At 42.9% G+C, this 115,343-nt stretch carries 109 protein-coding genes, 1 tRNA gene, 4 pseudogenes, 1 riboswitch and 5 other annotated features (2 of these 120 only partly in view); of the genes and pseudogenes, 9 read left to right on the top strand and 105 right to left on the bottom strand.

Translation table 11 applies throughout. From position 1 onward, the window contains the following. Together BQ5796_RS10880 and BQ5796_RS10885 are read left to right on the top strand one after the other, a co-directional pair. Nucleotides 1-890, top strand: the 3' portion of a protein-coding gene (locus BQ5796_RS10880; protein ID WP_071460257.1) for an IscS subfamily cysteine desulfurase. Its footprint begins 235 nt before the window's first position; 890 of the gene's 1,125 nt are visible here — the last part of the coding sequence; its start codon lies beyond the left edge, outside the window; it ends in the stop codon at nucleotides 888-890. A gap of 76 nt (nucleotides 891-966) precedes the next feature. Further along, on the top strand, nucleotides 967-1,500 hold the full coding sequence (locus BQ5796_RS10885; RefSeq protein WP_071460258.1) for a transcription repressor NadR: 534 nt from the start codon (nucleotides 967-969) through the stop codon (nucleotides 1,498-1,500). 347 nt (nucleotides 1,501-1,847) lie between these two features. Here BQ5796_RS10885 and BQ5796_RS10890 read toward each other — a convergent pair whose 3' ends face one another. From BQ5796_RS10890 to BQ5796_RS10990, 21 genes are all read right to left on the bottom strand, one after another. Next, the gene (locus BQ5796_RS10890; protein ID WP_071460259.1) at nucleotides 1,848-2,303 is read right to left on the bottom strand and encodes an ACT domain-containing protein; all 456 of its coding nucleotides are present in this window, start codon (nucleotides 2,301-2,303) and stop codon (nucleotides 1,848-1,850) included. 16 nt (nucleotides 2,304-2,319) lie between these two features. Next, complete coding sequence (gene obgE, locus BQ5796_RS10895) at nucleotides 2,320-3,612, bottom strand: GTPase ObgE (RefSeq protein WP_071460260.1); 1,293 nt, start codon at nucleotides 3,610-3,612, stop codon at nucleotides 2,320-2,322. Between the two features lie 84 nt (nucleotides 3,613-3,696). After that, a complete protein-coding gene (locus BQ5796_RS10900) occupies nucleotides 3,697-4,251 on the bottom strand; it encodes a Spo0B C-terminal domain-containing protein (protein WP_071460261.1) in 555 nt (184 codons plus the stop codon). Nucleotides 4,252-4,409: 158 nt separating this feature from the next. Further along, entirely contained in the window at nucleotides 4,410-4,703 is a 294-nt protein-coding gene (gene rpmA, locus BQ5796_RS10905; protein ID WP_046526219.1) for a 50S ribosomal protein L27, read from the bottom strand. 1 nt (nucleotide 4,704) lies between these two features. Continuing rightward, nucleotides 4,705-5,049, bottom strand: a complete 345-nt coding sequence (locus BQ5796_RS10910; protein WP_071460262.1) for a ribosomal-processing cysteine protease Prp — start codon at nucleotides 5,047-5,049, stop codon at nucleotides 4,705-4,707. 10 nt (nucleotides 5,050-5,059) lie between these two features. Beyond that, the gene (gene rplU, locus BQ5796_RS10915; RefSeq protein ID WP_071460263.1) at nucleotides 5,060-5,368 is read right to left on the bottom strand and encodes a 50S ribosomal protein L21; all 309 of its coding nucleotides are present in this window, start codon (nucleotides 5,366-5,368) and stop codon (nucleotides 5,060-5,062) included. 14 nt (nucleotides 5,369-5,382) lie between these two features. Beyond that, nucleotides 5,383-5,460, bottom strand: a sequence feature (ribosomal protein L21 leader region). A 72-nt stretch (nucleotides 5,461-5,532) separates the two neighbouring features. After that, nucleotides 5,533-6,996: an Rne/Rng family ribonuclease gene (locus tag BQ5796_RS10920; protein ID WP_071461269.1), complete on the bottom strand. Its 1,464-nt coding sequence runs from the start codon at nucleotides 6,994-6,996 to the stop codon at nucleotides 5,533-5,535. Nucleotides 6,997-7,072: 76 nt separating this feature from the next. Then, nucleotides 7,073-7,939 carry a M50 family metallopeptidase gene (locus BQ5796_RS10925; protein ID WP_071460264.1) on the bottom strand — a complete coding sequence of 289 codons (867 nt, stop codon included), beginning with the start codon at nucleotides 7,937-7,939 and terminating at the stop codon, nucleotides 7,073-7,075. Next, nucleotides 7,932-8,705: a M23 family metallopeptidase gene (locus BQ5796_RS10930; RefSeq protein ID WP_071460265.1), complete on the bottom strand. Its 774-nt coding sequence runs from the start codon at nucleotides 8,703-8,705 to the stop codon at nucleotides 7,932-7,934. The genes BQ5796_RS10925 and BQ5796_RS10930 overlap by 8 nt, the downstream gene beginning before the upstream one ends. A 133-nt stretch (nucleotides 8,706-8,838) precedes the next feature. Further along, a complete protein-coding gene (minD, locus tag BQ5796_RS10935; protein WP_071460266.1) occupies nucleotides 8,839-9,645 on the bottom strand; it encodes a septum site-determining protein MinD in 807 nt (268 codons plus the stop codon). Nucleotide 9,646: 1 nt separating this feature from the next. After that, nucleotides 9,647-10,327, bottom strand: a complete 681-nt coding sequence (gene minC, locus BQ5796_RS10940; protein WP_071460267.1) for a septum site-determining protein MinC — start codon at nucleotides 10,325-10,327, stop codon at nucleotides 9,647-9,649. An 85-nt stretch (nucleotides 10,328-10,412) separates the two neighbouring features. Then, entirely contained in the window at nucleotides 10,413-10,931 is a 519-nt protein-coding gene (mreD, locus tag BQ5796_RS10945) for a rod shape-determining protein MreD (RefSeq protein WP_071460268.1), read from the bottom strand. Next, entirely contained in the window at nucleotides 10,928-11,803 is an 876-nt protein-coding gene (gene mreC / locus BQ5796_RS10950; RefSeq protein WP_071460269.1) for a rod shape-determining protein MreC, read from the bottom strand. The genes mreD and mreC overlap by 4 nt, the downstream gene beginning before the upstream one ends. A 34-nt stretch (nucleotides 11,804-11,837) precedes the next feature. Further along, nucleotides 11,838-12,860: a rod shape-determining protein gene (locus BQ5796_RS10955; RefSeq protein WP_071460270.1), complete on the bottom strand. Its 1,023-nt coding sequence runs from the start codon at nucleotides 12,858-12,860 to the stop codon at nucleotides 11,838-11,840. A gap of 157 nt (nucleotides 12,861-13,017) precedes the next feature. Further along, nucleotides 13,018-13,707 carry a RadC family protein gene (gene radC, locus BQ5796_RS10960; protein ID WP_071460271.1) on the bottom strand — a complete coding sequence of 230 codons (690 nt, stop codon included), beginning with the start codon at nucleotides 13,705-13,707 and terminating at the stop codon, nucleotides 13,018-13,020. Between the two features lie 55 nt (nucleotides 13,708-13,762). Next, nucleotides 13,763-14,335 carry a Maf family protein gene (locus BQ5796_RS10965; protein ID WP_071460272.1) on the bottom strand — a complete coding sequence of 191 codons (573 nt, stop codon included), beginning with the start codon at nucleotides 14,333-14,335 and terminating at the stop codon, nucleotides 13,763-13,765. A gap of 185 nt (nucleotides 14,336-14,520) precedes the next feature. After that, the gene (locus BQ5796_RS10970; RefSeq protein ID WP_071460273.1) at nucleotides 14,521-15,468 is read right to left on the bottom strand and encodes an SPOR domain-containing protein; all 948 of its coding nucleotides are present in this window, start codon (nucleotides 15,466-15,468) and stop codon (nucleotides 14,521-14,523) included. A gap of 119 nt (nucleotides 15,469-15,587) precedes the next feature. Beyond that, nucleotides 15,588-16,484 (bottom strand): type IV pilus biogenesis protein PilM, encoded by an 897-nt coding sequence (locus BQ5796_RS10975; protein WP_071460274.1) that lies wholly within the window; start codon nucleotides 16,482-16,484, stop codon nucleotides 15,588-15,590. Continuing rightward, nucleotides 16,481-17,257 carry a prepilin peptidase gene (locus BQ5796_RS10980; protein WP_071460275.1) on the bottom strand — a complete coding sequence of 259 codons (777 nt, stop codon included), beginning with the start codon at nucleotides 17,255-17,257 and terminating at the stop codon, nucleotides 16,481-16,483. Before BQ5796_RS10980 ends, BQ5796_RS10975 begins: the two co-directional genes overlap by 4 nt. A 360-nt stretch (nucleotides 17,258-17,617) precedes the next feature. Next, nucleotides 17,618-18,925, bottom strand: coding sequence for a bifunctional folylpolyglutamate synthase/dihydrofolate synthase (locus BQ5796_RS10985; RefSeq protein ID WP_071460276.1), 1,308 nt, complete (start codon nucleotides 18,923-18,925; stop codon nucleotides 17,618-17,620). A gap of 75 nt (nucleotides 18,926-19,000) precedes the next feature. Further along, nucleotides 19,001-21,640 (bottom strand): valine--tRNA ligase, encoded by a 2,640-nt coding sequence (locus BQ5796_RS10990; RefSeq protein WP_071460277.1) that lies wholly within the window; start codon nucleotides 21,638-21,640, stop codon nucleotides 19,001-19,003. Nucleotides 21,641-21,700: 60 nt separating this feature from the next. After that, nucleotides 21,701-21,935, bottom strand: a binding site (T-box leader). Nucleotides 21,936-22,097: 162 nt separating this feature from the next. Here BQ5796_RS10990 and BQ5796_RS18430 point away from each other — a divergent pair. Further along, nucleotides 22,098-22,292: a hypothetical protein gene (locus BQ5796_RS18430; RefSeq protein WP_071460278.1), complete on the top strand. Its 195-nt coding sequence runs from the start codon at nucleotides 22,098-22,100 to the stop codon at nucleotides 22,290-22,292. A 4-nt stretch (nucleotides 22,293-22,296) separates the two neighbouring features. Here BQ5796_RS18430 and ysxE read toward each other — a convergent pair whose 3' ends face one another. The 8 genes from ysxE to hemA all read right to left on the bottom strand — a co-directional run bounded on the left by ysxE (nucleotide 22,297) and on the right by hemA (nucleotide 31,128). Next, nucleotides 22,297-23,340, bottom strand: a complete 1,044-nt coding sequence (gene ysxE / locus BQ5796_RS11000) for a spore coat protein YsxE (RefSeq protein ID WP_071460279.1) — start codon at nucleotides 23,338-23,340, stop codon at nucleotides 22,297-22,299. 26 nt (nucleotides 23,341-23,366) lie between these two features. After that, nucleotides 23,367-24,656, bottom strand: coding sequence for a LysM peptidoglycan-binding domain-containing protein (locus BQ5796_RS11005; RefSeq protein ID WP_234969383.1), 1,290 nt, complete (start codon nucleotides 24,654-24,656; stop codon nucleotides 23,367-23,369). 243 nt (nucleotides 24,657-24,899) lie between these two features. Next, complete coding sequence (gene hemL / locus BQ5796_RS11010) at nucleotides 24,900-26,186, bottom strand: glutamate-1-semialdehyde 2,1-aminomutase (protein WP_071460281.1); 1,287 nt, start codon at nucleotides 26,184-26,186, stop codon at nucleotides 24,900-24,902. Between the two features lie 38 nt (nucleotides 26,187-26,224). Continuing rightward, entirely contained in the window at nucleotides 26,225-27,202 is a 978-nt protein-coding gene (gene hemB, locus BQ5796_RS11015; protein WP_071460282.1) for a porphobilinogen synthase, read from the bottom strand. Next, nucleotides 27,199-27,987 carry a uroporphyrinogen-III synthase gene (locus tag BQ5796_RS11020; protein ID WP_071460283.1) on the bottom strand — a complete coding sequence of 263 codons (789 nt, stop codon included), beginning with the start codon at nucleotides 27,985-27,987 and terminating at the stop codon, nucleotides 27,199-27,201. The genes hemB and BQ5796_RS11020 overlap by 4 nt, the downstream gene beginning before the upstream one ends. Next, on the bottom strand, nucleotides 27,984-28,922 hold the full coding sequence (gene hemC, locus BQ5796_RS11025; RefSeq protein WP_071460284.1) for a hydroxymethylbilane synthase: 939 nt from the start codon (nucleotides 28,920-28,922) through the stop codon (nucleotides 27,984-27,986). Before hemC ends, BQ5796_RS11020 begins: the two co-directional genes overlap by 4 nt. Before the next feature lie 14 nt (nucleotides 28,923-28,936). Further along, nucleotides 28,937-29,770: a cytochrome C assembly family protein gene (locus BQ5796_RS11030; protein ID WP_071460285.1), complete on the bottom strand. Its 834-nt coding sequence runs from the start codon at nucleotides 29,768-29,770 to the stop codon at nucleotides 28,937-28,939. Between the two features lie 11 nt (nucleotides 29,771-29,781). Next, the gene (hemA, locus tag BQ5796_RS11035) at nucleotides 29,782-31,128 is read right to left on the bottom strand and encodes a glutamyl-tRNA reductase (RefSeq protein WP_071460286.1); all 1,347 of its coding nucleotides are present in this window, start codon (nucleotides 31,126-31,128) and stop codon (nucleotides 29,782-29,784) included. Between the two features lie 233 nt (nucleotides 31,129-31,361). On the opposite strand from hemA, the gene BQ5796_RS11040 reads away from it, so the two are divergent. Next, on the top strand, nucleotides 31,362-31,847 hold the full coding sequence (locus tag BQ5796_RS11040) for a LiaI-LiaF-like domain-containing protein (RefSeq protein WP_071460287.1): 486 nt from the start codon (nucleotides 31,362-31,364) through the stop codon (nucleotides 31,845-31,847). Between the two features lie 176 nt (nucleotides 31,848-32,023). Here BQ5796_RS11040 and yihA read toward each other — a convergent pair whose 3' ends face one another. The 6 genes from yihA to BQ5796_RS11070 all read right to left on the bottom strand — a co-directional run bounded on the left by yihA (nucleotide 32,024) and on the right by BQ5796_RS11070 (nucleotide 40,993). After that, nucleotides 32,024-32,611 (bottom strand): ribosome biogenesis GTP-binding protein YihA/YsxC, encoded by a 588-nt coding sequence (gene yihA / locus BQ5796_RS11045; RefSeq protein WP_071460288.1) that lies wholly within the window; start codon nucleotides 32,609-32,611, stop codon nucleotides 32,024-32,026. Nucleotides 32,612-32,614: 3 nt separating this feature from the next. Next, entirely contained in the window at nucleotides 32,615-34,939 is a 2,325-nt protein-coding gene (gene lon / locus BQ5796_RS11050) for an endopeptidase La (RefSeq protein WP_071460289.1), read from the bottom strand. A 138-nt stretch (nucleotides 34,940-35,077) separates the two neighbouring features. Beyond that, nucleotides 35,078-36,748 carry an ATP-dependent protease LonB gene (gene lonB, locus BQ5796_RS11055; protein ID WP_071460290.1) on the bottom strand — a complete coding sequence of 557 codons (1,671 nt, stop codon included), beginning with the start codon at nucleotides 36,746-36,748 and terminating at the stop codon, nucleotides 35,078-35,080. Nucleotides 36,749-36,903: 155 nt separating this feature from the next. After that, nucleotides 36,904-38,169: an ATP-dependent protease ATP-binding subunit ClpX gene (clpX, locus tag BQ5796_RS11060; protein ID WP_071460291.1), complete on the bottom strand. Its 1,266-nt coding sequence runs from the start codon at nucleotides 38,167-38,169 to the stop codon at nucleotides 36,904-36,906. Nucleotides 38,170-38,536: 367 nt separating this feature from the next. Further along, complete coding sequence (tig, locus tag BQ5796_RS11065; protein ID WP_071460292.1) at nucleotides 38,537-39,823, bottom strand: trigger factor; 1,287 nt, start codon at nucleotides 39,821-39,823, stop codon at nucleotides 38,537-38,539. Between the two features lie 156 nt (nucleotides 39,824-39,979). Continuing rightward, nucleotides 39,980-40,993 carry a tetratricopeptide repeat protein gene (locus BQ5796_RS11070; protein WP_071460293.1) on the bottom strand — a complete coding sequence of 338 codons (1,014 nt, stop codon included), beginning with the start codon at nucleotides 40,991-40,993 and terminating at the stop codon, nucleotides 39,980-39,982. A 171-nt stretch (nucleotides 40,994-41,164) separates the two neighbouring features. Between BQ5796_RS11070 and BQ5796_RS11075 the strand changes: the two genes are divergently transcribed. Beyond that, nucleotides 41,165-42,784 (top strand): alkaline phosphatase D family protein, encoded by a 1,620-nt coding sequence (locus tag BQ5796_RS11075; protein WP_071460294.1) that lies wholly within the window; start codon nucleotides 41,165-41,167, stop codon nucleotides 42,782-42,784. Between the two features lie 392 nt (nucleotides 42,785-43,176). Here BQ5796_RS11075 and BQ5796_RS18680 read toward each other — a convergent pair whose 3' ends face one another. The 16 genes and pseudogenes from BQ5796_RS18680 to BQ5796_RS11150 form a co-directional block, all read right to left on the bottom strand. Then, the gene (locus BQ5796_RS18680) at nucleotides 43,177-43,311 is read right to left on the bottom strand and encodes a hypothetical protein (RefSeq protein ID WP_282956860.1); all 135 of its coding nucleotides are present in this window, start codon (nucleotides 43,309-43,311) and stop codon (nucleotides 43,177-43,179) included. A gap of 106 nt (nucleotides 43,312-43,417) precedes the next feature. After that, complete coding sequence (leuD, locus tag BQ5796_RS11080; RefSeq protein ID WP_074033955.1) at nucleotides 43,418-43,999, bottom strand: 3-isopropylmalate dehydratase small subunit; 582 nt, start codon at nucleotides 43,997-43,999, stop codon at nucleotides 43,418-43,420. Nucleotides 44,000-44,016: 17 nt separating this feature from the next. Further along, a pseudogene (locus BQ5796_RS11085) lies at nucleotides 44,017-44,526 on the bottom strand (aconitase family protein); the annotation flags it as partial. Nucleotides 44,527-44,530: 4 nt separating this feature from the next. Next, a pseudogene (locus tag BQ5796_RS11090) lies at nucleotides 44,531-45,227 on the bottom strand (IS4 family transposase); the annotation flags it as partial. A gap of 366 nt (nucleotides 45,228-45,593) precedes the next feature. Continuing rightward, nucleotides 45,594-45,938, bottom strand: a complete 345-nt coding sequence (locus BQ5796_RS11095) for a hypothetical protein (RefSeq protein WP_071460295.1) — start codon at nucleotides 45,936-45,938, stop codon at nucleotides 45,594-45,596. A gap of 124 nt (nucleotides 45,939-46,062) precedes the next feature. Continuing rightward, nucleotides 46,063-46,136: transfer RNA gene (locus tag BQ5796_RS11100), tRNA-Arg, on the bottom strand. Nucleotides 46,137-46,244: 108 nt separating this feature from the next. Continuing rightward, nucleotides 46,245-46,763 (bottom strand): metallophosphoesterase, encoded by a 519-nt coding sequence (locus BQ5796_RS11105; RefSeq protein WP_071460296.1) that lies wholly within the window; start codon nucleotides 46,761-46,763, stop codon nucleotides 46,245-46,247. Nucleotides 46,764-46,772: 9 nt separating this feature from the next. Then, nucleotides 46,773-47,372: an XTP/dITP diphosphatase gene (locus BQ5796_RS11110; RefSeq protein ID WP_071460297.1), complete on the bottom strand. Its 600-nt coding sequence runs from the start codon at nucleotides 47,370-47,372 to the stop codon at nucleotides 46,773-46,775. 15 nt (nucleotides 47,373-47,387) lie between these two features. Further along, nucleotides 47,388-48,134 (bottom strand): ribonuclease PH, encoded by a 747-nt coding sequence (rph, locus tag BQ5796_RS11115; protein WP_071460298.1) that lies wholly within the window; start codon nucleotides 48,132-48,134, stop codon nucleotides 47,388-47,390. Nucleotides 48,135-48,256: 122 nt separating this feature from the next. Beyond that, on the bottom strand, nucleotides 48,257-49,342 hold the full coding sequence (locus tag BQ5796_RS11120; protein WP_071460299.1) for a GerMN domain-containing protein: 1,086 nt from the start codon (nucleotides 49,340-49,342) through the stop codon (nucleotides 48,257-48,259). Between the two features lie 442 nt (nucleotides 49,343-49,784). Further along, nucleotides 49,785-50,579 carry a glutamate racemase gene (gene racE / locus BQ5796_RS11125; protein ID WP_071460300.1) on the bottom strand — a complete coding sequence of 265 codons (795 nt, stop codon included), beginning with the start codon at nucleotides 50,577-50,579 and terminating at the stop codon, nucleotides 49,785-49,787. A 10-nt stretch (nucleotides 50,580-50,589) separates the two neighbouring features. Further along, entirely contained in the window at nucleotides 50,590-51,048 is a 459-nt protein-coding gene (locus BQ5796_RS11130) for a MarR family winged helix-turn-helix transcriptional regulator (protein ID WP_071460301.1), read from the bottom strand. A 139-nt stretch (nucleotides 51,049-51,187) separates the two neighbouring features. Next, nucleotides 51,188-51,412, bottom strand: coding sequence for a helix-turn-helix domain-containing protein (locus BQ5796_RS11135; RefSeq protein WP_071460302.1), 225 nt, complete (start codon nucleotides 51,410-51,412; stop codon nucleotides 51,188-51,190). 258 nt (nucleotides 51,413-51,670) lie between these two features. Beyond that, complete coding sequence (sdhB, locus tag BQ5796_RS11140) at nucleotides 51,671-52,432, bottom strand: succinate dehydrogenase iron-sulfur subunit (protein WP_071460303.1); 762 nt, start codon at nucleotides 52,430-52,432, stop codon at nucleotides 51,671-51,673. A gap of 6 nt (nucleotides 52,433-52,438) precedes the next feature. Then, a complete protein-coding gene (sdhA, locus tag BQ5796_RS11145) occupies nucleotides 52,439-54,196 on the bottom strand; it encodes a succinate dehydrogenase flavoprotein subunit (protein WP_071460304.1) in 1,758 nt (585 codons plus the stop codon). Nucleotides 54,197-54,255: 59 nt separating this feature from the next. Then, nucleotides 54,256-54,864 carry a succinate dehydrogenase cytochrome b558 subunit gene (locus BQ5796_RS11150; RefSeq protein ID WP_071460305.1) on the bottom strand — a complete coding sequence of 203 codons (609 nt, stop codon included), beginning with the start codon at nucleotides 54,862-54,864 and terminating at the stop codon, nucleotides 54,256-54,258. Nucleotides 54,865-55,314: 450 nt separating this feature from the next. Between BQ5796_RS11150 and BQ5796_RS11160 the strand changes: the two genes are divergently transcribed. Then, a complete protein-coding gene (locus tag BQ5796_RS11160; protein ID WP_097678027.1) occupies nucleotides 55,315-55,752 on the top strand; it encodes a YslB family protein in 438 nt (145 codons plus the stop codon). Between the two features lie 43 nt (nucleotides 55,753-55,795). Here BQ5796_RS11160 and BQ5796_RS11165 read toward each other — a convergent pair whose 3' ends face one another. The 21 genes and pseudogenes from BQ5796_RS11165 to zapA form a co-directional block, all read right to left on the bottom strand. Beyond that, nucleotides 55,796-57,028 (bottom strand): aspartate kinase, encoded by a 1,233-nt coding sequence (locus BQ5796_RS11165; protein WP_071460308.1) that lies wholly within the window; start codon nucleotides 57,026-57,028, stop codon nucleotides 55,796-55,798. A gap of 125 nt (nucleotides 57,029-57,153) precedes the next feature. Next, nucleotides 57,154-57,333, bottom strand: a riboswitch (Lysine riboswitch). A gap of 69 nt (nucleotides 57,334-57,402) precedes the next feature. Then, a complete protein-coding gene (uvrC, locus tag BQ5796_RS11170; RefSeq protein ID WP_071460309.1) occupies nucleotides 57,403-59,175 on the bottom strand; it encodes an excinuclease ABC subunit UvrC in 1,773 nt (590 codons plus the stop codon). Continuing rightward, nucleotides 59,172-60,668 (bottom strand): glycosyltransferase family 39 protein, encoded by a 1,497-nt coding sequence (locus tag BQ5796_RS11175; protein ID WP_071460310.1) that lies wholly within the window; start codon nucleotides 60,666-60,668, stop codon nucleotides 59,172-59,174. The genes uvrC and BQ5796_RS11175 overlap by 4 nt, the downstream gene beginning before the upstream one ends. 80 nt (nucleotides 60,669-60,748) lie before the next feature. Continuing rightward, nucleotides 60,749-61,669: an FTR1 family iron permease gene (locus BQ5796_RS11180; RefSeq protein WP_071460311.1), complete on the bottom strand. Its 921-nt coding sequence runs from the start codon at nucleotides 61,667-61,669 to the stop codon at nucleotides 60,749-60,751. A 27-nt stretch (nucleotides 61,670-61,696) separates the two neighbouring features. Next, entirely contained in the window at nucleotides 61,697-62,449 is a 753-nt protein-coding gene (locus BQ5796_RS11185) for a hypothetical protein (protein ID WP_071460312.1), read from the bottom strand. An 81-nt stretch (nucleotides 62,450-62,530) separates the two neighbouring features. Then, nucleotides 62,531-63,292: a glycosyltransferase family 2 protein gene (locus BQ5796_RS11190; protein ID WP_071460313.1), complete on the bottom strand. Its 762-nt coding sequence runs from the start codon at nucleotides 63,290-63,292 to the stop codon at nucleotides 62,531-62,533. Next, nucleotides 63,252-64,754 (bottom strand): alkaline phosphatase family protein, encoded by a 1,503-nt coding sequence (locus BQ5796_RS11195; protein ID WP_071460314.1) that lies wholly within the window; start codon nucleotides 64,752-64,754, stop codon nucleotides 63,252-63,254. Before BQ5796_RS11195 ends, BQ5796_RS11190 begins: the two co-directional genes overlap by 41 nt. After that, nucleotides 64,732-65,679, bottom strand: a complete 948-nt coding sequence (locus BQ5796_RS11200; protein WP_071460315.1) for a lysylphosphatidylglycerol synthase transmembrane domain-containing protein — start codon at nucleotides 65,677-65,679, stop codon at nucleotides 64,732-64,734. Before BQ5796_RS11200 ends, BQ5796_RS11195 begins: the two co-directional genes overlap by 23 nt. A 55-nt stretch (nucleotides 65,680-65,734) precedes the next feature. Continuing rightward, nucleotides 65,735-65,839, bottom strand: a pseudogene (locus BQ5796_RS18755) (NAD-dependent epimerase/dehydratase family protein); the annotation flags it as partial. 89 nt (nucleotides 65,840-65,928) lie between these two features. Next, nucleotides 65,929-67,128 (bottom strand): hypothetical protein, encoded by a 1,200-nt coding sequence (locus BQ5796_RS11205; RefSeq protein WP_071460316.1) that lies wholly within the window; start codon nucleotides 67,126-67,128, stop codon nucleotides 65,929-65,931. 158 nt (nucleotides 67,129-67,286) lie between these two features. After that, nucleotides 67,287-67,601, bottom strand: coding sequence for a thioredoxin (trxA, locus tag BQ5796_RS11210; RefSeq protein WP_071460317.1), 315 nt, complete (start codon nucleotides 67,599-67,601; stop codon nucleotides 67,287-67,289). 157 nt (nucleotides 67,602-67,758) lie between these two features. Then, on the bottom strand, nucleotides 67,759-68,736 hold the full coding sequence (locus tag BQ5796_RS11215) for an electron transfer flavoprotein subunit alpha/FixB family protein (RefSeq protein WP_071460318.1): 978 nt from the start codon (nucleotides 68,734-68,736) through the stop codon (nucleotides 67,759-67,761). 36 nt (nucleotides 68,737-68,772) lie between these two features. Further along, nucleotides 68,773-69,546 (bottom strand): electron transfer flavoprotein subunit beta/FixA family protein, encoded by a 774-nt coding sequence (locus BQ5796_RS11220; protein WP_071460319.1) that lies wholly within the window; start codon nucleotides 69,544-69,546, stop codon nucleotides 68,773-68,775. Between the two features lie 104 nt (nucleotides 69,547-69,650). Further along, entirely contained in the window at nucleotides 69,651-70,424 is a 774-nt protein-coding gene (locus BQ5796_RS11225) for an enoyl-CoA hydratase (RefSeq protein WP_071460320.1), read from the bottom strand. A 21-nt stretch (nucleotides 70,425-70,445) separates the two neighbouring features. Then, the gene (fadR, locus tag BQ5796_RS11230) at nucleotides 70,446-71,042 is read right to left on the bottom strand and encodes a fatty acid metabolism transcriptional regulator FadR (RefSeq protein WP_071461271.1); all 597 of its coding nucleotides are present in this window, start codon (nucleotides 71,040-71,042) and stop codon (nucleotides 70,446-70,448) included. A gap of 148 nt (nucleotides 71,043-71,190) precedes the next feature. Then, a pseudogene (locus BQ5796_RS17825) lies at nucleotides 71,191-71,367 on the bottom strand (AMP-binding enzyme); the annotation flags it as partial. A 284-nt stretch (nucleotides 71,368-71,651) separates the two neighbouring features. After that, on the bottom strand, nucleotides 71,652-72,056 hold the full coding sequence (locus tag BQ5796_RS11235; RefSeq protein ID WP_071460321.1) for a DUF350 domain-containing protein: 405 nt from the start codon (nucleotides 72,054-72,056) through the stop codon (nucleotides 71,652-71,654). Between the two features lie 19 nt (nucleotides 72,057-72,075). Then, nucleotides 72,076-74,430, bottom strand: coding sequence for an endonuclease MutS2 (locus BQ5796_RS11240; protein WP_071460322.1), 2,355 nt, complete (start codon nucleotides 74,428-74,430; stop codon nucleotides 72,076-72,078). Nucleotides 74,431-74,456: 26 nt separating this feature from the next. Next, entirely contained in the window at nucleotides 74,457-76,181 is a 1,725-nt protein-coding gene (gene polX, locus BQ5796_RS11245) for a DNA polymerase/3'-5' exonuclease PolX (RefSeq protein ID WP_071460323.1), read from the bottom strand. 70 nt (nucleotides 76,182-76,251) lie between these two features. Next, complete coding sequence (locus BQ5796_RS11250) at nucleotides 76,252-76,791, bottom strand: CvpA family protein (protein WP_071460324.1); 540 nt, start codon at nucleotides 76,789-76,791, stop codon at nucleotides 76,252-76,254. 6 nt (nucleotides 76,792-76,797) lie between these two features. After that, nucleotides 76,798-77,061 carry a cell division protein ZapA gene (zapA, locus tag BQ5796_RS11255; protein ID WP_071461272.1) on the bottom strand — a complete coding sequence of 88 codons (264 nt, stop codon included), beginning with the start codon at nucleotides 77,059-77,061 and terminating at the stop codon, nucleotides 76,798-76,800. 139 nt (nucleotides 77,062-77,200) lie between these two features. Here zapA and rnhC point away from each other — a divergent pair, with 139 nt between their 5' ends. Further along, nucleotides 77,201-78,130 (top strand): ribonuclease HIII, encoded by a 930-nt coding sequence (gene rnhC / locus BQ5796_RS11260; protein ID WP_071460325.1) that lies wholly within the window; start codon nucleotides 77,201-77,203, stop codon nucleotides 78,128-78,130. A gap of 278 nt (nucleotides 78,131-78,408) precedes the next feature. Here the strand turns inward: rnhC and BQ5796_RS11265 are convergent, their stop codons facing one another. The 4 genes from BQ5796_RS11265 to BQ5796_RS11280 all read right to left on the bottom strand — a co-directional run bounded on the left by BQ5796_RS11265 (nucleotide 78,409) and on the right by BQ5796_RS11280 (nucleotide 83,380). Next, nucleotides 78,409-78,678: a hypothetical protein gene (locus BQ5796_RS11265; protein ID WP_071460326.1), complete on the bottom strand. Its 270-nt coding sequence runs from the start codon at nucleotides 78,676-78,678 to the stop codon at nucleotides 78,409-78,411. Nucleotides 78,679-78,774: 96 nt separating this feature from the next. Then, nucleotides 78,775-81,189 (bottom strand): phenylalanine--tRNA ligase subunit beta, encoded by a 2,415-nt coding sequence (gene pheT, locus BQ5796_RS11270; protein ID WP_071460327.1) that lies wholly within the window; start codon nucleotides 81,187-81,189, stop codon nucleotides 78,775-78,777. A 14-nt stretch (nucleotides 81,190-81,203) separates the two neighbouring features. Then, on the bottom strand, nucleotides 81,204-82,247 hold the full coding sequence (pheS, locus tag BQ5796_RS11275) for a phenylalanine--tRNA ligase subunit alpha (RefSeq protein WP_071460328.1): 1,044 nt from the start codon (nucleotides 82,245-82,247) through the stop codon (nucleotides 81,204-81,206). Nucleotides 82,248-82,321: 74 nt separating this feature from the next. Next, nucleotides 82,322-82,556: a binding site (T-box leader), on the bottom strand. Between the two features lie 68 nt (nucleotides 82,557-82,624). Beyond that, entirely contained in the window at nucleotides 82,625-83,380 is a 756-nt protein-coding gene (locus BQ5796_RS11280) for a TrmH family RNA methyltransferase (RefSeq protein ID WP_071460329.1), read from the bottom strand. A 126-nt stretch (nucleotides 83,381-83,506) separates the two neighbouring features. On the opposite strand from BQ5796_RS11280, the gene sspI reads away from it, so the two are divergent. Next, entirely contained in the window at nucleotides 83,507-83,716 is a 210-nt protein-coding gene (gene sspI, locus BQ5796_RS11285) for a small acid-soluble spore protein SspI (protein WP_071460330.1), read from the top strand. 129 nt (nucleotides 83,717-83,845) lie between these two features. Here the strand turns inward: sspI and BQ5796_RS11290 are convergent, their stop codons facing one another. The 25 genes from BQ5796_RS11290 to BQ5796_RS11415 all read right to left on the bottom strand — a co-directional run bounded on the left by BQ5796_RS11290 (nucleotide 83,846) and on the right by BQ5796_RS11415 (nucleotide 109,860). Then, on the bottom strand, nucleotides 83,846-84,931 hold the full coding sequence (locus BQ5796_RS11290; RefSeq protein ID WP_071460331.1) for a M42 family metallopeptidase: 1,086 nt from the start codon (nucleotides 84,929-84,931) through the stop codon (nucleotides 83,846-83,848). 77 nt (nucleotides 84,932-85,008) lie between these two features. Beyond that, on the bottom strand, nucleotides 85,009-85,506 hold the full coding sequence (locus tag BQ5796_RS11295) for a dUTP diphosphatase (RefSeq protein WP_071460332.1): 498 nt from the start codon (nucleotides 85,504-85,506) through the stop codon (nucleotides 85,009-85,011). Between the two features lie 186 nt (nucleotides 85,507-85,692). Beyond that, the gene (locus BQ5796_RS11300) at nucleotides 85,693-86,808 is read right to left on the bottom strand and encodes an IS4 family transposase (protein ID WP_071460333.1); all 1,116 of its coding nucleotides are present in this window, start codon (nucleotides 86,806-86,808) and stop codon (nucleotides 85,693-85,695) included. A 465-nt stretch (nucleotides 86,809-87,273) separates the two neighbouring features. Continuing rightward, a complete protein-coding gene (locus BQ5796_RS11305) occupies nucleotides 87,274-87,543 on the bottom strand; it encodes a DUF1294 domain-containing protein (protein WP_234969335.1) in 270 nt (89 codons plus the stop codon). Nucleotides 87,544-87,601: 58 nt separating this feature from the next. Beyond that, on the bottom strand, nucleotides 87,602-87,961 hold the full coding sequence (rplT, locus tag BQ5796_RS11310; RefSeq protein WP_071460335.1) for a 50S ribosomal protein L20: 360 nt from the start codon (nucleotides 87,959-87,961) through the stop codon (nucleotides 87,602-87,604). Nucleotides 87,962-88,000: 39 nt separating this feature from the next. Beyond that, nucleotides 88,001-88,201 (bottom strand): 50S ribosomal protein L35, encoded by a 201-nt coding sequence (gene rpmI, locus BQ5796_RS11315; RefSeq protein WP_071460336.1) that lies wholly within the window; start codon nucleotides 88,199-88,201, stop codon nucleotides 88,001-88,003. A 17-nt stretch (nucleotides 88,202-88,218) separates the two neighbouring features. After that, on the bottom strand, nucleotides 88,219-88,722 hold the full coding sequence (infC, locus tag BQ5796_RS11320) for a translation initiation factor IF-3 (protein ID WP_071460337.1): 504 nt from the start codon (nucleotides 88,720-88,722) through the stop codon (nucleotides 88,219-88,221). Nucleotides 88,723-88,859: 137 nt separating this feature from the next. Then, nucleotides 88,860-88,989: a sequence feature (ribosomal protein L20 leader region), on the bottom strand. A 145-nt stretch (nucleotides 88,990-89,134) separates the two neighbouring features. Further along, nucleotides 89,135-91,066, bottom strand: coding sequence for a threonine--tRNA ligase (gene thrS, locus BQ5796_RS11325; protein ID WP_071460338.1), 1,932 nt, complete (start codon nucleotides 91,064-91,066; stop codon nucleotides 89,135-89,137). 78 nt (nucleotides 91,067-91,144) lie between these two features. Then, nucleotides 91,145-91,383, bottom strand: a binding site (T-box leader). Between the two features lie 81 nt (nucleotides 91,384-91,464). After that, entirely contained in the window at nucleotides 91,465-92,319 is an 855-nt protein-coding gene (locus tag BQ5796_RS11330) for a putative sporulation protein YtxC (protein WP_071460339.1), read from the bottom strand. A 260-nt stretch (nucleotides 92,320-92,579) separates the two neighbouring features. Next, entirely contained in the window at nucleotides 92,580-93,509 is a 930-nt protein-coding gene (dnaI, locus tag BQ5796_RS11335; RefSeq protein WP_071460340.1) for a primosomal protein DnaI, read from the bottom strand. A 5-nt stretch (nucleotides 93,510-93,514) separates the two neighbouring features. Continuing rightward, nucleotides 93,515-94,909 carry a replication initiation and membrane attachment family protein gene (locus BQ5796_RS11340; protein WP_071460341.1) on the bottom strand — a complete coding sequence of 465 codons (1,395 nt, stop codon included), beginning with the start codon at nucleotides 94,907-94,909 and terminating at the stop codon, nucleotides 93,515-93,517. Nucleotides 94,910-94,990: 81 nt separating this feature from the next. Further along, entirely contained in the window at nucleotides 94,991-95,452 is a 462-nt protein-coding gene (nrdR, locus tag BQ5796_RS11345; RefSeq protein ID WP_071460342.1) for a transcriptional regulator NrdR, read from the bottom strand. A gap of 102 nt (nucleotides 95,453-95,554) precedes the next feature. After that, nucleotides 95,555-95,914: a hypothetical protein gene (locus BQ5796_RS11350; protein WP_071460343.1), complete on the bottom strand. Its 360-nt coding sequence runs from the start codon at nucleotides 95,912-95,914 to the stop codon at nucleotides 95,555-95,557. Nucleotides 95,915-96,013: 99 nt separating this feature from the next. Next, entirely contained in the window at nucleotides 96,014-96,388 is a 375-nt protein-coding gene (gene speD, locus BQ5796_RS11355) for an adenosylmethionine decarboxylase (RefSeq protein WP_071460344.1), read from the bottom strand. Nucleotides 96,389-96,709: 321 nt separating this feature from the next. Next, nucleotides 96,710-97,741, bottom strand: a complete 1,032-nt coding sequence (locus BQ5796_RS11360) for a glyceraldehyde-3-phosphate dehydrogenase (RefSeq protein WP_071460345.1) — start codon at nucleotides 97,739-97,741, stop codon at nucleotides 96,710-96,712. A 165-nt stretch (nucleotides 97,742-97,906) separates the two neighbouring features. Then, nucleotides 97,907-98,503, bottom strand: a complete 597-nt coding sequence (gene coaE / locus BQ5796_RS11365; protein ID WP_071460346.1) for a dephospho-CoA kinase — start codon at nucleotides 98,501-98,503, stop codon at nucleotides 97,907-97,909. A gap of 23 nt (nucleotides 98,504-98,526) precedes the next feature. Further along, a complete protein-coding gene (gene mutM, locus BQ5796_RS11370; protein WP_071460347.1) occupies nucleotides 98,527-99,357 on the bottom strand; it encodes a DNA-formamidopyrimidine glycosylase in 831 nt (276 codons plus the stop codon). 12 nt (nucleotides 99,358-99,369) lie between these two features. Continuing rightward, nucleotides 99,370-102,009 (bottom strand): DNA polymerase I, encoded by a 2,640-nt coding sequence (gene polA, locus BQ5796_RS11375; protein ID WP_071460348.1) that lies wholly within the window; start codon nucleotides 102,007-102,009, stop codon nucleotides 99,370-99,372. Nucleotides 102,010-102,307: 298 nt separating this feature from the next. Beyond that, a complete protein-coding gene (pnpS, locus tag BQ5796_RS11380) occupies nucleotides 102,308-104,068 on the bottom strand; it encodes a two-component system histidine kinase PnpS (RefSeq protein WP_071460349.1) in 1,761 nt (586 codons plus the stop codon). Next, nucleotides 104,065-104,784 carry a response regulator transcription factor gene (locus BQ5796_RS11385; RefSeq protein ID WP_071460350.1) on the bottom strand — a complete coding sequence of 240 codons (720 nt, stop codon included), beginning with the start codon at nucleotides 104,782-104,784 and terminating at the stop codon, nucleotides 104,065-104,067. Before BQ5796_RS11385 ends, pnpS begins: the two co-directional genes overlap by 4 nt. Nucleotides 104,785-104,892: 108 nt before the next feature. Continuing rightward, on the bottom strand, nucleotides 104,893-105,372 hold the full coding sequence (locus BQ5796_RS11390) for a MaoC/PaaZ C-terminal domain-containing protein (protein WP_071460351.1): 480 nt from the start codon (nucleotides 105,370-105,372) through the stop codon (nucleotides 104,893-104,895). Between the two features lie 93 nt (nucleotides 105,373-105,465). Then, complete coding sequence (gene mdh, locus BQ5796_RS11395) at nucleotides 105,466-106,398, bottom strand: malate dehydrogenase (RefSeq protein WP_428839318.1); 933 nt, start codon at nucleotides 106,396-106,398, stop codon at nucleotides 105,466-105,468. A gap of 99 nt (nucleotides 106,399-106,497) precedes the next feature. Continuing rightward, on the bottom strand, nucleotides 106,498-107,766 hold the full coding sequence (gene icd, locus BQ5796_RS11400; RefSeq protein ID WP_071460353.1) for an NADP-dependent isocitrate dehydrogenase: 1,269 nt from the start codon (nucleotides 107,764-107,766) through the stop codon (nucleotides 106,498-106,500). 174 nt (nucleotides 107,767-107,940) lie between these two features. Further along, nucleotides 107,941-109,059 (bottom strand): citrate synthase, encoded by a 1,119-nt coding sequence (citZ, locus tag BQ5796_RS11405; protein WP_071461273.1) that lies wholly within the window; start codon nucleotides 109,057-109,059, stop codon nucleotides 107,941-107,943. A gap of 330 nt (nucleotides 109,060-109,389) precedes the next feature. Further along, nucleotides 109,390-109,860, bottom strand: a complete 471-nt coding sequence (locus tag BQ5796_RS11415; protein WP_071460355.1) for a DUF441 domain-containing protein — start codon at nucleotides 109,858-109,860, stop codon at nucleotides 109,390-109,392. Between the two features lie 162 nt (nucleotides 109,861-110,022). Between BQ5796_RS11415 and ytvI the strand changes: the two genes are divergently transcribed. Continuing rightward, nucleotides 110,023-111,129 (top strand): sporulation integral membrane protein YtvI, encoded by a 1,107-nt coding sequence (gene ytvI / locus BQ5796_RS11420; protein WP_071460356.1) that lies wholly within the window; start codon nucleotides 110,023-110,025, stop codon nucleotides 111,127-111,129. 77 nt (nucleotides 111,130-111,206) lie between these two features. Here ytvI and BQ5796_RS11425 read toward each other — a convergent pair whose 3' ends face one another. The 4 genes from BQ5796_RS11425 to accA form a co-directional block, all read right to left on the bottom strand. Beyond that, nucleotides 111,207-111,590 carry an FxsA family protein gene (locus tag BQ5796_RS11425; protein ID WP_071460357.1) on the bottom strand — a complete coding sequence of 128 codons (384 nt, stop codon included), beginning with the start codon at nucleotides 111,588-111,590 and terminating at the stop codon, nucleotides 111,207-111,209. A 65-nt stretch (nucleotides 111,591-111,655) separates the two neighbouring features. Continuing rightward, nucleotides 111,656-113,416: a pyruvate kinase gene (gene pyk, locus BQ5796_RS11430; RefSeq protein ID WP_071460358.1), complete on the bottom strand. Its 1,761-nt coding sequence runs from the start codon at nucleotides 113,414-113,416 to the stop codon at nucleotides 111,656-111,658. Nucleotides 113,417-113,453: 37 nt separating this feature from the next. Then, nucleotides 113,454-114,413: a 6-phosphofructokinase gene (gene pfkA / locus BQ5796_RS11435; RefSeq protein WP_071460359.1), complete on the bottom strand. Its 960-nt coding sequence runs from the start codon at nucleotides 114,411-114,413 to the stop codon at nucleotides 113,454-113,456. A gap of 246 nt (nucleotides 114,414-114,659) precedes the next feature. Then, nucleotides 114,660-115,343: the 3' portion of an acetyl-CoA carboxylase carboxyl transferase subunit alpha gene (accA, locus tag BQ5796_RS11440; RefSeq protein ID WP_071460360.1), read on the bottom strand. The gene runs 294 nt beyond the window's last position; 684 of the gene's 978 nt are visible here — the last part of the coding sequence; the start codon falls outside the window, past its right edge — the gene reads right to left on this strand; it ends in the stop codon at nucleotides 114,660-114,662.

Below are 115,343 nucleotides of genomic sequence, written 5' to 3' on the forward strand. Positions count from 1 at the left end.
CACTTTTGTCATCTATTCCATTCACTAAAAGACATATTATTGTAAATCAAGCAGAACATGCATCCGTATTAGGGACAATTGAAATGCTCCAAAATAACGGTTACCATGTCACCATGATTCCAATGACAGCTTCCGGCCATGTCGACCTGGAAAGACTGGAAGAATCAGCCGACGAACATACAGCATTAATATCAGTACAGCATGCTAACTCTGAAATTGGAACGCTGCAACCAATCGAGGAAATAGCACGAATTTGCGATAGAAACAAAATCCTGCTCCATAGCGATTTCGTACAATCCTTCGGTAAAACAGAAGTGAAGCATATTACCCCATTTGTAGATGCATTAACCATTTCAGGCCATAAATTTTATGGACCAAAAGGAACAGGTGCTGCATATATCCGACCAAGTATCGCATGGAAACGGATGAACAGCATAATCAGCCATGAAAAAGGGTTCCGCCCCGGCACTGTAAATGTTCCTGGAATTATTGCAATGACATCTGCAGCAGAGAATGCTGTTTCTACCATTGAGAGTACGAGAAAACTGCACAAGGGACTTAGAAATAAATTCCTGAATTATCTTATGCCTATAGCTGACAAAATGACCTTACATGGGTCAGATGAAAAGAATCAACTCCCTGGTATTGTCGGGTTAAGCATTCACGGGATGGAAGGACAGTGGGTAATGCTTGAAGCCAACAGAAAAGGATTTGCCATTTCTGCTGGCACCGCCTGCAGTCTTGATATGCAAAACATCTCTCCAACAATGATGGCAATGGGGGTAGAAGGAAAAAAAGCGAAAGAGTTTTTTCGCATTTCGTTCGGTAGGAATACAACAGAAAGTGACGTAAATCAACTAGGCCAATTCTTGCACGATTTGACTACTTAAAAAACCTCTTCCCTAAAGACCATTATTTTAAATTATGGTAGTATTCTATAAAGAAACTAATCGAGGAGAAGATATTATGAGCCTATCGAAGAAAGTGACAGGGAATGAGAGAAGAGAAATGCTGTTGGATGCCCTCAAAACCAGTGGACATCCCATTACAGGAAGTGAACTTGCAGCAATGGCTTGCGTCAGTCGACAAGTGATTGTCAGCGACATCACCCTTCTCAAAGCAAGGAATGAACCAATCATTGCGACGAGCCAAGGCTATCTTTATATGGCTGCAGCCTCTCCTGTTTTCTCTGAAAGAATTGTTGCCTGCATCCATCCTCCGGAAAGGACGGAAGAAGAACTGATATTAATCGTAGATGAAGGAGCGACAGTGAAGGATGTTAAAATCGAGCATCCTGTGTACGGTGATCTCACCGCCTCCATCATGGTATCGAATCGCAAGGAAGTAAAGCAGTTCATGGAAAAAATTCGTGATACGCAAGCGGGTTATCTTTCGGAACTCACCGATGGGGTACATCTGCACACCATTACTGCTCAAAGCGAAAGCATCTTGGATGATGCAGTAAAGGCGCTTAAAGGAGCAGGATTTTTGATGGAATAGAGTAAAAAAGAAAAAGCAGTATATCTCATTTCTAATGCGGCCGTTAAAACACGGGGAAAACCATAAAGCTATACTAATCCATATTTTAGGATTAGTATAGCTATTCTCTTTTTCGCTCTCTTTTCACGCTTTTTCCGTCATTTCAAAAAGCTTACATTTCATGAAAAAGTAAAAAAGAACGTCCAAATCCCTTAAAAGTTAGGAATTCAGACGTTCTATAGTGAAGTCTTAATTATTCATTTAATCGCATTATGTTGATCGGACGGAAGGCGCTAAAACTCCTCCGGGATCAGCGGACAGCAGCTGCAGTCGTTGTTGTACACTGGCATGGAACATCTTTCAGCTCGCTATGCTCCTGATCCCAATACATCTACTTTATCAACGAATTCTAGTTTTCTTAGCTGCGCCAGGAGTTCATCCATTGACATATTCATTTCCGTCACATTCAAGCTAAGCGTTACATTCGCTCTCCCCTGTAATGGAATCGTCTGATGGATAGTCAGAACATTGCATCCTGAAGATGCAACCATAGCCAGAAGCTTGGATAGTGTACCGGACCTGTCCTCAAGATGAAAGAAAAGAGAAATGATTCTTTCCTTTACAATAGTATGAAAAGGAAAAACAGTATCTCGATATTTATAAAAGGCACTTCTGCTAAGGTCAACGCGCTGGACAGCATCCCAGACGGATTCGGCCTTTTTACGTTCAATCATTTCTTTAGCTTCAAGGGTTTTCTTCATCGCCTCAGGCAGGACATCTTCCCTGACAAGATAAAACTTTTGGTCCTCATTGTTCAGCTTCATATTGCCACCCCTGGTTTTATTCCACAAATTCAAATTCATACTTCAAGATACGGACAGTGTCCCCATCCTTGGCACCACGTTCTCTCAAGGCATCATCAATTCCCATGCCGCGCATTTGACGGGCAAACTTTCTAGTTGATTCTTCACTAGCGAAGTTGGTCATTTTGAATAGCTTTTCAATCGTCTCACCGGAAAGCACAAAAGTACCATCAGAATCCCTCGTAATTTCGAACATATCCTTGTCCTCTTCGTGGCGGTATACAACCCGGTGCATCCCATCCTCTTCTTCTATATCTTCTGTAAGAGGGAATTCTGGTGTGCTCTCAACAAGGTCGGTGATTGCAAAAACTAAGTCTCGAAGGCCTTCTCTCGTAATGGCAGAGATAGGGAAAACAGGGTGATCTTCCTGAAGCTTCTCTTTAAAAATCACAAGATTATCCTCTGCTTCCGGCATGTCCATTTTGTTCGCAACAATAATTTGCGGCCTTTCCGTAAGCCTGAGATTGTACTCCTTCAGTTCCTTGTTAATAGTAAGGTAATCCTCATAAGGGTCGCGCCCCTCCATCGATGCCATGTCGATGACATGAACAATCACCCGTGTTCTTTCAATGTGTCTTAGAAACTGATGACCGAGGCCGACACCGGCATGTGCTCCTTCTATCAAACCGGGCAAATCCGCCATTACAAAGCTTCTGCCATCACCCGTTTCAACCATGCCCAGATTTGGTACGATTGTAGTGAAATGATATTCAGCGATTTTCGGTCTAGCCGCAGAAACAACTGATAGAAGTGTTGATTTTCCTACGCTCGGGAAACCGACAAGTCCAACATCAGCCAACAGCTTCAGTTCCAGTATAACATCCTTCTCTTGTCCTGGTTCCCCGTTTTCTGACAATTCCGGTGCAGGATTAGCAGGAGTGGAAAATCTTGTATTACCGCGACCTCCTCTTCCGCCTCTGGCAATAACGGCCTGCTGACCATGTTCTGTCAAATCTGCAATGACTTCCTTTGTTTCAGCGTCCGTTACGACGGTTCCCGGCGGAACCTTAACGATCATATCCTTGGCATTTTTACCGTGCTGGTTTTTCGACATGCCGTGCTCTCCTCTTGGAGCTTTGAAATGGCGCTGGTACCTGAAGTCCATTAACGTCCTTAATCCTTCATTTACCTCGAACACAACATTCGCTCCGCGTCCGCCATCTCCGCCGGCCGGACCTCCGTTCGGAACATATTTCTCCCGACGGAAAGCAACCATTCCGTTGCCGCCGTCGCCGCCTTTTACATATATTTTAACCTGATCGACAAACATCCTGTTATATACCACCTGTCCAATGTTTTTTCAAGTCATGATGCATTTGTATTACTCTAAAAATAATTCTCTTAAAAGAAAAGACTATTTGACCCTGCCCCTGCAATAAAAACTAAAGATTTCAATGGAAACAGCAGTATCATGGATGTTCCACGCATCCAATACAAGGGATGGTTCCGCATGATTTTCAAGAAAGCCTTTTAGAATTGACTTATCCTTTATTATTCCGCAAAAATCAAAAAAGAATCTGATTCCGTCATTCAACGGCTCTATAAGCACCGATAGATGATTGTCTTGAAATTGCTCTATCGAACCATCGAGTGCCGAGAATAAATCCTCAGCCCATTCTGCTAAAAGGCTGTCATGGATCTTTCCGCGATGAGGCAAATCAGCGATTTCATAATCTAACTGAAAAAAATGATTATCCCAATTGCAGGTTAACAGCGAAGAGGCGAATTGAGGGAGGTTCAAATTGGTAAGCTTTGCTTCATGCCTGGCTTCCACAATAATTTCATCAATGATTTCCTTCGCCCGGTCCACATGGTTAAGGGAAAGGTTTCCTTTAATGAGCTGCAGCCTGTTAAGCCAGTCATGGCGTACATGCTGCAATACCTTGATGGTATCCCACTCTTTTTTCATACTTATTGGCTCCTACTCTTTTTACTGCTTGAAAATAGTATAACAAAAAAGACGGGAAGCGTAAGCAAAAAGGAGAAATAAACGGGTCATTCCGGAATATTTTACCTGTTCCAAGTACAAAAAAACCCTAACCGCCAAAAGGTCAGGGTTTCTTTTGCTTAAGCTTCTTGAGCAGCTGGATAGACACTTACCTGTTTTTTGTCACGGCCAAGGCGTTCGAATTTCACAACGCCGTCAACCTTTGCAAAAAGGGTATCATCGCCGCCTTTGCCAACGTTAACACCTGGGTAAATCTTCGTGCCACGCTGACGGTAAAGAATAGATCCGCCTGTAACGAACTGGCCATCTGCACGCTTTGCGCCAAGGCGCTTCGCGATGGAGTCACGACCGTTCTTTGTAGAACCTACCCCTTTTTTGGATGCGAATAATTGAAGGTCCAATTTCAATAACATTTTATTCCACCTCCTGTTTTTTGAAGGTAATCTTTATGTGCTTTCCGTATTCTTCTTCAATAGTCTGCAATGAGACGATCATTCCCTCGAGCAGAAGTTGTACTTTCTCGCACACATCTTCATGAAGAGCTTCCGGGACTGTACAGCTGAGATAGCCGCTTTCATTTTGTTCAATGAGCGGAGTTACACCGGTGATGGCGTTCACAGCATTGATTGCACCGATAGAAACGGCGGAAACGCCTGCGCAAACGATATCCTTTCCTCTGTCTGAAAAAAAGGCATGGCCGCTAATTGCAAAGGAAGAAATCATACCGGATTTAGTGCGATAAATCGTAACTGAAATCATCAGCTTTGCCTTAAGCGTTGATCGCTTCGATTACTACTTTTGTGTAAGGCTGACGATGACCTTGCTTCTTGCGATTATTCTTCTTTGCTTTGTATTTGAAAACGATGATTTTCTTTTGACGGCCTTGCTTTTCAACTTTAGCTGTCACGGTAGCACCTTCAACAACAGGGCTTCCTACCTTCACGTTTTCGCCACCGACGAAAAGAACTTTGTCAAAAGTAACTGTTTCGCCTGCTTCTGCGTTAAGCTTTTCAATGTAGATTGCCTGTCCAGCTTCTACTTTCACTTGCTTACCGCCAGTTTCGATAATTGCGTACATTCCACTTGCACCTCCTCTAAACTAAGACTCGCCATCACAGGCGCCTGCTCGCACAAGTCTTCCCTGCCTGTTCCGTGCGGTTGTAGCGTGGTGCGCTACAAACATAACATAAAAATATTATCATACAGAATACATAGTGTCAATAATGATTTTAATACAGACTATTATTCTCCAGCAATCTCTTCTACACTGCCAAGCTTCCGAATAGAATAAAACGGTGTTTCTGATGGAACAACTGTGAAAACTACAGTGAGACCGGTACTATTTTCCAAATATGCTTTATGCTCCCCATCATTTTCGAGAAACAGTTTCACCACTTTCTCATCCGCTTCCACACGCACTGCTTCATACTCTGTTCCCCTGTAGCCAAACAATTCTCTTTCCAAGCGGAAAGCCACTGTTTCAGGAGATATTACTTTTCCTGTTCCGTTACAAACCCTGCATTTTTCCATAAGCGTTTCGCCAAGGGATCGCTTTGTCTTTTTTCTCGTTAACTGGAGAATTCCAAGAGAGGTGAAACCTAAAATTCTTGTTCTCCTTCCGTCCTCCCCAAGAGACGCGGATAGTATCCTTACAATTTCTTCTCTGCTGGCATCATCCTTCATATCAATAAAATCGACCAAGATGATTCCGCCGATATCCCTCAACCTGATTTGCCTGGCAATTTCTCTTGCAGCAAGTTTATTGACAGCAAATACTGTCTCATCAAGACTGCTTTTCCCTGTGAATTTCCCTGTATTGACATCAATGATTGTCAAAGCTTCCGCGTCATCCATAATCAAATATGCACCGTTCTCAAGCCAAACTAACCTGTGGAGCGCCTTTTCTATTTCTTGTTCCACACCGTAAAAAGAAAAAATATTTTCCTTCCCGTTATATGGCACAATAGACATTCCTTCATATCGCGTTATAGTGCGCGCAAGCCGTTTTCTCATTTCCGGCTGATCTGAAACTATTTCCGCGGGCTTCAGCCTGTCCAACTCATTGATTAGTGCTTCATAGAAAGTATCCTTTTTATGTATAACACATGGTTTTTTATATTTTTCCGCCTTTCTTTCTATCTCTGAAAAAAGATTTCTAAGTTCCTGAAGCTCTGCTGCGACCGCTTCTTGGCTATGTTGGGATGCAGATGTTCTGAAGATGATCCCTTCTCCTGGATTCCTGATTGCCTCCCCCAATTTCATCATTTTTTTCCGAATTTCCGGACCGCTGTGTTTTTTAGAGGCGGCAATATAGTTGCCCGATGGCATATAAACGAGGATATCCCCCTTAAGCTCCACGATAGCAGTCAACCTCGCCCCTTTAGAGCCTGTTTCATCTTTGTCGACTTGGACGAGAATCCGTTCTCCTTGATGAATATACCGGCCGATACCACGAGAAAGTTTTTCCGTCTTGCTCCCCTCTCCTAAAACAAACGCAGGCAATTTTTCAAGATGAAGATAACCACTTTTACCTGTCCCGATATTAATAAACGCAGCATTCATTCCTGGCACTACTTTTTCCACAAGCCCGAGATATATGTTTCCAACATTCGACTGCTGTCCGGGCTGTTCGATGTAGAGTGCTTCTATTTTTCCCTTTTTCATATAGGCATACCGCTTTTCAGCAGTATTTGAATTAATAATCATTCTATCCAATTTGCTTCCCCGCTTTTTTATAGTATACGTATAGGCAGGGGTACCCCTGCCTATCTATTATCTATTTTCAATACGTGTATAGCAAATCCCCTATTTTGGCGGTAAGCATCTTTTCTGCAAAATACGCATGCAGCAGTTCATTTTCATCAAGCGAAGTTTTATTGCCATCTTTTCTGGTCACAATCACTGGATGCTTGCATCCTCGTTGAAATTGTTCCAGAACGGAATGTAGTTTCTCTTCTTCCGTAACATTCAGCGGCTTAAGGTGGCGAAAGTCGCCGCTTTTACCGTAGTACCTCTCCATGAGGAACCGAAGGAAAACATACCTCCTTTGCTTCCATTCAAAGTACATGGAGAAACATAGGAAGGAAAGAATAATCCATACATTCAATGTGAAAGGACCCATAAAAGCAGCTAATCCAGCGAACAATGCCAGAAAAGCGGTAGAGAAAAGAAGCATTTTTCGGTGTGCACGCCCAAAAGGCTCCCAAAGAGAAAAGAAGAGCAGCAAAAGTTTCCCTCCATCAAGCGGCCATATAGGAATAAGATTGAATAATAGCACCATTTTATTAAAATCCATGAATCGCGTATGCCAATATTCCGGCAATATCCCAACCTCATACAGCAGCATACTAAGCCCTGCAAGCCAAAGATGCTGAAAAGGCCCCGCCGCTACAACTATGGTCTCCTCCATCAACGATCGGTTCCCATGTTCGTCCATTTCGGCGACACCGCCAAAAGGCAGCAGTGTGATTCTCCGAATTCTCCAAGAAAAATGGCTTGCTGCTGCTGCGTGGCCGAGTTCATGAACAAAAATAATAAGTAAAAGGAGCAAAAGCTCGATGAAGTGGGCTGTAACAACTGCAAGAAACATAACAAAAAAGAGAAGCGGATGCAGGCGGGTAATTTTAAACAAGCCAATGGCTTTACTCAAATCGAATCACCTGAATAGGGTCTACAAAATCATTCCCTTTCTTAATAGCGAAGTAAAAGGAACCTTTTTCGCGTTCATTTGATTCTGCCGACTTTCCGATATGCTTCCCTTTTTCGACAAATTCGTAAAGACCGACATCCACTCGTTCAAGATTTCCGTACCATGATTCGCTTCGGTCTGCGTGCTGAATAATGACTGTTTTCCCGAAGCCTTCCTTCTCGCCAATAAAGTTAATCCTTCCTCCCATCATTGCTTCCACAGCAGCGTCTTTGCCTGTTTCAATCGTAATCTTCTGCCCGTCATCCCTAAACTCTTCTAATATTTTTCCAGAAGCCGGTAATGCAGCATCCTGATTGGCTGGTGTGAGCTTACTGTCATTCTTGTCATCCTGCCTTGGCAACAGGGTAAGCGGCTTACCGAATTTTTCCTCGTACCATCCAGACACTGATGCAAATTCAAACTCCTTTTGCATTGTCTTCTGCACAAATGCTTTTACAGGTGCGGTGGATTCTCCTCCATTCCTAAAAAGAATGGCCACCCCAAGGAAAAGACATGCCGCGAAAAGGACTTTGAACAGAAGCAGTTCTTTACTGAAGACAGGAGTTCGCCCTTCATCAGGGCTCGTTTCATAAGAAGGAAACGGGTCAAAGCCATGAAGTTCCTCCGTCTCTGCGATCTTCCCTGCCACCGACCCGCGTGATGAACGCTCTTTTAGTCTATTCCGCTTCTCAATGCGCTTTCTGATTTCATCCACTCTTGACCCCATTTCTCTCACCCATTCCTTTTAGACAGTTTGTACAAGTCTATGAAACAAGTTATCTATGTATTCCTTTAGGAAAACGCAAAAAAGGCCGTCGCAAACGGAACGTTTGCAACGGCCTTTTGATAATACACAAAACTTAAGATCGCACTCCAAAAAAGCGTTTCAGTTTGGAGAACATTCCTTCATTTCCAGTATCAAGCTGTTGAAGGGGTACAGATTCGCCAAGAATTCTCCTGGCAATGTTGCGATACGCTATCGATGCCTTGCTATTAGGATTAAGCGCAATCGGCTCCCCATGGTTTGATGCCTTAATCACTTCATCATCATCTGCTACAATTCCGAGCAGTTCAATCGAAAGATGTGCTGTTACTTCATCGACATCGAGCATATCGCCATTTTTCATTAAGTGGTTTCGTATTCTGTTAATAACCAGCTTCGGTGCTTCTACATTTTCTTCCTTCTCGAGTAGACCGATGATTCGATCAGCATCCCTTACAGCGGAAATTTCAGGAGTGGTGACCACAATGGCCTTATCTGCACCAGCTACTGCGTTTTTGTATCCCTGTTCTATTCCTGCAGGGCAATCTATAATGATATAATCATAGTCTTGTTTCAATTCCTCGACAAGCTTCTTCATTTCCTCCGGTTGTACAGCTGTTTTATCGGTTGTCTGGGCTGCAGGAAGGAGGTAAAGCTTGTCTTCGAACCTCTTATCTTTTACAAGGGCCTGATGGATTTTGCATCTTCCTTGGATGACATCAACAAGATCATAGATAATCCGGTTCTCAAGGCCCATCACCACATCAAGGTTCCTAAGGCCAATATCGGTATCGACAAGGCATACTTTTTTCCCTTGAAGGGCCAAAGCTGTACCAATATTTGCGGATGTTGTTGTTTTGCCAACTCCGCCTTTCCCGGATGTAATCACGATTGCTTCTCCCAATTTAGCGGCCTCCTTCAAATCTTGTTAAGCTTGGTCTGATTTTAATCAGAGCTTGCAATCTATCGACGGCAATTTGACCGTCATCGGTTATGTAAGCGCATTCCATCACTTTTTCTTCCTGTTCAGGGATTCCGTCTGGTGCTCGGTTGACATACCCGGCAATGCGCAGCTGAGATGCCCTCATTGCAGATGCAGCGATGACCGCTTTCTCGTTTCCAGTGAAACCAGCATGGGCCACTCCCTTTAAAGACCCCAGTATAAAAATATTTCCGCTGGCCTTGACTGTTCCGCCTGGATTTACATCTCCAACCAACAGCATGTCCCCGGTAACCTCCAGCACCTGTCCGGACCTTACGATTCTGGCAATTGTCACAATCTCGTTTTCCCGCATCATTTCTTCTGCTTGTTCCATTGTGATGACATTAGTATCAATGCTGTCTACAATAAGGTTTCGCTTCTGCCGGATTACTTCTTTTAACTCTTCCTTTTGCTCCTGAGATAAGTAGCGGTTTCCAGCCTTTACTTTCACAGTAAGCATCTTGTCTGTTTCATGGTGATTACTCGTATTCACCAGTTTTCGATCAAGCTCTTTTTTTAATTCCTCATAGGAGCATGTATCATCAAGATGGAGCGTTAGCCCGTCTTTTGTCCCTTTAATCGTAACATTTTGGTTATTTTTCATACAGGTGGTTCACCTCGATGATAAAAGAGATTCGACAGCCTGATTCCAATCTCCTTTTTTTGAATAGATTGAACAGAATTATTTCTTATTCGTTTCGTAAAAAATCGGCATATTTTTCAAACTGACTCTTAAATGGGAGAGCTGCCAGAACTAGAAATGCCATATTCAGGACTAGTGTCGGAAACAAGCGGACGCTTGCAAAGCTTGAAAAATCCATATCGGTAATATGGATTAACAGATTCATTTCATAGACGCCAACTTCAAGAAGAGCAATGCCAAGCAGTGACACTGCGGATACCACTACAACATTTGTCTGAAGAATTTTCATTACGTTTGAAAAGATATAGGCAAGTAGCGGAAAGAGCACAAGGTAAACTCCAAGAATTTCTGTATACACCATATCAAAAAGAAGACCAAAGATAAAACCATAAATAATGCCCTTCTTTTCGTTTCCATACACAGTAAGAAAGAGAATAGCGGCTAACAAAAAGCGCGGAACCATAACTCTTGCGCTATGAAATAGTTCTGCAGGGAGAAATTCCACAAACAAGCTCTCCAATATAAACAAAAAAACAAACAGAAGAGGCAAACCTAGGCGCTTCATAGTCCGCCCTCCCCTATAGAGGCTGAAGGAGGAGTTGGCATCAGCCTTGTAAGAACCATGACATGATGGATGTCATAAAAATCAGCATCCGGCTTCACTAGAGCTGTCTGGTTGAGACCTAGTTCTCCCGGTTTCACCTTTATAACTTTCCCGATTGGTACGTTTGGAGGAAAAACTCCCCCGAGTCCTGATGTCACTACGTTTTGACCTTTTTTTATTTTAGCGTCAAACGGCAGTCCCTTCAGTTTCAGCAATTTGCTTTCTTCCTCAAAACCATCAATGGTACCATAAAGCTGCTTCTCTCCTTGAAGCGCAGCGGAAATACGGTTTGCCGTATCTGTTCCGCTCATGAGCTGGACAGTCGCAGTAAACGGAGTGGTGCTTTTGATTTTTCCGATTAACCCTCTAGAAGTCATGACAGCCATATTCTTTTTAACACCGTCAGATTTACCTTTATTGATGATTATCTTTTCATGCCATAGTCGATCTGGACTTCTGGCAATCACCCTCGCCTGCATTGGCTTGTAATCTTCAAGGGAGCTCTTTTTATCGAGCACATCCTTCAATTCCTTGTTTTCTTTTTCAAGCGAATACACTTTTGCCTCAAGGCGAGCCATATCATCAAGGTGTTTTTTCAGTTTTTTGTTTTCATCATATGTATTCTGCAAGTCTACAAGATTTTCAAAAAACCCGGCAATATAATGGGCCGGCCGCGAAACCAGGGATTGGACCCAGCCTGTCGTATCTTTGACGAACTGCTCCGGCCAGGTCAACTCCTCCCGATCCCTTAAGGAAAACCCAATCAATGCCACGAGGAGAATAATGCTGACCAACAGCATAATCAGTCTTTTGTTCAGGAAAAATTGTGGCATGACTTTACACCTCTATTATTGTTAAACAATTATCTTAACGGGATTCTTTTGCTTTGTTCTTAAACAGATCGATATGGTCAAGCGCTTTTCCAGTACCGATGGCAACGCAGTCCAACGGGTCCTCAGCGATAAGCACAGGCATTTTTGTTTCTTTTCCAATAACTTTGTCAAGGTTACGGAGGAGCGCGCCTCCCCCTGTTAAAACAATGCCTCGGTCCATGATGTCTGCCGCAAGTTCAGGTGGAGTGTTTTCAAGGGTGAGCTTGACCGCATCGACGATCGCATAAACGGTATCATGCAATGCTACTGCAACTTCAGCTGCCGTTATTTCTATTGTCTTCGGAAGACCTGTAAGAAGATCGCGTCCGCGAATTTCCATGTTATCAATGCCTTCTAGTTCTTCTGCTGATCCTATTTCCATCTTGATAGCTTCAGATGTCCTTTCACCAATCATCAAATTATACGTCTTTCTGATATAACTGATGATGGCATCATCCATTTCATCACCTGCAACCCTGATTGATTGAGAAGTAACAATTCCGCCAAGGGAGATGATCGCAACTTCTGTTGTTCCTCCGCCAATGTCCACTACCATGCTTCCGGTCGGTTCCCATACAGGAAGGTTGGCACCTATAGCTGCAGCGAACGGCTCTTCAATAGTAAAGGCATCTCTTGCGCCAGCCTGGCGTGTAGCATCGATAACCGCACGCTCTTCTACAGCTGTGATACCCGAAGGGACACAAATCATAACATATGGTTTGCCGGCAAACAGCCCTTTGTTTTTCGTCGCCTGTTTGATATAATATTTCATCATTGTTGCGGTTGTCTCATAGTCTGCAATTACGCCATCTTTCATCGGGCGCATCGCAACTACATTTCCAGGTGTCCTTCCGATCATATTCTTCGCATCATTCCCTACAGCAACGATCGATTTCGTATCCGTCTGCATAGCGACAACAGAAGGTTCGCGAAGCACGATTCCTTTTCCTTTTACGTAGACAAGTGTATTTGCAGTCCCCAGGTCAATGCCAAGGTCTCTTGTACCAATTCCAAACATGTTGTATCTCCCTTTCTTGAAAAACTCCAATTTTTTTCCATGCAGATGTCCATAGCGGCGGCTTGTATCTCGAACGCTCACCGGCTCTTTGCGGCATCATTACAGCCGCAAAAATCATAAATTATATTATATCGTAAGGTCAAATAAAATCATAGTATCAAACATAACCTTTTTCCTTTAGACTGACATATTTATTCTCTCCAATAATCAAGTGGTCAAGGACATCGATTCCGACAATTTTGCCGCACTCAGCAAGCCTCTTTGTCACTTCGATATCCTCCCTGCTTGGCGTTGGGTCTCCGGAAGGATGGTTGTGAGCGCAAATAACAGATGCAGCAGATCTCCTAACAGCTTCTTTGAATACTTCTCTTGGATGGACAATGGAGGCATTCAGACTGCCGATAAAAATTGTCTGTTTGTGAATGACCTGGTTTTTCGTGTTCAAATAAAGACAGACAAAATGTTCCTGCGATAAAAAACGCATATCATTCATTAGAAACTTGGCACCATCTTCCGGCGAACGGATTATATAGCGTTCGTCGATTGTACTGTTTGCGATGCGCCGTCCAATTTCAACTGCCGCCAATAAATGAATAGCTTTCGCTTTTCCGATACCTTTGATGGATGTTAGTTCCTCCATTGTTGCGTCCTTTAGCAGGCGGATCCCTTCGAACTTTGTCAAGAGCCTTCCTGCAAGCTGAAGAACTGACTCCTCTCTTGTACCAGTACAGAGCAGAAGCGCAATTAGCTCATGATTGGAAAGGTTTTGCGGCCCATTTATCAGAAACCGCTCCCTTGGTCTTTCGTTCTGTGGGTAATCCCGAATCAATAACTGTTCCTTCTTCAACGCACTTTCCTCCCTGTTTGTTCGGGAGGTCTGGAGATGAATGGTGAAAAAATCGCTAAAACGGGAGATGGAAGCCGGCTTTTCTAAGCTCCCTTATCGTCCTTGCCACCGGGAGTCCAACCACGGTGTAATAGTCACCAGCAATTTCTTTAACAAGGTAACTTCCAAAACCCTGTATCCCGTATCCTCCGGCTTTGTCAAACGGTTCCCCGCTATTGATGTATGCTTCAATCTCTTCATCTGTCAGCTCCCAAAAAGTAACGTCTGTTTTTTCGTAAAAACGATGTTCCGCTTCAGGAGATATGATAGAAACCCCAGTATAGACGGTGTGGGAGTTTCCTGATAGCCTTCTAAGCATGCTCCGCGCCTCGGATGCATCCGAAGGTTTTCCAAGTATTTCACCTCCGTGAACGACAACAGTATCCGATCCGATGATGAAAGAACTAGGGTGCTTGGAAGAAACATATCTCGATTTACGTGAAGCAAGTTCCATTACTGCCTCAGCCGGAGGCATGCCGCTTTCAATGGTCTCATCTGCATTGCTTGCGGAAATGTCGAATTGAAGATGGAGATTCATCAGGAGTTCTTTTCTCCGAGGAGAAGCAGAGGCTAAAATGAGGTGTTGCATGGAATCACCTTTCCTGTGGATATGCATTAGGGAGATACAAATTAATGGTAACAAAATTCTTGTCTCCAGACAACGAAAAGCGGCATAAACAAACAAAAACTTTCAAGGCCTGCCTTTTATTTGGCAAGCCCTCTTAATATGGCTATTTCCCAGAAAATAATTTCTGTAAATATCAGGATACATTTCTACTTACATAACTTACTGTATTCTCCCATCAATTTGAGAAGAGCATCCTCTCCATCAGATTTTAATATAAGTGCGTGCATATTTTTAATATTTTTGTCGGAAAGCTGATCGGAGGCTACCTTTTTCATACTTCCAGCTGCTTCCCCTGCATTTTGCCCTTTGCTTCCAAGCAAGTTCTTCATTGCAGCTGGAATAAGGTTTAACACCAATTTTTCCTCTTCACTTGAATAGGTACATTCTCCTCCGCCAAATGAAAATGATTTTGCAAAGGCATCAATCCCATTTTCCTTCAAATCCGAAGCTCTTTCCTTTGCTTCTTCAAGTGTTGGAGAGGCTGCTAGGACTATCGTGAGTTTTCCTCCAGAGTCAATGATTTCTCCCTGTACCCCTTTAGCATTAATCTCCTTTAAACTGTTGTCAGCTGCCTCAATCGAACTGTACACTCCGCCCTGCACAATAAATAGATCAAGAGGAGCCAGAGTCACCCTCCCGCTTTTTGTAGCATCCTTTGTTTCCTCCGTGGTTGTCGTTTCTTTTGCAATAGGTCCGTTCTTGTCCGCTGTTACGACACTAAGAATGGCAAAACCTAATATTACTCCCACAATGATTGCAAGAGCGACGGCTCCAAGTACTTTGCGGACAATGGCTGATTGACCGTTACTTTTCTTTAACGGAGGCATCCGGAATACATCTGTCTTCAGCAATGCCTCTTGCTCGATCTTCCCATCTCTTACTTTTTTCTCGTTATGTAAGGGGGCAGGAAGAATCCAATCAAAGCTTTCCTCATCGTTCTCACGAGCTGCAGCTGTTTCACGCCAATGTTCAACCTTGTACCGCTGCTTATTATTCGCATTTTTATTCTCTATTTTTTCCGGCTGTTGGGTACGTTTTAACGGACGTTCTTCGCCGCTGATCCTGATTGTGATTGTCTTCCCACGCTTGTCCAATTAAATTCCCCCATTCATTGTAAGTCCGTTCATTCTAGCATATAAAAAAAGAAAAAGAACAAGACTTTTGTCGTCTTGTCCTCTAAGGAATTCGCCAAATTTTTCATCAAGCTGTCTCTTCAAAAAGAAAAAATTTTCTTTGGCCTTAAAAGCAAAGGAAAATGCTGAATATCCCCCATCGCTGTACCGCATGCAAGGTAGAGACTGCGCGGGAAAGAATAGCAGCCTTTCGCTTTTGCGATATATTCAAGAGAATCGACCGGGATAGAAAAGAAGCCGATCATTTCATCATGGATTTTCTCTAAATCAGGATGGTCTCCTATCAGGAGCATTTCAGTAATCTCATCCTCTTCCTTCAGGCTGTTGTGTTCCACTATTAACCCATTGATTTCCTTGTATATATTTTGATACTGAATATCAGAGGATATCTCTTTTTGTATTGGTGTAAGCTCCTGTTCTCCCGTTCTGCCAAGCCTTACTCTCCAGGTAAAATCAAAATTAAAATGCTTTCTTTGAAGCTTCATAGAATGTAGCCCACCTTGGATATAAACAGTGACACAAGAAAGGTCAAAGTTGATAATCAGCCTTGTGACCTTCTCCTGTTCAAAGATATAGCGGCAAAGCCTGCCAATGGAGTTTGGCGGTGTTTCTATCGAGAATGGTTTAAAGCCAGCTTTTTGCAGCAGTGATAAAACTTCAACTGCATACTTGTTTTTTTGAAGAGGCATTCGATCCTGAAGCATCTCGCTCTCGCTCCTACTATCACTCGTTTCAGGTAAAAGGATCCGGACAGGGCACTTCTTTAATCCCCAGTCAACGAAACACTCGTCAAGCAGCATAGAGAACATTTGATAATTTTTTATTTGGCCATGAAAAATAACCCCTTCCTGGATAAATTTCTCTCCACATCGGCGAATGACAGGAAATAGAGGGGATTCAATTTCAATGAACCTGATGGAATGGTCATTAAAAGCGAGACCAATGGATTTTTTACGATATAGGCTGGCTGCTCTCATAAAAACATACCTTCTATTTGATTGATGTTGAATAAAGTTCCTTCGTATAAAGTGATGATAGATTCTCCCCAAAAATAGGAAACCAATGTGCCTAAAGCGATAAAAGGTGCGAATGGCACCGCAGTTTTCTTGTTCAAAGAACCTGACAATAGTCCTAATACGGCAAACACCGATCCAAATAATGCAGATAAGTAAAAGGATAACAAGGTTGTTTTTAATCCAGTTGCAAGCCCAATTACTGCAAACAGCTTCACATCACCCATTCCTATTTTCCCATTGCTGGCAAGATTGATGATATACAGCAGTGCAAAGCAAAAGACCGAGCCTGTTAAGGAATTCCACCAAGGCGTTAGGGGGACAAAGATCCGAAAAAAGAAAATAAGAAGAAAAAAAGGTATGAGGATTTTATTTGGAATAATCATATATTCCAAATCTGAAAAAGAAATGATGATGAGCATTGATGCTAGCGTTAGCGCAAGGAACAGTTCGGGCTTCCACCCGACGATCAATGGGGAAATGACAAATAGGATGCCAGTAGAAAGTTCAGCCGCGGGGGAAGTGAGTGGAATAGAGCTAAAGCAGTGACGGCATTTCCCTTGCTGCATTGCAAAGGAGAAAAGAGGGATAAGCTCGTGGCTTTTTAGCCTGTGCCCGCATTCTGGACAATGGGAACCGGGAAACAGGATGGATTCCCCTTTCGGTACACGTAGGGCTATCAAATGGTAGAACGAGCCGAAAACGAGTCCGACAATAAAGAGCAATAGTAATAACATATTTCATTCTCCTATATTTATTTTTCGTAAAGCCTTTTTTCTCCCTCCCTCCTAATAAAAGTGCTTTCCACCATTATACTTCGCACCCCTTTTCAGCAGCATCACTTTTGGAAAACCGACAAAAAAAATCCATAAATTAATAAGGAAAAGCGCTCAGGCGGAGGGCGTGCGCATCAACAAAACGACGCTGCTGCTGCGTTTGGTTGATTTTTTCATGAAGATGGTTGATTATGCCCGAAACTTGGTTGATTCCGCCTTCTAGAGAGTAGGCCGCAGCCCCTCATAATGCGTATCAGTCTCTTGTGCTGAAACAAAAAAAGCCTGTCCCAATATTGATACCTTAGGACAGACGTCTCCTTATTATCGAGCAAGATTAGCCACAATATATGGTTTTATCTCTGAAAGAAAATATAGCGAGCCTGTAACAATCAGCATATTCTCTCCTTCAAGATGAGACAGACCTGCATTAATTGCGCTTCTCCAATCCGCCATAGCACAGCCCTTCTCATGTTTGCTTGCGCTATGCAACTCTTCGGCAGAAGCTGCTCGCGGAAAATCAAATGTGGTAAAAATCAATTCATCGCAAACGGAATCGAGCATACTGATCATAGTCTCAAACTTCTTATCCCTTAAAGCAGCAAATACAATCGTTTTTTTTCTTTCGGAGTATTGGCTGGTCAACGTATGGACAAGCGCCTTGATTCCTTCTTCGTTATGGGCGCCATCTATCACCACAAACGGAGTGCGAGCGATAATTTCAAATCTTCCTGGCCAACTTGCTCGCATGATTCCTGAACGGATGCTTTTCTCTGAAATAAGAAAATGGCCTTCTCTTGCCAGCAGTTCTGATGCCATAACCGCAAGGGAAGCGTTCTCTGCCTGATGTTTTCCCATCATGCTGACATACAAGTTAGGAAGCTGGGAAAACAGGCTCCGGTAGTCAAACTTGCTGCCATCGACATTTGCTGCATAAGAAGTGACGCTGAATTGGGCACCAGCTTCATAGTATGGCACTTCTCTCTCCGCTGCTGCTCTCCTTATGACTGCAGCAGCCTCCTCTTGGTGAACACCTGAAATCGCCAGGATGCCATCTTTGATTATCCCAGCTTTTTCGAAAGCTATTTCCTCTAATGTTTCCCCTAAAATCCCCGTATGGTCAAGCCCTATACTTGTAATGATGGAAAGAAGGGGGTGAATGATATTGGTGGAATCAAACCTTCCGCCGAGCCCAACTTCATACAACACCACATCAACCGGAGCCATTTTTGCAAAATAGTAAAAAGACATTGCTGTGATTACTTCAAACTCTGTTGGACCACCAAGTTCGGTTTCTTCCAGTTCTTCTGCAAGCGGCTTGATTAAATTGACTAACTCGATAATATCCTTATCTTCACATGGTTTTCCATTTATACTGATTCGCTCGTTAAAGTGCTCAAAATACGGTGAGGTGAAAGTTCCCACCGCATAGCCTGCATCCTCGAGAATACATCGTAAAAAGGTAACAGTCGAACCCTTTCCATTTGTTCCGCCGATATGGATCGTCTTCAGAGTTCGTTCGGGGTTCCCTAGCCTCTCCATCATCACTTCCATTCTTCGAAGTCCCGGCTTTATTCCTAAGCGCAGCCTTGAATGAATCCACCGTACCGCTTCCTCATATGTCGAAAACATTCTATCCCCCCTGACCGTGATACCGCAATGACTGCAAAAGACGAACCAGGCAAGCTGGTTCGCCTTCAGTATGGATTATCCCCGGAGTTCTTTTATGCGTGCTTCCACAGCAGCGCGCTTTTCTAAATAGTCTTTTTCTTTTGCACGTTCCTCTTCAATAACTTTTTCTGGAGCTTTTTTTACAAAGCCTTCATTTGAAAGCTTCTTTTGAACCCGCTCCACTTCTTTATTCAGCTTGATTCGCTCTTTATCCAGTCGCGCAATTTCCTCGTCGATATTAATAAGTCCTTCAAGCGGGAGGATGATTTCAAGGCCTGTTACAACAGCTGTCATCGCCTTTTCCGGAGCAGCCATTTCGATGCCTGCTTCCAGCTTTTCCGGATTGCAAAAACGTTCTAAGTAAGGACGATTCTTCTCGATTACTTCGAGCACTTTTTCATCCTTCACTTTCAGGAATATGCTGATTTTTTTGCTAAGCGGCGTGTTCACTTCAGCCCTTATATTCCGCACTGCCCGGATGACTTCAACAAGAAGCTTCATCTCTGATGCAGCGTTTTCGTCGTTGTGTTCTTGCGCTGCTTTCGGCCATGGAGCTACTGTAATGGATTCTCCTTCATGCGGAAGGTTTTGCCATATCTCTTCCGTAATAAATGGCATGAATGGGTGTAAAAGCCGCATCGTATTATCGAGAACATACGCAAGGATAGACCTTGTCATTTTTTTAGCAGCTTCATCCTCCCCATAAAGCGGAAGTTTAGCCATTTCGATATACCAGTCGCAGAAATCATCCCATATAAAATTATATAGGACACGGCCAACTTCACCGAATTCATAGCGGTCTGATAACCTTGTGACTGTTTCGATAGTTTCATTCAGTCTAGTCAGAATCCACTTGTCCGCAACTGATTTTTCCCCGGTTAAATCGATTTCTTCGTAAGTCAAGCCCTCCATGTTCATCAAAGCAAAACGGGAAGCATTCCAAATCTTGTTCGCAAAGTTCCATACAGACTCGACTTTTTCAATGGAGAAACGCAAGTCCTGACCAGGAGAGCTCCCAGTGGAGAGGAAGTAACGAAGCGAATCCGCTCCGTATTTGTCGATAACATCCATTGGATCGACACCGTTTCCGAGAGACTTGCTCATTTTACGGCCTTCAGAATCACGAACAAGGCCATGGATCAACACATCTTTGAAAGGCTTTTCCCCTGTGAATTCGAGCGCTTGAAAAATCATCCTGGAGACCCAGAAGAAGATAATATCATAGCCTGTGACGAGCGCAGCAGTCGGATAATACCGCTTAAAATCAGGCGCTTCACCATCAGGCCACCCCATTGTTGAAAAAGGCCAAAGCGCTGATGAAAACCATGTATCGAGGACATCGCTGTCCTGTTCCCAATTTTCCAGATCGGCAGGAGGTTCGTGGTCAACATAAACCTCGCCTGTCTCCTTGTGATACCAAGCAGGAATTCTGTGACCCCACCAAAGCTGGCGGGAAATGCACCAGTCTCTTATATTTTCCATCCAGTGTAGATACGTTTTTTCAAATCGCTCCGGTACGAATTCCACTTTGCTTTCTTTTTTCTGCAGTTGGATAGCTTCGTCGGCAAGTGGCTGCATTTTTACGAACCATTGAGTGGAAAGGTAAGGCTCGACGACTGCGCCGCTCCTTTCTGAGTGTCCAACAGAATGAAGATGCTCCTCTATTTTGAAAAGCACTCCAGATTGCTGCAAATCTTTCACAAGCTGTTTCCTGCACTCGAAACGGTCCATACCCTTGTATTTTCCAGCTTTTTCATTCATGGTCCCATCTTCGTTCATAACGAGAATACGTTCGAGGCTATGACGGTTTCCGATTTCAAAATCATTTGGATCATGTGCTGGTGTAATTTTAACTGCACCTGACCCAAATTCCATATCAACATAGTCATCACCGACAATGGGAATCTCCCTGCCTGTAATCGGAAGAATCACTGTTTTTCCGATAAGGTGGCGATAACGCTCATCTTCCGGATGGACAGCAACAGCTGTATCACCAAGCATCGTCTCCGGTCTTGTCGTTGCGATTTCAATGCTGCCTGAACCGTCTGCAAGCGGATAGCGCATATGGTAAAAAGCCCCTTGTACATCTTTATAAATAACTTCGATATCGGACAAGGCTGTTTTCGTGGAAGGATCCCAGTTAATGATATATTCGCCTCGATAAATTAATCCTTTTTTATACAGCGAAACAAACACCTCTCGGACTGCTTTCGAAAGGCCTTCGTCCAGTGTGAATCTTTCCCGGCTATAATCAAGGCCCAAGCCTAGCTTAGACCATTGCTCTCGGATGTGAGAAGCATACTCCTCTTTCCACTTCCACGTTTCCTCTACAAATTTTTCCCTGCCAAGATCGTAGCGACTTTTTCCTTCGCTACGGAGTTTTTCCTCTACTTTTGCTTGGGTCGCAATGCCCGCATGGTCCATGCCTGGAAGCCATAGGACATCATATCCCTGCATTCTCTTCATCCTTGTGAGGATATCCTGCAATGTCGTATCCCAAGCGTGTCCCAGATGGAGCCTGCCTGTTACATTCGGAGGAGGGATGACAATAGTATACGGTTCCTTCCCTTCTCCACCTTTAGCCTCAAAATACTTACCTTCCAGCCACCAGGTATAACGCCCTTTCTCGATAGTGCCGGGATCATACTTTGTCGGCATTGATACATTTTGTTCCATATGTTGTCCTCCTGTACATGTAAATTACTTTCCAAAAAAACAAAAAAACTCCATTCGCCGTAAAAGGACGAATGGAGTGCGATTCGCGGTACCACCTTTTTTCCGGAGAATACGTATCTCCGGCTCTCAAACTCGATAACGGCGATTACCGTCTCCTGTTACTGACATTTAAAACGGGTTGGCAGGAGAAGCTCGAGGGTGACTTCCAGCACGCCTTGCCTGAAAAACCTCGCAGCAAATGGTTTTTCTCTCTTTAGGCAGCTTTTGCTGTACTAATCCCTTTCATTGCTTTTATGATATATAAAATATACTACCGAAAAGAGGGGAAGTCCGTCAATCATCTTATCCCTTTTTTCAGCATTTTATACATGGAGGCCAATCCTGCCAATCAACCTGCACGCTTTGGGCGGACACCTCATACAATAACAGAAATGACTCTGCCCAGGAGGGAACGGCAATGAAAGGAAAAAGGTACAATCCCTACACGCTACCGCGTTGGCTCCGGACCTGTCGCAACGTATGTGCACAGTTCGTCATACCGCTCTGCATCTTCCAGGGAATCCGGACGCTTTTTTTCCCGACCACTTTCGATGTCCTGCTGCTAGGGATATTAATCTTGTTGGCTTTTGCCATTCATTTTGAAATCATTTGATTCACTAACTGCTTGCAGATTGAGAGGCCTCAGCCTCTCCTCTTTGTTTTTCTATTTCCTCCACCCTCATGACGACATATTCTGTATTCTTAAGCTGCCAATAAAGCTTTTGGAATTTTTGTACGGCCCTTAGTTCGAATACGTTTCTTTCCTTGGCATGATACGACTGAGCTGACCTAATAATCGCGGAGGGGTACGCCATATAGCTCTTGAATAATAGTTTTTCATCTTCCCGAAGCGGAAAGTGCTTTTGATAAGTAGACAGCCATTCTACATGCTCCTCTACCTTACGCGGTCGAACCCTCAGTCTTTCTGCGAAAAAAGGCAAAAGGTCCCTAATTGGCGAACCATTGGTGGATCCTTCGAAATTAATAAAATAACCGTAGCCCCGTTCATCAAAGACGAAATGATCAAGTGATGACTTTCCATGAAGCATGACCATTCTCGCTTTCGTCAATTCTGCTGTATTCTCTTTCCAGTCATCAAGCTTTCGTCTCGAGTATCCCATTGCTTGGCGGATATCCTGATAATATTGGCAAAAAAGCATTTGGAACGGAGAAGGGTACCATTCATTCTCACATGATTCTATGAAGCCATCAAGGAATTCTTCATCTTTTTCCCATTGCTTTACAACTGCTTCATAATGTCGCTCCCGATCTTCCTTTCCGATATCCACTTCGGCTGCTGAAAGAGTATGAAGCCGTGCAAGTTCCCTGAAAAACTGCTGCGACTCATCGGACCTATTCGCTTTGTACCCATTTGGAAGCCACGGCATCAAATAATAGAGAGACCCTTTTTCAAGAATAGCGTACCTACCATCCGTTGCAGGATAAACAGGGACCATCCTGTTAAAGCCACGCTGAAAAAGGTATTGAACATTCCTTATAAATCCAGTACCTGTATTGGAATCAATTTTTTTCAATGCATATTGACCTGTCTTACTATAGACTTTATAGACCCGGCCATAGCTTTCCACAAAATCTGGTTGGATCCCGTACTGCCTAAGGACAGGGGCTGTTTCAGCCAGCATTTGCCGACCTTCCTGCATCTTTTTCACTTCCCCTTCCCATTCTGCTACTGCTGCTTTGGCGCCATTTCTGCCGGTATATACAGCACTTGGCCTTCCACAATATCTTGGTCAATAACAATATGGTTTGCCCGCAAAAGATGCTGTATAGACACCTCATACCGGTCTGCAAGTCCTTGAACAGTATCACCATGCTGAACAATGCATACTCTAATCTTTGCAATCTCTGCTTCTTCCTTCCTAGCAAGAAACTCAGCAATTGAAAGGCTTTTTTTCTTGGATTGTTTCTTTGCCGCCTCTTGCTGCACATCTTCTTCTGACGATGAAGAGCTTTCTTCCTCTTGCTTCCCCTTTTTTAAGTTAAGCATTTTTTCTTCTTGTTCTGGTTTTTTTTCTTTTTCCTCTTCTTCAGAACCAGTCTCTGGAGAATTCGCTAATGGAAGGGGGGGCTTTGTTTCCTTTTCACCAACGTCAGCTTTTTCGTTTTTCTTTTCTTCTTCCGCTGCCTGCTGCTCATCTGCAGGCTCCTGAATTTCCACTTTTTTTTCTTTTCTCTGCTCCAGGAGATTCAACTCTTCTTCTGCCATTTTCTCAGCATTGATGCACTCCTCTTCTTGCCTTGGCTCTTTCCTCGCCTCAGCAGAAAACGGGAGAGAAATTTGATTATCTTCTTGTAACTCTTCCGCTTCTTTCTGACCACCGTATATCCTTTCCTCAAGGGAAAAGAGGGAATGATGGCTATCGTGATATTCCTCAAGGGGGACAGGCTCCGGTATATCATCCAGCTCCTTGTTTTCATACTCAAAAACCGGTAAGTCTTCCTCTTCCCGGCTCCCGTCAATTTCAGAAGCCCCCTCGTATTCACCTGAGGGGATTACCTCCTCCCTTCCCCCATGCTGCTGGTCACCATACAAACCCGTAATAGATAAGTCAGCAGTGAGCGTAAGAAGATGTTTTTCAGGAATATCATAATCAAACGCTTCTACAACAATATTCAAGTCATAAATGTTTTCAATCCGATTTTTCGGAATCGTAATATCAACAGGAAAACGATGGGAGAATTCCATGTTATCTTCCACATTTCTCGCTACAGAATGAACGGTTTTGGGAGGAATATATAAATCATCCTCTTGTTGTTCTTGTTCTTCTTCTCCATCTGCGCATTTATATTCTCCGGTCAATTCTAGTGAACCGCGAATCGTCACATACTGGTCATTTTCCTGGATGGCAATGTCCGGATCTAGCGATATCGAGACAAGCTCCGCTACTTCCTGTCCTCTTTGGAACCATACGGATTCTTCAAGAGAAAACCTAAGGCATGATTGATGATTCCCCATAGACAAAGCGACTCCTCCTTTCATTCTTTCAGCATAAATCACTATGTCAATTACACTTTATGAAGAAGTGCAAATACTTATGATTTTTCTTTCATCCTTACCTAAAGAGAAAATGTCAGCCAGCTGGACGAAAACGAAAAAAAGGCACCTAACTGCCCGTTAATACGAGTTTTTAGGTACCTATGTCTAATTTGGGATTTTACTATTAAAAAATGAAGCAAATCCAAGATTCCCTTATTGAAATCACGTAAGCTGACGAAAAGCCCTTCTTGCTGCTTCTAGCGTTTTTTCGAGGTCATCTTGGGAGTGAGCAGCGGAAAGGAACATTCCTTCAAATTGGGAAGGAGGAAGAAAAACGCCCTGGTTAGCCATTTCCCTATAGTAGGAAGCGAAAAATTCAAGATTTGATGTCTTTGCTGTTTCGTAGTTGATAACCTTTTTTTCTGTAAAGAAAAATCCGATCATAGAGCCAGCACGGTTCACGCAAAGTGGAACTCCGTATTCTTTAGCAGCAGAAGTAAAGCCTTCCTCCAAAATATCTCCCATCTGCTTGAAGATTTTGTATGATTCTTCGGTAAGCTGGCTCAAGGTTTCGTATCCTGCCGTCATAGCTAACGGATTGCCCGATAAAGTCCCTGCTTGATAGATTGGACCACTTGGGGCAATATGCTCCATAATTTCTCTTTTTCCGCCATATGCTCCTACAGGAAGACCTCCGCCGATAACTTTTCCAAGGCATGTGATATCCGGCAGAATTTGATAGTAACCTTGTGCACAATTCAAATCGACACGGAAACCTGTCATCACTTCATCAAAAATCAAGAGAGAACCGTATTGTTTTGTAATATCACGCAAGCCTTCGAGAAAACCTGGAAGCGGCGGAACTACGCCCATATTCCCCGCTACCGGCTCCACAATAATGCAGGCGATATCTTCTCCGAACTGTTCAAAAGCATATTTTACACTTTCTAAATCGTTGTATGGTACTGTGACTGTATTTCTGGCAATACCTTCAGGAACTCCCGGGCTGTCTGGAAGACCCAATGTTGCCACTCCGGACCCTGCTTTAATCAGCAAGGAATCGCCGTGTCCATGGTAACAGCCTTCGAATTTCAGTATTTTATTCCGTCCAGTATACCCCCGGGCAAGCCGTAAGGCACTCATCGTCGCTTCCGTACCAGAGGAGACCATCCGAACCATTTCGATTGAAGGGACTCTGTCAATCACAAGCTGAGCCAGTTTATTTTCCATCAGAGTAGGCGCCCCAAAGCTAGTCCCCATCTCTGCTACCTTTTTAAGCGATTGAACTACTTTGTCATTGGAGTGTCCCAAAATCAGTGGACCCCATGAAAGGACATAATCAATATATTCGTTCCCGTCAATATCATAGATTTTTGAACCTTTCCCGCGTTCCATGAAAATCGGATCCATTCTTACCGACTTAAAGGCCCGGACAGGACTGTTTACGCCGCCTGGCAACAAGTCAACCGCTTCTTTGAAAGCTTCTCTGGATCGTTCGTATGATCGCATGCCTATCCCTCTTCTCTTATTTTTGGTTTCCTTTTATATCAGGATTGAAGCCAGCGAGCCGCATCTTTCGCATGGTAAGTGATAATCAGATCCGCACCAGCACGCTTCATCCCTGTCAGCATTTCCATTACGGTATTCTGCTCATCAACCCACCCATTTGCTGCTGCAGCTTTTACCATCGAATATTCACCGCTAACATTGTAGATGACGACAGGAAGCTGGAAGGAGTTCTTTACATCCCTGACAATATCAAGATATGGCATACCTGGCTTCACAATTAGGAAATCTGCACCTTCTTCGACATCTGATTGCGCCTCCCTAAGCGCTTCCAATCGATTTGCTGGGTCCATTTGATATGTTTTTCGGTCACCGAACTGCGGTGTGCTTTCCGCAGCTTCCCGAAAAGGTCCGTAAAAAGCCGAAGCATATTTCACGGCATAAGACATGATCGGAATATGGATAAATCCCGCTTCATCGAGACCTGATCTTATCGCCGCAACAAAGCCGTCCATCATATTGGATGGTGCAATGATATCAGCCCCTGCTTCAGCTTGTGCAACAGCGGCTTTCGCAAGCAACTCAAGCGAAGGGTCGTTTAAAATGTTCCCCTCTTCCACGACACCGCAATGTCCATGGCTTGTATATTCACACAAGCATGTATCGGCAATGACGATGATTTGAGGATAATTTTCCTTTATGTAACGAATTCCCTGCTGAACAATTCCATCATGGTGGAAAGCCTGTGAACCGCACTCATCTTTTTCATGTGGTATACCAAAGAGCAGAACGGACTTAATTCCTAGTTCTATCACTTCATCCATTTCCTTTTTCAATTCATCAATTGACAGTTGGAAAATGCCTGGCATGGAAGAGATTTCTTTCCTTACTTTTTCGCCTTCTGCGATGAAAATTGGATAGATCAAATCCTCTGTATGTAGATGATTTTCCCTCACAAGTTCCCTTATAGTCGCATGGTTCCGCAGGCGGCGATGGCGCGAAAATTTCAATTCCCTCATTGAATTCCCTCCTGTTGACAATTTTTCAAGTATGATTCGATACTGCTTAACATTCCATTAACAGTGTACGTTTCAGGGCAGACATGAACTTGCAGCCCATATTGTTCTGCCTTTTTCTTCGACACAGGACCAATCACAGCAACAATACAGTCTTTTATACTGTATTGAAGCTTGTTTTCCTCCACCACCTTCATGAAGTGGGTGATCGTAGAAGGGCTTGTGAAAGCAAGTATGTCAAGCTCATGCCTCTTCAGCACTTCGGCAAGTTTTCCTTTGCTATCATCCGGCATATATGTTTCATAAATAATTACTTCCTGTGCCAAAATCCCTTTTTTCCTTAATGAGTATGCAATATGTTCCCTTGCCAAATTCCCCTTTGGTATTAAGACTTTCATCCCAGGGGAGAGAAGAGAGAGAAACTCATGTACAAAGTCTTCCGCAACATATTTTCTTGGTACAAACGCTGTTTTTATCCCTTTTTGGGCAAGGGCAGCTTTCGTTTTCTCCCCTATCGCGGCTACTTTTGGGAGTGGTTTCGAATGGTCATAAAGCGCCCAAAAACATTCGACAGTTACATTGCTTGTAAAAACGATCCAGTCATAGCAATCTGCCTGATTAACAGCTGCAGCCGTCTCTTCCGCTGCTGGTACAGGCCTGAAGGCGATAAGGGGAATCTTAGCAGGAATCCCTCCAAGATTTCGGACAGCATCCGCAAACTGCCCACCATGACCCTTTCCTCTTGGAATCAATACCCTTTTACCCTGCAACGGAAGAGGTTGTGTCATTCTTTATCCAGCTCCTGCTTTACATGATCAATCAATGTTTTTGCGCCTGCAGCAGTCAGCTTTTCAGCAGCCAGGACTCCTAACGCTTCCGGATCCTTGCCAATAACAGTTTCCTGATAAATGACCTTTCCATCAGGTGAACCGACAAGAACAGAGAGTTCAAGCTCTTCTGACTTTTCTGCTTGCATTGCATATCCGGCTATCGGCACTTGGCAACCGCCTTCCATTCTATGAAGAAAGCTTCGTTCCGCCCTGACAGCCATAGCTGTCTTCTGGCAATTGAATTTTTCAAGCAAATCAAGGAGTTCTTGGTCTTCGCCTCGGCACTCAATCGACAGGGCACCTTGTCCTACCGCTGGAACACAAACCTCTGGTTCGATGAATTCTGTTACAGTTTCGTCTGCCCAGCCCATACGCTTTAAACCTGCTGCCGCGAGAATAATTGCATCGTATTCTCCTGATTCCAGTTTCCCGAGACGTGTATCAATGTTCCCTCTGATCCACTGAATTTTAAGATCCGGTCTTTTTGCCAGGATCTGGGCACTTCTGCGCAAACTGCTGGTACCCACAATAGCTCCTTCTTTTAGTTCCTCAAGACGAGAGCCGTCCTTGGAAATCAGAACATCGCGATGGTCTTCACGTTGAGGGATACAACCGATTACAAGTCCTTCCGGAAGGACTGCCGGCATATCCTTCATGCTATGGACAGCCATATCTATCTTCTTATCTAGCATCGCCTGCTCAATTTCCTTAACGAACAGTCCTTTGCCCCCAACTTTGGATAGAGTGACATCCAAAATCTTATCTCCTTTTGTCACAATCTCCTGCACTTCAAATTCAAATGGTGCTCCCAGCGCTTTTAGCTGGTTGATAACCCAATTTGTTTGCGTGAGCGCAAGTTTGCTTCGCCTAGAACCAACAATTATTTTTCGCATAGCTGCCTCCTAGTTCACGTATACCAGAAGTGGAATGATGATAATTTGCCAAAAAGAAAAAAATTGATCAGCACAATCAAAAAAGAAGCCGCATTCCACAATGCAAGGTTTTTGCCATATAACCCTCTGGCAACGTATAGATATAAGTAAATGCTATAAAAAGTAAGAACGACGAAGGATCCGATAATCTTCAGATCATACCATTCCATTCCGGGGACTTTAATCCATGCCCAGCGAAGGCCAAGAATAAGACCGAGCAAGAGCAACGGTACTCCAATGGCATTTAAATAATAAGATATCTTTTCCAATTTTGAAAGGTCGGAAATTCTCCAAAGCCTTTTTCCCCATTTCTTTCTTTTCAACGAATTGTACTGTACAAGATAAAGGAACGATGAGACAAAAGATAAGGAAAAGGCCCCGTACGAGAGAATTGCCATCGTTATATGAATAAGTAATAGCTCCGACACTAGTCTCTCGCTCATTACATCGGACGAGAAGTACCCTGGGGCAAACGTATGGATTGCCATGGTGATAAATCCAATGATGTTCGTAAAGAAAACGATGAAATCCACTTTTAAGAGCCCGTTAATGACAAGGGAAAGAGTAATGAGCACCCATGTGTAAAAATAGAGACCTTCAAAAAGCGACAAAACTGGGAACCTTCCAGTTTCCACTACATAGTAAACGAGAAAAAATGTTTGCAGTACCCATACAAATGCAAGTAACCAGAAAGCGGTCTTATTTGCTTTCCGGTCACTGTTAAGAAAATCAATAAAATAAAGAAGTACGCTGGCTGCGTATATAACAATGGTCAGCTCATGGAGCCGGGTTATTAATAGCTCTGACATACCACAACCCCTTACCGCTGAAAGGAAACTTGAGGTGATGCAGGAACAGCTCGTTTAGTTTCAGCAATCTTCGACTCCTTCTGTTCTGCAACCATTTCATCAATGTTGAAAATCTGGATGAAAAGATCCAGCGCCTCTCCACCATCAGGACGAGCAGCCAGTTCTTTCGCCTGAAGTATGGGGTCTTTTAACATTTGGTTAATAATGCTCTTCGTGTGCTTATTTAAAATCTTTATTTCCCGCTCGGTTAGGTTGGGAAGTTTGCGTTCAAGGCTCTCCATCGTCTCTTCCTGAATCGTAAGCGCTTTTGTCCGCAATGCCGAGATAACTGGAACGACACCAAGCGTATGAAGCCACTGCTTGAAAGCCACCATTTCCTCTTCAGCCATCAGCATGATTTTCTCGGCTGCTATCTTCCGCTCATTCAAGTTCTCCTCTACAATACCTTCAAGATCATCGATATCGTAAAGGAAAGCATTTTTACAATGAGAAATTTCAGGATCCAAGTCCCTTGGCACTGCAATATCAACAATGAACAGCGGCTTACCTTTACGCATTTTTTCTACAGAATCGATCATTTCCCTTGTGATGATATAACCTTCTGCTCCTGTGGAACTAATGAGGATATCACAATCCACAAGGGCACATTGAAGTTCTTTTATCGATTTGGCTTGGCCATGAAAACGGCTTGCCAAATCTTCGGCTTTTTTGAAAGTACGATTGATTACCGTCACTTTTTTCGCACCATTTGCATGAAGGTTCTGGATAGCAAGTTCCCCCATTTTGCCTGCACCTAGAACAAGAATATGCTTGCTATCAAGGGAACCGAATATCTTTCGGGCTAACTCTACAGCAGCATAGCTGACAGAAACAGCATTTGCTCCAATTTCAGTTTCTGAATGGGCACGCTTTGCAAGCGTGACAGCCTGCTTGAATAAATGATTAAATACAGTTCCGGTTGTACCTGATTCTTGGGCAAGCAGAAAGCTTGAGCGAACTTGTCCGAGAATTTGAGTTTCGCCAAGTATCATGCTGTTAAGCCCGCACGATACTTTAAAAAGATGCTCTACAGCTCCATCATGTTCGTAAATGAACAGAAAGGGAGAAAATTGATCTTGTTCCAATCCGAACCACTGCGCTAAAAATTCTTTAATATAATAACGGCCTGTATGCAGCTGATCGACTACTGCATAAATTTCGGTACGATTGCAAGTTGATAGGATGACATTTTCGAGTATGCTTTTCTTTTTTTGCAGTGAAACCATCGCTTCTGCTAAATTTGCAGTATTAAACGTCAGTTTCTCCCGAATTTCTACAGGGGCTGTTTGATAATTAAGTCCTACCACGATTACATGCATTTCTAATTGACCCCCAAAAAAAAATTCTCTGGCAAATTACGACCATGATATCACGCACCTTGAATGATATGTGAACATACTCACACTCTATTCTAGCTGCAAACAAGATTTGCAGGTGGTGCTTTTTTATAGTTAAATAAGTAGTGAAATGAATAATTTGGACAAATACTCCCATATGTACAGTATCAAAATATGTAAGCTAATTCAAGTATGCCTTACTGGAAGTGATTTAAATGAAAAAACAACAAATTTTCCCTGCCGCTATTTTCGTTGGGTTTGGACTTTATTTATTACTACAGCAAAAAGACGTACCATTCTTCAGCAGTTTTCAATCTTGGCCCTCGCTGTTAGCGATTGTCGGAATTGGATTTTTACTCCAAGGGTACAAAGGGAAAGATAGTGACGCAATCCTGCCTGGTACCATATTCCTCGGACTCGGAATCCATTTCGGACTTTCAGTGCGCATGGATGTGTGGCCAGATCACGCAGGCGCATTTCTACTCATTATTGCTTTAGGTTTTTTACTGCGCTATCAAAAAACAGGGACTGGCATGCCTAATGGTCTTTTATTTCTATTAATCAGCGCTCTTTTGTTATTCAAGGATAAAATACCTGCCATCATACCTGGGAGCAATGCCGCCTCTGTTATCGGGGAATTATGGCCAATCATTTTTATCGCAATTGGCGCATTGTTATTTATAACAGGGGGAAAAAAGTAACCGGCCCTTCCACTCCAATCAAATCGAAAAAAAATTCAGGTGATATTCATGCTTTGTAAAAACAATTCTTCTATGATATCAACTACAGAAAGTGAGTTTCGGCCAACTCTTTTCACAGGAATGTAAAAAGGATTCAGATTAGACATCCGAATCCTTTTTTGTTTATGAGCTGCTGGTTACCTTTTCATATAGTTAATAAGCGTGGACCATGCTTTATCTTTTCCCTCTCCCGTTTCCGAAGAAAAGAGAATGACCGGATCTTCCGGATCGATATTTAAGGTCTCTTTCGTGATTTTCAAATGCTTTTGCCACTTTGACTTTGGTATCTTATCTGCCTTTGTTGCGATAACGATGACAGGGATGTTGTAATGCTTAAGAAAATCATACATCATCACATCATCAGCACTCGGTGGATGCCTAAGGTCGACGATCTGCAGCACTGCTTTCAATGGCTCCCTGCTTGTGATGTAGGCCTCAATCATTTTGCCCCAAGCTTCCCGTTCCTTCTTTGAAACCTTCGCATACCCATAACCTGGGACATCAACAAAGTATAATTCTTCATTAATTAAGTAAAAATTTAATGTTTGCGTTTTACCAGGCTTGGACGATGTCCTTGCGAGGTTTTTTCGGTTCAGCATTTTGTTGATGAACGAGGATTTTCCTACATTCGATCTTCCAGCAAGAGCGAATTCCGGCAGGCCTCCCTCAGGATATTGATTGGGTCTGACTGCACTGATCACAATCTCCGCGTTGTTAACTTTCATCTATTATCTTTCTCCCTCATTTAGAGCATGCTCCAGGACTTCATCCACATGAGACACAGTTACAAACTGCAAATCTCTGCGGACGCTTTCTGGAATGTCGTCAATATCTTTCTCATTATCCTTAGGAAGGATAATTTTTTTCAGGCCAGCCCTGTGGGCGCTCAACGTCTTCTCCTTCAAGCCTCCGATTGGAAGTACGCGTCCTCTCAGAGTGATTTCACCGGTCATCCCAACCTCCCTGTGAATCGGCCTGTTCGTTAGAGCTGACACAAGCGCAGTGGCAATGGTGATTCCTGCAGATGGGCCATCCTTTGGTGTGGCTCCCTCCGGAACATGGATGTGTACATCGAGTTTCTCATGGAAATCTTCATCAATTCCAAGTTCCTTCGTTTTTGATCTGACATAGCTGAAAGCGGCTTGCGCAGACTCCTTCATTACGTCTCCAAGCTTTCCTGTCAGAACAAGCTTTCCTTTGCCGGGTGACAATGATACCTCTATTTGGAGAGTGTCACCGCCTACAGTCGTATATGCTAGGCCTGTCGCCACTCCTACCTGGTCTTCTAATTCTGCTTGTCCGTATCTGTATTTCTTTTTCCCTAGAAATTCTTCGATATTATTGTCGCTTACGATTACACGTTTTTTTGTTCCTGAAACGATAATCTTGGCTGTTTTCCTGCAGACGGATGCTAATTGACGTTCCAATGAACGGACCCCAGCCTCTCTTGTATAATAGCGGATGATCGTTTGGAATGCTTCATCCCTAATTTGCAGCTGAGATTTCGAGAGGCCATGCTCTTTAATTTGGCGCGGCAAAAGATGATTCTTGCCGATATTCAGTTTTTCGAGCTCGGTATATCCTGCAATTGTAATGATTTCCATCCTGTCCAGAAGCGGACCGGGTATTGTTCCCAAATTGTTCGCAGTTGCAATAAACATTACCTTGGATAAATCATAAGGTTCTTCAATATAATGGTCGCTAAAATTATGGTTTTGCTCAGGATCGAGCACTTCCAGCATCGCTGCAGAAGGATCGCCGCGGAAATCACTGGACATTTTATCTATTTCATCAAGAAGGAAAACCGGATTGACTGTTCCCGCCTTTTTCATCCCTTGGACAATCCTTCCCGGCATTGCTCCAACATATGTCCGTCTATGACCGCGTATTTCAGATTCATCCCTTACTCCGCCAAGCGATATTCGGACAAAGTTTCTGTTAAGCGACTTCGCAATAGATCTGGCTAGGCTAGTTTTCCCTACCCCAGGAGGTCCAGCAAGGCACAAAATAGGCCCTTTCAATGAGTTCGTCAACTGTTGGACTGCAAGATACTCCAACACTCGTTCTTTTACTTTTTCGAGACCATAATGATCAGCATTCAATATTTTTTCTGCTTTCCCGATATCAAGATCATCATCTGTAGCCTTTGTCCATGGAAGGGCAACAAGCCACTCGATATAATTACGGATCACGGCGCTTTCAGCAGAAGTGGAAGGCACTTTCTCATAGCGGTCCAGTTCTTTCATCGCTGTTTCCCTTACATGTTCAGGCATTCCGGAAAGCACTATTTTTTCTGTAAGTTCCTGGATTTCGCCAGTTTTCCCTTCTTTTTCTCCAAGTTCTTTTTGAATCGCTTTTAGCTGCTCTCTTAAATAGTACTCCTTCTGGGTCCTTTCCATAGAGCGCTTTACCCTTTGACCGATTTTCTTCTCAAGATGAAGGACTTCTTTTTCATTATGGATGATTTCAATTATTTTGTTCAAACGCTCTTTTAAGTCAAGCGTTTCAAGGATTTCCTGCTTTTCCTTGAGTTTCAGCGGCAAGTGGGAAGCGACAATGTCAGCCATCCTTCCCGGCTCTTCAATATCAGTAACAGTCGCATACGTTTCTGTCGTCACTTTTTTTGATAATTTTATGTATTGCTCAAAGTACTCAAGCATGGTTCTCATCAATGCTTCGTCTTCTACATCCTTTGTTTCTCGGTCCTCATGGGTTCGAAGGGATGCGGAGTAATTCTCCTCATCTTCGTAAAACTCGATGATCTCTGCACGTTTCAGCCCTTCCACAAGCACACGGATGGTACCGTTTGGCAGTTTCAACATTTGTTTCACTTTCGTAAGAGTTCCCATCGTGTATAGGTCTTCTTCTGCAGGTTCATCTATGGAAATGTCTTTTTGGGTCGTCAGGAAGATTAGGTGATTCTCCACCATTGCTTTCTCTAATGCCTGTACGGATTTTTCACGGCCTACATCCAAATGAAGCACCATAGTCGGATAGACCAAAAGTCCTCGCAGAGGAAGCAGTGGAACCGTTAGCTCATTTTCAATTGACATGCACTTGCACCTCCACATGCATATATTGCTTACTTTGTTCAATTCTATCGCATTTATCCTTTAGTGTCTAATTCAAACGGCCACCGTGTCCCACCGCTTGAAATAAGCGAAAACGTCCCGGTATCGGGACGTTCTTATCTATACACTTTCTTTTTTGGGCTGGCCAGAAGCCGCTGAAATGATTTTATCTTTTTCCTGCTTCTCCCTAACAAGTGCAAGATCCAAAACTTCATCGAGATGTGTAACCGGTACGATTTCTATCCCTTTAATTTCCTGCAGGATTGTCTGCTCGTTTTCCTTAGGAATAATCACTCTTTTTGCCCCAGCTTTCAATGCAGCTTTGACTTTTGGATAGACGCCGCCGATTGGCTTTACATTGCCATGGATACTAATTTCTCCAGTCATGGCTACAGTATTATCTGTTGGGATTTTATAGATCGCGGAGTAAATGCCTATTGCCATCGCAACTCCCGCGGAAGGTCCGTCAATTGGAATGCCGCCGGGAAAATTCACATGAATATCGAATTCATCTGCAGGGACTCCCATTGATCGCAGAACAGTAATCACATTCTCAATAGAGCCCCTCGCCATACTCTTTCTTCTGATCGATTTCCCCTGACCGCCAATGCTTTCTTCTTCTACAATACCGGTTATATTAATACTTCCTTTTTCTTTCGCTGGAATGACCGTGACTTCAATTTCCAAAAGAGCACCGGAATTTGGCCCATGTACTGCAAGGCCATTAACAAGCCCAATAGCCGAAGCCTCATTGATTTTTCCTTCTATCCGCGGTGTAAGCTGGCTGGAGTGGACCACCCATTCTATTTCATCCTGCTTGATATAATCCCGCTCATCCGAAATAGCCAGTCCTGCTGCAATTTGAACCATATTTACTGCTTCACGCCCATTTCGAGCATAGGAAGATAGGGTTTCGATTGCCTCATTGCTTATAGAAAGATTCACTTTGTCAGCAGCATTCTTGGCTACCTTGGATATTTCCTCTGACGTTAATTCACGGAAGAAGACTTCCATACACCTTGACCTTATAGCAGGAGGAATTTCACTTGGCGTCCTGGTTGTTGCCCCGACCAAACGGAAATCGGCTGGAAGGCCGTTTTTAAAGATATCATGAATATGGCTTGGAATTTGCGTATTTTCCTCACTATAATACGCACTTTCAAGAAAAACTTTCCTATCCTCGAGTACCTTTAACAGCTTGTTCATTTGGATGGAATGAAGCTCACCGATTTCATCGATGAAAAGCACCCCTCCATGCGCATTCGTTACTGCCCCTTGTTTTGGCTGCGGGATACCAGCCTGTCCCATCGCTCCTGCTCCCTGATAGATAGGATCATGTACCGAACCTATGAGCGGATCCGCTATCCCTCTTTCATCAAATCTTGCAGTTGTTGCATCCAATTCAATAAATACTGCGTTATCCTTAAAAGGGGATTTAGGGTTGTGCTTGGCTTCCTCTAAGACAAGCCTCGCAGCCGCCGTTTTACCAACTCCGGGAGGTCCATAGATAATGACATGCTGCGGATTTGGTCCGCATAATGCAGCTTTCAGAGCCTTAATTCCGTCCTCCTGCCCGACAATATCCTTAAAACTGGATGGCCGAACCTTTTCCGAAAGCGGCTCGCTGAGTGAAACTGATCTCATTTTTTTGAGCTGTTCCATTTCCTTTCTTGATTCCCTGTCTATTGAAACCTTTTGCGTCCGTTGATTTTTTAACAGGCTCCAGAAATACAGCCCGATTATGATTCCGAAAAACAGCTGTACAAATAAGGCTATTCCCGTCCAACTCAATGGCTTTCCCTCCTGCCAATTTACTTTTTTCCTATAGAGTAGTATCCCCTTCACCTAGTTGGAATAAACAGCAAAGGCAGCAAATTTGAAATCAGAGAGTAAAGCAAAAGCGACCGCGGCAAAAAAAGCCGCAGTCGCTTTGCGAAACACTATTATTAAGCTGATGTTTTTCTCTCTTCTTTTACAACAGTACCATCTTGAAGGACAAGCTTAGGGGCAATATTTTTTTCGACCGTATCGGCAGTGATAATGCATTTCACAATATCATCACGTGAAGGTAGGTCATACATGACATCAAGCATGATGCCTTCAATAATGGAACGGAGTCCACGAGCTCCTGTTTTCCGTTCGATTGCATGCTTAGCGATTTCATGCAGTGCGCCTTCTTCAAACTCAAGCTCTACATTGTCTAGTTCAAGCATCTTTTGATACTGTTTAACAAGCGCATTCTTAGGCTTTGTAAGGATTTCCACTAAGGCTTCTTCATCAAGCATGGAAAGGCTGGCAATCACCGGAAGCCTTCCGATGAACTCTGGAATCAACCCAAAACGCAGTAAATCTTCAGGAAGCACCTTTGACAAGAGTTCTTTCTGGCTGATATCCTGTTGTTTGCTGTCAGAGCCAAACCCGATCACTTTCTGGCCAAGGCGCCGTTTAATGATCGTTTCGATGCCGTCAAACGCACCGCCGCAAATGAAAAGGATATTTGTTGTATCGATTTGGATAAATTCTTGATGAGGATGCTTTCTGCCTCCCTGTGGCGGGACACTCGCAACGGTTCCTTCAAGAATCTTCAGAAGGGCTTGCTGTACGCCTTCCCCTGATACATCTCTTGTAATCGAAGGGTTTTCAGATTTTCTGGCAATTTTATCAATCTCATCAATATAGATAATTCCTTTTTCGGCTTTCTCCACATCATAATCCGCAGACTGGATAAGTTTAAGCAGGATGTTTTCAACATCTTCCCCAACATAGCCTGCTTCAGTAAGAGATGTCGCATCAGCGATAGCAAAAGGCACATTCAGGATTCGCGCAAGCGTCTGGGCAAGCAGCGTTTTACCGCTTCCTGTCGGTCCAATCATTGCAATATTACTCTTCGAAAGCTCTACTTCGTCAATCTTACTGTTGGAATTGATGCGTTTATAATGGTTGTAAACAGCAACGGAAAGATTTTTTTTCGCTTGATCTTGACCAATAACATATTCATCGAGGATGTTTCGAATTTCCCTTGGTTTCGGAACATCTTTAAATTCTACTTCTTCCTCGGTACCCAACTCTTCTTCTACAATTTCGGTGCACAATTCAATACATTCATCACAAATATATACACCTGGTCCTGCAACAAGCTTCCGAACTTGGTCCTGGGTCTTGCCGCAGAATGAACATTTCAATTGTCCCTTTTCATCATTAAATTTGAACATATATTTCACCCCTCGAGAGACTTCTAAGCGATATATGAAGCTGCAAATCAGTAGGCAGACAAACCGTTATTCTTATAGGTAAAAAGCGTACGGTGTAACAGGTATGTATTGCATTGTATCACATTCTGGCAAAGAACAGGAAATAATAACACTTGCTTTTTAAAAGTTTTGTGCTGCATGATTCGCAAAAGATTTATGTACCCATTCAGCTTAACCACATTTGTTGAAATTAAATCCCCTTACCGTATATTACAACATTCAGCGGCATAAATTCCTTTTAAAACAGACGGCTTGCTCATATGTATAAATTGTACAAAACAAGGCACGAATATATCGCGCCTTGTTTTGTATTAGCGGTTTATCTATATTATGCTACAGTTTTGCTGTTTTCAACAAGAAACTCAACTGCTTTGCGAAGTTTCAGGTCTGATTTCAATCCTTCAAGGCTGCCTAGAGCTGTTTTAATATTGTCAATTGGCATATTGTATGTTTCTGCCATCTTTTCAAGTTCTGCATTAACATCCTCTTCAGAAACTTCCATTCCTTCTGCAGCAGCGATAGCTTCAAGCGTAAGGTTGGAACGAACACGGATTGCTGCTTCTTCTTTCATTTGGCCACGCAACGCGCTCTCGTCTTGACCTGAGAATTGGAAATAGAGTTCAAGGTTCATTCCTTGCATTTGAAGACGCTGTTCAAACTCGCCCACCATACGATCGATTTCGTTATCTACCATTACTTCTGGAACATCGATTTCCGCATTGGAAGCAGCTTTTTCAACTACAGTATTTTGGATGTGGTGCTCTTTTTGGTGTTCCTTGTCAGCAGCAAGGCGGTTTTTAATTTTTTCTTTCAATGCATCTAAAGTTTCTACTTCTTCGTCTGCATCTTTTGCAAATTCATCGTCAAGTTCAGGAAGTTGCTTTTCTTTGATTTCGTGAAGCTTGATTTTGAATACTGCAGGTTTACCAGCTAGTTCAGCAGCATGATACTCTTCTGGGAAAGATACTTCGATATCCTTTTCTTCTCCTGCTGCAAGCCCTACTACTTGTTCTTCAAAACCTGGAATGAAAGATCCAGATCCGATTTCCAATGAATAGTTTTCAGCTTTTCCGCCTTCAAACGCTTCTCCATCAACGAAACCTTCGAAATCGATGACTACTGTATCACCATTTTCTACTTTGCCATCTTCTTTGATAACTAGTTCCGCATTGCGTTCTTGAAGGGATTTCAATTCAGCTTCCACTTCTTCATCTGTAACTGCTGTTTCGAATGCTTCTACTTCAAGGCCTTTGTATTCGCCAAGCTTTACTTCTGGCTTAACAGTAACAGTTGCTTTCACAATCATGCTTTGGCCTTTTTCGATTTGTTCTACATCGATTTCAGGGCGATCTACCGGCTCGATTCCAGTTTCTTCAATTGCGCTTGCATAAGCTTCCGGTAGCAGAATGTCAACTGCATCCTGGTAAAGTGCTTCTACACCAAAGCGCTTTTCGAAAAGTGTCCGTGGCATTTTGCCTTTACGGAAACCCGGTACATTAATGCTTTTTACAACTTTCTTGAATGCAGCGTCAAGACCTTCATTAACTTTTTGCGCTTCAACTTCAATTGTGAGAACCCCTTTGTTCCCTTCAAGTTTTTCCCATTTCGCAGACATATTGTTCCCTCCAACATCTATTCTCATGTTCATTCACGATGAATATGCCTTGTCAATCAAGCAATATTCCAGATCAAAAGTAGATAGAATGATTTTTTGCATAATACAACCACTACATTATAACACAGGTTCATTTTCTTTCAACAGCCTGTACTTCTATTTAAGAGAAGAAATTTCTTCTGCACTTTGGATATGTGCCATTGCCGCAGCCGCCTCTTTCAAATCCACACAATATAGCGACGCATAATGCTCCAACCCTCTATCATCTCCATGATAGGTCTCTCCAAGATAATGGCATCCAGCAGCCCACGCTGCGGGAGGTAGAGCATCCGGTATGAACGGATAAAAGAGAAAGAAACAGCTCTCTGCCAAACTTCTTATTGCTGAAAAAAGAACAGGATTTTTACTTTCCGTCTTTTCAGCGAGAAGCCCAACAACCTCTGTCAAAGTACTTGTACTTCTGGGATCTGGCAGCTTCTCCGGGATGCGCGAACATGACATCCCAAATTTCTCTATGACAACTTCCTCAGCGTATTCCTGCTCACGAAGAATATTCAATAACACTGTTTTAATAAAGGCACTTGTGGAAGGGTTAGTGAGAAACGACTTTATTTCCAGCACATAAGGGCGGACATTCACAGTTGAGAGTCTAGCAACTATTTGTAAGAGTACAGCACTGTCCACTTCGCCTTCTAATCCGAGTCCTTTTTCTTTCCAATCCTGTTCCTCTGATTTATCCGTTTTTTCGTCTTCAACTATTTCTATCCTCTTCCTTGAAAAATCAAGCAGGCGAGAAAAATGCTCCCGTTTATTTACAGGGACTTCCTGTTCCTCGAAGAGCGCATCAAGCACCCTTACCACCTCTATATACTCGTTCATCTGCACAAGAATCATAATATAAAGGTCGAGCGTTTCGATATAATCTCCGATGCCGCCATTTAGCATTTCATAAGCCAGACGCTTTGCTTCTATAACATTGCCGCTTTCGTAATATGCCATGACGAGCCCAATATAGATATCGCCGTTATCCGGGTCTAACTCTCTAGCTTGCTCCAAAAGTGCTGCAGCTTCGCTATAGTTTTTCTCTTGAAGGCAATAAAGTCCTTTTTCCATCAGTCTCTCTTTAAGGCCTGGAATTGGAATGACTTTTTTCCCAACTTTCTTTTTCATTTAAAAACACCCTTCATTCCATCTGATGAAGTTAGTTTAGCACGAAAGGACAAAAACGCAAAAACTTGCTGGTGTACTCTTTTTGCTATTTTACAATCTTTCACAATCAGTTTATATTCTGTAAATGTTTTTTCTCTACTATATTATATTGAATAACAAGGAGGTTAAAGAATGAAAGAGTCCAACGAAGGAAAGCAAAAATTTGATAGACGCAAGTTTTTCAAAAAAACGGGAAAAGGAGTGGGGCTCGCAATAGGTGTCTCTCTTTTCCAACCTTGGCAAGAAACATCCGCCTCTGCCGAATCAAAGAAAATGCGTTATCCATTCACGCTTGGAGTTGCATCAGGAGACCCATTGGAAGATGGTGTTGTTCTTTGGACAAGATTGGCTCCTGATCCGCTTAACGGAGGCGGAATGGATCCCCACCCTTTTCCTGTGCAGTGGGAAGTAGCGCTTGACCAAAGCTTCAGAAAAGTTGTAGAACGGGGAACAGAGCTTTCCAAACCGCAATTAGGTCATTCCGTACATGTGGAAGTCAGCGGGCTTCAGCCGTTTACAAGGTACTACTACCGCTTCAAGGCAGGACCTGAAATCAGTCCTGTGGGCCGAACGAAAACTGCACCTTCTATTGGTACCCCTGTGGACCGAGTTAGATTCGCCTTTGCTTCCTGCCAAAATTGGCCGACAGGATACTATACTGCCTATCATCATATGGCAAAAGACAATCTTGACCTCGTTATTCATCTTGGAGATTATATTTATGAAGGAAAACATAATGCAAACGGAGTTCGACCAATTGACAAGGAATATCCAGAAATATATACGATAGATGATTACAGAAACCGCTATGCGCTGTATAAATTAGACAGTGATCTGCAAGCAGCACATGCCAGCTTTCCATGGATGGTCGTTATGGATGATCATGAAGTGGATAATAACTGGGCGGGAGACATCCCTCAAGATCCTCACAAACAGCCTATAGAGGAATTTTTAAAAAGAAGGGCACTAGCCTTCCAGGCATATTATGAACATATGCCGCTACGCCGTAGTTCCTTCCCACACGGAAGCAGCATGAACATTTATCGCCGCTTAACATATGGAAACCTGCTAGATTTTAATTTGCTTGATACAAGGCAGTATAGAGATGATCAAGCAAATGGGGACGGCTGGAAGAGTCCAACTCCTGATTCAACAGATCCGTCCAGGACGCTCCTTGGCGCCAGCCAGGAACAATGGCTGCTAGACGGACTTAAGCATTCAAAAGCAAAATGGAGAGTCCTCGCACAACAAGTTTTCTTCTCAAAAAGAGACGGTAATATTGGTCCAGACAAGGAAAGCTACAGCATGGATGCATGGGACGGTTATCCTGGGGCAAGACAACGCGTGATAGATTTCCTTGTTAAGCATGACATTAAAAACACAGTAGTACTCACAGGGGATGTCCATACTAGCTGGGCCAGTGAAGTGAAAGAGGACTTCAACAATCCTGCTTCTAAGAATGTTGCGGTTGAATTCGTTGGAACTTCCATCACTTCTGGCGGCGATGGCTCAGATGTGAACAGCAATACCGGTCAAATATTGCAGGAAAATCCTCACTTGAAATTTTTCAGCAACCGCCGCGGCTTTGTACGGTGCATTGTGGACGAACATAAATGGCAAACCGACTTCATGGCTCTCCCTTACGTCACGAAACCAGGTGCTCCTATCGTTCCTAAAGCATCATTCATTGTCGAAGATGGGAAGGCTGAACTGAAGCAAATAGCAGGAAAAGAACTGGTGCTTGTACCGTAAACAAAGCTGCTTCCTGTTTTTCAGGAAGCAGCTTTGTTGTGTTCCTGTTTCAGTAGAGCAATCCTGTTGATTGGAGTGGAAGGCGCGAAGACTCCTGCGGGACGGGGACCCGGGAATCTGGGGATCTAGGGATTTGGGACCAGGGGACCAGGGAATCTGGGGACGCACAAGCGCCAAGGGAAGCTTTACCGCTTGCCTCGTGGAGGGCGCAGCTTCTCGAGAGGAAATTAACAGCCTTATCATAAGGCTTGAAGCCTCACAAACGAAAATCGCCTCCAAACTCCTTAAAAATAGTCATTTTCTTTGATTTTTTGAGGATAAAAGGAGCATTTTCGAGGATGGTACAGTACTTTTTGAAAAAGAGAGGCTCTGTAACCGATTACACTTCTGAATTAGCTCCAGTTGAAAATTGCTTCAATCGGGATATCTACGGTAACCGTCCATTTATCTACGGTAATGTCCCATATATCTACGGTTCCTCCCCAGATATCTACGGTAAATAACAAAATATCAACAGTAGGTTCCACCCCACTTCCAGTTTATCTTTCATGTAAATCAAAAAAAAGATCCAGCCATCCTTTGGTTTGATCAAATTCAATAAAGCTGCTTCCTGTTTTTCAGGAAGCAGCATTGTTATCTCACGCTTTCATACTGTCTAATGCTGCTTTCATATTGCAGCGTGAGAGAAATTTCATCATACCCATTCATTAGCATCATCCGCCAATGCGGGTGAATCTCAAAAGCAAACAGTTTGCCGCTTTCATCGCTGACTGTCATATCCTCCAATGATACTGTTAAACTATGTTTCTCTCCTTTTGTATGCTGCAAGAGGTTTTCCACATGCTCTTTAGACGTAACAATTGGCAGTATGCCGTTCTTCAGGCAGTTTTGATAAAAAATATCGGCGAAGGATGGTGCGATGATCACTCGGAATCCATAATCCAGCAATGCCCATGGTGCATGTTCCCTTGATGAACCGCATCCAAAGTTCTCATTTGCGATCAGAATGGTCGCATCTGCGTTTTCTGGAAAATTCAGTTCGAATTCCGGGTTGAGGCTGCCATCCTTGTAAAATCTCCAATCATAAAATAAAAAACTGCCAAAACCCGTCTTTTCCACTCTTTTCAAAAACTGCTTGGGGATAATTTGATCCATATCTACGTTCATCCTGTCCATCCCGGCAGTTTTTCCAGTATAAACAGTGATTCCAGCCAATAAGTCCAGCCTCCTTCTTATTGTTGTACGGCGGCTTTTGCAGCAAACTCTCTAATATCAATAAAATGCCCAAAAACTGCAGCAGCTGCTGCCATTGCCGGGCTTACAAGATGAGTCCTCGCTCCTGCCCGTTGCCTCCCTTCAAAATTCCGGTTTGAAGTAGAAGCACAATGCTCACCTTCTGGGACAGTATCTGCATTCATACTGAGGCACATACTACAGCCAGATTCCCGCCATTCAAATCCTGCTTCGAGAAATACTGCATCAAGCTTTTCTTCTTCAGCTTGTTTCTTTACCTTTTGAGACCCGGGAACAACAATCGCAGTAACATTTTCATGCACTTTCCTTCCACGGACTATTTCGGCTGCCGCCCTTATATCTTCGATTCTCGCGTTAGTGCAAGATCCGATAAACACTTTCTGAATTGGTATCTCACGGATCCTTTGCCCTTCTTTAAGTCCCATATATCGCAGCGCCTGATCTGTCGACTTGGAAGTTTCGTTATCAAGCTCATGCAGAAAGGGTACGTCGTTCAAAAGGCTCTAGCACACGTATGACGGCGTTTTTGCGCAAGCGTGAGACAATGAAATAGCCGTCATCTGTCATGCGGTCGAATCGCTCATAATCCAAGTAACCACGGTCAAACACATACATGCATTCTTTGTCGTCTACCAGCACTTCTAATTGGCCGCGATCATGTTCTTTCGCATTCGTGAGGACCGCTTTATCTGGATACGAACAGCCTTTTTCTAGGGAAACTAGACGTAAATGAAGCTTAATGCCTGATTTTGTTTTGCGGAATTCAGCCCATTTATGATGGTTTAAGTTCAGCGGCAACGTACTAGAGTCAATGATTTTCAGCGGTGTTGTAACTTCACGCCGCTTTTCAAAATGCGTTTTCTCATGAATTTTGCGCGACTAAGTCTAGAAACACTTGTTGGAAAACATCTGTTGGCACTTGGGTTAATCGTCGTCCTAACTGCGAAAAGCTAATCGATTCTAAATCTGTTGCTTGTTGTAGGTCATCCGAGAATAACGTTTCACTGACAGCACGTAGACTTTCGGTTTCGTTGAGCTGTGCGAATACGAATAATTTCAAGAATGAAGCGATGTGTAGCTTCTTTGTATAGTAATTTAATTGATAGGCTTCCACCAATTCCTCGAGTTTTGTGGAGAAAATGGGTGGGAACCATTGTTCAAATGATGTTTTTCGTGTAAACTTATCCATGTGATTGTCCTTTATTTTGGATTCGGATGGTTTACTACCGCCCAACCATTATAAAGGATTTTTTTATGCATGGAGGTATTTATAGAAAATTCAGTTTTATTTGCTGTATTAAATTATTTTAATGCGACGCTAGTGATTCAAAGACAAAGAATTAAAACAACTTCTCTTTTCATAAAGTAATTTCTTACTCCAATATCACTTACACAAAATGTTAATTTTACCGTAAAATCTTAATTTGATAAAAAATACTTATAATGGATAGGAGCAAGAGGTAGCCGTTTGTCTTTTGGTAAATTAAACTTTGTACAGATCTTTTAAACAAGCAGGAACGGCACAGATAGCCTCTCCTGCTTGTTTAATGAGTAATCATAAATCTAAGTCGGAATACATTCTAGCAGAGGTAGAAGGAGAAAATCTAATTTTATATATAACACCAAGCTCCTGTTTAACTTTTTCTGTAAGTTGTTGACCTAAACTATTATGTTCATTCTCTAATCTAATTGCATCGGGAAGTAATTCATCATTACTCCAGTCAATCCATCCACCGTACATCCTTATCCAACTTTGCAATTCCTCTTTTAAATCCTCTGAAAGCGGGGCTTCTTCTATATCATAATTACAACCACAACTATTGCACCATATAGGATCTGCACCAACATCTGCTTTAACCTTTATATCAAAAGTTTCTTTTTCCTTACAACAACAGTGCATTAATAGACACTCCTCCTTTTTGACCACTTGACGACAACGAAAAATGAAGAGACGGTTTTCAGGATAAAAAAAAGATACAAACACAGTTATTGCAATCTGCGTTTGTATCTTTTTAAAACTGTTACGTCCCAGGAGAGATTCGAACTCCCGACCGACGGCTTAGAAGGCCGTTGCTCTATCCAGCTGAGCTACTGGGACAAGATGAAAATATTGTTCTTTAAGACAAGATTTATTATATTAGACAATCATCTAAAAGTCAACACTTCTTACGATTATTTTAAAAGGGGAAACTTTGTCTCCCCTTTTTTACATTTTATGAAAAGTAAACACCGATTTAAGGTCTTCTATTTCACCACTGTCGTAGTCAAACACATTCATCACAATAGTATTTCCCGCTGTCTCCAGCGTAACGTATGTCCTTTCACTGCGAAGGCGCGGGAGTCTGACGCTTCCCGGATTTAGGAATAGAATGCTGCCAATCATTTCGGCTCCAAAAACATGAGAATGGCCGAAGCAGACAATATCCGCCCTTGTTTCTTCCGCCTTATAGGCGAGCTTCAACAAATCATTTTTCACTGAATGATGATGTCCATGAACGACCAGAATCCGCAAGCCTTCAAACTCCAACAACAATTCGTTTGGAAACTGGCCGTAGTAATCACAATTCCCCTTGACTACCTGGAAACCCTCAAGGGCTGGATCATCAGGAGTAAGCTCTGAATCTCCACAGTGTATGAGCAAGTCGGCATCCCGTACCTTCTCCTTCAGCCCGAAAAGAAGGTCAGAGGATCCATGGCTGTCACTTACAACGAGGATTTTTCCCATCGCAATTCATCATCCTTCTAAAGTGTGAAGTAGAGTCTGCTTTAACTGTTTTAATGCCATCGCCCTGTGGCTGATTAAATTCTTTTCTTCCGGATCTAGTTCTGCCATCGTCTTGCCCTTATCTTCAACAAAGAACACTGGATCATACCCAAATCCATTGCTTCCTCTTCTTTTCTCTAAAATTCTTCCTTCACAGCTTCCAGAATAGGTGACGGTTTCCTTCCCGGGAACTGCTATTGCAAGAACACAACGGAACCTGGCTGTACGTTTTTCTGCGGGCACGCCTTCAAGCTTTTCAAGGAGCAGATCGATATTGGCCTCATCACTCTTCTCCAATCCTGCATACCTAGCAGAGTAAACTCCAGGCTCTCCATTAAGTGCGTCTGTTTCTAGGCCCGAGTCATCCGCAATCACAACTTTCCCAAGCTGCCTACTAGCAGTTTCTGCCTTAAGGATTGCATTTTCTTCAAAAGTGGAACCCGTCTCCACTATCTCCGGGAATTCAGGATAATCAAGCAATGTTCTTACTTGAATACCGAACTTGCTGAAGATCCTTTCGAATTCTTGGGCCTTGCCTCTGTTCTTCGTTGCAATGATTACTTCTTCCACTTTGGTCCCTCCACTTTAGCGCTTTTCAATCAGGCCGGTCAGTTCGCTGCCTAAAGCTTCTTTTTGAAGCTGGAACAGCTCTTCTAAGCATTTCTTTGCAGCATCTAGCATCTCCAGCAGCTGTCCATGGGTAAAAGTAGCTTCTTCCCCTGTTCCCTGAAGCTCGACAAACTCACCATTCCCTGTCATCACGACATTCATATCGACATTTGCTGCGGAATCCTCTGGATAATTTAAGTCTACAACGGTTTCACCGTCTTCAAGAATCCCCACGCTTGTTGCCGCGAGAAAATCCGTTATTGGGAAAGATTTAAGCTTATTCGCTTTGTACAATTCTCCAATTGCCATCGCCATTGCAACAAAAGCTCCAGTTATGGAAGCAGTCCTTGTACCGCCGTCTGCCTGTATGACATCGCAATCAATCCAGATTGTTCTTTCTCCTATATCTTCAAGCTTCACGGTCGCCCTTAATGCCCTTCCGATAAGACGCTGAATCTCCATTGTCCTACCAGTAACTTTCCCTTTTGAAGACTCTCTAATCGTCCTTTGCTCTGTTGCCCGAGGAAGCATGGAATATTCAGCGGTAATCCATCCTTTTCCTTCCCCTCGCATAAACGGTGGTACTCTGTCCTCAATGCTGGCATTGCAAATAACTTTCGTGTCACCAACAGAAATTAGAACAGAGCCTTCCGGGTTTTTCAAATAGTTTGTTTCCATATGTACAGGTCTTAATTGCAGCGGTTTCCGCCCATCAAAACGCATTTTTTGTGCCTCCTTGTCTTTTACCATCACTGTTGCCACACCTTATAGGAAGGCTGAAAAAGAAGAGGCAGCAAAAGCCTGCCTCTTCACTGTCACTCTCTAGTATATCAAATTACGATGAATTAAAAACTACCCGTATTCACTTTTTCTGGCCTTGTTACCGGCTTTGAAAGCTTTTTGCCATTTTCCAACACTAATTCCGCCTTCCCTTTCACTTGTACAGAAACGCTTTTAATTCCAGCTTGCTCTGTTAGGGAGAGGACGAGAGAGTTAAGTGCATTTTCCGATATCACCTTTTTATCATCAAAACTGCCGTAGATGGACTCATTGAAATTAAGCGTCACTTTGCCCCCTTCGACTTTTGGATTATCAATCAGCTTAACATCATGCCCGAACTCTGATTGAAGCCCTGATCCATAGGATGGCCCTGCTGCAAGCTCTTTGACAATGGCGTCAATATTATCTGCCTTGCCATTCGGAATACGCTTCGTAACAGGTACGTAGTAGTGGTTACCTTCGCTGCCGCCAACATAGTAGACGGTTACTGCTCTCGTATTGGTAATATCGGCAGCACCTGTCGTATCGAGGTTAATGCCATCATTTCGAGTTAAACCATCTTTTATAGGTGTTCCATTTACAGGCATGCTGTCCAATTTCTTTCCATTCATTTGCAGGCGAACTTCCTTCACACTGTTAAACTGCGTCAATGTCCATGTGACGGCCTGGAGGATCCTTAATTCATCCTCTTTTTTATAATTGGCAAACTCCTTGGAAAAATCGACTTTCGCTACTCCATCCTTTATATCCAGGCTGATGCCAGTATCTGCGGGCAGAACCGCCCTAAAGCCATTTGGGAGAATTTCTGAGACTGGTCCGTTTGCTACAAGATATTCCAGTGCCTGTTTTGCTACAGATTCGGTCTTCGGCAAACTCATCGTCGTTGAAACAACATACCCATTCTTATCAATTAAATACAGTTCCGTATTCACCATTGATGTTTTTTCACTTTCCTTCTTTGCAGCACCTTCCGATTTGGTTCCATGCTCTTTTTCTAAGCTTCCTGCTTCACTTTCCTTCATGTAAGTAACATTCTGCGGCGGATCTATCTCTTTTTTCTCATCGTTTCCGAAAAGTCCGCATCCTGATAAAAACACAGAGGCTGCCAGTACTGCCGTCCCCATCGAGGCTGCCTTCTTATATCCAGACATTTTCATCCCTCCAAACATAGTTTGTACTACATATATACTAGCTATTTCGGGAATTAGACTTTATCTTTCAAAAAAATTCCCGGCAGGGAGAAGCTAAGTTTTTTGTTAGATATGGAGAGTTTTTGATGAAAGGGGATGAATTTTCGGAATAAACCGCTTGTGTAAACGATTACACAAGCGGTTATCCATTGGGAGAACACTTCTATATCAGAGATATCTACGGTAGCGGTTTATATATCTACGGTAAACGGCCATCTATCTACGGTGATCCTCTAAATATCAACGGTAAACACGAAAATATCTTCAGGAGGACCCACCGGTTTCCATTTTGTCTTTCATCTGTAATATTAAAAACAGATCCGGCAATTTTTCTGCCGAATCTGTTTTGATTGGAACGGAATGCGTGAGACTCATGCGGAATCAGCGGGAGAGCTGAATTTTTTTAAAGAACTGCTTTTTTCACATTAACGATAGTCTTTCCTAGCCACTGTGATGCTATCGTTGCAAATATCTTTCTTGATCCTGTCGTATAAAATTCATGCTCAGGTTCATTATTTACTTTCGAGAGCATATTGTCATGATGAAGAATGGTGCTTACTTCTCTCGCTGTCTCTTCCCCTGAACTGATGACGCTTACCTCTTCTCCCATTTCAGATTTAATCAATGGTTCTAAAAGCGGATAATGCGTACAGCCTAAAATAAGCGTATCAATATCCGAACTCTTTAGTGGTTCGAGCGTTTCTTTCACAATCCTTTTCGCCACATCCCCACTGTATTCTCCGCTTTCGACAAGAGGAACGAACTTCGGGCAAGCAAGGCTGACTGCTTGCGTATGCTTGTAGATGGCTTTGAGCGCTTTTTCATATGCTCCGCTTTGAACGGTTCCGATTGTTCCAATAACCCCAATTTTGTATGTTTCCGTTACCTTTATTGCCGTTCTTGCCCCGGGATGAATCACGCCTAGCACCGGAATATCTAATTCGGCATTTATTTCATCTAATGCCGCAGCAGTTGCCGTATTACAGGCAATTACAAGCATCTTGATTTTCCTTTTAAGCAGAAAGCGTGTTAACTCCCATGTGAATTTGCGAATTTCCTCAGTAGACCTTGGACCATACGGGCAGCGTGCTGTATCGCCAAGATAAACAATTTGTTCATTTGGGAGCTGTCTCATCATTTCTTTTGCAACGGTGAGCCCGCCTACTCCTGAGTCAATTACTCCAATTGGCCTGTCCAATGTTCTCGCCTCATCCTTCTCGCATTTCCTGATGCAGTTTTGCTAATATTTCTTTTAAATGAAGTGTTTCTTCTTCATTGAAGTTTTTTAAAACATCCTGAAGATATAGCTGTCGCTTCTTGATAACCTCATCGATGATTCTTTCCCCTTCCTCCAGAAGGTGGATACGGACAACTCTCCGATCATTCGGATCTTTTACTCTTGCGACAAGAAGCGTTTTCTCCATCCTATCTACAAGGTCCGTCGTCGTACTGCACGCAAGGAACATTTTTCCGGAAAGTTCACCGATTGTCATATCCCCATCTTCAAACAGCCATTGCAGCGCAACAAATTGCGGCGGGGTGATGGTATAATTGCTTAGTATTTCCCGGCCTTTTTGCTTAATGATTCCCGCTATGTACCTCAATTCCCTTTCAATATCGGCGTATGATGACATTTCCACCATATGCTTCCTATCATTTTGCTTCATCGTTTCACCCCTTATGTGACATCCACGTGAATCTATCCTAAAGAAATTCTTTCAATTCTCTTATTTTGTACTTTTTTTCACTAAATTTCAAGACAGAAATGAAGCCGGCTATTTCTTCCGGCTCCATTCCATCTTAATCTTAAAGCTCAAGCTCTCCCATTCTCAGGAGCTCTACAACAGCTTGAGAACGCCCCTTTACGCCAAGCTTCTGCATTGCATTAGAAATATGGTTGCGAACTGTTTTCTCGCTGATAAATAACTCCTCCGCGATTTCTTTTGTTGTTCTGTCCTGTACTAACAGTTCGAAAACTTCTCTTTCTCGTTTGGTGAGTAATGGCTTGTGAGTGTAGTCATTCTCCTTCAAGTATTGTAACCCTCCTTGCCTTCGCCAGCTGTGAACAACGGGGTGGGTATAATTTAGTCACGATATCATATGTCAGCGAAAGACGTGAAGTGACGGTAAATGCCCCGGGTAAAGTATTTTCGTTCCTCCCTAGAAGCAATCACCGTTCATCTTCTTGTCCTTATCCTTATAAATATTTTTATATATTTCAAGAGGACGAATATTGTTACATAAAAATAAAAACCCCTTTCCTTTATCGGAAAGAGGTTGCAGAAGGATTTAGATTTGGTCGCTTCCAAAGAAATTCTTGAAAGCCTGCAATGTTGTATCCCTGTTCAGAGCAGCGATTGAAGTAGTCAATGGAATCCCTTTAGGGCAAGACTGTACACAGTTTTGGGAATTACCACAGTTGGACAGTCCTCCATCTCCCATGATCGCTTCCAAGCGTTCCGCCTTGTTCATTTCACCAGTTGGGTGAGCATTGAACAGGCGAACTTGGGATAATGGCTGCGGGCCAATGAAATCCGATTTGCTGTTAACGTTTGGACAAGCTTCCAAGCAAACACCGCATGTCATGCATTTTGACAGTTCGTATGCCCATTGCCTTTTTTTCTCTGGCATACGAGGACCAGGGCCCAAGTCGTACGTTCCATCAATCGGAATCCAAGCCTTTACTTTTTTCAAGGAGTCGAACATCCTTCTCCTATCTACTTGAAGATCACGCACAACCGGGAATGTTCTCATTGGCTCTAGCCTAATCGGCTGTTCCAGCTTGTCAACGAGTGCTGTACAAGATTGGCGGGGTTTCCCGTTAATAACCATAGAACACGCACCACATACCTCTTCAAGGCAGTTCATGTCCCAAGCTATCGGCGTTGTTTTCACACCTTCTATGTTTACTGGATTTCTTCGGATTTCCATTAGTGCGGAAATCACGTTCATATTTGGACGGTATGGCAAATCAAAAGTTTCTTCATAAGGGGCCGTATCTGCTGAGTCCTGACGTGTGATGATAAATCGGACAGTTTTCTTTTCTGACATACCTCATTACTCCCCTTTCTTCTTGGAATAGTCACGCTTACGCGGTTTGATTAATGAAGTATCGACATCTTCATAATGGAATGCAGGCGCTGCGTTTTCCCCTGCAAATTTCGCCATTGTTGTTTTCAAGAAATTCTCATCATCCCTATTAGGGAATTCTGGTTTATAATGCGCACCGCGGCTTTCATTACGGTTATAGGCACCAATCGTAACGACGCGAGCCAATTGAAGCATGTTTTGCAGCTGGCGTGTGAACACGGCTCCTTGGTTGCTCCATTTTGCTGTGTCATTGATATTGATATTTTGATAGCGTTCCATCAACTCGACGATTTTGTCATCCGTTTTCTTCAGTTTTTCGTTGTAACGTACAACCGTTACATTGGCAGTCATCCATTCACCAAGCTCTTTATGAAGAACATAGGCATTTTCACTGCCGTTCATGTTCATGATGCCATTCCACTTTTCTTCCTCTTTTTTGACATAACCTTCAAATACAGAAGAAGAAATGGAATCTGCACTTTTTTCCAGTCCACTAATATAGCGAAGTGCATTTGGACCAGCAACCATTCCGCCATAGATTGCGGACAGAAGCGAGTTTGCACCGAGCCTGTTGGCGCCATGTTGCGAATAATCACATTCCCCTGCAGCAAATAAGCCAGGAATGTTTGTCATTTGATCATAATCAACCCAAAGTCCGCCCATGGAATAGTGGACAGCAGGGAAAATTTTCATTGGTACTTTGCGCGGATCGTCACCCATGAATTTTTCATAGATTTCAATAATTCCACCGAGCTTAATATCAAGCTCTTTCGGATCTTTGTGGGAGAGGTCAAGGTAAACCATGTTCTCTCCATTAATACCAAGCTTCTGTTCAACACAGACATCAAAGATTTCACGTGTTGCAATATCCCTTGGTACAAGATTTCCATATGCCGGATACTTCTCTTCAAGGAAATACCATGGTTTTCCATCTTTATAAGTCCATACCCTGCCGCCTTCACCACGAGCTGATTCACTCATCAATCTAAGCTTATCATCTCCTGGGATTGCAGTTGGGTGAATTTGGATAAATTCTCCATTAGCATAATAAGCTCCCTGCTGGTAAACAATCGAAGCTGCTGAACCTGTATTAATGACAGAGTTGGTCGATTTTCCAAAAATAATACCAGGACCTCCGGTTGCCATGATGACAGCGTCGGCAGCGAATGATTGGATTTCCATTGTTGTCAGGTCTTGGGCTACAATACCGCGGCAAACACCCTCGTCATCAAGGATGGTTCCAAGAAATTCCCATCCCTCATACTTTGTTACAAGCCCTGCAACCTCATGGCGGCGAACCTGTTCATCCAAAGCATAAAGAAGCTGCTGTCCTGTAGTTGCCCCTGCAAATGCGGTACGGTGATGCTGAGTGCCGCCAAAACGCCGGAAATCCAGCAAACCTTCCGGCGTACGGTTGAACATGACGCCCATTCTATCAAGAAGGTGGATAATTCCTGGCGCCGCTTCGGTCATGGCTTTTACAGGAGGCTGATTTGCAAGGAAATCTCCCCCATATACTGTATCGTCAAAGTGCTCCCAAGGAGAATCTCCTTCCCCTTTTGTATTTACTGCACCGTTAATTCCACCCTGTGCACAAACGGAGTGAGACCGTTTGACTGGAACAAGGGAAAAAAGATCGACAGGGGTTCCTGCTTCAGCAACTTTGATTGCTGCCATCAAACCTGCAAGCCCTCCGCCAACAATTATTATCTTACCTTTCGTCATTTGAGACCAGCTCCCTATATCGTAAGTCTGTCCTTATTGTTCAATTCTCGATAGTGATGTTAGATGAACGCTACAAGCGCACGAATACCAACTACGGATAACACCAAGAAAACACCGATCGTAACGTACGTCGAAATCAATTGCGATCTCGGAGTAACGGTAATGCCCCAGCTGACAAAGAATGACCATAGGCCGTTCGCAAAGTGGAAAACGGCTGAGATAATCCCCACTGCGTAGAAAACAACCATGAAAGGCGAGGATAGGATCTCTGCCATCATGTTGAAGTTTACTTCAGCACCAAAAGCTGCAGCAATTCTTGTTTCCCAAACGTGCCATGCAACGAAAACAAGCGTAATAACGCCGGAATAACGCTGTAACATGAACATCCAGTTTCGGAAATAGGTGTACTGGCTGACATTGTTTTTTGCGGTGAAAGCAATATAAAGCCCATAAATAGCATGAAATAATAAAGGCAAGTAGATTACGAACACTTCTAGAAAGATTCGGAACGGCAATTGTTCCATGAAGCCCGCTGCCTTATTGAACGATTCCGCTCCACTGGTTGCAAAATGATTGATTACCAAGTGTTGAGCAAGGAAGAGCCCAACAGGTATGACGCCGAGCAATGAATGCAGCTTGCGCCAAACAAACTCTCGATTTTCCGCCATATGTATACCCCCTCTTATAATTAGCGTGATAACAGGCCATCCCCAAAATAACAATCTTTAACAATAGCTAAATATTAAAAGCCTGCCATCAAAATCTTACAATTGTGTGACATGTTCATTTTACTCTCATCGACATACACCGTCAAGAAAACGGATACATGAAAATTTTATAAGAATGCAATTGTTTAAAAATAATGATAAAGAAAAAATCCGCTAAAACATTGAATTCGCTCTTCCTTTTTCAATATATTTATATAGTTTTTATGCAAAAGCAATCTTTTTTGAACTCTCTCCGCTGTTGTGCTTCCCTTCTCCTGATTGTTTTTCATCGGGTTGTAATTTAAATGAATTTTTTCGGAATGAACGTAGGAAAACATGAGAAAGCATCCCCCATCCTGTCCAGAATTGTATATAATAGAGTCTAGAAAGAGGGGAAGTATCTTGAGCGAAATGACATCAACGCAAAATAGCGAAGCGCCCAAGCCGGTTGCTTCCGCATTTGGATATGAGCTGATCAGGGACGTGCTTCTTTCCGAACTGCTCGGAGTCAGTGAACAAGACATTCTGTACTGGGCAGGAAAGAAGCTTGCACGAAAGTACCCGCTCAACAATACGGAAGAAATCATCGATTTTTTCCACCAGGCGGACTGGGGCCATCTCTATGTGCGGGAAGAGAAACGGAAGGAAATCGACTTTGAACTCCAAGGCGAACTCGTAACACACCGCTTAAATGGAAACCGCGATATTACCTTTCAGTTGGAAGCAGGATTTCTTGCCCAGCAATTTGCACTGCAAAAAAAGGTTACCGCCGAGGCTTTCGAACACCCAGGAAGACGCGCAGGAAAAATAAGGTTTACAGTTAAATGGGATGCAAATGATGTGTTATAACCGTTAAAAAAAGCTTTCAAAGCACTGCTTTGAAAGCTTTTTTTTAACGCTGTCCCACCGTCTCGGCAGAAAGCTCGTATGACTCATGAAGGGCCTCAACTGCCTTTACCATATCGGTATCTGGCAAGACTGTCGATACTTTTATTTCGGAAGTGCTGACCATTTTCACCATGATATCCTGGTTTGCGAGAACCTCAAACATTTGTGCCGCAACTCCCGGATTGGACACCATTCCTGCTCCTACAATCGAAACCTTTGCGAGACCCGCCTCCGCTTCGAGCCGATGATATCCAATTAAACTTTTATGACGCTGAAGCACCTGCAGCGTTTCTTCCAGATTCCTGCTGCTCACCGTAAAAGAAATTTCTCCAAGGCTGCCTTCCGTCTTGTTTTGAATAATAATATCTACATTGACCCTTTGCTTCGCCAGCAGCGAAAAAACTTTGGGCATACTTCTTATCGGATCTTTAAGTCCGATTACCGAAATGCTTGCGACTCCATCTTCAAATGCAATACCCCTTACGATCAAATTCTCTTCCATTTTGCTCTCCTCCATAATAATGGTTCCATTTTCCTGTTTGCTGCTTGACCGTACTTCCAAGAGAACTTGGTAATTCTTTGCATACTCTACAGCTCTGGGATGCAATACGCCTGCACCAAGGTTGGCTAGTTCTAGCATTTCATCATAGGAAATATCTTCAAGTTTTCTTGCATTATTCACATATCGCGGATCGGTTGTATAAACACCTGGCACATCCGTATATATTTCACATTTGTCAGCACCAAGCGCTGCTGCAAGAGCTACGGCTGTTGTATCAGAACCGCCTCGACCAAGCGTTGTAATTTCACCCTGTTCCGTTACTCCTTGAAAGCCTGCAACCACAACCATTTTTCCCTCAGAAAGGTCGCGATGAATTTTTTCAGTACAAATATTTTTAATTCTGGCAGTTCCGTGTACAGGTTCTGTGATAATCCCTGCCTGCCCCCCAGTATAGGAAACTGCCTTCTCGCCCAGTTCCTTTAAGGCCATGGCAAATAATGAAATGGTTACTTGCTCTCCGGTGGACAATAGCATGTCCATTTCCCGCTCCTCAGGAGTGGACGATAGTTCATTTGCCATTTCCACAAGCCTGTCTGTTGTCTTTCCCATCGCAGAAACAACAATGACAATATCGTTTCCCTTTCTTTTCTCCGCAATTGACCGCCTCGCAGCTGCACGGATCTTTTCCACACTGCCGACAGATGTCCCACCGAATTTTTGTACAATTAGTCCCATCTTCTCCCTACTTTCTTGTTCGTTATTCTCTAGATTCGAGAATCATTGCTTTTTCAGAAAAAAAAAGCAATGAGAAAGGGTCTCATTGCTGTGGTTTACGTATATATGGAACCATACGGTCTGCACAGTGAGATAGCCCTCCAAGACAATCACATCTTGACAGTCCGGCATTTATTCAATGCGGGACCAGCCCAGGAAATAATGAGGTTTCCTAAGGCTTCGGCGGTCTTCCCTTTTAGAACCTTTCACAGAATCTCATTTTTCTCCAGGTTCCTACTATTTAAGCCCGCACCTCTACCTTCACTTTAATGCTATAAAGTGACAGAATATTAAATTTTTCTAATTATAGCATCTAAACATGTTGTTAACAAGTATTATTCGCTCAATTTTTTTCTTAAATCTTCTGCGACTTTTTCCGGCAACCCTGCCTCCATTAACCCTTGGACTGTTGCTTCCCTCATTTTCTTCACAGACCCAAAATGTTTTAAAAGCATTTTTTTTCGCTTTTCTCCAATCCCTGAGACTTCATCAAGCATTGATTGAAAAGAATTTTTACCTCTTAGCTGACGGTGAAAAGTAATCGCAAACCGGTGGACTTCATCTTGTATCCTCTGAAGTAAGTAAAACTCCTGGCTGGTCCTTCCTAATGGGATGACTTCTAAAGGATCGCCATAAAGCAGCTGTGATGTGCGGTGCTTTTCATCCTTGGCAAGCCCCGCCACAGGAATATCAAGACCTAGCTCGTTTTGCAGCACATCTTTTGCCGCATCAATATGGCCTTTGCCTCCATCGATAATAATGAGATCCGGCATAGGCAGCATATCGCGTAGAACTCTAGAATATCGTCTTCTCACTACTTCCCTCATGGAAGCATAGTCATCGGGTCCTATTACCGATTTAATCTTGTATTTTCGATATTCTCTTTTTTCTGGTTTCCCATCCAAGAATACGACCATTGCGGAAACAGGGTCGGATCCTTGGATATTGGAATTATCAAATGCTTCGATGCGGTGCGGCGTATAGATTCCCATCGCTACTCCAAGATTTTCTACAGCTTTTACCGTTCGTTCCTCATCACGCTCAATTAAAGAAAACTTTTCTTTTAAAGCGATTTTAGCGTTTTTACCAGCCAGTTTGACCAAGTCTTTCTTCTGGCCTCTTTGAGGTTGTAACACTCTTGCATTCAGCAGCTCGCCAGCCATCATAACATCCACTTCATCATGTACAAGGATTTCCTTCGGCAGAAAATGCTCCGGCATGGAATAGAATTGGCCAAGAAATGTGAGCATTTCTTCCTCTGGCTCTCCATGCAGCGGAAACATGGATACTTCGCGTTCGATCAATTTTCCCTGTCTGACAAAGAAAACCTGCACACACATCCAGCCTTTATCGACGGCATAGCCGAATACATCTCTATCGGTAAAATCTGTTGAGGTCATTTTCTGCTTTTCCATTGTTGCCTCAATATGGGCAATCTTGTCGCGGTACTCTTTGGCTCTTTCGAATTCAAGTGCCTCAGCAGCATCCGCCATTCTAGCAGTGAGTTCTTCCTTAATTTCCTTATAACCGCCATTCAAAAAACGGGAGATTTCATCCTTTATTGATTTATATTCATCCTGTCCTACTTCTTTGATACATGGAGCAAGACACTGGCCCATGTGATAGTAAAGGCACTCCCTATCCGGAAGCGCAGCGCATTTCCTTAGCGGATAAATCCTATCGAGCAGCTTCTTCGTTTCATTCGCTGCGCCAACATTAGGATATGGGCCGAAATACTTTCCGCCATCTTTCTTCACTTTTCTTGTGATAATAAGCTTAGGATGCCGCTCTGCAGTCAGCTTGATAAAAGGATAGCTTTTATCATCCTTTAACATGACATTATATTTCGGATCATATTTTTTGATCAAGTTCATTTCAAGAATGAGCGCTTCCATATCGGAAGATGTCACGATATACTCGAAATCCGCAATTTCATTCACAAGCCGAAGTGTCTTCCCGTCATGCGAACCAGTAAAGTAGGAACGAACGCGATTCTTCAACACTTTTGCCTTTCCTACATAGATGATGGTCCCCTGCCTGTCTTTCATTAAATAACAGCCAGGCTGGCCGGGAAGCAGTGCAAGCTTATTTTTGATGTTTTCATTCATTCTGCCGCCCTCTCTTCCTTTTTCCACTTATATAAAATGATACTGTGATAAACAGGATCAAATAAAGAATTCGAGTCAAACTGTGCTACTTTTTCTACTTTACCTGAAAGATCTATTCCTTGTTGCCGAAAGCCTTCTACAACACTGTCAGTCAAGTATATTTCCTTTGTACTGTAATAGGCTGAATCCTGTAAGAATACATCATAAGTATAAACCCTTTTATGCAAGTAAGGCATATCCAAATATTCCATAACGCGAGTTTCTTCCCATGTATAGACAATCAAAGGCTCTTCCATTTTCTCTATATAATGAGAGAGCGCATAAACTGCAGGAATTTCTGCTGACTGCTGTTTTATTAGAGAGACGGCTGCCACAGATTGGCTCAAAATAAGACACACAACCAATAAGATTACGTGCTGTTGCATTTGATTTTTCAATAAATTTATGGCCAGCAAGAAAACAAGAATCGCAGCAATAGGAATAATATGACGTGGTTTCTCTATATTTTGAGCTGTGAATGACCATATCCCATATGAAGTAAGAAGAATCAGCGACAGTATACCGGTATCATTCAAGAAAAACTTTCCAACTTTACGGAATGACAAGAGAACAAAAGATAAAGCTGTCAAGTAGAATCCAAGGATGAACCACGAGCGCGCAGCAATTCCCCACCATACTACATTATCAAATAAAAAGATACTTAGCCGTTTGTAAAAGGGAAGATCATCTCCCGCTGCTGTTCCTCCCCATTCCTGAAAATGTCCATTTGTAAACCCCCATGCAAGGCTGAGAAACGCCTTTATTCCTCCTTCTGAAGCAGCTGCTCCAAAAATCCAGAGCAACTGAAACAAAACGGTAGCCAGCACAATAACAGCGCTCTTTCTCATATCGAGTTCTTTTCTTTTCCATTTTAATAAAATCAGGAAAGCTTGTCCTATTCCGAATGGAAGATACGAAAGACGAATACCTAGCAAAAGCCCCAAAGTGAAAGCAGGCAAAAGCGAATACCACCACTGCTTTTTTTCAAGTGCAATGACAAGACTAAAAAAATACCACCAAAAAATTGCCATGGCAGCCCCTTCAGACATTGGAGAATTCGCCACCACTAAAGAATATGCGGAGGAGTAAACAGCAACGGCTGTAAGTACGGCCAAATGACGTTTCAAGTATCGCCTAGATATGAAATACAACGGAAGTAGAGAAGATCCGTATAAAAGGATATTGAAGAAAGCCAGTGCTTCGGGAGTACTTCCGAAAAAAGCGGCAACTGCTTTTCCGCCGAGGATATAGTAGGGGTATCCCGGAAAGTGCGGCTGCATTTTCGAAATATCATATCGCTCCAGCGCAAGGGAATAATCCACCTGATCCCACCCTGGAGCGTATGGGTTAATATGCATAAACTGAAATACTAACAAGCATAAAAATACGGAAACTCCTAATCCTTCCATTAAAATAGACTTCCAATGTTCCTTTCCGTCCAAATTCCGGCTCATCAGAATTGCACCACCATCATTAAATTAAAAAAAGTACAAGGCGACTGCCCTGTACTTCTCATGCCTGGAGAGATTTACGATTAACCTATTTTACTTTCAAGAACCTCGGCCTGATTCTTCTTTTCAGCAGAAGCGGATTTCGCTTCTCCTTTTCCAGCTGTCAGAAGATAGATTGCTGCAAAATATCCTATATAGGCGATGACTTCCTCTATGGAAGGCATGGAAGAATATCCGAATAATGCCTTTAGGAATATGCCAATATCTCCGGAGAGCAACGGAGCAGTACCAGTGTCACGCAAATAATGCTCATAATCAATCGGATGTTCCGGCAGCAGCCAAGTGATATCATATACATGCGGCATCACACTGCCAATAAGATTGATGTCCTGCATCATTGAGATTGCTTGAACCAAAAGCCCAGCAGAAATCAAAATGATGAACGCTCCTGTAACCTTGAAAAAAGTCTTGAGCGGAACGCGCATTGTTCCCTTGAAAAAGAAGTAGGAGACTAGGATTGCAATAAGGGCACCTGTAATGGCTCCCCATCCTTGCATGGCAGCTCCTATATTTCCGCCAGTGATAGCAGCAAAGAAGAACACTGTTTCCACACCTTCCCGAAGGACGACGAGAAAGGAATGAATCACCATTCCAACAATATTTCCAGTCGTGATGAACTTATTCATCTTGCCTTCCATATTGCCTTTCAGGTCTTTAGAGTGGCTTGCCATCCAAAATACCATTTGCGTAAGCAGGATGGTTGATACAATCATGATGCCAATTTTGAGATATATCTCGCTTCCCATTGCTGCAAAACCAGTAAAAACAACCTGGAACAGCATGGCAATACCAATACTCGCCAGAACAGCAAGTCCTGCACCAAGCCATACGTATTTTGTATACTTCCTGTGATCCATCCTTTTCAGATATGTAACTATGATTCCTACAATAAGCAGGGCTTCAAGCACTTCTCTGAAGGTAATCAATAATGCTTGTATTTCCATTGAAGATTCTCCTCTCCAGGCTCTTCCTTACGCTTTTCTTCTTACAGCAACCAATACAACACTGCCGATTACGACAACAATCAGGACAATCGGAATCCAATTGCGAACACTCGAAAGATCTGTCCAATCCTTTTTCCCTGTATTCTCCGTTTCTGTCGCGCTTTCTGTGAAGTGTCCCACCTCAAGGCTAGACATATCGAATTCTTCTTTTAAAGAATCGAGAATTTCCTTTTTGCTGGCCTTGAACTTTTCCATATCGGATTTTTTTTCTCCGACTCCGAATAGTCCAGGGTTTCCTAATGATTCTAATGCCTTATCAAAATTTTCGCGGATGTTTTTATCCATTGCCGCGTCATTTGACTGAACTTTAGGCGAGATAGCTTCATATGTTGCAAATCCTTTTGCAAGGAGTTTCTTGCTCGTATCATACTCACTGAAATTTTTCTCTATGCTTTCAAGTCTTCTTGCTACATTCAAGACAAGCAACTTTTCCATATTTTCCAACGCAGCTTTTTTGTCTTTATCCTCCAGGTTCTTCATGATCACTTTTCCTGGTTCTTTTCCCATATGCATGTCGATTTCTTCTTTAACCGTTTCAAATACCGACACAGCTTCATCATAATTAGGAGGGTTTTCATTTAGTTTCAGTATCATTGCTTTATATACTTCCGCAAGCTTTTCCTCATTCGGATCTCCATATGAGTAAGCAGATGCTTCATTAGGAAGCATGTTAATGAGAATGAATATCATTGATAAACAAAAAATAAACGCTTTCTTCATTCTTTTCCCTCCTACGCTTCAAACATAATGATAATGATTATCATTTCTGTTGTCAACGGTCAATTGATTAGAATTTCTTTTTCAAGCCTCTTTATATGAAATTTCTTTGTCATCTCTATTATTTTGTTGGAAACTCTTGATTTTCTTTACAGGCCGCCTCATCTCTTTCCATACTGCAGGAAGTACATTGGACATATATTTGCGAAAAGTGATAAATGAGGTGCCAGTGCTCCTGACTTTATAGCGGATAGGGACTTCTATTACTTTAAAACCTTTCCGCACAAGGTTTAACGTCAAAACCTGGGCATAATTATAATCATGAATGATTTCAGCGTGCTTCAACGCATTCCTGGAAAACGCTCTCATCCCTGATTGGCCATCATAAAGCCACTTTTTCAGCAGAATTGCCTGAAGCAGCGTAAACAAATAGTTCCCGAATCTTCGATGCAATCTCATCCCTTTAATGGTTCCCATGAATCTTGAACCCATAGTGTAATCCGCTTCTCCTTGAAGGATTGGCTTAACAAGTTCGGGAATCTGTTCGGCAGGATATTCTCCATCCGCATCAATCATGACCCCAATGTCTGCCCCTCGACAATAGCATTCCTCGAGCCCTTTTCTTACTGCAGCACCAAGTCCCATATTGACCGGCATACTGACTGTTCCATCTGCCCCGGCTGCTTTTGCTGTTTTGATAGTATTATCAGTGGATCCGTCATCAATGACGATCACTTCCACTGTTTTTGCGCCATCAAAGCTCCGAGGGACGTTACGGATAACGTCCGCAATGGAGTCCTCTTCATTAAAGGCTGGCAGGAAAACGATGATTTTCTGTGGTTTCAATTTCCTTCTCTTCTTTCTTATCGATAATTGCCTCTGTCAATACTCTTCCCCTGCTGTGACTTGGATAGGGAGCCCCTAGTAAATAGGCAATGGTCGGTGCAAGAGATACAAGGCTCTGTTTTTCCTGTATTTTCTTTCCTTTTTCAATTGCTGGTCCGTGCATAAAAAATGGAACATAACGCTCTCCTTCATCCAAGTGCCCATGTCCTCCGATTCCATCAGCTTGTCCATGGTCTGCACAAATAATGAGCGTTGTATCATCCATCTTTTCTTCTATTTCTAAATGCTCGACAAACTGCTCAATCAGCTTATCTGCTTCCTCAATCTTCTGGATATACTCATCATACAGCACACCTCTGCTGTGCCCTGTTTGATCGGTAGCTATCATTTGGATGACCATTAATTCCGGATCCTGCTCTTTCATAATCCTGCGGGCATGTTCCATGATGACAGGGTCAGCTTTATCATTATGCATTACAGCTGTAAAGGTATCCACATCATCCCCCATGGAATCCACCAAATGGGCCACCGCTAAAAGCCTGCCTTTCTTGCCGACTTTCCTAAGAGAATCAAAAATACTTTCCACTCTCATACCAGTCTTCCAAACCATATTCGATTTGATTCCATGTTCAAACGAATAGGTTCCAGAGAACATGGAAGTAAAGCAGACAACAGTTCGAGCCGGATACACGGTCTCCATATTTAAATATTCCGTGCCATTTTCCTTCAGTTTATCCAAAAACGGAGTATTAGCCTCATAAAACCTTTCTTTTCGCATACCATCTACTACAATAACTACAACCCTGTTTGATATTCCTTTAGGAGAGATCTTTGGTCCATTTGTAAACTCTTTATAAGGAATCGGCTTCCAATCAAATAAAAAATGATGAAGAATGAGGGTAAATACCAATAACCCGACGTAGAAATAGCCGATTTCCATCAATGGAAGGTGATCCCCAGACTGATGATTCTGGAATACCATGTTCCAGACTGAAAGAATTAACATGACTTTTGGCAGTTGCTCCTGCGCATTTCCGCTGGTCGAATCACTGTTTTTTAACACTAACTTCCAAAATCTTGTGAAGTTCAGCCACGAGGTTCCAATTCTCAAGTGGTAGTATAGTGTTCCCCAAAAAAACACAGTAAAAAAGAAATATAGACATACTGCGAAAAGCAGCAACGGTAAATTAGTATTTTGCCATAGGAAAGTAAAGGCAACTAAAGGCAACCAGAGATAATTTCTTAAAAACAGCGGAAAATCATACAAATAAAAAATGACAAGCAACGGGACTATCACTAGAAAAGCAATTCCAAAGGACACTGCCTCCTGTCGGTTGAAAAGACTGTCAAAATTAAACAAGATAAGGGTTCCAGTGATAAATATTGGGGTAAAAGGTTTGCCTTCATTTAGCAGGTTCCAGCATCTGGCTGCTATTTTTTCAAATTTTGAAGCGCTTTTCACGGTTCTCTCCCCCTTCTTTCATCCATTTTTTTAGTGTAGGTATGCTTACGGGAAAATTGGCAATCACATACGCTCCAGCTGCGAATGAAAACAAGAATTTTAGCGAATGCGTAATGATTGCAGCAGAATAAGCGGTACTAGGACCGCTTCCTGAAATAGTCAAGGCAAATACCATTACCGCTTCATATGTCCCAATCCCGCCGGGTGTTGCCTGAAAAACTTGTCCTGCAACTGTCACACTGTTGACCCATACAGCTTCTGGGACCGTTATCGATGCCCCTATGACTTCCATGATCCCGAAGATCATGGAAGATTCCAATAGCCAGCTGATAAGAATAAGCATAAGTATATTCCATCCATTCCTTCCCGAAAGTGCAGCTTTCACCATCTGCCACTGTCGATCTAAAGCTTTGACATATTTCTTTCCAACTGTCATAACAGCAAAGAAAGCAGTTGATAACAGAACGAATGGTAAAATCTTATACGGTATATCAAAAAGAATAAGACCTGCTAGAGAAAAAGCGGATAGAAAAAGCATATCTGTAACCCTGAGAAATATTACTGAATTCAAAATTTCCCCTGCAGCAATGTCTTTTTCCCTAACTCCCATGACTCCTGCTCTTGCAATATCACCAATTTTAAACGGAAGCAAATGATTCAAAAGAAGACTGTAGAAGATGCCAGCCATGCAGCTGGAGAGCGTTGGCTTATTTCTCAAGTAAATTTTCCAGGCATATCCGCGGGCGATAAATGCAGCAAAATATAGCATCATTAATCCGAGCAGAAAGAAGGGATTGTCCGCTGCCTTTAATACATTGCTCCATATTTCTTTCCAATCGCCGTAAAGCCATGAAATAAGTATAAACATAGAGAATAGAAGAATGGAGACAAAGACTTTCGGGAGTTTTTTACAGGTAATCTGCATATTCTTCAGACCAGCGTACTGTCCTTCTAATTCCTGTAGCAAAAACAACATCATACCGGTGCAGGGAATCTACGATTGTAACATCATATTTTTCTTTCATTAGCCTTCTCGCAACATGACTGCCAATGAAGCCAGCCCCTCCTGTCAATAATATCTTCATCGTCTCCCCCTCATTATTTCTTCCTGGACAGTAGCATTTTACCATAGTGATGAAAATTAGCAAAAGCCGCGCAAGGGCGGCTTTTCCTATTATTTCGTCAGCTCCGCTAGGGTGCCGGTCACTTTTTTACCATGTTCCATTGCTTCTTTTTCTTTATTGTCAGAGATAGAAGTGTAGAATCTTTCCGCCCCATTCAAAGCTTCTTCTGCCTTTTCTTCTCCAAGCTTTTCATTCATTTCCATTTGAAGAGCCTTCAGGAACATGTTCCCTTCCATCGCCTCCACCTTGGCTTCTAATTTTTCTCCGCCTTTCAAAGCTTCCGGTGCCTTTTTGTAGTAGCCATTGATTTTACCCGCAATAGCTTTGTTGAAAAGTTCATTCACTTTTTCACCTTTAATAGTGGAAGGATCTGTTTCATTCAATGTGAATAGCTTATTTAATTCCAAAGCGGCTGCTTCATCTCCTCCGCCAAGCGATTCTTTAATTGCTTGCAAGAAGCCCCAGCCTTCCGCTTGCATAATGGAAAGTTCATTCTTATCTCCGCCTTCCTTTACCGCAGCTTCAATTTTTTCGCCATAGGATTTTGCTGCTAGATAGTAACTGCGATAAACGGACTTATCCGTTACTTGCATGTATACTTGGAAGTCTTCCGCTTTTTCTGACTCTAGCGCTTCTTTTTGTGCCGTAATGCCAGACTGAATATTCTCAGCGACGCTATTTTCACCTGTCAATTCATAGTAATTGTCCCTTTTTTCTGCAGTTGGGATAAATACCTTTTCAGCCAGATGCTGAACTTGGATAAAAGCAGTTTCTGCATCTTCCTTATTGCCCTGGCTCAAAGCTTCAGCTGCTGCTTTTTGAAGGGTTTTTTGGCTCTGGTAGAAATAGGATTGCGTTGTCTTATCGATCAACTGTGCCGCAATAGCGCTTTCCATTTCTCCTGACTTTCCTCCCTCGATGGAAGCTTGAATGGCTTGGTCAAAATCACTGCTGATTTCCGTCACATCTTTTTGGAGTCCTTCTCTGTATTCCTTCTCAATCAAGCTCCAATCAGTCTTTTCTCCTTCTTTCGCTTTTTCAAGCTCTGCTTTAATATTCTCAAATGATGCAAACTGTTTTGCAGCATCTGTATCTTCAACTTTTACTTCCTTTTGCTCCTTCTTAACTGGTTCTTCCTGCTTCTTTTCTTCTGGCTTTTCCGCCTTATCCTCGCCACCGCCGCAGCCTGCTAGAACAGCACTTGCCATTAAAAATCCTGCAAATATTTTTTTCAGTTCCCTTTTCTTCATGATGATGCTCCTCCTGTATGGTTCGCGATTTATTTGATGATAATAATTTTCATTTACAATCTGAATTATAAGAGAGAATGATTATCAGTGTCAATCATATTTTGAAAACAAATAAAAATTCCGGATCTGCAAAGGATCCGGAATTTTATTCTCGATTCTTATAGGTGCTTTTTCAGCAGCTCTGCTAGCGCTTCTTTTGGCTGGAAACCGACAACTTTATCGACAGTTTCGCCATCTTTTAATACGAGAAGAGTAGGGATACTCATGATGCCAAACTTGCCGGCACTCTCTTGATTCTCATCAACATCTACCTTAACGATTTTTACTTTGTCACCCATTTCAGTATCAAGCTCTTCTAATACTGGGGCGATCATTTTACAAGGGCCACACCATGGCGCCCAAAAATCAACAAGCACAAGGCCTGAACCTGTTTCTGTTTCGAAAGACTGATCAGTTGCGTGTGTAATAGCCATTTATATGCCTCCTAAATTAGATTCTCAAATACTAACGACAGTATAGCACCCTTTAGGGGACGATGCTAATTATTTGTTTCCGTATGTAATCTACCCTTTTTTCAATCTATTTATTCCAATAAAATAAGCGGACAATATTCTGTCCGCCTCTGGGTAACTAAGAATGAATTTTTAATTTTTTAAATTCCTCTGTCAGCATCGGTACTACTTCAAAAAGGTCACCAACAATGCCATAATCCGCTACTTTGAAAATATTAGCCTCTGGGTCTTTGTTAATCGCCACGATCACTTTCGAGTTAGACATCCCTGCAAGATGCTGGATGGCCCCCGAAATGCCACAGGCAATATACAGGTCAGGAGTGACGACTTTTCCTGTCTGACCTATTTGAAGGGAGTAATCGCAGTACTCTGCATCACATGCCCCACGTGAAGCACCAACAGCACCACCAAGTATATCCGCAAGTTTTTTCAGTGGTTCGAAGCCTTCCTCGCTTTTTACACCACGACCGCCAGCAATGACAACTTTGGCCTCAGAAAGATCCACCCCTTCGGAAGCTTTCCGTACAACATCCTGAATAATAGTTCTAAGATCCTTAATTTCAACGCTTACGGATGAAACTTCACCTGTTCTGCTGTCATCCTTTTGGAGAGGTGCTATATTGTTTGGTCTTATGGTTGCAAAAACAAGGCCATCTGTTATGATTTTCTTTTCAAACGCCTTGCCGGAATAAATCGGTCTTGTGAATACAAGGTTACCTCCCGCTGCTTCTAGGTTCGTTGCGTCCGAAATAAGACCGGACCCGAGTTTCCCGGCAATCTTTGGAGAAAGATCCTTTCCTAATGCGGTATGTCCGAAAATCAAACCTTCCGGCTGCTCCGTTTCGATCACTGCAAGAAGCGCTTGTGAGAATCCGTCAGGAGTGTATTGCTCAAGTTTTTCATCTTCCACAACTACCACTCTGTCCGCTCCATATTGGATCAATTCCTGGCCAAACTCTTTCACATTGTTTCCGATCAGGACGCATACAACCTCTCCACCATCGGATGCTATTTTCGCAGCACCAATTGCTTCAAAGCTGACGTTTCTTAATGCTCCGTCACGCACTTCCCCTAATGTCAACATTTTTCTCGCCATAATTTTTCCCTCCTGTTATTTCATGACCGTATGAAATTAGATTACTTTTGCTTCTGTATGAAGAAGGTTTACAAGCTCTTTGACTTGATCTGACAGGTCGCCTGATAGTACCTTACCCGCTTCTTTCTGTGGAGGCAGATAAACTTCTATCGTTTTTGTCTTAGCTTCGACATCCTCTTCTTCAAGATCCAAATCATCCAGTTCTAATTCCTCAAGAGGCTTTTTCTTCGCCTTCATAATTCCAGGAAGGGACGGATAGCGTGGTTCATTCAATCCCTGCTGAGCTGTAACAAGGACAGGCAGACTTGTCTTGATTACTTCAGAGTCTCCTTCTACATCTCTTGTAACAGTGACAGCGCCTTCATTAATTTCAAGCTTCGTAATCGTTGTTACGTAAGGAATGTCGAGCTGGTCTGCAACACGCGGTCCCACTTGCCCAGAACCACCATCAATTGCAACATTTCCGCCAATGATTAAATCAGCTTCCTTATCTTTCAAGAACTCTGCAAGAATTTTAGAAGTCGAGAACTGATCCCCATCTTCCACATCATCTTCCACATTGATTAGAACTGCTTTGTCCGCACCCATCGCAAGTGCTGTCCTCAATTGCTTTTCAGCCTCTTCTGTTCCAACAGAAACGACCGTTACTTCCCCGCCATGTGTGTCGCGGACTTGGATTGCTTCTTCTACTGCATATTCGTCATAAGGATTGATGATAAATTCCGCTTCGTCCTCATTGATGCGGCCTCCGGAAATAGTAATTTTTTCTTCAGTGTCAAAAGTTCTTTTCAATAAAACGTAGATGTTCATGATTTCCCTCCTAGGAATTCAAACATTTATTTCAGTTCGAAAGATTGAAAATATTTTTGGTAAAAACGAACAGCATTTTTAAAAAAACACTGTTCGCATACCTATTATTTACCTGTAAATACCGGTTGCCGCTTTTCAATAAAAGCCCCGATTCCTTCTTTTGCATCCTCTGAAATAAATACTTGTCCAAAATAATCTGCTTCCTTTTTTACACCTTCATGGAACTGCCCTGTTTTTGCATAACTTAGCAAGTCTATCGCAGCTTTAACGGATACAGGACTTTTCTTGGCAATAGCTCCTGCCATTTTATAAGCATTCTCCATTAGTTCAGCTTCTGGGTATGCGTGGTTTGCGAGTCCGTATTCTACCGCTTGGATCCCAGTCACCGGATCGCTTGTCAGAAGCATTTCCGCAGCCTTTGCGATTCCAACATACCTTGGTAATCTCTGGCTTCCCGCAAACCCTGGAATGAGGCCAAGCTGAAGTTCAGGTAATCCAAGTTTTGCATTTTCAGCAACAAGTCGAATATGGCAAGCCATTGCAAGTTCCAGTCCTCCACCAAGCGCTGCTCCATGAATCGCTGCAACAATTGGTTTGGGAAAGGTTTCCATTCGCTCAAAAACCTTCTGGCCATACTCGGAAAGCTTCGAGAATTCCTCACCAGTTTCGATTGTTGTAAATTCCTTAATGTCAGCTCCGGCAGAGAAAAATTTTCCCTCCCCGTGAATGACTATTGCTCGAACATCACTCGACTTTTCCAGTTCATCCAGCAAAATTGAAAGCTCTTTCAAAAGTCCCGATGATAGAGCATTTGCCGGAGGTCGGGTAATCGTGACTGTTGCCACCGTATTCTCCGTTGTCCACTTCAAAAATTCCAAGTTTCTCCCCCCTTTGTTTTTTCAAGAAACAGGCTGCCGATATCCACAGCCGTTGATCAGCAACTGGTGTATCGGTTTTGCAAGGGACGGAAGGTCGAACTTCTGCTCATTCATTACCCACGAGGTAACAGTCTCGTCAATGGTGCCGAAAATCATCTGCCTTGCAAGCCGGACATCCAACGTGCTGATAAATTCACCTTTTTGGATTCCCTCCAAAATAATTCTGTCAATCAATGTTAGGTAGCCTTTTAGCACCTCATTGATTTTGAATCTGAGGTCTTTGTTCGACTGCCGAAGCTCGATCTGTGTCACAATTGCAAGATGTTTGTCTTCAGACAGCAGAGTTAAATGGGTTTCGACCAACATTAATAACTTCTCCGCCGATGTCGTTTTTCCTGCTATTTTTTCTTCAATTTTTTCAACGAAGTATCCCATTTTTTCCTGAAAGAGGGAGATCAAGATATCTTCCTTATTTTTAAAGTATAAGTATATTGTACCATCCGCAACTCCAGCCTGCTTGGCAATCTTCGATACTTGTGCCTGATGATAACCATTCTCTGCAATCGCAACAACTGCTGCATCAATAATCTGCTTGTATTTCGGCTTGTTTTTCTTCATCATCTTCCCTTTCTCCAGCAGGAAAAACAAGGACAGGAGATCTAAACCTATCCCTGCTTTCATATTTCATTAACAGGTAAATGAATGAATAGTCATTCATATTTTTATGATAATATCCCCTTCGTTTCCTGTCAAGATGAAACGAGGTTCAAGCAGTCCCTTCCCGACCATTGCCGTTTGTTTTCTGTTTCTCCTCCTCGACAAGCGCCCTTCTCAATATTTTCCCGACCGCTGTCTTCGGTAATTCTTCCCGAAATTCATAAAGGCGTGGCACCTTATATCCTGCCAGGCTTTTTCTGGCAAACGCATCCAGTTCTTGCTCTGTATTGAATTGTTTGTGGTATCTCAGGTGGATAATGTTTCAACCAGATTTTTTCTGGCATCTTTTCTCCTCCTTTGAAAATTTAGAAAATTCTATCCGTTGTTACACATTATAATATACGGCCTTCTTGATGACAAATAGTTATCGAAATATTCAAAAGAGAGGACTGCAATCGCAGCCCCCTCTATTAACTATATACAAACACGTATACAAGACCTATTACAATGAAAATACCACAAAGTATGAGCAAAAGCCTGGCTAACTTTTCCAACCGCTATTTCTCCCCTTTATATTCCTGCCCCTATAATAAATGAAAGTCCCAATGAAATGACAAGTGATAAAAGTCCGACAGCTCTGTTATCTTTTTCAATCTCATCATCGATCCTAAAGCTTGGGGTAAGGAACTCAAAAATGAAATAACCTGCAAGCAGCATTACAAATCCAAAAATTCCCCACCCTACCATCGTGATCAGCGAATCGTGCTGATTGATTGATTGGCGGAAAATATTAGCAACCCCAAGTATCTTCCCTCCCGTAGCCATTGCAACAGAGACGTTACCCCTCCTGATTTCTTCCCAATTACGGTATTTGGTCACCAATTCAAAAATTGAAAGGAATACAATCATACATAAGACTGCTACGCTATAATAACCAGCTGTAAGAACGTATTCGTTTTTCCAAAAGGTATTCATGGCCCATTCTCCCCGCGAGCTATTTGAATTCGACGATCGTCACGCCTGTACCGCCTTCTCCCGCTTCTCCAAATCGGATTTTTTTGACAGCGCGGTGGTTCTTCAAGTATTCTTGGACCCCTCTCATAAGTGCCCCTGTGCCTTTTCCATGTATAATGGAAACCCTAGGATATCCCGCAAGAAGACTGTCATCGATATACTTTTCTGTCCGCATGAGCGCTTCTTCGTAACGTTCGCCTCTAAGATCGAGTTCTAGACTGATGTGATGGTCTCTCCCTTTCACTGTAGCTACTGTCCGGGTTTCTTTCTGTTTCGGCGCGGAGACCCATTGAAGATCTTTTTCTTTCACCTTCATTTTTAGGATCCCGATTTGCACTGCCCATTCATTTCCTTGAACCTTTTCAAGCAGGTGACCTTTTTGGCCAAAGCTTGTGACCAATACTTCGTCACCGGGTTTTAAAATGTGCTGATTCTTTTTTGGAGCAGCTTTCTTCTTGATACGGTTCGTTTCAGGAGCAGCTTCCTCTAATCTCTTTCTTGCTGCTATCAATTCATGTTCCTTTACCTCCGCATGCTTTTCCAAACGTAGTTTTCGCAAATCCTTGATGACTTCCTCTGCTTCGCTTTTTGCATCTTCAACGATTTTGGCTGCCTTTTCTCTAGCCTTTTCCATCAGGCTATCCTTCTTATCATGATAGACGATGATTTCCTTGCGCAGATCTTCGCGGAGTTTTTCCGATTCTCTTAAAGTATCATGTGCTTCTTGGAGTTCTTTTTCAGCCAGCCTTTTGCTTTTTTCCAAAGAAGCAATCATGTTCTCCACTTCATTGCTGTCAGCGCTAATATATGTTTTTGCCTTTTCAATGACAGAACTTCCCAGACCAAGCCTCTTTGAAATTTCAAATGCATTGCTCCTGCCGGGCACCCCGATAAGCAGTTTGTAGGTGGGACTCAATGTTGCCACATCGAATTCAACGCTTGCGTTAATAACACCCTCCCTATTATAACCATAAGCCTTCAATTCAGGATAATGGGTCGTTGCGATTACCTTCGAACCACGGCTGTATACTTCATCAAGGATGGCAATGGCAAGGGCGGCTCCTTCTTGAGGATCCGTGCCTGCACCAAGCTCATCAAAAAGCACAAGGCTGTTCTCATCCGCACTTTCTAAAATACCGACAATATTCACCATATGAGATGAAAAAGTACTTAAGCTTTGTTCAATTGATTGTTCATCGCCAATATCTGCAAATACAGATGAAAATACACTGACCTCTGAACCATCCAATGCGGGTATTTGCAAACCAGCCTGTGCCATTAGTGTAATAAGGCCAACTGTTTTAAGCGCTACCGTCTTACCCCCAGTATTTGGTCCCGTGATCACAATAGTCGAATAATTGTCTCCTAGAGTGATATTATTTGGGATTACTTCTTCAATGGGGATAAGTGGATGCCTTGCTTGAATGAGACGGATTTTTCCTGCTGCATTTATAGCAGGTTTAGACGCTTTAATCGTCCTTCCATACCGAGCTTTAGCGAACATGAAGTCTAGCACTGCTAGCACTGTCACAATTTCGAGAAGGTCAGCATCCCACTCAGCTACAAGCAAGCTAAGCTCGATGAGTATCCTTTCGATTTCCTGCTGTTCTTTCACTCGTATTTCCTGGAGTTCATTGTTCAGCTGGACAATTGCTTGTGGTTCAATAAACAATGTTTGCCCGGAAGCACTTTGATCATGGATAATTCCGCCATAATGCGCCCTGTACTCCTGTTTTACAGGTATGACAAAGCGATCGTTCCGAATCGTGACAATTGCGTCGGAAAGCATTTTTTGCGCATTGGAAGACCTAATCATGCTTTCAAGCCTTTCCCTGACCTTCGCTTCCCTTGAACGTAGCTGCTGTCGAAGAGACCTTAAAATATCGCTGGCACTATCTAATACCTCTCCGCCTTCATCTACCGCTTTCCTTATCGCTTCTTCCAAATCCGCTAGGACAGCAATCCTTCCGGCATATTCGTCCAATAGCGGCAGGCTGGTTTCTTCATTCATTTCGTGGATGAATCGTTTTATCATTCTCGCCGCATGAATCGTACTAGCAGTCTGCGTCAGTTCCTGCGGGCTAAGCATACCGCCTATTGCTGCCCTTTTGACATGCGGACGTATATCAAATATTCCCCCTAAAGGAACATTTCCTTTTAACCTCAATACTGTACTAGCTTCGTCTGTTTCCTCTTGGAGCCGGACCACCTCTTGAAAATCAGTAGACGGAACGAGCGCTTCCGCTTTTTCCCTTCCAAGCGGGGATGACACATGACGTAGCAATTCTTCTACAATTTTGTTAAACTCAAGCGTTTTACGCACTCTTTGAAGCACGCAGATACCTCCTTATGCGTGGAAGCTCACTTGCTTCTCCGCCTGTGCAAATAATCATAAAGTTCCTCTAATGGCAAAGCATTTAGTACTGTTTCTCTTTTTATCCAGCCTTTTCTTGCAGCCTTCACACCGATTTCCATATGGGAGAGCATTTCGGTTTTATGTGCATCGGTATTAATCATTATCTTTACACCCGCATCCTGTGCCTTTTTTAAACTCGATGCTGATAAATCAAGTCTATGAGGGTTTGCATTCAGCTCAAGCGCAGTATTTGTTGCCGTTGCAACTGCAATTAGCTTATCTATATCAACAGCATACCCTTCACGTCTTCCAATCAGTCTTCCGGTAGGGTGTGCGATAATATCAACATGAGGATTTTCCATGGCTGCCTGCAATCTTGCCATTATCTTTTCTACTGGCTGTGAAAATGAAGAGTGTATTGATGCTATGACAATGTCTAGCTCGGCAAGGAGACTGTCCTCATAATCGAGCGTCCCATCGGGAAGTATATCCATTTCAATTCCTGCAAGAATGGTGAAATCATCGAACCTCTCATTAATTTTACGGATTTCCTCGATTTGCTTTCTCACTCGGTCAGGGGTCAGGCCGTTGGCAACCTTTAAGTATTGTGAATGATCGGTAATTGCCATATAACGGTATCCTTTTTTTCTGCAGGCATCCGCCATCTCTTCAATAGAATGGGCTCCATCGCTCCACGCTGTGTGCATGTGAAGATCACCCTTAATATCATTTAGGGATACTAGGCCGTAATCCTCGTGGTATTGTTCCACTTCTTTACCATCTTCCCGAAGTTCAGGGGGAATGAATGGAAGGTTGAAATGGTGGTAGAAATCATCTTCACTGTCAAAAGTAGCGATTTCTCCGGTTTCAGTGTTCTCCACACCATATTCGCTTATTTTATCACCGCGCTCTTTTGCAAGCTGGCGCATACGGACGTTATGTTCCTTCGAGCCAGTAAAATGATGGAGCGCTGTTGCAAATTCTTTTTCTTTCACAAGCCGAAAATCAGCATTCACTTCATAATCAAAGTCAAATGTCAGCGATACTTTTGTTTCTCCTGCAGCGATAACTTCTTTAATCCTCGAAAGTTGCAGCAACCCTTGCTTTACCAATTGGGCATCTTCAACTGCAAGGATGTAATCCAAATCCTTGACTGTTTCTTTCATGCGCCTAAGGCTTCCTGCTCTTTCAAATTTTAAGATGCCGGGAAGATTCATCATCTCGTCCTCTAATGAATGTGCTATCCCCAGCATATATGCTATTGGTAATCTTTCCGGTCTCTTTCCAACAGAAGCGATAGCCTCTAGAATTTTCTCTTCCGACTTCTTGCCAAATCCTGATAACTCCCTTACTTTCCCGGATTTGCAGGCTTCTTCAAGGCTATCTCTATTTTCTATTCCAAGCTCCTTATATAGCTTGGCCAATTTCTTACCGCCAAGTCCAGGGACTTTCAGAAGAGGAATCAATCCCTTTGGAACCTCTTCCTGAAGTTCCTTTAATACAGATGATGCACCAGTTTCCATGTATTCTTCAATTACTGCTGCCGTTCCTTTTCCTATGCCAGGAAGTGCTGTCACATTCCCTAATTCAGACAGACTCCGCTCATCTCCTTCAAGCGCTCCAGCAGCTTTCCGGAAGGCCGCCACTTTAAAGGGATTTTCTCCTTTCAGCTCCATATAGACAGCAATTGCCTCAAGTAGGCTGATTACATCTTTTTTATTTGCTTGCATACGCTTTTCCCCCCTTGCATCGTTTCATCAGACGCTTTCTTTAAAACAAAAACTTCTCTTGTCAGAGAAGTCATGCCGAATATTCCAACCAAAGCTCCTTAAGCTGCGATGAAAGCAATGGAGTGTGTTTCACCATGCCCTCAGCAAGGAAAGAATCCTGAAGAGGTACCTGAATGGCTTCAAGCGGTAGCAGTGCCGAGATATATAGCAAAATAAATGCGATTACATAAACCTCTGCAAATCCGAGGATTCCTCCGGCCCAGATGTTCACAGTCTTTACAACTGGAAGGTGAGCGACAAAATCAAGCATCGAACCAATGATTTGAAGAACAATTTTGATGCCAAAGAAAATAATTGCAAAAGCAATTGCCCTGTAAAATCCTTGTTCTACCGCTTCACTTCCTAATACAAGGCCTGCTGCAGGATAACTGTCCGCATTGGGATACGGTATCCAAAGTGTCAGTTTCTCCCCAAGTTTCACACAGTAAAGAGTGGCCACAATAAAAGCCAGAATAAAGCCGGTCATGTGGATAGATTGAAGAACGAATCCCCTCTTAAGACCGATGAGAAAACCGGCAAGCAGCAGAATTAGCAATATGATATCGAGCAATTTTCATCATCCATCCTTTTTGCGGTTGTTTTCAGCTTCTAATTTTTCAGCATAGTCCTTCATTTTTATATAATCATTCACAGCGTTCACAGCAGTCAGAACAGCCAGCTTATTGATATCGAGAGAAGGATTCATCGAGCTGATTTCACGCATTTTATCATCAACCAACGAGGCAATGAGCCTGATATGGCTGGTACTTTCCGCGCCGACTATTGTATACTGTTGTCCATATATATCTACAGTCGTGCGGTTTTTTTTTGTCTCTGACAACATTCATGCCTCCATTCGTAAGAATCCTACTCTATACTATAACATGAACAGAAAGCTCAGGAAAGCAGGACATGCCGCAGATTGGCAGGTTAGTTTGGACCATGGAAGAAGAAGAATGATGGATAAGGGAGGTTTCCAGATGGGAAACACCGTATTGAAAAAAGGTTTGAAGGAAATCAATTCGATGAAGGATTATTATAAGTCTTTCCTAACAGAAAACGTGCCGCCGGGGGCAATATTCTCAGCAAAAACAGCTCTGTGTTCCATAACAGCTTACAAATCCGGAAAGGTACTATTCCAGGGAAAAGGCGGCATGGAGGAAGCTGCAAAATGGGGAAACCCGGAGCCTAGCGGCAGCGAAAATAAATTGCAAAAAAGCGGGACTTCTGCGCTGCCTCCGAATCTTCCTTCCATGTCAGTTATCGGCTCTGATGAAGTGGGTACTGGCGACTATTTCGGACCAATTACCGTTTGCGCAGCGTATGCTAGGAGTTCCGATCTTGCCCTACTTAAGGAACTCGGAGTCCAGGATTCCAAAAACCTGAAAGATGATCGTATCATTGAAATCGCTAAACAGCTTGTTACGTTTTTACCTTATAGCCTTTTAACGCTAAAAAATGAAAAATATAATGAATTGCAAAAGTCAGGTATGTCTCAAGGAAAGATGAAGGGCCTTCTGCATAATCAGGCGATCCAGCATCTACTAAACAAAATTGCCCCCGAAGAGCCGGAAGCCATCCTAATCGACCAATTCGCTCAAAAGGAAGTGTATTATAACTATTTGAAAGGTCAGCCGACTATCGTGCGTGACCGAGTCTACTTCAGCACAAAGGCAGAAGGAATCCACCTTGCGGTTGCTGCTGCTTCCATGATTGCCCGGTATGCTTTTGTTCAGCGCTTTGATGCACTCAGTAAGGAGGCCGGCTTCATTATCCCAAAAGGAGCAGGAGCACAAGTCGACATCGCAGCAGCAAAGCTAATTAAGAGCAAAGGTGCTGAGTGCCTTAATGAGTTTGTCAAATTGCATTTTGCCAACACAGATAAAGCAATGAAGCTTTCGAAAAAATAAAAGAAAAGCGATTTTTTCGAAGCAACTAATAAATCTGCTATGCCGAAAACAAAGCTGTAAGATAGTTTAGAAATAATGAAGGATTTCGCCAACTATTTTTTTATATTTGCGTCACCATGCTGTTGAAGCGGGTGGCGCAAAGACTACTGAAAGAGCGGCATGACAGATGATACCCCTTCATGTCTGACAGCAGCCAGCTCCCCCACACACCCGCGGAAAGCGAAGCTTCTTAAGCGGAGATCAACAGCAACATTTGAGCTTAGGACTTAGTTATGAGCTCAGCATACTAATATCCTCCTCAACCCCTTAAAAATTGCCATTTTTATTGGTTTTTTTGTTAAATGAGGAGCATTTTTGATGATGGAAGACAATTTTTTTAAAAGCTGGCTTCGATAACCGGTTACACACGCAGATTTAGCCTGAATCGAGGTATCGTGTGGGAGGCTATCAACGGTAATCAGCGATTTATCTACGGTAAATGCCAATTTATCTACGGTAATCGGCCGGATATCTACGGTAAACACTAAAATATCTACGGTAGCTTCCATTAACATTAATCCTAGCAACAGTAACAGCGAAAAAAGCCATGCTTCATTCCAAGATGGAAATAAGCGTGGCTTTTTTCGTTTTGCTGTTTCTCTTTTTTATCCTCTTAAATGTGCGCCTGCCTGCTCTTTTACTGCAGCAAGTACCTTTTCATGCGCCTTTGCAATATCTTCATCTGTTAATGTCTTTTCTGGATCATAATACTTTAGAGAGAAGGCAATCGACTTCTTCCCTTCTTCCATACGATCTCCTTCGTAAAGATCGAATACCCCTACATCCTTCAATAGCTTTCCGCCAGCTTCCCGAATGATGCTTTGGAGTTCACCTGATGTTTTATCCTTATCCACTACAAGAGCAATATCCCTAGTTATTGAAGGGAACCTTGGGATAGATGTATAGGCTAACGGCGCTGTTTCTGCTGCGACTAGCTTTTTCAAAGAAAGTTCAAAAACAAATGTTTCTTTTAAATCCATATCCTTTTGGACAACAGGATGGACTTGGCCAACGAAACCGATACTTTCTCCGTCTAGAAGGAGATCAGCTGTTCTGCCAGGATGCAATCCTTCCACTTCCGCAGCCCTGAACTCCATTCTTTCTTCCAAGCCAAGCTTAGCAAATAAACCTTCGAGAATCCCCTTTAAGACATAAAAGTCTACCGGCTTCTTCTCGCCTTGCCATGGGTGACTTTCCCACATTCCAGTTATAGCAGCAGCTAAGTGCTCCCTTTCTTCCGGAAGCTCTGAATCTCCATTCCCTAAAAAGACGGTTCCAGTTTCGTAAACAGCAACGCTTTCGTTCTGCCTTGCATTATTATACTTTAGAACTTCAAGCAGTTGAGGAACAATGCTAAGGCGAAGCATGCTGCGCTCCTCGCTCATTGGCATGGACAGTTCAACTGGTTCCCTTGTTTCAATGGCATATTGCAGCGCCTTTTCTCTGCTTGTCAAGGAGTAGGTCACTGCTTGATACAAGCCTGCACCCTCTAAATAGCTCCTAACAACCCTGCGCTTTTTCTGATATTCAGAAAGCATGCCTGGAGCGAACGGCGCAACCGGCAATGTAGAAGGTAAACGATCGTACCCATAGAGTCGTGCAATTTCCTCAATTAAATCTTCTTCTATGAAAATATCCCCTCTTCGGGATGGAACGCTGACTGTAATAGAGTCGACATCGACACAAGCTCCGAATTGAAGGCGAGAGAAAATGTCCTCTATCTCTGACATTTCTAATTCGGTTCCTAGCACAGCATTAATTTTCCCAAGTGTTGTTGTTACCTTATTCTCTTTTCGCTCAAGATGGTCTGCCACAACGGTACCCGAAAGCACTTCTCCACCCGCAAGCTGCTCCATCAACTCGGCAGCGCGTTCTGCAGCTGCACGCACTCGTTCAGGATCGACACCTTTTTCGTATCGTGCGCTTGCTTCACTCCTTAAAGCGTGGTCTTTCGAAGATTTTCTAATCGCTGCGCCCGTAAAATAAGCTGATTCAATAAGCACGTTGGTAGTATCAGCGCTTACTTCCGTATTTGCACCGCCCATTACGCCTGCAAGGGCAACAGGGTTGGAACCATTTGTGATGACAAGATGTTCTTCTGTCAAATTCCGCTTTACGTTATCAAGCGTTTCAATTGTCTCCCCAGCCTTTGCTCGGCGAACGAGGATCTCCTTGGATTCAAGCTTGTCATAGTCAAATGCATGGAGAGGCTGCCCATACTCTAGAAGAACCAAGTTAGTAATGTCAACGACATTGTTATGTGGACGAATTCCAGCAGCCATTAGCCTTCCTTGAAGCCATAACGGAGAAGGACCAATCTTAACGTTTTTCACAATCTTTGCGGTGTAAAGTGGATTATCGTCCTTTGCTTCTACATTTACTGTAATGTAATCGGATGCATCCTTAGATACTGCTGAAGGTGCTGGCTCAGGAAACTGCACTTCTTTTCCAAGTATCGCCGCTGTCTCATAAGCTACTCCTAGCATACTCATGCAGTCTGCTCTGTTTGGCGTAAGACCCAACTCAAGAATTTCATCATCCCTTCCGAGAAGAGCCATTGCATCTTGACCAACTTCTGTATCAGCAGGGAATACATAAATACCTTCCGCATACTCCTTCGCAATTAGCTTTCCTTCAATGCCAAGTTCCTGCAGAGAGCAAATCATTCCATGGGACGCTTCACCGCGCAGCTTTGCCTTCTTGATTTTGAAATTCCCTGGCAACACTGCTCCAACTGTCGCAACAGCCACTTTTTGTCCTTTGGCAACGTTCGGTGCTCCACAAATAATTTGTACAGGTTCGCCATCACCGAGATCAACTAGCGTTTTATTGAGCTTTTCAGCATTAGGGTGCTTTTCGCACTCGAGAACATGGCCGACTACTACTCCGCTTACACCTGCATTTAATTTATCAACACTTTCGACTTCAATCCCGCTCTTTGTAATTCTTTCTCCAAGTTCTTCCGCAGAAACACCGTTCAGATCGACATATTCCTGCAGCCATTTATAAGATACCAGCATGGTTATATTTCCTCCTAGCTATATTCAGTTATTGAGAATTGTTTTAAGAAACGAATATCATTTGTATAAAAATGGCGGATATCATCAATTCCGTATTTCAACATGGCAATTCTCTCCGCACCGATTCCAAAAGCGAAACCCGTATATTTCTTTGAATCATATCCCGCCATCTCCAAGACATTCGGGTGAACCATCCCTGCACCCAAAACCTCAATCCAGCCAGTCTGTTTACAGACGCTGCATCCTTTTCCATGGCAGATTTTGCAGGAGATATCCATTTCAACGGAAGGCTCTGTAAATGGAAAGAAACTTGGACGCAACCGAATTTCTCTATCATCGCCAAAAATCTTTTTAGCAAGTACCTGCAATGATCCCTTTAAATCACTCATAGTCACATGCTCATCGACAACAAGACCTTCGATTTGCATGAATTGATGCGAATGGGTCGCGTCATCATTATCACGCCTATATACTTTTCCAGGACAAATAATTTTGACTGGTCCCTTCCCTGCATTTTTTTCCATAGTTCTTGCCTGTACAGGGGAAGTATGTGTTCTCATTAATGTTTCTGCGCTAATATAGAAGGAATCTTGCATGTCCCTTGCAGGGTGGCCCTTTGGAAGGTTCAATGCTTCAAAATTGTAATAATCATTTTCTACTTCAGGACCTTCCGCAACCGTATATCCCATGCCGATGAATAGATCTTCGATTTCTTCTACCACTTTAGTCAATGGATGCTGCCCGCCACTCGGGACTGGTCTTCCAGGAAGCGTGACATCGATTGTTTCAGAAGCTAGTTTTTGGGCTACCGCAATCTCTTCCAGCTCTTTTTGCCTTTCCTCAATCTTAGTGGAGATGCTGTCCCGAACTTCGTTTGCGAGTGCGCCCATTGCAGGCCTCTCTTCGGCGGACAGTTTCCCCATTCCCTTAAGTACTTCTGTTATCGGGCCTTTCTTCCCTAAAAACGCAACCCTGATATCATTTAATTCTTTCAGATCGGCAGCGCCAGCAACTTTCTCAATGGCCTCTGCCTGCAGTTCCTTCAAACGTTCCTGCATGTTTTCATCCTCCTTTTGCAATTAAAAAAATCACCGCCAGGATGGCGGAAAGCACAAAAAGACCCCATCCCTGTGAAAGGGACGAGGTCTTGGTTCGCGGTACCACCCTTTTTAACATACAGCAGTCCTGTATGTCGCTTCATTGGGATAACGGCATGTGCCGGGGCATCTTTACATTCTAGTGAATGGTCCCGATGCCAACTCGGGAGGTGAACTTCGCTTGGCGTTGCCAGGTTATGCTTTCAGTCAAAGGCATATCCTCCCTAGTTGGCCGCTTTCCAAACTACTCTTCTCCGTCAGTGTTTTTAGCAATGATATTTTGCAGTTAATTATAGTATACTCTTACCTTAATTTCAAACGGTATTCGAAAAAACATATTACTTTGGCAATTTCAAGTAATAGAGCAGGATTCCGGCGGCAACCGCTACATTAAGCGACTCGCTGCTGCCTAAAATCGGAATGTAAAGGTTTCGATCCGTTTTTGAAAGCAATTCTTTGTCCACACCTTTTCCTTCGTTACCGACGATAAGGGCAAACTTTTTGCCAAGCTCTACTTCATTGTATGGCTGGCCATTCTCCAGTGCTGTTCCATACACAGGAATACCCCACTCACTTAGCCTATTAATTGTTTGCGCTAAGTTTTCGGAAATGACAGGCAAATGAAAAGTGCTTCCTTGGGCAGACCGCAGCACCTTTGGATTGTATATATCCACGCTTCCAGTACCGACGATGACCGCATCCACACCTGCAGCATCTGCTGTCCGAATCATTGTCCCAAGATTTCCGGGATCTTGCACCGCATCGACAAGCAAAAAAGTGCTGCCGGACACTTCACTCGCTTTTGGTATTTCACAAACAGCAAAAATACCTTGGGTTGTTTCTGTTTCAGCAAGCATTTCAGCAATTTCTCCTGTCACTGTATAAACGGGGACAGAACCAAAATCTAAATTAGGCGGCATTTCGGTAGTTTCGCTTATCATAATCTCTTGAACGGCAGCATTTCCTTTTACTGCTTCTTCGACAAGATGAAATCCTTCTATTAAAAAGGCGCCTGACGTTTCCCGCCCTTTTCTTGATAAAAGCTTTTTCCACTGTTTTACTTTGGGATTCTTTACAGAGGTAATGTATTTCATTTGGGGACACTCCTTTTTGACTGGCAGACCTCGTTCGATTTCCCTATTATATCGCAAAAAGCTTACATAAAAAAACATAATATGTCCAAGCTAATAGTATTAACATTCTGGGAAGGAGATTAGCAAATGAATCTTAATTTACGCAATGCAGTTATCCATAATGTAACAGGCAATACGCAGGAAGAACTGAAGAGCACCATTGTAGACGCAATCGAAACAGGTGAAGAAAAAATGCTTCCAGGTCTTGGTGTGCTGTTCGAAGTAATCTGGCAAAATGCCTCCGCTTCAGAGCAAGAGGAAATGCTCCACTTGCTAGAAAGCGGACTTCCGAAATAGTCTAACATGGGGCTGCCCACAAAAGTGATACTCTTGTGGGCAGCCCCTTCTTGTTTTTTTCCTCCTAGTAAAAAAAGCTTGCGGAAATAACATTCCCGCAAGCAGACTAAAAGTTTCTATTCTCGGTTTTTATTCGTAAGTGATTTTATCAACTGTTTCCTTATCCATTCGTTTGATGACCTCGGTAATTAGCTTTACCGCATTTTCGTAATCATCACGGTGAAGCATCGCAGCATGTGAATGAATATAGCGAGTTGCAATCGTAATAGATAGAGAAGGAACTCCAGCATGAGTTGTATGAATTGCTCCCGAGTCTGTTCCTCCACCAGCAATCGAATCAAACTGATATGGGATGTTGAGTTCATCGGCAATACCCGTAACAAAATCACGAAGTCCTTTATGGGACACCATGCTTGCATCATAAAGGATGATTTGTGGACCATGTCCCATCTTGCTTTGCGCTTCTTTTTCAGTAATTCCTGGAGTATCCCCAGCAATACCTACATCCACTCCAAAAGCAATATCTGGTTGGATCAATTGAGCAGATGTCTTAGCTCCACGCAAACCTACTTCCTCTTGGACTGTACCAACACCGTATACCTCGTTCGGATGCGATTCACTCTTCAGCTGTTTCAGTACATCAATGGCAATTGCACAGCCAATTCTGTTATCCCAGGCTTTAGCAAGCAGCATTTTTTCATTGTTCATGACAGTGAATTCGAAATACGGCACAACCATGTCTCCTGGTCGCACGCCCCATTCATTTGCTTCTGCACGGCTACTTGCCCCAATATCAATGAACATGTCTTTGATATCAACGGGCTTTTTGCGTACTTCCGCTGGCAGGATATGAGGTGGTTTGGAACCAATCACACCTGTTATATCTCCTTTGTCGGTTACGATGGTGACACGCTGCGCCAACATTACTTGGCCCCACCAGCCTCCAACAGTCTGAAAACGAATGAAGCCTTTTTCATCAATGGCAGTAACCATAAATCCAACTTCATCTAAATGGCCAGCAACCATGATTTTAGGACCACCAGGCGTGCCTGTTTTTTTCGCAATTAAGCTTCCAAGTCCATCTGTTGAGACTTCATCGGAGAAAGGTTCTATGTATTTCTTCATGACATCTCTTACTTGACGTTCGTTGCCCGGGATTCCATTGGCATCTGTTAAGTCTTTCAGCATCGTTAATGTTTCATCATATTTCGCCATTGTTTCGACTCCCTTAAGATTAGTAATTTCGCTTTTTATTATAACGCTAAGAAAGCCTAATGTACAAAAAATTCTAACTAATACCCTTTCCTTTGCCGTTCATAATTTACTTCATTTTTCTCGAAGTATGCTTTCTCCATTTCCTCTTCTGTAAAACCCAACGCCTCCGCAAGCTCAAGATACTCATCTAGCATTCCCCAATACGTATCTTCTGTCTTTTCGTTGTTAAAAGAAAGGATGCTTTCGTATAACCGAATAAACATGGCGGTCACCGAAATATCAGCCTTTTCTTTTCGTTTGGCAGCATTGCGGATTTTCCCATCATAACCAAGTTCAATCCCAAGCGAAAGCATAAAATGAATGCCATCCACGAACTCTTCCAAAATCACAGCTTTTTCCGAAGACGGTTTTAAACTCCAGAATTTAAAGCATCTCGTCTCATTCGCGAGTTCCCCTAACTCTACCAGCAAAGCGAGAATTTTACGTTCGAACAAATCTTCTTCCTTTAGAGCGTGCTTCTGCTCGATATGATGATCCAGCTCTCTTTGCATTCCGAAAAGTTTTTCGTAGTTCATAATGTCCTCCTATACTTATAATATTTTCAAACTATATCACTAGTGTTGCATAAATAATGTCTTAATATTCAGTTTAATTGTCTTTCTCGCTTAAAGCCAAAAAAGTAAATACCCAACCAAAGGTGGCTCCATCCATTTGGGAATTTATTTACAATTAGACATTTGCAGCAACGACAATTCCTTTTATTAAGGGATCGTTTTTCCTTCCATCTTACGAAGCCAAACCTGCGCTGGTTTCCACAACGCAGCTTTTAAATAACGGCTAATTTGTAAGGTTTTCCGCTTGCTTTTTGTTTCGACCTGCGCAAGTACATGAAGGCAAAAAACAATAAGGGCAATAAACACTTGATTTTGAATAGCCCATTCACTTTGACCGTAAAACTTTTTGATATTAAGATGTTGCTTTATCCATTTGAAAAACAGTTCTATTGCCCAGCGTGACTTATACATCTCTGATATTTCTTCCGCACTTAAGTCAAAGCGATTTGTGATTAAATGAAGGGTATTTCCTTTTGTATCTATCACTTTTAAAAGGCGAAAGTAGTTTTCAGCACGGTTTTGAGTCGTACCTATCAGAACCATTTGATCCGATAAAACAGTCGAGCCCTCGGGTAGTTTGAAATCATAAACTTCCCTGATAACAGCGTTTTTTCTTAACCTGGAAAGGAAGAAGTACCCTTCATCTGTCATGCGATCAAATCGCTCGTAGTCTAAATAGCCCCGGTCAAAAACATACATGCATTCTTTATCATCCACCAGAATTTCAAGCTGACCACGATCATGTTCTTTTGCGGTGGTCATGATGGCTTTTTCGGGATAGGACTTCCCATCTTCCATGAAAACAAGGCGTAGGTGTAACTTTACTCCTCCCTTTTTCTTACGGAATTTCGCCCATCTATGATTGGTTAAATTAAGTGGCAATGTGCTTGAATCAATGATTTTTAATGGCATAATCAGTTTTTTATAGTGTGTTTTGACATGGATTTGTGAGACTAAATCAAGAAATAGCCTTTGAAACAAATCTGGATTTATTCCGTTTAAGCGCCGTGACAGCTGGGAAATACTAATCGAATCAAGGTCGATTTCTTTTTGAAGTTGGTCATCAAAAAGACAATCACTCAGTGCATGAAGACTTTCGACTTCTTGTAGCTGTGCATAAATAAGTAATTTTAAAAACGATTCTGTCGTCAACTTTTTCGTATAAAGATCTAATTTCAATGTTTTCACTTGTTCTTCAAACAACGGAAGATTTATTGATGAAAACCATTGTCCAAATGAAGTTTTTCGTGTAACCTTATCCATGGGTTTGTCCTTTATTAATAGATTTGGATGGGTTACCACCTGACATATCTATTATAAAGGACTTTTTCTTTGCGTAAAATAACTTACCTGAACATTTTGAGTATTTTTAATAGTGGAATTAAATTAATGCAACACTAGTGAAACTATATGTTGAATTTAATGTTCTCTCATTTTACCACCGTTGATTGGAGAGGAATGCGCCGACTCCGGCGGGATTAGCGTGACAGTCGAGACCCCACAGGACGGGAAGCGTCCGAGGAGATAGAAATGCTGAAGCGCTTTGTTCAGCCCCGACGAGCGCTGGAGGGCCTGACAATGAAGTCGCTCTTTGACTTCAATGGCAGGACCGAAGCGGCTCGAGGGGCTAAGCGCTGAAGCTGGGCAGGCTCGACGCACGCCCCGCGGAAAGCGTGCGCCTGGATCGGAAATCAACATTCTTATTTATGAGGTAATTATTTTGTGCAACTAATATAGGAAATACAGCAGCAAAGTGATTTCAATTGCAGCAATTACAGGAAAACCAACCCGAAAAGATGTATGCTTCGTTTTATGGCGGAAAACACGCATTCCTGCAGTCATCCCAATTCCTGCTCCGAATAGAGCTGTCAGCCAAAGCTGCCTTTCACTGACTCTGTATCTTCCTTCCCGCGCAAGTTTTTTATCCCTTCCCATTAGGAAGAACCCATACATATTCCAAAAGAGCAGCAATGCCAGCAATACAGCTTTAGGCTCCAATCCCCTCATTCCTCCTAAAAAAGCCATCCCCTTAACGGGAATGGCTTTCATCAGTATCTTACTTATTGAATTGAGCTTTTGCAGCGTCAGCAAGCTGAGCGAATGCTTTTTCGTCGCTGATTGCAAGATCAGCAAGCATTTTGCGGTTCACTTCGATTCCTGCAAGCTTAAGACCATGCATCAAACGGCTGTAAGAAAGACCGTTCATGCGTGCAGCCGCATTGATACGAGTGATCCAAAGTTTACGGAAGTCGCGCTTTTTCTGGCGACGGTCGCGGAATGCATACATCAAAGATTTCATAACCTGTTGGTTAGCAACTTTGTACAATGTATGTTTTGAACCGTAGTAACCTTTTGCTAATTTTATAACCTTTTTACGACGCTTGCGCGTAACAGTACCGCCTTTTACACGTGGCATGTAATTTCCCTCCTATATATGAATCGAAATCCTCGAATTTTACTTGATGTTGTCAAGCAGGTGGCGAATACGCTTGAAATCGCCTTTTGATACAAGCGAGCTCTTACGAAGCTTACGCTTTGCTTTAGTAGATTTGTTTGCGAATAAGTGGCTAGTGTAAGCGTGTGAACGCTTCAGTTTGCCGGATCCTGTTTTCTTGAAACGCTTTGCAGCGCCACGGTGTGTTTTCATTTTTGGCATTTGGGACTTCCTCCTCGTTACTTGTCGTTTTTAGGGGCTAAAACAAGGAACATGCTGCGTCCATCCATTTTAGGGTGGGATTCAATCGTAGCTACTTCCTTGCACGCTGCAGAGAAACGATCCAGAACGCGCTGGCCGATCTCCTTATGGGTGATTGCACGACCTTTAAAGCGAATCGAAGCTTTCACTTTATCGCCTTTCTCCAAAAACTTGATGGCATTGCGCAGCTTTGTGTTAAAGTCATGCTCATCAATTGTCGGGCTGAGACGTACTTCTTTGATATTAATAATTTTTTGGTTTTTACGTGCTTCTTTCTCTTTCTTCTGCTGCTCAAATTTGAATTTTCCGTAGTCCATGATACGGGCTACAGGGGGCTTCGCATTCGGGGCAACCAGAACAAGATCGAGATTGACACGAGCTGCAATTTCAAGCGCTTCAACTTTTGATTTGATTCCCAGCTGCTCGCCATTTTGGTTGATGAGACGAACTTCACGGGCACGGATGCCCTCGTTCAACAGCATATCTTTGCTAATAGTTAGCCACCTCCAGGGTTTTATCGGAATACATTGTTTGGGTTAAGAATGCACACACTGCACGGCCAAGCCGCTCCCTTAAGAGATCTCAGTGATTGGGCTGCAGCGGCGGATTCCCATTTTTTTCAAATAAAAAAGTGCGGGCTGAATCACCCACACTTTACGAGTCATGAACAAATGAATAGTTCTACGTAAAACCTGGCAACTGCACTTCAGCGTCAATCAGGTGAGAAGCGGGTGCTTCTTCTTTTCCACAAACCGTATTCTTTTTTACCTTTGTAACTATATCACAAGGATTGGGTTGTGTCAAACATCCCATCACCATTTACTGCAACGAAATGTATTGTAGCAAATCCCTGCAGTTTGTGCAACATCTTTTGAAAAAATGGAGACTTTATATTTATTTTCTTGCTTCTTTTTCGAAGTTTTCCAGAAAAGCAGCGAATGACATGGTCTCAGATTTCTGTTCACCATATTTACGGACGTTGACTCCATTTTCTTCCATTTCTTTGTCACCGACCACTATCATATAAGGAATCTTTTGCATTTGGGCTTCGCGGATCTTGTAGCCAATTTTTTCATTGCGGCTATCCAGTTCGACCCTGAATCCTCTTGCCTTCAATTTATTTTGCACTTCTTTTGCATAGTCAAAATGCACCTCGGGCGATACAGGGATGACTTGGACCTGGACAGGTGCGAGCCATGTAGGGAATGCACCCTTATATTCCTCGATGAGGAAAGCAACAAATCTTTCCATTGTCGATACGACACCGCGGTGGATAACTACTGGTCTGTGCTGTTTTCCATCTTCCCCAACATAAGTTAAGTCAAAGCGCTCTGGCAAGAGGAAATCAAGCTGTACTGTTGACAATGTTTCATCTTTGCCAAGTGCTGTCTTCACTTGAACATCGAGCTTCGGTCCATAGAATGCTGCTTCTCCTTCAGCCTCAAAGTAGTCGAGGCCCATTTCATCCATAGCTTCCTTCAGCATGCTTTGTGCCTTTTCCCACATTTCATCATCATCGAAATATTTCTCTGTATCTTCCGGATCACGATAAGAAAGGCGGAAAGAGAAATCGCTGATAGAAAAGTCCTTGTACACTTCCTGAGTTAGTTGAACAACACGCTTGAATTCTTCTTTGATTTGATCAGGGCGAACAAAAATATGGGCATCGTTCAGAGTCATGCCTCTTACCCTTTGCAATCCTGACAATGCGCCTGACATTTCGTAGCGATGCATTGTTCCAAGCTCGGCAATCCTGATTGGAAGCTCCCGATAGCTGTGAATGCTGTTTTTGTAAACCATCATATGATGCGGACAGTTCATCGGGCGAAGGACAAGCTGCTCGTTGTCCATATCCATGACAGGGAACATATCTTCCTGATAATGGTCCCAGTGGCCAGATGTTTTATAAAGATCAACACTGCCCATAACAGGTGTATAAACATGGTCGTAACCTAGGCTGATTTCCTTATCCACAATGTATCTTTCAACGATACGACGAATCGTTGCACCCTTCGGCAGCCAGAGCGGCAACCCTTGTCCCACAAGCTGTGAGTTCGTAAAAAGGCTTAATTCCTTGCCAAGTTTCCGGTGGTCGCGCTCCTTCGCTTCTTCAAGAAGACGAAGGTGCTCAGCAAGGTCTTCTTTCTTGAAAAAGGCTGTGCCATAGATGCGCTGAAGCATTTTATTATCGCTATTTCCTCTCCAATAAGCTCCAGCAATGCTCAACAGTTTAAATTCTTTGATTTTTCCAGTGGAAGCGAGATGTACACCGCGGCAAAGGTCAAAAAATTCCCCTTGCTCATAAATCGTAACCGTTTCATCCGCAGGGATGGCCTCAATCAGTTCAAGTTTGTACTCATCTCCAATTTCCTTGTAAAGCTTAACCGCCTCGTCCCGGCTCACTTCTTTTCGAACGATTTCCAGATTTTCATTAACAATTTTAGCCATTTCCTTTTCAATTGCCGGAAGATCTTCAGGGGTCAATGAAGTTTCCAAATCAATATCATAATAGAAACCGCTCTCGATTACTGGCCCGATTCCCAGCTTCACGTCTGGATATAGCCGTTTGATTGCCTGCGCCATCAAGTGCGCAGTACTGTGCCGAAGCACTTCTAGCGCTTCATTGCTTTCCGGCGTAATGATTTCTACTGCTCCATCTTTCTCAATCGGACGACGGAGATCATACATTTCCCCTTCCACTTTTCCTGCAACCGCCTTTTTCTTTAAACCCGGACTAATAGAAGCAGCGATATCTTCAATGGTCGTGCCGAACGAAAACTCCTTTACTGCTCCATCCGGAAACGTCATTTTCACATTGTTTGCCATGATTGCTCCTCCTCTTCATCTGTTTGGCGGAAATTCCCGCCTGCCAATTGGCTAAAAATAAAAAAACCCATCCCTAGAGAAAGGGACGAGTTTGTAAACACGCGGTTCCACCCAATTTTCCGCTCCGTGAAAAAAGTACACAGAACAGCTTAGGTCCTGATAACGGCAGGGTGCCGTCAGCTGCTAATTACCCGTTAGGGCGTTCACGACTGAAGTTCAGAGGCGGTAAGCATTTCTTTAGTGTTAGGAAGCTTGCACCTGACCTTCCCTCTCTGTGAACCTGTAAAGATTGCTCATGTCCTCATCAGTACATTTGCTCAAAATAGAATATTATGTAGGTAATTATAGTGGGTAATAACGGCAAAATCAAGTGCCTGCTGAGGACATTTTTCTATCATTCAATTTGCTTGGCTTCTTTGCTTCATAAACTCAAGGCTTTCCCGAATGATCACCCGTTCTTCAAAGATGTTCTGGATTGTCCGGACAAGCGGCTGGTCAGGATGTTCGGGATAGAGAAAAATCGTTGATGGTGCAATAGAGAGCAGCGGAGCGATTGTAACGGAATCGACATATACCGGATGGTTCACTAGGAGTTTCCTGTCAATCATATGAAACAGTTCACTCCTTTTCAGCTCTTGATAATCGTGATCATAGAAGACAGTTTCCCCGTTCATCAGCAACACATGCAGTTCATCTTTGAGAGGAGTTCTTTCTGAAAGGAAAGCCCTAAGCGTTTCAATAAAAACCTGATATTCCTGTTCCATTTTGTACTCATCGATACCAATTTCCACATAGCTGTATAGTTTTTCGATAAATGGCTTTAACCTGAACCTTGCAAAGGAGTCAAAAGAGAAAGAAATATTGTCTGTAAGCATTTCTTGTATCTCTTCATGGATTAATTCTTTTTCATCCTGCCCTGTCAGAAAAGGCTCTAAGTCTCGTCTCTTCCCTTCCAAAAGAGACGAGATGATGGATAATATTTGGTCTTGCTCCTCTTCTTCAGTATAAAAAAAGCGTTCTTTTAATATCCAGCGAAAAAAATCATCCCGCTTATGAGTAAGAATAAATTCATAGAAACCTTTCCGTATACGTTGAATTTCCTCTCCTGACATTGAGGGTTTTATGATTACCACACTGTTTTTGCCTTCATCCACAAGGATTCTTCTCTCCTCATGCAAGCTTGGCATATTCCTCACCAAATGCTCATGCAGGTTTAATGCTTCCCTGCTATTTTGGAAGACGATTTCAATCAACGATATCCCCCCGTTGTATATATTCTCTGATTTCATGTATATGGGGGACTTGCCGTATTTAGAAGCAGAGGAAATCACGACTTCAAATATTTGGACGCAAACAATCACGATAAAAAAAAGCTGGACTCATTCCATATTTCGGGATTAGTCCAGCTTTTTTGTTTTTTGTTCTCTTTGCACTTTAATATTAGCCCATCCAGGAAAGTCTATAAAATGAATATGTTTTCTGTGAGCTTGGAGATCCGAGACAGCTTTAACAGCTATATCCTCCTGTTAGCACCATCTACGAGGACAGGATCAGCAAGGTACTTGATTCTCTCTAAAATTCGGGCAGCTTTCAATTGTTCCTCGCCACCGCGCTGGCTATGCGCTAAATGATGCTGAAGATCTTGCAAATCATAGTTGGAAGAAAACAGGGTTGGCAGGTTCTCGACCATCCGATATTGAAGAATAGGACCGAGAATATCATCCCTGATCCAAGCACTCATTGTTTCCGCTCCAAGGTCATCGAGCATTAAAACCGGAACTTTCTTAATTGCATCCAGCTTATCTCCGATGGAATTGTCTCCAATGGAATTTTTCATTTCACGGAAAAGCTCCGGAGCATAAATGAGTAAAGAACTAACTTGTTTTTTCGCAAGCTCTCCTGCGATCGCTCCTAATAGGTACGATTTCCCCGTACCGAACGGCCCGTGAAAATACAAGCCTTTTTGCCGTTCTCCAGGCTGATATTTTTCCACGAAATCTTTCGCCATCTTAATTGCCATGAATCTTTCTTTATCAATCTCAATTTGGACAAAAGAGGCTTTTAAGATTTCTTTCGGGACAAACATGCTCTCGATCAGGCGTTCGTTCTTTTTATTTTCATCATAAAGCACTTTCTTCGGACAACGGTCATACTTGACATCAATAAACGAACCGTTCAGGACAAGCACTGGTTCGTATCCAGGAATCATGTTCCCACAGGATTCCAGACTGCTGCAGCTTTTGCACGCTTTACTCTGAGAAGTATACTCATGCAGCTTCATCATGCTTTTATCGACCGTTTCCCGGGAAATGCTGTCCCCATTCCTCCGCAGAAATTCCTGGATGCCCGGGTCGCTGAGCACTTCATTCCGCTGAGCTTCGTACCGTTTCTGAAAATCAGGACTCTTTGAAAGCTTCCTGAGCGTCTCGTTGATCTTCTGCATGGACATCACCTCCCGCCATCAAATTTTTTCAATTCCTCTTCCAGTTTCTTTCTTTCTTCCTCAAAGTCAAAGTCTTCTTCCACAGAAGGCTTGCGTGTCTCACCTTTTTTTTCAAACCATTCAGGAAGGTGTTCTTTCTTCGAATTTCTGACAGTGGTTGAATTCTTGCCTTTCTTCTCTTGCGCCCATTCCAAATACTGACGATGTTCTCGCTTCGCGAGCTCCATCGCATCTTTCACCGTTTGAATCCGCTTCCTGGACCAGTGTCCAGCGATTTTCTCGATATACCCCTTATTCAGTTTCATATCCGTCTTCAACATAACATACTCGATAAGGACATTGACAACGCCGGGCTCTAACTTCTGTTTGAACATAATCTCCTCAATGATCTGAAGGTCATTCTTCGTAGGAGCCGCACCTTCGGAAATATGAAGTAAATATTCACGCGGAGAGGTTGTTTCTAAATATTGAATGAGCTGTTCTTCCGTTGAATCCGAGTTGCCTGTCGAAACACGTTTTTGAATAGGCTGAACCCTGTCAAGCAATGCCGGAAGTTCGTCATTGTTTTCAAATTGGTACCAATCCCTTGCCGATTTTCTTAACTCTTCGATATCGATTTCATCGTCCTCCGTCAAGGATCCAAGGAGTAAATTCTTCATTTGCAGCACATCGATTCCGTAAAGGAAGCTTAGTTTTCCTATCGCTCTCTTTACCTTTTGAGTAAGAGCTTTTGAGGGAATCAACGATTCTTGCAATCCTGCCAGCAGGAGTTCGAAATCAAACTCCGCCTCGACTTTTATTCCCATTGGATCAGAACGTCCAATGAAAGCCTCTCCCTCCGCGGCATCCAGGTCTTCTGCCGCACTTTGTGCGATCTTCAATGCTTCGCCAGAGACGGAGGCAAAGACATCTTGAAATGAACGAGTCACTTCTTCGTAACTCTGATCAGTATCTGCACCCTTCCTGTCCGCAAAAAACCGCTTCAATCTGTTGAATTGAGTCCTTCCTACTTTGCGGTATAGGTATATATTCAACATCCCGTCTAGAAAAAATTGTTCCGGAGACAAAGGCGGCTGCAGTTCATAAATAAAGGACCTTTCTCTCTCCTTGCGGACATATGTCTTTAGAAGCCCTATGGCTTCAAGCTTGAGTCTTGCACGGTAAATTTCATCAAGGCCGGATCCGGTTATCGTCATAAGGCTATGATGAGTTACTGTTCCGGACCAAAGCCTATTCTCTTCCAGTTCTGCCCAAAGGGTAAAATACAGGCTGAGACACGAAGGACCTATCAATGGTTGGTAAAGAAAAGTCAATACCTTCCTATCGTATTCCTGAATAAGTCCGCTAGAGGAAACAGTATAATGATCGACCGGTAAAATTTCCTGCCAATGATGTCCCATATAATTGCAACTGCCTTTCCGGGCCATTCAAAAAAGCGGCAGTCCCGCCAAAAAAAGAGCCAGAAAACACCTTCGACTCTTTTAGCCCTGTTCTTTCTTAATCAACTCTTTTAATTCTTCAATGAATACATTGATATCTTTGAACTGCCTATATACGGATGCAAATCTTACATACGCAACCTCGTCAACTTTGGCAAGCCTGTCCATCACCATCTCACCAATCGCTTCACTTTTCACTTCGGCAACTCCTTGGTTCCGCAGTTCTTTTTCCACTTCGGAAACAATTGTTTCAAGCTCTTTTAGCGCAACAGGCCGTTTTTCACATGCTTTGATCAAACCTCTTAAGAGCTTGTCCCTATTGAACTCTTCCCTTGTCCCTTCTTTCTTGACCACAATGAGCGGAGTCTCCTCCACTTTTTCAAACGTGGTAAACCTATAGCTGCACGCTTCGCATTCCCGCCTTCTCCGTATCGATTTCCCTTCATCAACCGGGCGGGAATCGAGTACACGGGTCGAATTGTTTTGGCATGCTGGACATTTCATATTTCCATCAGCTCCGAATTTTTTCTATCTTCCATTATGCAATGTTCATACTTCTATCTTATTAAAAAGAAACCCTGCAAGCAATGGATTAACCGCTATTAGTCACTTCAATAACGGGAGACGTTCCCCGAGACTTTCATAAAGAGAAACCACTTTCCTTTTCAAAAGAGGATAGGTTCCGAGAATAGATAGCTTTTCTGTGGATAGGACAAAATCTACTGCAGTTGTATATGGTTTAATCGTTATCACAGTACAAACAAGAAAAGATGACCCATTGCCAATGTCAGCCGATATTTCCCCATGCTCGGGCGATTTGCTGATAATCTTAGCCATTGGATCTCGTCGGAGAATTTCCTCCACCACATCAAAAGCCTGCTGAAAATTGACTTTATAATACCTAGTAATCAATGCTGCATCCTGGTGGTTCTCCTTTGTCTCACAAAGCTTCTTATAGCGGCCCATTTAAGATACCTCCATCTTGCTTATTGGTATTATTTTAACTTATTTCAGTAAAAATGAAAAAGAGGTGTATTCATACACCTCTCATGTTAGTTTCGATTATTATAATGCCTTAGCCTGTTTGATTTGTACAGGACCCATGCCTCTTGGAATCTCAATATTCTCACGTGTCTGGGCTCCAAGCGCTTCACCTATGTAGTCTGCAGCAATGTTAGGATTTAGATCCCCGCATGTATAGACATCAATACTAGCATAACCATGTTCCGGAAAGCTGTGAATAGTTAAATGTGATTCAGAGATAATGACAACCCCGCTTACACCTTGTGGTGCAAACTTGTGGAAAGCCACTTCGCGGACTTCAGCACCTGATTTCAGCGCTGCCGCTACAAAAGTTTGTTCAATATAATCCATGTCATTTAACTTGTCAAAATCGCAGCCCCATAATTCAGAAATTACATGACGACCCATTGTTTCCATTATTCAGTTTCCCCCTCTTACTATTTTAGCTACTAAAATGAATTTCTTATTTTTTTATGGCCGTTAACTACCACGGGGGAAAGTTAGTCCAAAGAGGTCCTAACCCTTTAAGCAGCTAAACATAACCTCGGTAAGAAGTTCACGATGACTAGTATATATGGTTTAATTTCGTTTTGCAATATAAATTTCCTGAAAATATTTACTAAGGTTATCAGTACTGTTAATGGAGGTAAAATTGCTTTCATCCCAACTTATTCAAAATAGAACAGCAAACAAGCCTGCGCAGTAAGCACAGGCTTGTTTGCTGTTCTATTGAAGTATTTAACCGACCTGTACAGCAGATGTTTCAGTCATTGCTTTTGCAACATGGTTAGTTAAATCAACAACCCGGCAGGAATATCCCCACTCGTTGTCATACCATGCAAGCACCTTGACTTTCTTATCTCCAATTACCATTGTAGATAACCCATCGATAATTGCAGAATGTTGATTTGTATTAAAGTCTATAGAAACAAGCGGATCTGTTGTAATATCAAGAATTCCCTTTAAAGCACCTTTTGAGGCTTCAAGGAAAGCATCATTAATTTCATCCACTGTCACTTCTTTTTCCAAATCAACTACTAAATCAACAAGCGAAACATTAGGTGTTGGAACTCGAAGAGCCATGCCATGCAATTTACCTTTTAATTCAGGAAGCACAAGGGAAAGCGCTTTCGCAGCCCCGGTAGACGTAGGGATAATCGATTGACCGCAAGAGCGTGCCCTTCGCAAATCCTTATGTGGGTTATCAATGTTATTTTGGTCATTAGTATAAGCATGGACAGTTGTCATCAAGCCATTATTGACTCCAAATTTGTCATTCAAAACCTTGGCTACTGGAGCCAGGCAGTTTGTTGTACAGGAAGCATTGGAAATGACATCATGCTCCTCAATTACAAGTTTGTCATGATTTACTCCCATTACCACTGTAATGTCTTCTTCTTTTCCTGGAGCAGTCAGGATAACTTTTTTCGCGCCTGCTTCGAGGTGTAGCGCTGCCTTGTCTCTTGAATTAAACTTTCCTGTCGCTTCTATGACAATATCAATATTGTATTCTCTCCAAGGAAGCTCTGCAGGGTTGCGGTTGCTAAGCAGTTTAACTCGTTTGCCGTTTACAATCAAAGCATCTCCTGCTGGAACAACTTCTCCATGAAACTGCCCATGTGTTGAATCATACTTAATCAAATGAGCTAAAGTTTCCGCCGGATAGCTTGCATTAATGGCGACAACCTCAAGATTATTATCAAGAATAGCTTTTCTAAAAACCATTCTTCCGATTCTCCCAAAACCATTTATTGCGATTCTTGCCTTCATATTACGGCCCCTTCCACATTAATGTTATACTCTAATACCCCTCATCAGTAATCAGTATAACACAATTGAAATTATTTGTGATTATTAAAAACACACATTTTAAATATAAAATAATTCAGAAAAAAGTTCTAAATTCAATGGCAAAAAAAAAGAACCTTTTCAGGTTCAAATCCGCCATTTTGCAAGACTCTGCTCAAGCTGGACGTTAGTTTCTTCTACTGTTCTACTGTTGTCTATGACTGAATCTGCAAGCTTCACTTTATCCCTAAGAGGCATTTGCGAGTGAATTCTTGCCAATGCTTCTTCCTTAGAGTAATTATTTCTTGCCATCAGCCTTCGAAGCTGTGTCTCTTCATCAACATATACGACAAGAATCTTGTCCACCATGTTTTCGAGTCCGCTTTCAAACAAGAGGGGGATATCCAGTACGACTGCCTTTGCATTTGATTGAATCGCTTCATCTCTTTTCTCTGCCATCCTCCTCCTTACGTCTGGATGTACAAAGCCATTCAGGAGCTTTCGTTTGGCTTCATCATAGAAAACAATACTGCCAAGCTTCGCCCTGTCGATATTACCATCTGGGTGCAGAATTCCTTCTCCGAATTCTTTCACAATCTTTTCATATGCGGGTTCACCTTTCTCGACTGCATTCCGCGCTTCAATGTCAGCATCTATGATTGGAAATCCTCTTTTTTCTAATAAACGTGATACGGTGCTTTTGCCGCTTGCTATCCCGCCAGTCAATCCAATGATGACCCCCATTGCTTTTCCACCTCTTCTTTGCCTTAGCCTGCAGGCTGGCAGGATGGACAGTAATGCGTCCCCCGGCCGCCGACTACACTTTTCCTTATTGGTCCCCCGCAATTTTTGCAGGGCTTATCTTTTCTCCCGTATACATTCAACTCCAGCTGAAATAAGCCCATCTTACCTTGAGAGTTGATATAAGTGCGGATTGTACTGCCGCCTTTATCTACTGCTTCTTTCAAGGTTGCAACGATTTCTTTATGAAGCCTATAGGTTTCAACAACAGTTATGGAACTGGCTAGTCTTTCTGGATGAATACCTGCCCGGAACAATGCCTCATCGACATAAATATTGCCAAGACCAACTACCAGTTTCTGATCTAGCAACGCTGCTTTAATTTTTCTATTGGTCTTACCCAGCCTTTCTTCAAGCAGTTCTGGAGTAAATGCTTCAGAAAAAGGTTCAGGTCCCAAACCGGAAAGAGGTGGATGCTTGAATTCAGTCCCCTTCCCGAATAGATGGAATGTCCCGAACTTCCTTACATCGCGGTATCGCAATTCACTGCCATCCGTAAAAGCAAAGATAGCATGCACATGCTTGTCACTTTCTTCTCCATGCTTGGAGAGCATGTACTTCCCTTCCATTCGCAAATGCGAAACAAGCGCATAATGAGGTGTATAAAAAATGAGAAACTTCCCTCTCCTGCTAACCGAGTCTATTTTCTCCCCTTTAAGGCTGTCAATAAATAAGGCTGTTTCTACCGGTTGTTTCACCATTTTCGGCCATCGCACTTCTACTTCCTCTATCTCTTTTCCAAGGACTAGAGTCTCAAGAGTCTTCCTAACGGTTTCCACTTCTGGCAATTCAGGCACAGCTTCTCCCCCCTACTTCGCATCAAACCACGTTTTTCCATAAGCAAAATCAACCTTAAGCGGAACATTGAGTTCGACTGCGTTTTCCATTACGTCAGGGACAATATCTTTCATTACTTCAATCTCATCCTGAGGAACTTCAAAAATCAGTTCATCATGTACTTGCAGCAGCAGCCTGGAACGCAGGTTTTCCTTCTTCAGCCTTGCTGCCATTTCAATCATTGCTTTTTTAATGATATCTGCCGCACTTCCCTGGATCGGCGTATTCATTGCAGTCCTTTCAGCAAAGCTTCTCAAGTTGAAGTTACGACTTGTAATTTCCGGAATATAACGTCTTCTATGAAGAATGGTGCTAACGAACCCTTTTTGCTTCGCATCCTTCACAATGTCTTCCATATACTCTTGGACGCCCGGATAGCTCTTTAAATATCTTTCAATGAATTGCCCAGCTTCCTTCCGTGAGATACCAAGGCTCTGTGATAGTCCATAATCGCTTATTCCATACACAATTCCAAAATTAACTGCTTTTGCATGCCTTCTCATATTTGAAGTCACTTCGTCCGGTCCAACATGGAATACTTCCATGGCTGTTTTCGTATGGATATCGAGGTCTTCCCTAAACGCTTCCATCAGCTTTTCATCCCCAGCGATATGCGTCAGTACCCGGAGCTCAATCTGGGAATAATCAGCAGCGAAAATGACCCAGTCTTTCTCGGAGGCTACGAATGCCTGCCTGATTTTCCTACCTTCTTCTAGCCTGATAGGAATATTTTGAAGGTTAGGATCCGTCGAACTAAGCCTGCCTGTCTGGGTAAGCGCCTGATTAAAGCGGGTATGAACCTTGTCGCTTTTTTTATTCACTACTTTTTTCAAACCTTCAACATACGTTGACTGAAGTTTGCCCAGCTGGCGGTAATGCAGAATTTCCCTGATAATTTCGTGCTTTGGCGCAAGCTGTTCAAGGACATCGGCTGACGTCGAATATCCTGTCTTTGTTTTTTTGATAACCGGAAGCTTGAGCTTATCAAACAGGATGACTCCTAGCTGTTTTGGCGAGTTAATATTGAATTGTTCCCCTGCATGCCGGTATACTTCAGCTTCAATTTTTTCGAGCTTGGCCTTGATCTCGCTTCCCATATCCTCCAGCCTAGCAGTATCTAGCTTGATCCCTTGGAATTCCATATCGGCCAGCACAAGAGACAAAGGCATTTCAAGATTAGTGAACAATTCCCATTGTTCATTTTCCTTCAGTCCTGCCGTCAGTGTATTCTCGAGTTCCAACAAAAGTAGAGCTTTCCTTACGATATGTTCTGAAAGCCTTTCTTCTTCCGGTATCGCCCTCTTAGCGCCTTTCCCGTAGAAGGCATTGTCCGACTCAGGTCCTTTCACACCGTGAAGCCTTGCCAGTTCTGATAAATCCTCTGCATTTTCCGAAGGGTTCAATATATAGGATGCTAAGAGAACATCGAACTCCACCCCTTTTAAATGTATGCCTCTATGGCGAAGAACAACTTCCGAACGCTTCGCATCATAAACGGTTTTTATGCAGGTTTCATCCTCTGCCCATTCCTTAAAAGCTTTAGAATCCAAAGCGTTTTCAACTGAAAAATAGAAGTTTCCTTTTTCATTAACGACTGCCAAGCCAACGATGTTTGCATAATGATAATTATCATCGAGAACCTCTACGTAAAAAGCATTCTCTTTCGAAAAAATATCCGCAGTTACTTCCTCCATGCATTCAAACTGGATTTCTTCTAACTCCAATTTTTCCACATGCTCGCCATTACCATCATCAATCTTATCTAACAAGGAGTTGAACCCCAGCTCCCTGAACAGCTTCAGCAATCCTTCCTTCTCATACCCTTCGTATTGGAGCGCAGACAACTCCAAACCAATGGGCACTTTCCTTTCGATGGTTGCAAGCTGCTTGCTCATGACAGCCTGATCCTTAAATTCCCGAAGCTTTTCCTGAAGCTTTTTCCCTTTTACCTCATCAACGGAATCAAGAAGATTTTCTAACGTACCGAATTCCTTCAATAATTTGATAGCCGTTTTCTCCCCAACCCCCGGAACACCAGGAATATTATCAGAGGAATCTCCCATCAGCCCTTTCATATCAATGATCTGTTCTGGTCTGAGTCCATACTTCTCCTCAATATGTTGAGGTGTGTAATCCTCGATATCAGTAATCCCCTTCCTTGTAATACTGACAGTGGTTGTATATGAACTCAGCTGGGTGAGGTCCTTGTCACCAGAGATGACCTTCACTTCAAACCCATCCTTTTCTGCTTGAGATGACAAAGTCCCGATAATATCATCTGCCTCGTAATTTTCCAGTTCGTACTGCTTTATTCCGTATGCCTTAAGAAGTTCCCTAAGTAAAGGAAACTGTTCGGAAAGTTCTGGAGGTGTTTTTTGCCTCCCTCCCTTATACTCACTGAATGTTGCATGCCGGAAAGTCGTCTTTCCGGCATCGAAAGCGACTAGCATATGTGTCGGCTTCTCATCCTCCATGATTTTCATCAGCATCATGGTAAAGCCGTATACAGCATTCGTATGGATACCTTTATCATTATTGAGCAGCGGCAGCGCAAAGAAAGCCCTGTATGCAATACTGTTGCCATCTATTAGTACAAGCTTATTCTCTGTCATCTTTCTTCCTCCTTCATCATCCTTTTGACAGGCCATTTGGCAAAGCCAATATGAACATATTTTGAAGCAGCGACCATCTATTTCCTGACATTTATTCTACCATGAGATAGAAGAGAAAGAAAAACAACGGCCTTGTCCTTAAAAACGGAAAAAGGACGCAAGCGGGGTCGGCTCACGTCCTTTTTTCTGCTCCTTGGATGAAGGGGTTTACAATAAGAATTGTAACAGCACATTGTAAAGCAACAATGAATCCATTGTTAATATACTGTAAAATTGGTAACCCCTTCTCCCTTTTCCGTTATTTCGGTACTTTTTTCTTAAGCCTTATGTAGAAAACAGTTCCTTTACCCACTTCGCTTTTCACTTGGATGCTCCCTTTATGGGCTTCTACAATGTGTTTGACAATAGCAAGACCTAGTCCTGTACCACCAGAATTCCTGCTTCTCGCCCTATCGACCCTATAAAAACGTTCAAAAATCCTCGGTATCTCTTCTTTTTCAATTCCAATTCCAGTATCCTTCACCTTAACAATGATTCCGTCTCTGTAATCTCGCACGGCTACAGAAACCAAACCGCCATTTGGAGTATAGGCTATTGCATTGCTGATAAGGTTGATGAAGACTTGCTTCAGCCTGTTTGCATCACCTTCCGCCGTTGTTTCTTGTTCAGGCTCTGTAAATTCGAGGCATATTTGCTTCTCATTCGCTCTAGATTGAAGAATAGCTATTACTTCTTTTATTTCCGTAACAATATTGATTTCTTGCAAATCAAGATAAAATCCTTGCTGCTCCAGCTTGGACAAATCAAGCAAGTCTTGAACAAGCGTTTGCAGCCTTTCACTTTCCTTCAAGATGATGGGGAGGAACGCCTCAAGACTTCCCCTATCATTCATCGCTCCATCTAAAAGCGTTTCAGTGAATCCCTTGATCGAAGTAATCGGTGTTTTCAACTCGTGTGAAACATTTGCAACAAAGTCCTTTCGCATCTGTTCCAGTTTCTTTAATTCCGTAATATCATGAAATACAAGAAGAACACCTTTCCAAACATTATTCATGCCGATAATTGGCACTCCATACACATGGAAGTGTCTTCTTTCAATTCCTAATGGAAGCACCACTTGCCGAGCGGTCCTCTGCTCCGTCATAAAAATATCTTCGATTAGCAGCCGGATTTCCTTATGCTCTACTACTTCATAGTATAGTTTATAGAGGTAATCCGCCGGTTCCACATCAAAAATATCTTTATAGGCTCTGTTGATTAAATTGATATACCCTCGGCTGTCAATAAGGATCAGCCCGCTCCCCATGCTTTCAATTAGCGTGCTTAACCGGTCTTGCTGCATTTCCTGCGCTTTCATCAACTCTTCAAGATTTCGTGCAAGAATATTGATAGAGGCCCCTAACATCCCAGTTTCATCACTATGATCCTCATACGTTCGAGCTCGATAGTTTCCCTTTGCAAGCTCCATTGCTACATTTGTAGCTGAATCAATCGGTTTCGTATAACGGTTGGTAATCTTTGATACAATGAAAATAATCAGAACCATCGCCAAACCGATGCTGATTCCAAGGATGGACCAAATCCTGCTCTCCACTGCCTGATATTCCTCTGATTCCCTTTCAAGGAGAAGAAAATAGTCTCCTTTATTCCCGCCGAAAGAAAGGGGGTAATACTTCCACGCAGCATCCCCGTGGAAAAACGGTTCACTGCTTTTATTCAAGCTTCCTTGCAGTGCTTTTTCGACGGCCTTTCTTTGGCCTTCCTCGGAATGATGTTGATGATCATTACTGTCGAAAACATTTTTATCTCCGTGAAAGACAAGTATCCTTGTGCTTAGCTTCTTTGCCGTATCCTTTAATTCCGTCTGTTCAAGCGTCTCAATATTCCCTTGTTTCTCAATGATTCCGGCTGCAATGTCTGCTTCCCCTTGAAGCTCTCTATTAAACATTTCATGATGAAAATTCCTGAATGCTTGGCTTATAAAGAATCCTAAGATGACCATCACGGTAATCAGGAGGCTGGCTAGTGCAACGAAAAGCCGCATTCTGTACTTTGTCATTCCGTTCTTGGTTCCTCCAGTTTATAACCTAATCCGCGAATGGTTTTAATATAAGAAGGTTTTTTTGTGTTCTGTTCAATTTTTTCCCTTAAGTGGCTAATATGGACATCCACGATTCTTGTATCACCTGCAAAGTCATAATTCCACACCGCGCTTAACAATTGGTCCCTTGTAAGCACTCGTCCTTTGTTTTTCGCAAGATAAAGCAAAAGCTCGAATTCTTTTGGCGTTAATTCCAAGAGATTTTCAAGGAAGTAAGCCTCATAGAATTCCGGTAGAATCTTAATGTCGCCAATCAATAACGTATCCGCCGTTTCCTCTTCCTGCTTCGTTGCGGCATCCTGATGAAGCTGAGCTCTTCTTAAAATAGCTTTTGTCCGCGCAACTACCTCCCTGGGACTAAAGGGTTTAGTCATATAATCGTCCGCCCCTAGTTCCAATCCTAGTACCTTATCAAACTCGTCATCTTTCGCTGTCAGCATTAAAATCGGGGTCATCACCTTTTGCTGCCGAAGCTCCTTGCACACTTCAATTCCATCAAGCTTTGGAAGCATTAAATCCAGAATAATTAAATCTGGATTCTCTGAAACAGCCAGATCTTTCCCTTCCTCGCCGTCTGCAGCAGTCAGTACGGAGTACCCCGCCTGCTCTAGATTGTATTTCAGCAGTGTTAGAATCGACTGTTCATCATCAACTACCAATACTTTTTTGTCCATAATGCCCTCCAAATAAGAAATTACCCCATTTCATCCAAAATTGCATATTACTATTATAAAGGGAAACTAAAAAACAAAAAAGAGGTGTACATTCGTACACCGGCATTCTCACCAAAAGTTTTCGAGTATATTACCATCTAATGTATTTAAGACATAAGGAGGACAAACAGCTAATGTTCCCTTCAGTACTGCCTCTTTCTCTTCGTTTACAGCTTCCACATCAATCATAATGAGATGTCCTTCTTTATCCACGTCGGTTACCTCAAACAAAAACTCTACAGTTGCATAATGATAAACCGGTTTTACAAATTCAATTTCCTGTTTCACGACTCTGCTCCCTGGCCCCGGAAGATACTTGGATATCGCGGATGTCACGATGCCAGATAGCATGACAGATGGAACAATCGGTTTTTTATAAGGTGTTTGTGAAGCGTAATCATGCTGAATGTACAGAGGGTTTGAATCATTCGTCAACCCAAGATACAGCAATAAATCCTTATCCTCTATTTTTTCTGTCAGTGTAAGCTTTTCCCCTGCAGCGATTTCTTCTATCGTTCTCCCAAGCTTTCGCTTTTTTCCTAGCAACATTGTTATTCCCCCTTGATGGTCCCCGAAAATTTGTTTGTAAAAAAAGGGGGAAAGATTCCCCCTATTTTCTGTTCCTCCATAGTCTGCTGTAATTTAAGCGAGAATCTCCATCACCTTTTGAACAGAATCTGCTGACTTATCAAGCGCGGCTTTTTCTTCTGGCGTCAAATCCAACTCAATGATTTTTTCTATGCCGCCAGCACCTAAGATTGTTGGTACTCCTAGATAAATTCCCGCATATCCATACTCTCCTTCTAGAAAAGCAATGGATGGAAGAACACGGCGCTGATCTTTAAGAATGGCTTCGACCATTTCAACAAGCGAGGCTGCAGGTGCATAATAGGCACTGCCATTACCAAGCAAGTTCACGATTTCACCGCCGCCTTTGCGGGTGCGCTCCACGATTGCATCAAGGCGATCTTTTGGTATTAGCTTCTCTAATGGGATGCCACCAGCGTAAGAATAACGAACAAGCGGAACCATATCATCGCCATGCCCCCCAAGGACAAAGCCCGTTACATCCTTAACGGAAAGATTCAGCTCCTGTGCGACAAAAGTACGGAATCTAGCTGTGTCCAGCACTCCCGATTGGCCGATAACCCGATTTTTCGGAAATCCTGATTCCTTAAAAACCGTGTAGGTCATTGCATCAACCGGATTCGTCAACACGACGATGAAGCAGTCGGGAGAATATTTTACAACTTCCTTTGCAACACTCTTCATGATTTTCTGATTTGTCTGCACTAGGTCGTCCCGGGACATACCTGGTTTACGCGCAATTCCTGCTGTTATTACCACAATATCTGAATCCTGGGTGTCCTCATAATTAGCAGTACCTGTGATAATTGCATCAAAGCCTTGGACTGGTCCAGCTTCGAGCATATCAAGGGCCTTCCCTTTTGTGGGATTTTCCATTTGTGGAATATCGACAAGCACAACATCCGCAAGCTCTTTTTGGGCAATCATGAAGGCTGTTGTTGCTCCAGTAAATCCGCCGCCGATTACAGAAACTTTTTTACGCTTCATTGGCACTATTATTCCCTCCTGCCATGGAAGTGATCTAAATCCCATCTGCAGTTCTTATATGCAGAAGGCCGTTCCGAAAGAACAGCCCAGCAAAAGTTACTATTTCATGTTTTTAATCAGTTCATCGCCAAACTGTGAAGTCTTGACTTCAGTAGCTCCATCCATCAATCTTGCAAAGTCGTAAGTCACCACTTTGGAAGCAATCGTATCTTCCATTGATTTCACGATCATGTTAGCCGCTTCTGTCCATCCAAGATGTTCAAGCATTAGAACACCTGATAGGATAACGGATGATGGATTAACTTTATCAAGACCTGCATACTTTGGAGCTGTTCCATGAGTTGCTTCAAAGATAGCGTGGCCTGTTTCGTAGTTGATGTTTGCTCCAGGTGCAATTCCGATTCCGCCTACCTGTGCTGCTAGAGCATCGGAAATGTAGTCTCCGTTTAGGTTCATTGTTGCAACAACATCGAATTCACGTGGACGAGTCAAAATTTGTTGCAGGAAGATATCAGCAATTGCATCTTTTACAATAATCTTTCCAGCTGCTTCAGCTTCAGCCTGCGCCTTGTTCGCAGCATCTGCTCCCTGCTCTTCTTTGATGCGGTCATACTGTGCCCATGTGAATACTTTCTCACCAAACTCACGCTCAGCTAGCTCATAGCCCCAGCTCTTGAACGCGCCTTCTGTGAATTTCATGATATTTCCTTTATGTACAAGCGTTAACGACTTGCGGCCTTCTTTGATCGCATAGTTAATCGCGGAGCGTACAAGGCGCTCTGTTCCTTCTTTAGAGACAGGCTTGATGCCAATGCCGGATGTTTCAGGGAAACGGATTTTTTTGACACCCATTTCATTTTGAAGGAAATCCATCATCTTCTTTGCTTCCGCGCTTCCGCTAGCATACTCAATACCTGCATAAATGTCTTCAGTATTTTCACGGAAGATGACCATGTCAGTGTCTTGTGGACGCTTTACCGGAGATGGTACACCTTCGAACCAGCGAACAGGACGCAGGCAAACAAAAAGGTCGAGTTCTTGACGAAGCGCTACGTTCAGCGAGCGGATTCCGCCGCCAACCGGCGTTGTCAGAGGTCCCTTGATTGCGATAAGGTATTCATTGATAGCCTCCAATGTCTCAGCTGGCAGCCATTCTCCCGTCTTGTTAAATGCCTTCTCCCCAGCGAGGACTTCCTTCCATACAAGCTTGCGCTCTCCTTTGTAAGCCTTTTCCACAGCTGCATCAAGGACACGAACAGAAGCTGCCCAAATATCCGGTCCTGTTCCGTCCCCTTCAATAAATGGAACAATTGGATTGTTTGGTACATTTAAAACTCCATTGTTTACCGTGATTTTTTCACCTTGCATTTCTATCTCTCCCTCTCTCGTTCAATTCGGCTAGAGAGAAGGCTTGCAGACAGCCTACTCTCTTCCGTCGTATCAATCCTTTCCAAATCACCAGTTTGGAAAGAATTCTGTTCTATTTCATTCTATTACAGCAGATTCTATCTTGAAAGCAAAACGCTGTGAATGCTAATGCTATTATCCGCGCAATCCGATTTCTACGTATTTTTGCATTCCAGGACCGGTATATTCAGCACGCGGTCTGATCAAGCGATTGTTTTCATATTGCTCAAGAATATGCGCAAGCCATCCGGACACACGACTTACTGCGAAAATTGGCGTGAACAGGTCATGATCGATACCCAAGCTATGGTAGACGGAAGCAGAATAAAAATCAACATTCGGAGGAAGGTTCTTTTCGCGAGTCACAATATCCTCAATTTGGATTGACATTTGGTACCAATGAGGCTCTCCCGTTAGTTCTGTCAATTTTTGAGACATTTCTCTCAAATGCTTAGCACGGGGATCGCCTTTCCTGTATACACGATGGCCGAATCCCATGATTTTTTCTTTTTTCTCAAGCTTTTTGCGTACATAAGGTTCCACATTTTCCAGCGTACCTATTTCCTTAAGCATGCGCATCACTGCTTCGTTAGCTCCGCCGTGAAGAGGTCCTTTCAGTGCTCCGATTGCTGCGGTAACACCAGAATATACATCGGACAAAGTAGCTACGCAAACACGCGCTGTAAAAGTGGATGCGTTCAATTCATGGTCAGCATGGAGTACGAGTGCTTTATTGAATGCTTCGACAGCAATCGGTTCTGGATCTTTTCCTGTCAGCATGTAAAGGAAGTTCGCTGCAAAATTCAGGTCCTCCCTAGGTGCAATCGGTTCAAGTCCTTTTCTTATACGAGCGAATGCTGTAACAATTGCCGGCATTTTCGCCTGCAGACGCACTGCTTTGTGGAAATTCGCTTCTTCTTCCATGACATCAGCTTCATCATCATAGAGACTCAAGAGGGAAACTGCTGTGCGAAGCGCGGCCATTGGATGAACTGTTTTGATTGGATACATCTTGAAATGTTCCAGAACACCCTGTGGAAGAGCCATATTTTGGGCAAGCTCTTTTTTCAGTTCATCGAGTTCTGATTGAACAGGAAGCCTTCTATGCCACAATAGGTAAATCACTTCTTCAAAGCTTGCGTTCTCAGCAAGATCATCAATATTATAACCTACATATGTTAGTGTATCGTCAATGATTGAACTGATAGAGGAAGTCGTTGCTACTACCCCTTCTAGACCTCTTGTTACCGTCATCCTCAACCTCTCCTTTGTTGTATTAATTTTCCCATTCCTTTTGCCTGTATTTCTTGTGAGACCGGAATAACATCCAGCTGAAGGAATCATAATGAAATTACCCTTAACGCTTCCCTTAGAAACTTTACCAAGAGAGCTTGTAAACCGAGCGTTTGCTCAGATGGAGCCAAAAAGTAAATGCTTACATTTTCTCTTAGCAAAAGAATGCTGGAGGCCCATATTCTATAACCATTCGACAATGGTTATAATTACAAGTCCTATTATAAACAATAATCAGACTTTTGTGAATGGAAAGAACATAATTTACGAATATATTATTTCAGTAAAAGGCTATTTCACAAATTCAAACAATCTCATTGCTGCATAGGCAATTCCCGCTCCTATTAGCGGACCGACTGCAACCCCTTTGAATAGAGAAACTGCAAGGATCGTACCAAATACAAGGGCTGTTGTGATGTGAGGATCTTTTGCAAGTAAAGTGATGCCGCCTTTTGCCAATAATGCTACAAGAATACCTGATACAAGGGCAATCCAAGCATATGGTGATTTAAATGAACTGGACAAATCCCTGAAACCAATTTCGCCGCTGGCAATGGGGGCCAAAACGGCAATTGTGATAATCGTAACACCCCAATTGATTCCTCTTCCTTGAATAACGGAAAAAATTCTAGAATCTGATCCTATTATTTTCAAAAGAAGGAGCACTGCTACTGCAATCATAAGAGATTGGTTTTTTGCTATTAAAGAAATGAGGAGCAGCAAGCCTAAAAAAAGAAAAGGTCCATATACCAAAATTCTCATCCTTCCTTAAAGCTATTTTAACATAATGTGAAACAAGCTTCCAAAGTTTAGAATTCCCAGTAAAAACAAATGGGGAAATTAGGTTGGTCGTGTAGTCATGTATCCTTGGACTAGCCCATATAATATGTATTGTCACCCACCAAAAGAGGAGGTGTTGAATAAGTGAATCCAGCATTCGCCGGAAGAGCGGCAAGGCTAGTTGCAGTAAGCGGGTTTTCCCTAGGCTTTGCAGTCTTATCCTATTATCTTACAAGTTTGCTATATCCTTTTCTAATCGGCTTTTTCCTGGCTTTCTTCATAAACCCGGTTGTTGATTTCATTCAGTATAAAGGGAAAATGCCTCGGAGTTTCGCTGTTTTGCTATCCCTAATGCTGCTTCTGGGAAGCATTGCTGGGCTGGTAACACTCCTAATCGTTGAAATAGCATCAGGCGCTGATTACCTTGCCCGAACCGTTCCCCTTCACTTAAATACGCTTATTTCTTTTATCGAAGAGCGTTTCGCTGCCCAAATTATTCCGATTTACAACAACTTTGCAAGTATTTTTCAAAGTCTTGATTCAGGACAACAGGAAACTATTTTGATGAACATAAAAACTGTTGGTAGTCGCATAAGTTTAGCGGCAGGTGATTTCATCCAAACCTTCTTTGAAAATATCCCGAAAATTCTTTCCTGGTTCCCCAATGCCGCTAGCGTACTCGTTTTTTCTCTGCTTGGAACTTTTTTTATCAGTAAAGACTGGTACCGCCTATGGGCGCTTGGAGGAAAGTTTCTGCCTCTGAAAGCAAGAAAAAGCGGCAGAACAGTGTTTGAAGATTTGCGGAAAGCCTTATTGGGATTTTTAAAAGCACAGACAACCCTAGTTTCTATTACAACAGTAATCGTTCTTATTGGGCTCCTTGTTTTAAAAGTGGATTATGCCATTACGATTTCCCTTGTAACAGGGATCGTTGACTTGATTCCTTATCTTGGAACAGGAGCTGTCTTCCTTCCATGGATTGGTTATGAGCTGATATCAGGAGATCACGCAAGCGCACTCGGTCTCGGCATTTTATATACAATCGTTCTCGTTCAGCGGCAGATCATGGAGCCTAGGCTTCTTTCCTCAGGTTTAGGATTAGATCCGCTTGCCACCTTGATCGCATTGTTTGTGGGCTTTAAATTATTAGGTTTTATTGGATTGATTATGGGACCCGTAACTTTAGTTATTTTCAATGCACTGCATCGCGGAGGAGTATTTCGTGACCTTTGGGGCTATATCAAAGGCTGATAGACCCTAATCAAAAAAGGGGCTTTTCACCTGCCAAAATGGCTGGTGGCTGGCCCTTTTTTGATTAACATCTCCAATTACTTAATGATAATCGTATTCCTATCCATCCATCTGCGAAATGCTTTGTTCAATAATGGCTTTACTATTCTGCGGGCAGGCGGTGCCAGCAGGATGAATCCCATCAAATCAGTCAAAAAGCCCGGAGTAAGCAATAGGACACCACCTACAAGAATACAAATGCCGTCAATCACTTCTTCTCCCGGCAATACTCCCCTGCTTAATTGGTAGCGCACTTTTTGAAGAACTGCCATACCTTGGTTCTTTGCAAGTGCTGCTCCTGCTATCCCGGTGATGATAATCATGGCAATTGTCGGGAAGACACCGATCGTCTTTCCGGACAGCATAAGGATACCGATTTCCGCAGCGGGAACAACGATGAGAAAGAAAAGAATATATTGCACTAGTTCTTACCCCCTGCCTATTTTCATTGAAAAAAAGGACGGAAAATATTCCGTCCCTCCTTTTATTAGAGCACACTTGCATGCCCGTTGTAAATGACACCTCTTGATGAATCTACTGTAATTTCCTGGCCATCTTGGAACAGGTTCATCGCATTTTCAACACCGACTATTACCGGGATTCCCAAGCTCAGGCCCACGACAGCAGCGTGGCTAGTGAGCCCACCTTCTTCTGTGATGAGTGCGCTGCATTTTTCAATAGCAGGCACCATATCACGGTCAGAACCAATGGTTACCAAAATGCTGCCTTCTGTTACTTTCGAAAGAGCTTCTTGTGCATCGCGAGCAAGAACAACTTTTCCATAAGATGATTTTCTTCCGATACCTTGAGCTTTTGCGATGATATCTCCAACGACATGGATTTTCATCAGGTTGGTTGTGCCAGCTTCGCCAACAGGTACTCCTGCAGTAATTACAACAAGATCTCCGTGCTTAACATGTCCGCTATTTACGCTTTCTTCTACAGCGGAGGAAAGCATTTCATCCGTCGTTTCAGCACTTTTTCCGAGCTGTGGATAGACACCCCATACAAGTGCAAGTCTTCTGCAGACATGGTCTTTTGATGTAACAGCAACAATCGGCGCCTTTGGGCGATACTTGGAGATCATTCTCGCAGTATGCCCACTTTCGGTAGGCGTAATGATGGCATTTACATCAAGGTTTAACGCTGTATGAGCAACAGATTGTCCGATAGCATCTGTAATCGTATGCTCACTGTCCTTACTTAAATTGGAGAGTAAGTTCTTATGGTTAAGTGCTTCTTCCGTACGGGAAGCAATATTGTGCATGGTCTGTACAGCCTCTACAGGGTATGTGCCCGCAGCTGTTTCACCGGAAAGCATAATAGCATCCGTTCCATCTAGTATCGCATTGGCAACATCACTTGCTTCAGCACGTGTAGGCCGTGGATTCCGCTGCATAGAGTCAAGCATTTGGGTAGCTGTGATGACCGGCTTGCCAAGTGCATTGCATTTTTTTATAAGCTGCTTCTGCACTAGAGGTACTTCCTCTGCAGGAATTTCCACTCCCAAGTCTCCGCGGGCAACCATCAATCCTTCTGAAACTTCGAGAATTTCGTCGATATTATCGACACCTTCTTGGTTTTCGATCTTTGGAATGATGTTGATGTATGTTGCATTGTTCTCTTCCAAAAGTCTTCGAATTTCAAGTACATCAGATGCCCTGCGGACAAAGGATGCTGCAATAAAATCTACTCCCTGTTGTATTCCAAAGAGAATGTCATTTGCGTCTTTTTCTGTAATTCCCGGCAGCTGGACGGATACTCCCGGAACGTTAACGCCTTTTTTGTTTTTCAATGTTCCGCTGTTCATAATTTTTGTATGGATCTCGCTGTTCGCCTTATCAATTCCTGTAACCTCAAGGCCAATCAGCCCATCATCCAACAGGATTTTACCTCCAACATGAACATCATCAATCAGCCTGTCGTATGTAACGGAAAACTTTTCTGCTGTTCCAAGCACTTCTTTCATTGACACGATGACGTTATTGCCGGATTTCAATTCAATGGCGCCATTCTCCATGTCATTCGTGCGGATTTCAGGACCCTTCGTATCAAGCAGGATAGCGACGGTCTTTCCGGTAATTCTGGAAGCTTCCCGAATATTAGTAATGCGCGCTGCATGCTCTTCGTGGTTGCCATGAGAGAAGTTCAGCCTAGCGACATTCATTCCGGATTCCATTAATTTTGTCAGTTTTTCTATACTTTCACTTGCAGGCCCTATTGTACATACTATCTTTGTCTTGCGCATCTTATTAACCTCCTGATTTGTCGGAATTCAAAGTTAATTAAATTGAAAGTTCTTTCGAAAGCTTATACAGATTTAAATCAACAGTATGCTTCTTTGCAAGCGCTTCGATGATATCGTAATCTACAAGCCGATTTCTCTCGATACCAACGGCCCTTCCGCCGCTTCCATCCATAAGAAGCTCGACAGCTTTTGCACCAAGGCGGCTTGCAAGGACTCTATCAAAAGCAGTAGGAGATCCTCCGCGCTGTACATGGCCCAGAACTGTCACCCTTGTATCAAAGTCGGTTTCTTTCTTGAGACGTTTTCCGAACTCATAGCCGTTCATCACACCTTCAGCTACGATAATGATACTATGCTTCTTGCCCCGAGCATGACCTTTTTTTAGACGAGATGCAATATCTCTCATGTCGTAAGGATCTTCCGGAATCAGTATCGTTTCCGCTCCACCTGCAAGACCTGCCCATAGTGCGATATCTCCAGCATTTCTACCCATTACCTCAACCACGAACGTACGTTCATGCGATGATGCTGTATCACGGATTTTGTCAATTGCGTCAATCACAGTATTCAGGGCTGTATCGAAACCAATGGTGAACTCTGTTCCTGGGATGTCGTTGTCAATGGTACCCGGAACACCAACACACGGGAAACCGTGCTCCGTCAGAGCTTTTGCTCCCATATAGGAACCATCCCCGCCAATGACAACAAGCCCTTCAATACCAAATTTCTTCAACTGCTCGATTCCTTTTTCCTGCCCTTCCCTTGTCTTGAATTCCTCACAGCGAGCAGAATACAAGAAGGTGCCGCCGCGGTGAATGATATCACCAACAGAACCAAGCTCCAGCTTTTGAATGTTTCCGCTAATTAAACCAGCATATCCACCAATAACACCGTAAATCTCAATATTATGATAAATCGCCTTCCTTACAACTGCTCTTATTGCTGCATTCATACCGGGGGCGTCTCCGCCACTTGTTAAGACTCCAATCCTTTTCATGATTCTTCACCTCATTTTCATTCAATAGATACATGGCATTGCGTAACCATTTTTTTCTTTATTCTTGTTTAGTATGCACTTGTTGCTTCTTAATATTTCTAAAATACCACGAAGAATAGACTATCTCAATCTAATCATGGCTTTGTCTTAGATAGACGGAATTATCGGTATAATGCAAGCGTTTTATATGGAACCAATAAACGTTTTTTCCAATATACGAGAGAAGGCGCGCCATAAGGCACGCCATTAATTTACCCCTATATACTCATTGAGAAACGAAAAACGACCAATCATCTTATATTTCTCATATCGTTGGGAAACGAGCAATTCTTCATCATACTTGCAAAGGGTTTTCAAGGAGTCCATGAGCACCTTCTCAATTTGCTCTGCTTGATTGTCCACATCCCTATGGGCTCCGCCCTTCACCTCAGGGATAATCTCGTCTACAACTCCTAATTCTTTCAAGTCAGGAGCAGTTATACGCATCGTTTCAGCTGCTTTCTTGGCAAGCGCAGCATCCTTCCATAGAATGGAGGCAGCTCCTTCAGGTGAAATAACAGAGTAAGTCGAGTTTTCAAGCATATGAATCATGTTGCCAACACCAAGTGCGAGAGCTCCTCCACTTCCTCCTTCGCCAATAACAATACACACTACAGGCACGCGGAGGCCAGCCATTTCGAATAAGTTCCTCGCTATTGCTTCGCTCTGCCCTCTCTCTTCAGCCGCTTTTCCAGGATATGCTCCTTTTGTGTCGATGAAACAAACAATAGGCCTGTTAAATTTCTCTGCTTGCTTCATTAAGCGCAGTGCTTTCCTATATCCTTCCGGGTGAGGCATTCCAAAGTTTCTGCGGATGTTTTCTTTTGTATCCTTGCCTCGCTGATGGCCGATCACGGTAACCGGCATTCCCCGGAATTTAGCTATGCCGCC

The organism is Bacillus massilinigeriensis (assembly GCF_900111815.1).
GTDB classification, from domain to species: Bacteria; Bacillota; Bacilli; order Bacillales; family Cytobacillaceae; genus Mesobacillus_C; species Mesobacillus_C mediterraneensis.

What these genes read in the sequence shown, in the direction of transcription:
- rplT (WP_071460335.1), bottom strand. Translation starts at nt 87,961, where the DNA reads ATGCCACGTGTAAAAGGCGGTACTGTTACGCGCAAGCGTCGTAAAAAG.
- BQ5796_RS11390 (WP_071460351.1), bottom strand. Translation starts at nt 105,372, where the DNA reads ATGTTGCTAGGAAAAAAGCGAAAGCTTGGGAGAACGATAGAAGAAATC.
- BQ5796_RS11160 (WP_097678027.1), top strand. Translation starts at nt 55,315, where the DNA reads ATGACATCAACGCAAAATAGCGAAGCGCCCAAGCCGGTTGCTTCCGCA.
- BQ5796_RS11300 (WP_071460333.1), bottom strand. Translation starts at nt 86,808, where the DNA reads ATGGATAAGGTTACACGAAAAACTTCATTTGGACAATGGTTTTCATCA.
- BQ5796_RS11180 (WP_071460311.1), bottom strand. Translation starts at nt 61,669, where the DNA reads ATGGAAATACAAGCATTATTGATTACCTTCAGAGAAGTGCTTGAAGCC.
- polA (WP_071460348.1), bottom strand. Translation starts at nt 102,009, where the DNA reads ATGACAGAGAATAAGCTTGTACTAATAGATGGCAACAGTATTGCATAC.
- ysxE (WP_071460279.1), bottom strand. Translation starts at nt 23,340, where the DNA reads ATGCAGGAAGGTCGGCAAATGCTGGCTGAAACAGCCCCTGTCCTTAGG.
- BQ5796_RS11130 (WP_071460301.1), bottom strand. Translation starts at nt 51,048, where the DNA reads ATGAAGCAAAATGATAGGAAGCATATGGTGGAAATGTCATCATACGCC.
- BQ5796_RS11215 (WP_071460318.1), bottom strand. Translation starts at nt 68,736, where the DNA reads ATGGCGAGAAAAATGTTGACATTAGGGGAAGTGCGTGACGGAGCATTA.
- BQ5796_RS11200 (WP_071460315.1), bottom strand. Translation starts at nt 65,679, where the DNA reads ATGCAGATTACCTGTAAAAAACTCCCGAAAGTCTTTGTCTCCATTCTT.
- BQ5796_RS10920 (WP_071461269.1), bottom strand. Translation starts at nt 6,996, where the DNA reads ATGATTATTAATTCAAATACTGCTGAAAAGCGGTATGCCTATATGAAA.
- clpX (WP_071460291.1), bottom strand. Translation starts at nt 38,169, where the DNA reads ATGTTCAAATTTAATGATGAAAAGGGACAATTGAAATGTTCATTCTGC.
- mreD (WP_071460268.1), bottom strand. Translation starts at nt 10,931, where the DNA reads ATGAAGCGCCTAGGTTTGCCTCTTCTGTTTGTTTTTTTGTTTATATTG.
- BQ5796_RS11350 (WP_071460343.1), bottom strand. Translation starts at nt 95,914, where the DNA reads ATGGGCCGCTATAAGAAGCTTTGTGAGACAAAGGAGAACCACCAGGAT.
- pheT (WP_071460327.1), bottom strand. Translation starts at nt 81,189, where the DNA reads ATGCTGGTATCTTATAAATGGCTGCAGGAATATGTCGATCTGAACGGT.
- rpmA (WP_046526219.1), bottom strand. Translation starts at nt 4,703, where the DNA reads ATGTTATTGAAATTGGACCTTCAATTATTCGCATCCAAAAAAGGGGTA.
- rplU (WP_071460263.1), bottom strand. Translation starts at nt 5,368, where the DNA reads ATGTACGCAATTATCGAAACTGGCGGTAAGCAAGTGAAAGTAGAAGCT.
- fadR (WP_071461271.1), bottom strand. Translation starts at nt 71,042, where the DNA reads ATGAAGAAAAACAAGCCGAAATACAAGCAGATTATTGATGCAGCAGTT.
- BQ5796_RS11235 (WP_071460321.1), bottom strand. Translation starts at nt 72,056, where the DNA reads ATGAATACCTTTTGGAAAAACGAATACGTTCTTACAGCTGGTTATTAT.
- BQ5796_RS11175 (WP_071460310.1), bottom strand. Translation starts at nt 60,668, where the DNA reads ATGAGCCGGAATTTGGACGGAAAGGAACATTGGAAGTCTATTTTAATG.
- BQ5796_RS11220 (WP_071460319.1), bottom strand. Translation starts at nt 69,546, where the DNA reads ATGAACATCTACGTTTTATTGAAAAGAACTTTTGACACTGAAGAAAAA.
- mdh (WP_428839318.1), bottom strand. Translation starts at nt 106,398, where the DNA reads ATGAAGCGTAAAAAAGTTTCTGTAATCGGCGGCGGATTTACTGGAGCA.
- pheS (WP_071460328.1), bottom strand. Translation starts at nt 82,247, where the DNA reads ATGCAGGAACGTTTGAAGGAACTGCAGGCAGAGGCCATTGAGAAAGTT.
- pnpS (WP_071460349.1), bottom strand. Translation starts at nt 104,068, where the DNA reads ATGACAAAGTACAGAATGCGGCTTTTCGTTGCACTAGCCAGCCTCCTG.
- mreC (WP_071460269.1), bottom strand. Translation starts at nt 11,803, where the DNA reads ATGCCACAATTTTTCCTGAACAAAAGACTGATTATGCTGTTGGTCAGC.
- BQ5796_RS11040 (WP_071460287.1), top strand. Translation starts at nt 31,362, where the DNA reads ATGAAAAAACAACAAATTTTCCCTGCCGCTATTTTCGTTGGGTTTGGA.
- tig (WP_071460292.1), bottom strand. Translation starts at nt 39,823, where the DNA reads ATGTCTGCGAAATGGGAAAAACTTGAAGGGAACAAAGGGGTTCTCACA.
- trxA (WP_071460317.1), bottom strand. Translation starts at nt 67,601, where the DNA reads ATGGCTATTACACACGCAACTGATCAGTCTTTCGAAACAGAAACAGGT.
- BQ5796_RS11020 (WP_071460283.1), bottom strand. Translation starts at nt 27,987, where the DNA reads ATGACACAACCTCTTCCGTTGCAGGGTAAAAGGGTATTGATTCCAAGA.
- obgE (WP_071460260.1), bottom strand. Translation starts at nt 3,612, where the DNA reads ATGTTTGTCGATCAGGTTAAAATATATGTAAAAGGCGGCGACGGCGGC.
- uvrC (WP_071460309.1), bottom strand. Translation starts at nt 59,175, where the DNA reads ATGAATGAAAACATCAAAAATAAGCTTGCACTGCTTCCCGGCCAGCCT.
- BQ5796_RS11205 (WP_071460316.1), bottom strand. Translation starts at nt 67,128, where the DNA reads ATGAAGAAAAGGGAACTGAAAAAAATATTTGCAGGATTTTTAATGGCA.
- BQ5796_RS11165 (WP_071460308.1), bottom strand. Translation starts at nt 57,028, where the DNA reads ATGGGACTAATTGTACAAAAATTCGGTGGGACATCTGTCGGCAGTGTG.
- BQ5796_RS10910 (WP_071460262.1), bottom strand. Translation starts at nt 5,049, where the DNA reads ATGATTTCAGTTACGATTTATCGCACTAAATCCGGTATGATTTCTTCC.
- pyk (WP_071460358.1), bottom strand. Translation starts at nt 113,416, where the DNA reads ATGCGCAAGACAAAGATAGTATGTACAATAGGGCCTGCAAGTGAAAGT.
- hemL (WP_071460281.1), bottom strand. Translation starts at nt 26,186, where the DNA reads ATGCGATCATACGAACGATCCAGAGAAGCTTTCAAAGAAGCGGTTGAC.
- rph (WP_071460298.1), bottom strand. Translation starts at nt 48,134, where the DNA reads ATGCGTTTTGATGGGCGGAAACCGCTGCAATTAAGACCTGTACATATG.
- rpmI (WP_071460336.1), bottom strand. Translation starts at nt 88,201, where the DNA reads ATGCCAAAAATGAAAACACACCGTGGCGCTGCAAAGCGTTTCAAGAAA.
- BQ5796_RS10990 (WP_071460277.1), bottom strand. Translation starts at nt 21,640, where the DNA reads ATGGAACAAAATGTATCAATGCCGACAAAGTATGATCCCGGCACTATC.
- yihA (WP_071460288.1), bottom strand. Translation starts at nt 32,611, where the DNA reads ATGAAAGTTAACAACGCGGAGATTGTGATCAGTGCAGTCAGACCCAAT.
- sdhA (WP_071460304.1), bottom strand. Translation starts at nt 54,196, where the DNA reads ATGACGAAAGGTAAGATAATAATTGTTGGCGGAGGGCTTGCAGGTTTG.
- speD (WP_071460344.1), bottom strand. Translation starts at nt 96,388, where the DNA reads ATGGAAACAATGGGTCGTCATGTAATTTCTGAATTATGGGGCTGCGAT.
- pfkA (WP_071460359.1), bottom strand. Translation starts at nt 114,413, where the DNA reads ATGAAAAGGATTGGAGTCTTAACAAGTGGCGGAGACGCCCCCGGTATG.
- BQ5796_RS10980 (WP_071460275.1), bottom strand. Translation starts at nt 17,257, where the DNA reads ATGTTATTACTATTGCTCTTTATTGTCGGACTCGTTTTCGGCTCGTTC.
- BQ5796_RS11265 (WP_071460326.1), bottom strand. Translation starts at nt 78,678, where the DNA reads ATGGAAGCTACCGTAGATATTTTAGTGTTTACCGTAGATATCCGGCCG.
- BQ5796_RS11340 (WP_071460341.1), bottom strand. Translation starts at nt 94,909, where the DNA reads ATGGGACATCATTGGCAGGAAATTTTACCGGTCGATCATTATACTGTT.
- BQ5796_RS11280 (WP_071460329.1), bottom strand. Translation starts at nt 83,380, where the DNA reads ATGAAATACATTACCTCTGTAAAGAATCCCAAAGTAAAACAGTGGAAA.
- BQ5796_RS11070 (WP_071460293.1), bottom strand. Translation starts at nt 40,993, where the DNA reads ATGAAAAAGAAAGTTGGGAAAAAAGTCATTCCAATTCCAGGCCTTAAA.
- infC (WP_071460337.1), bottom strand. Translation starts at nt 88,722, where the DNA reads ATGCTGTTGAACGAGGGCATCCGTGCCCGTGAAGTTCGTCTCATCAAC.
- icd (WP_071460353.1), bottom strand. Translation starts at nt 107,766, where the DNA reads ATGCAAGGTGAAAAAATCACGGTAAACAATGGAGTTTTAAATGTACCA.
- BQ5796_RS11295 (WP_071460332.1), bottom strand. Translation starts at nt 85,506, where the DNA reads ATGAACTACGAAAAACTTTTCGGAATGCAAAGAGAGCTGGATCATCAT.
- polX (WP_071460323.1), bottom strand. Translation starts at nt 76,181, where the DNA reads ATGCAAGCAAATAAAAAAGATGTAATCAGCCTACTTGAGGCAATTGCT.
- BQ5796_RS11095 (WP_071460295.1), bottom strand. Translation starts at nt 45,938, where the DNA reads ATGCACTGTTGTTGTAAGGAAAAAGAAACTTTTGATATAAAGGTTAAA.
- BQ5796_RS11005 (WP_234969383.1), bottom strand. Translation starts at nt 24,656, where the DNA reads ATGGGGAATCATCAATCATGCCTTAGGTTTTCTCTTGAAGAATCCGTA.
- minC (WP_071460267.1), bottom strand. Translation starts at nt 10,327, where the DNA reads ATGAAAAATAACCAAAATGTTACGATTAAAGGGACAAAAGACGGGCTA.
- BQ5796_RS10985 (WP_071460276.1), bottom strand. Translation starts at nt 18,925, where the DNA reads ATGTTTTCGACATATGAGGAAGCGGTACGGTGGATTCATTCAAGGCTG.
- hemA (WP_071460286.1), bottom strand. Translation starts at nt 31,128, where the DNA reads ATGCATGTAATCGTGGTAGGACTTAATTATCAAACAGCCCCTGTAGAA.
- BQ5796_RS10885 (WP_071460258.1), top strand. Translation starts at nt 967, where the DNA reads ATGAGCCTATCGAAGAAAGTGACAGGGAATGAGAGAAGAGAAATGCTG.
- nrdR (WP_071460342.1), bottom strand. Translation starts at nt 95,452, where the DNA reads ATGAAATGTCCAGCATGCCAAAACAATTCGACCCGTGTACTCGATTCC.
- BQ5796_RS11105 (WP_071460296.1), bottom strand. Translation starts at nt 46,763, where the DNA reads ATGGGAAAAATCCTCGTTGTAAGTGACAGCCATGGATCCTCTGACCTT.
- BQ5796_RS11415 (WP_071460355.1), bottom strand. Translation starts at nt 109,860, where the DNA reads ATGAGAATTTTGGTATATGGACCTTTTCTTTTTTTAGGCTTGCTGCTC.
- BQ5796_RS11150 (WP_071460305.1), bottom strand. Translation starts at nt 54,864, where the DNA reads ATGGCGGAAAATCGAGAGTTTGTTTGGCGCAAGCTGCATTCATTGCTC.
- hemC (WP_071460284.1), bottom strand. Translation starts at nt 28,922, where the DNA reads ATGCGAAAAATAATTGTTGGTTCTAGGCGAAGCAAACTTGCGCTCACG.
- BQ5796_RS10890 (WP_071460259.1), bottom strand. Translation starts at nt 2,303, where the DNA reads ATGAAGCTGAACAATGAGGACCAAAAGTTTTATCTTGTCAGGGAAGAT.
- BQ5796_RS10965 (WP_071460272.1), bottom strand. Translation starts at nt 14,335, where the DNA reads ATGCAACACCTCATTTTAGCCTCTGCTTCTCCTCGGAGAAAAGAACTC.
- BQ5796_RS11385 (WP_071460350.1), bottom strand. Translation starts at nt 104,784, where the DNA reads ATGGACAAAAAAGTATTGGTAGTTGATGATGAACAGTCGATTCTAACA.
- hemB (WP_071460282.1), bottom strand. Translation starts at nt 27,202, where the DNA reads ATGAGGGAATTGAAATTTTCGCGCCATCGCCGCCTGCGGAACCATGCG.
- BQ5796_RS11360 (WP_071460345.1), bottom strand. Translation starts at nt 97,741, where the DNA reads ATGAAGGCAAGAATCGCAATAAATGGTTTTGGGAGAATCGGAAGAATG.
- BQ5796_RS11075 (WP_071460294.1), top strand. Translation starts at nt 41,165, where the DNA reads ATGAAAGAGTCCAACGAAGGAAAGCAAAAATTTGATAGACGCAAGTTT.
- BQ5796_RS18430 (WP_071460278.1), top strand. Translation starts at nt 22,098, where the DNA reads ATGAAAGGAAAAAGGTACAATCCCTACACGCTACCGCGTTGGCTCCGG.
- BQ5796_RS11120 (WP_071460299.1), bottom strand. Translation starts at nt 49,342, where the DNA reads ATGTCTGGATATAAGAAGGCAGCCTCGATGGGGACGGCAGTACTGGCA.
- coaE (WP_071460346.1), bottom strand. Translation starts at nt 98,503, where the DNA reads ATGGGGGTCATCATTGGATTGACTGGCGGGATAGCAAGCGGCAAAAGC.
- rnhC (WP_071460325.1), top strand. Translation starts at nt 77,201, where the DNA reads ATGGGAAACACCGTATTGAAAAAAGGTTTGAAGGAAATCAATTCGATG.
- BQ5796_RS10900 (WP_071460261.1), bottom strand. Translation starts at nt 4,251, where the DNA reads ATGAAAAAAGAGTGGGATACCATCAAGGTATTGCAGCATGTACGCCAT.
- sdhB (WP_071460303.1), bottom strand. Translation starts at nt 52,432, where the DNA reads ATGTCAGAAAAGAAAACTGTCCGATTTATCATCACACGTCAGGACTCA.
- BQ5796_RS10975 (WP_071460274.1), bottom strand. Translation starts at nt 16,484, where the DNA reads ATGAGAGCAGCCAGCCTATATCGTAAAAAATCCATTGGTCTCGCTTTT.
- BQ5796_RS11030 (WP_071460285.1), bottom strand. Translation starts at nt 29,770, where the DNA reads ATGTCAGAGCTATTAATAACCCGGCTCCATGAGCTGACCATTGTTATA.
- dnaI (WP_071460340.1), bottom strand. Translation starts at nt 93,509, where the DNA reads ATGCAGAAGATCAACGAGACGCTCAGGAAGCTTTCAAAGAGTCCTGAT.
- BQ5796_RS10930 (WP_071460265.1), bottom strand. Translation starts at nt 8,705, where the DNA reads ATGGGGTCAAGAGTGGATGAAATCAGAAAGCGCATTGAGAAGCGGAAT.
- BQ5796_RS10955 (WP_071460270.1), bottom strand. Translation starts at nt 12,860, where the DNA reads ATGTTTGGAATTGGTACAAGAGACCTTGGCATTGACCTGGGGACTGCA.
- BQ5796_RS11185 (WP_071460312.1), bottom strand. Translation starts at nt 62,449, where the DNA reads ATGAAGAAAGCGTTTATTTTTTGTTTATCAATGATATTCATTCTCATT.
- citZ (WP_071461273.1), bottom strand. Translation starts at nt 109,059, where the DNA reads ATGACGGTAACAAGAGGTCTAGAAGGGGTAGTAGCAACGACTTCCTCT.
- sspI (WP_071460330.1), top strand. Translation starts at nt 83,507, where the DNA reads ATGAATCTTAATTTACGCAATGCAGTTATCCATAATGTAACAGGCAAT.
- lon (WP_071460289.1), bottom strand. Translation starts at nt 34,939, where the DNA reads ATGTCAATTGAAAATGAGCTAACGGTTCCACTGCTTCCTCTGCGAGGA.
- thrS (WP_071460338.1), bottom strand. Translation starts at nt 91,066, where the DNA reads ATGGCAAACAATGTGAAAATGACGTTTCCGGATGGAGCAGTAAAGGAG.
- BQ5796_RS11290 (WP_071460331.1), bottom strand. Translation starts at nt 84,931, where the DNA reads ATGGCGAAATATGATGAAACATTAACGATGCTGAAAGACTTAACAGAT.